Genomic DNA, 113,109 nt, shown 5'->3' with positions numbered 1-113,109 from the left:
GAGCGGTGCGAGGCGGCGGCCGGAGACCGGGACCTGATGTCGTCCCGATCCCCGGTCACCGTCGCGCACGGCCTGCTCTCGCGGTGGGCGGGCGAACTCGGCTACGTCGCCGCCGCGATCACGTACCGCCGCCGCGGCGATCGGACGCACCGGGTGCTCGCCAACGGCGGCTACGCGCCGCCGGTCGCGGAGTACCTCGCGGGTGAGTTCGTCGACGACACCCGGACCTTCGACCACATCCGGGTGGCGTCGGGCCGGCCCGTGTGCTGGGAGGACGTCCCCGACTTCGAGCGCACCCCCGCCGTGGAAGACGTGTTGCGGCCCTCCGGATTCCGGGAGGGGTCGTCGGTGGCGCTCAATCTGGAGCGGGGGCAGGTCACCAGCGTCCTGCACGTGAGTTTCACCCGCCCGCAGGTGGATTCGACGGTGCGGTCCGGAATCGAGGCGCTCGCGCACCAGTGCCGCCGCATCGTCGCGGATCAGAGTGATCGTGAGTCGTTCCGGCTCAGCGGCCGAGAGCACCAGATCCTCGCGCTCGTCGCACTGGGCGCGAGCAATGCCGAGATCGCGGCGGAACTGACGATCAGCAGGCGCACCGTGGCGACGCACCTGGAGAACATCTTCACCAAGACCGGGACACGGTCCCGCGTGCGGGTCGCGGTGCGCGCCACCGAACTGGGCATTCTCTGAGCCGGTCGGCTCAGGTCAACAGTGCCGCGACCAGCGCGATCGCGGGGATGGAGGCGAGGGTCGTGACGAAAGCTGCGTCGCGGGCGAGGACCATGCCCCGCTGGTACCGGCTGGCGTAGACGAACACGTTCTGGGCGGTCGGCAGCGTCGAGATGACGACGATCGCGAACAGTTCGTGGCCGTCGAGTCCGAGGACGAACCGAGCCATCAGGTAGCCGAGGACCGGCTGCAGGAAGATCTTGAGCACCGACGCGAGCGCGACGTCGCGGCGCGGGCTCGCACCCTTCTCCAGGACCCGCACCCCGTACAGCGACAGTCCGAACGCCAGCAACGCACCGGGAACGGAGGCACCGCCGATGAGCTGGAACGGCTGCATCAGCGCCTCGGGCGGCGTCCACCCCGACACCGCGACGGCCAGGCCGGCGGCACCGGCAAGCACGATCGGGTTCTTGAACGGCGCGGTGATCGTCTCGAGCCGGGAGGAGCCCTGACGCATCGTGCTGATGTCGAGCACGGTCAGTGCGATCGGCGAGAAGATCATGATCTGGAACAGCAGCAGCGGCGCGACGAACGACGCGTCACCGAGCACGAACACCGCGATCGGGATGCCGAGGTTCGCGGAGTTCACGTACGACGACGCGAGCGCGCCGACCGTCAACTCCGGCAGCGGTCGGCGCAGCCACAGACGCGCGATCACCAGATAGACGCCGGCGACGACGAAGGCGGTGGTCGCCGCGACCGCGAGCGTGGGGGAGAAGACCACCGACAGATCCGAGTTCGCGAGGGTGTCGAACAGCAGCGCCGGCGTCGCGACGAAGAACACCAGTCGGCTCAGGACGAACTGCCCGTGGTCCCCGAGAGTGCCGCTGCGACCGAGGAAGTACCCGATCGCGATGACGACGAAGATAACCGTGAAACCCGCGACCACACCCGACACGTCGCGGGGCACCTCCAAAAACCGAACCGAAACTCGGCGGAAAGTCTAGACCTACTCGAGGCGGAAGATGCCGGCGGCGGAGTCGAAGTGGACCCGCGGCGAGTCGAACGCCCGCCGGATCGCGCCGGACGCGACGAGCGTGGCGGGGGTGCCGTCGACGACGGAGCCGTCGCCCGCGGCCAGCCAGACGTGCTGCGACGTCCGCAGCACCAGCTCCACGTCGTGCGTCGAGAGCAGCACGGTGATGCCGGCGTCGTCGGCGATCTCCGCGAGCAGCGCCAACAGCTCCACGCGGGCCGCGACGTCGAGGAAGGCGCTCGGCTCGTCGAGCACCAGCAGCGACGGCTGCTGCACCAGGGCCCGCGCGATCAGGACCCGCTGGCGCTGGCCGTCGGACATCTGGTGCAGCCGGACGTCGGCGAGGTGCGCGGCGCCCATCCGCTCGAGGCTGTCGTCGATCAGTTGCTGCTCGGCCGCGCTGAGCCGCGACGCGAAGCCCTGGTGCGGCAGCCTGCCGAGCGCAGCCACCTCGCCGCCGGTGAGCAGGCCGGCATCCACGCGGTCGGTGAGGACCACCGCGATCCGCCGGGCCCGCTGCGCCGGCGGCAGCGCGGTGACGTCGGCGCCGTCGAGGCGCACCGCCCCGCCGAGGACCCGCTGCAGCCCCGCGACCGACCGCAGCAGCGTCGACTTGCCGGCGCCGTTGGGACCCAGCAACGCCGTCACCTGCCCGGCGTGCGCGGTCAGATTCAGATCCGTGAGCACGGTGCGGGGAGGACGGCCGGGGTAGCCGACGGTCACGCCGTCGAGCACGAGCGTCACGCTGCCACACCCGCTTTCGCGCGACGCGAGCGCAGCAGCACCAGGATGACGACCGGGGCGCCGACGAGCGCGGTGACGACGTTGAGTGGCAGCACGCCGTCGCGTCCGGGCAGCTGCGCCACCACCGAGCACAGCAGCGACACAGCAGCACCCATCAGCACCGCCCCGGGCAGCAGCACCCGGTGATCCGACGTGCCCAGCGCGAGTCGGGCCAGGTGCGGGACCGCGATGCCGAGGAAGGCGATGGGTCCGCAGAACGCCGTGACCGCACCCGCGAGCAGGGCGGACGCGGTGATCGCGACGGCCCGGGTGCGCAGCAGGTGCACGCCCATCGAGCTGGCGTAGTCCTCGCCGAGCAGCATCGCGTTGAGTGGCCGCACCAGCGTCGTCGCCAGCGCCAGGCCGACGAGCACCACGGGCACCAGAACCCGCAGGTCCGACCACGACGCGCCCGCGTACGAGCCGAGGCTCCACAGGATGAACTGCTGCATCTGGGCGGGCTGCGAGAACGCGACCAGCAGGGAGACCACGGCGCTGGTGACCGAGCCGACCATGACTCCGACGATCAGCAGCGTCACCACCGACTGGACCCACCGCGAGATCGCGAGCACCACCAGCAGCACCGCGAGCGCGCCCAGCGCTGCGGCCGACGCGATCCCGAGCCGGCCGGTACCGGCCACGGCCGCGAACACGCCCGCCCCGGCGCCCGAGCCGAGCACGACGAGCGCGACACCGAGGCTCGCGCCCGACGACACCCCGAGGATGTACGGGTCGGCGAGCGGGTTCGCGAACAGCGTCTGCATCAGCAGGCCCGCGACGGCGAGCGCGGCACCCGCGCACGCCGCCGTCACGACACGGGGCAGGCGGATGTCCTCGATGAGCGTGGTCCAGCGGGCAGAACCTGCGTCGCCGGTGAACAGGTAACGGACGGTCGCGTCGAACGGGATCGTCACCGAACCCACCGACACCGCCAGCACGGTCGCCGCGACGAGGAGCGCGACCAGCGCGGTGACGGCGGCTGCGGTGCGATTCACTGCAGGTGGCGGTAGAAGGTGAACTCGTGGCCGGGCAGCAGTTCCGGGTGCGCGATCGCGATGAGGTCGGCCAGCACCAGGTCGGGCCGCAGGACACCCTGTTCGTAGATGTCGAGGGCGCCGGTGTCGGTCACGCGCGCCGACGACGTCCACACCTGGCCGTCCCGGAACGCGGCGAACTCGGCCAGTCGCGGTTCGGCGGCGATCGCCTCGGCCTTGGTCGTGTTCGAGGAGGTGCTGATCGCGAGGGGGATGTCGCCGGCCATCGCGAACACTGTCTCGAGGTCGGTCTGCAGGCTGCCGGTGCCCGGCTCGGCCATCCATGGATGCGTGATGCGGGCTGTGGCGTACAGGTCGTTGGAGTAGCTGGCCAGCGGCACCGACCAGGAGCCCTGGTAGGGCAGGCCCGGGACGATCGGCACGGGCGCGGCGTTCGCGGCCATGGTCGTGTACTTGTCGTAGTCGGCGACGATGCCGTCGAACGTCTCGGTGGCCTGCTTCTCGGTGCCGGTCAGCGCGGCGAAGAACTTGATCCACTCGGCCCGGCCCAGCGGGTTCGTCTCGAGCCAGTCGTAGTCGGCGAGGACGGGGACCTTGGCGCGCTCGATCACCGCGTACGCGGGATCCGTGAAGCCGCCGGTGACGAACACCTGCGGGGCGTGGGCGACGACTGCCTCGGCGTCGACCTGGCCGGCGGTCGCGAACTGCACGACGCCGTCGTTCGCGATGTGGTTGCGCGCGGCGTCACTGTAGACGTAGTCGGCGTTCGCGAAGCCGGTGACGGCGTCGAGCTTGCCGAGCGCCTCGAGGCTCGGCAGGTGCGTCGTGGATTCGGCGAACAGGTCCGTCACCGGGGTGGTGACCTGCTGGGCGCCCGCCAGGTCGCCCTTCATGTCGGGCGCCGGGGCGCCGCACTTGTTGAGCACGTACGTCTCGTCCGCCTGCCCGGGCTGCCGGACGGTGAGCACCTGATACGAGTTGTGGTACTCGATGTCGAAGTTCTGTGCGTACTCGACGGTCTGCTTGTCCGGGAAGTAGTCGACGCTGGGGTCGAAGTCGGTGATGCAGTCGGCAGCACCGGACGTCGAGGTCGTGGAGTCGGACGAGCAGGCCGCGAGACCACCCACGGTGAGGGCGGCCGCGGCGAGGAAGGCAGCGGTACGAATCGAAAACGACACCTGGAGAATCTAACGCTATGCCGAACGCGCGAGGCCGCGCAGTCTCTGCGACTGCGCGGCCTCGCGCGTGATCTGTCGGGGTGCTACCGGCTGGTGAACGGAAGCAGTGCCATCTCGCGGGCGTTCTTCACCGCGATGGCGACCTGACGCTGCTGCTGCGGGGTCAGGCCGGTGACGCGGCGGCTGCGGATCTTGCCGCGATCGGAGATGAACGTGCGGAGCAGGTTGACGTCCTTGTAGTCGACGGTCTCGATGCCCGCGGCGATCAGCGGGTTCTTCTTGGGGCGGCGGCCCTGCTCGCTGCGCGCCTTCTTCGACGGTGCCCTCTTGACTGCCATTGCTCTTCCTTACCAGCTCGACTTGTGTACGCCTGGCAGTTCCCCGCGGTGGGCCATCTCGCGTACCCGCACGCGGGAAAGACCGAACTTTCGCAGGTGACCGCGCGGACGTCCATCCGCAGCGTCTCGGTTGCGCAATCGTACCGGACTCGCATCCCGCGGCAGCCCTGCCAGCCGGGACTGTGCGACGGCGCGTTCCTCGGGCGAACTCGAGGGTCGGCGGATCGTCTCCTTCAGTTCGGCCCGCAGCGCTGCATAGCGGGCGACGATCACCTTGCGCTGCTCGTTTCGGGCGATCTTCGACTTCTTGGCCATGCCCTCAGCGCTCCTCTCGGAACTCGACGTGCCGACGCACCACCGGGTCGTAGCGGCGCAGCACCAGCCGGTCCGGGTCGTTGCGTCGGTTCTTCCGAGTGTAGTACCGGTAGCCGGTCCCCGTCGTGGAGACGAGCTTCACCAACGGGCGGATCTCGTTGCGTGCCATGGGTTTCAGACCTTCTCTCCGGCGGCCCGCATCCGGGCGACGACGGCTTCGATGCCGTCGCGGTCGATCGTTCGCATGCCCTTCGGGGTCAGGCGCAGGGTGATCCGGCGGCCCTCGCCGGGCAGGAAGTACGTCTTGGTCTGGATGTTCGGGTTCCAGCGCCGGTTCGTGCGGCGGTGGGAGTGCGAGACGGACCGACCGAATCCTGGTCGTCTTCCGGTCACCTGGCAGTGAGCGGACATGGGTGCTCCTTTCCGGCCGGGACGGCCAGTTAATGAAAATGGTTGTCGTTAGTCGCTCGATGAGTGTAGTCTCGCAAATCGTTAATGACAATCGTTTTCGAAAGGGGCTCGATTGTGGCTGCGAAGCCGGACGGCCGCACCCCGCTGATCGTGGTGAGCGGATGGAGCGGGCCGGTCCACGAGACCGCGCAGTCGTTCCTGGGCGACGGTGACACCCGCACGGTCGTGGTCCGTCACCATCTCGACGAACTCGGCCAAGGCGTGCTTCGCCGGACCGTCACGACGGGGTCGGTGGCCGCGCCGCAGGTGACCACGGAGATCCTCGAACTGGCGCACGGGTGCGTGTCGTGCACGCTGCGTTACGACCTCCTGCCGCTGCTGCGGAAGTTGCATGCGCGCAGCTCGGTCGGCCGCATCGTCCTCGAGCTCGACCCGGTGCTCGAGCCGGAAGCGGTCTGTTGGGCCGTGGAGAACGTCCCGGTGGTGGGCGTCGTCGGGCAGCTCGACGGGCCCGCGAGCCGCGACGTCCGCGTCGAAGCAGTGGTGGCGTGCCTCGACACTCACGCGTGGTGGGAGGCGGTGACCGGCGACGAGGACCTAGACGACGACCGGACCGTCGCCCAGGTGGCGGTCGGTCAGGCGGCGTTCGCCGATGCGCTCGTCGTCGACGAGCGGGGCGCCGACACCTGGCTGACGTACAAGACCTCGGCGGTGCTCGCGCGACTCGCGCCCGGTGCGCCGACCACCGCCGTGCCCGACGGTCCCGCGCTGCTGACGCGCATCGGTGCCGACGCCCGCCGCGGCCGGGTCGACGGCGCCCACTCGCCGCTGCTCCGGGGGCGTCCGCCCCTCGACGCCGACGCCGGCGTCGCGCTCGTCGAATTCACCGCGCGGCGACCGTTCCACCCGGGACGGTTGCACGAGGCGATCGACGTCCTGCTCGACGGCGTCGTCACCGCGCGCGGCCGGCTCTGGCTCGCCACCCGCTCCGACGTCGCGCTGTGGCTCGAATCGGCGGGCGGGGGACTGCGGGTCGCCGCGGCCGACCGCTGGCTCGCCGACATGGACGACGACGAACGGTGCGACGTCGACCCCGAACGGCGGGCGCTCGCCGCCCTCGGCTGGGACGAGCGGTTCGGCGACCGGGGCACCTCGATCGTCGTCCTCGTCCACGACGCCGACCCCACTGCCGTCACCTCGGCGCTCGACTGGGCGCTGCTCACCGAACGTGAACTCGCCGAAGAGGAGTCGTGGCCCACGTGGGACGACCCGTTCGGCGAGTTCCACGCCGACCCGTGCGCCCCGACCGCTCTGGGCGCACTCGAGAAGAACGGAGAAGCGACATCGTGAAACAAGGCATCCACCCCGACTACCGGCCGGTGGTGTTCCAGGACGCGAACACCGGCACCGCCTTCCTCACACGGTCCACGGCCCGCAGCGAGCGCAGCGTGGAATGGGAGGACGGCCACCGCTACCCGCTCGTGGTCGTCGACGTCACCAGCACATCCCACCCGTTCTGGACGGGCGCGGACCGCATCGTCGACACCATGGGCCGCGTCGAGAAGTTCGAGCGCAGGTACGGCCGCCGCGTGCGTCGCGCATCCGAGGAGGGCTGAGCGATGGCGGTACCCAAGCGGCGCATGTCCCGCGCCAACACCCGCAGCAGGCGGTCGCAGTGGAAGGCGGCCGTTCCCGACCTGGTGACCGTCAGCGTCGACGGGCAGACGTTCCGCGTCCCCCGGCGGCTGGTTCGCGCCGTCCAACTCGGAGTGGTGGACCCGGGGCGTCTGTGATCGCAACCGGCGGGGCCGTGCGACCCTGTCCGCGTGTTGCTGAAGATCCTCGAGCTGGTGGGCATCGTGGCGTTCGCCGCATCGGGAGCCCTGGTGGGAGTGAGCAAGCGCTTCGACATCTTCGGGGTGGTGGTCGTCGGCGTGTTCACCGGCATCGGCGGAGGCATCGTCCGTGACCTGCTGCTCGGGATCCATCCGCCGACGTCGCTGACCAGCTGGCCGCTGTTCGGGACGGCGGCGGCGACATCGGCGATCGTGTTCTTCGTGCACTCCGCGCTGGGGAAGCTGCGGCGCGAGATCCTCGTGCTCGACGCCCTCGGCATGGGCTTGTTCGCGAGCACGGGCGCGACGATCGCGGTCGAGGCCGGCGCGGGCCCGCTCGCGTCGGCCCTGATCGGGGCCACCGCCGCGATCGGCGGCGGCATTCTGCGCGACGTGCTGGTCAACGAGGTCCCGCTGCTGCTGCACCGCGACCTGTACGCGATTCCGGCGCTGCTGGGGGCCACGCTGGTCGTGGCGGGGACATCGGTGGGCATGTCCTACAACGCGGTCCTGGTGCTCGGAACGGTCGTTGCGACGACGTTCCGACTGGTCGCGATGTGGCGGCGCTGGAGCCTGCCGGGCCCCCGGATACCCCTCGACTGAGCCGACACGCGGGTGTGTTCCGCGGGACCTCTCAGCGGGATCTCAGTCGCTCAGGCCAAAATGTCGGCATGCGCATTTTGGTGGTCGACGACGACCGGGCGGTCCGCGAGTCGCTTCGGCGGTCCCTCAGCTTCAACGGCTACAACGTCGATCTCGCCGTCGACGGAGTAGATGCGCTCGAGAAGGTGGCCGCATCACGCCCGGACGCGCTGGTGCTCGACGTCATGATGCCGCGCCTCGACGGGCTCGAGGTGTGCCGTCGGCTCCGCAGCACGGGCGACGACCTCCCCATTCTCGTTCTCACGGCGCGTGATTCGGTGTCCGAGCGGGTGGCCGGACTCGACGCCGGCGCCGACGACTACCTGCCCAAGCCGTTCGCACTCGAAGAACTGTTGGCGCGACTGCGCGCACTACTGCGCCGCGCGACACCCGCAGCCGGGGACGACTCGGAGTCGATGAAGTTCGAGGATCTGACGCTCGACCCGGTCACCCGCGAGGTGACCCGGGGCGGCCGCTCGATCAGTCTCACCCGCACCGAGTTCGCGCTGCTCGAGATGCTGATGGCGAACCCGCGCCGGGTGCTCTCGCGCAGCCGGATCCTCGAGGAGGTGTGGGGCTACGACTTCCCGACGTCTGGCAACGCGCTCGAGGTGTACGTGGGCTACCTGCGCCGCAAGACCGAGGCCGACGGCGAGCCCCGGCTGATCCACACGGTCCGCGGAGTCGGCTACGTCCTGCGGGAGACTCCTCCGTGATGGTCACCCCCTTCGGCCGGGCGGGTGCCGGGCCCCACGGCCAGCAGACGCCGAACGGCCCGATGCCACCACCCCGGCACGAGATGCGGCCGCCGATGCCGCTCACCCGGTCGGTGTCGCTGCGGTGGCGTGTGACGCTGCTCGCGGCGTCGGTCGTCGCCATCGCGGTGGCCGTCATGGCCGTCGCCGCCTACGCGGTGGTGTCGCGCGCCCTGTACGCCGACGTCGACAAGCAGTTGCAGTCGCGCGCGTCGGCGATCGTCGACAACGACCTCATCACGTTCGACCCGCGGTACGTCGCGGGCGCGACGCTGTACACGAGCGACATCAGCGTGGCGCTGATCTTCCCGGACCTGAACAAGTACATCCCGCCGGGATCGGTCGTGCCGATCGGTCCGCCCGAACTGGCGGTGGCGCGCGGCCAGGGTGACTTCTCGCTGCGGACCGTGGAGGGCAACCGAGTGTTGGCCGAGCGCACGCGCGACGGCAGCACCCTGGTGATCGCGCAGCGGCTACAGCCCACCAAGGACGTCCTCGACCGCCTCGCGTGGGTGCTGTTCGTCGTCGGCGGCTGCGGCGTCGTGCTGGCGGCGGCCGCCGGAACGACCGTCGGCCGGACCGGTCTGAGACCGATCGGAAGACTCACAGCGGCGACCGAACGCGTCGCCCGCACCGACGACCTCACGCCGATCCCGGTCACCGGCAACGACGAACTGGCCCGGCTGACAGTGAGTTTCAACACGATGCTGCGCGCGTTGGCCGAGTCGCGGGCGCGGCAGGGGCGGCTCGTCGCCGACGCCGGCCACGAGCTCCGCACCCCGCTGACGTCGCTGCGCACCAACATGGAGCTGCTGATCGCGTCGAGTCGCCCGGGGGCACCGCACATCCCGGACCAGGACATGGCCGAACTCCGCGCGGACGTCATGGCGCAGATCGAGGAGCTGTCCACCCTCGTCGGCGATCTCGTGGACCTCGCCCGCGAGGACGCGCCGGAGACGATCTTCGAACTCGTCGACCTGCGTGAGGTCGTGGAGCGGTCGCTGGAGAAGGCCCGACGGCGGCGCAACGAGATCGACTTCGAGGCCGTCACCACGCCGTGGTTCGTCTACGGGGACCAGGCCGGGCTGTCCCGTGCGGTGCTCAACGTCCTCGACAACGCGGCGAAGTGGAGCCCGTCCGGCGAGCGCGTCGACGTCACCATGCGGCAGATCGGGGACCGGTTGCTCGAGCTCACCGTCGACGACGCCGGCCCCGGCATCCCGATCGAGGAGCGGGAGCTGGTCTTCGAGCGGTTCTACCGTGCCACCGCATCGCGGTCGATGCCCGGATCGGGACTGGGCCTGGCGATCGTCCGGCAGGTGGTCGTCAAGCACGGCGGCACGATCGCAGTCGAGACGTCCGATCGCGGCGGCGCCCGCATCCGCATCGTGCTGCCGGGCGAACCGGACGCCGACATCCGCTGATCCGGCCCGTCCGGCCGTCCGGTGTGTGAGCGAGGTGGTATTCGCAGCAATGACACGGGAAATTGAAAGCGGCGTCTCAGCGGCCTCTCAGCCGTACCCGGCAATCTGAAGTCAACGACCGGACCAGAGCCGCCCACCAAGGCGGTCACGAACGAAGGCGGTGCGATGACCGACGACCGTAACCCCAACGGTGGCCCCGATCAGGGGGCTCCGCAGCACGGCAATCCCCAGCAGGGCAATCCCCAGCAGGGCACTCCCGCGCAGGGCACTCCGTATCAGGCGCCCGGACACCAGTCCGTGCCGCAGGATCCGTGGCGTTACCAGCCGCAGACCCCCGGCTACCCGGGTGCTGCGGGCCAGCACGACCAGGGCTACACCCAGCCCGGCTACCAGGCGGGATACCAGCCGACCGAGCAGTTCCCCGGCGTCGGAACGACGGGGACCCTGCCGACGACGGGTGCGCCGGTCACCACCCCGCCGCGACGGGTGGGACGGACCACGCTCGTCGCCGGCGCCATCGCCCTGGCCCTGGTCAGCGGTGGTATCGGCGGTGCCGTCGGCTCGCTGGCGACGTCGTCGAACAGCGGGAGCAACGCCCCGGTGTCGAACGCGCTCGACGCCCCCAAAGCGAGCACCAGCCCGGCCTCGAACGCGCCGGAGGGCTCCGTGCAGTCGGTCGCGGCCAAGGTCGTGCCGAGCGTCGTGCAGATCCAGGTCGCCGGCAGCCGGGGCGAGGGCGAGGGATCCGGCGTGATTCTCTCGTCTGACGGCCTGATCATGACCAACAACCACGTGGTCTCCGGCGGCGGGCCCGACGGCAAGCTGATGGTCGCGTTCGCGGACGGCTCCACGGCGCCCGCAACCCTGGTGGGGACGGACCCGACGTCCGACATCGCGGTCATCAAGGTCCAGGGCAAGACGGACCTGACCCCGATCGAGCTGGGCAACTCCGATGGTGTGCAGGTGGGCGAGCAGGTCGTCGCGATCGGCTCGCCGCTCGGCCTCGCCGGCACCGTCACGTCGGGCATCGTCTCGGCGCTCGACCGGCCGGTGTCGACCAGCGGTGAGTCCGGAAACCAGAACACCGTCATCGACGCGATCCAGACCGATGCCGCGATCAACCCCGGCAACTCGGGTGGCGCGCTGGTGAACATGAACGGCCAGCTCATCGGCATCAACACCGCGATCGCGACCGCCGGCGGTCAGGGCGGATCGATCGGTCTCGGCTTCGCGATCCCGGTCGACCAGGCCCGACGGGTCGCCGACGAACTCGTCAAGACCGGCAAGGCCACGCAGGCGATCATCGGCGTGCAGGTGTCGGCCAAGGAATCCACGGGCGGCGCGCCGATCGTCGACGTCACGCCCGGAGGCCCGGCCGACAAGGCCGGTATCCCCAAGGGCGTTGTCGTCACCAAGGTCGACGACCGGGTCGTCACGACCGGTGACTCGTTGATCGCGGCCATCCGGTCCCACGCCCCGGGCGACACCGTGAAGGTGACGTACAAGGACTCCGCGGGCAACAGCAAGACCGTCGACGTCCAGCTCGGAACCCAGACCCAGGGCGGTCGTTGATGGAATCTGGTCACCGACGGCCCCCGGCACGGATTCTCAGGCCGCTCCCGACGGTGTCGGGCGGGCTGCCGGGGGCTGCCACTACGGTAGGGACCATGGAACTCGAAGCACCGCTCGCCGGACGTGCGCTCGTCGTGATCGTCGATGACCGAACCGCACACGGTAACGTCGACTCGACCGGACCGCTCGTGACCGAACTGCTCACCGAGGCAGGATTCCTGGTGGACGCGACGGTCGCGGTCACCGCCGACGAGGTGGAGATCCGCAACGCGCTCAACACCGCGGTGATCGGTGGCGTCGATCTGGTGATCTCCGTCGGCGGCACCGGGGTCTCGCCGCGCGACGTGACGCCGGACGCCACCGCCGAGGTGCTCGATCGGGAGCTGCCGGGAATCAGCGAGGCACTGCGGTCCTCGGGCCTCGCGGCCGGCGCGGTCGACGCCGTCATCTCGCGGGGGCTCGTCGGGATCTCGGGCAGCACCCTCGTGGTCAACCTCGCGTCGTCGCGGGCCGCGGTGCGCGACGGCATGGCGACGCTGACGCCGTTGGCGAGCCACGTCATCGGCCAGCTGTCGAGCATCGACGAGTAGGACGGCACGAACAGACATGTCGGAGGAACAGACGGACACCGGCTCGTCGGCAGAGAGCCGGTCGTCCGCGGCTTCAAGGCGGGCCCGCATCGATCGAGCCCGACTGGACGCCATCTTCGGAACCGTTCTGCCGGAGCAGACCTCCGACGAACGCTCCAGGGACGGTGCGTCCTCCTCGGACGGCGGCCAGGACGACTGGCTACGGCGGCAGGTGCCGCCGCACCACGGCTGACCGGCGCTCCGCCCCCGACAGCGAGACGACAACGGCGAAGGAGCCCATCCGAATCCGATCGGATGGGCTCCTTCCTCGTTCTGGATCGAGCGGCTAATCGAGAATCCGGGTGTGCTTTCCGTCCTGCGAGTCCCCGGCCGCCTCGCCGATGCGGCCCTCCGCCAGGATGTCGCGGATCTGGATGAGCAGATCGGCCTCACTCGCCTTCGTGTCTTCTTCCTCGGTCGCGAAGCGGGCCTTGACGGCGTTCGCCGGCACGATGAGCACGAAGTAGACGACCGCGGCGATGATGACGAAATTGATGACCGCGGTGATTACGGCGCCGAGGTTGACGTACGTCGCCTCGTTTCCGGCGATGATGTGGAAACCCAACCCGTACTCCTTGGAGCCGCCGACGGCCGCCACGAGCGGATTGACGATGTTGCTGGTGAACGCGGTCACGATCGCGGTGAACGCGGCGCCGACGACGACCGCGACCGCGAGATCCAGGACGCTCCCGCGGAGCAGGAAGTCCTTGAAGCCCTTGAGCATGTGATGTCCCTCTGTGTGTATATCCCGACCGAGGCGAGGTTAGTGCAGCGTCACGGTGATCGCGTCGGTGAGCGATGCCGCCGCGACCACACTCGCCTGGGGAGCGGGGAGGGCGAGCATCACGACCTGGTCCCGTCGTGCTCCCGACGGTTGGTCCGGTGCCACCAGGACCACCGTCGCGGCGGACGCCAGGACGGTCGCCGCGGCCGGTCGGGACGTGCCGGCGTCGTGCGCCGCATCGACGGTGAGGACGTCCACCCGGTCGCCCTCGCGGATGAACTTCGCGAGCCCGGCGTCGGACAGGCGGACGGGCACCACGCGGGCGTCGGCGGATCCGGCGGCAGCCTCCGCGAGGCGCGGCCCGAGCAGGCGGACATCGGTGAGGATCTCCCCGCCGCGGACGGGGGAGGACACGGTGCGCCCGACCGCCGCACCGGGGTCGGCCACCGCGGCGTCGGGGAGGTCGGCGCGTGAACGGGCGACGGTGCGGACGTCGTCGGCGGTCACGACGTGACCGGGCGTCAGATCGCGCGCAGCGACGACCACCGGCTCACCGACGTCGTCGCGCTGGTCGCGGACGAACAGCACGAAGGCCGCGGCGACGAGTGTCGCCGCGGCGATCCGCCGTGCCGTGTCGGTGCGGGCCCAGCCGGGGCGTGCCAGCCGACCGAGTCGGTCGCCGATCGTCGGCGCGAGTGATCCGCTGCGGTCGGTTTCGCGGCGACGGAACAGATTGAGAGGCATGACGGGAACGCTAGGCCCGGGAGTGGAGGCCGGAACCCGTCGGAACCGTGGTTCGCAGCCCGCCTGTGGATGAACGGCGGGCTGTGGAGAACCTGCGGCGGACTAGCTGGCGGCCGCGGGGGCAGAGGCGCTCGACGACGAGCTGGAGGTCGACGAGCTCGACGTGCTGGACGAGGAGTCGCTCTTCTTCGCCGGTTCGCTCGCGGTGCTCGAACCGCCGCGGCTGTCCGTGCGGTAGAAGCCGCTGCCCTTGAAGACGATGCCGACCGAGTTGAACAGCTTGCGGAGCTTGCCGGAGCACTCCGGGCAGACGGTCAGGGTGTCGTCGGTGAACGACTGCACGATGTCGAACCGGTTGTCGCATTCGGTGCAGGCGTACGAATAGGTGGGCACTGGGGTTCCTCCGCATTGTGTAGTCAAACCGCAGGTGTTGGCACTCTACAGTCGACAGTGCCAACAGCGCGAACCAGCCGACTATTCCGACGGCAGCGAGCGGACCTGCCGATTACTCCGGATCTACTCCGGATCGCCCGCCCCCAGACGCACCAGCCCGCGGCCGGGCGTGAGGGCATGGGTCATCGCCACGTCGTGTGGATCACCCGGCAACTGCGGCACCAGTTCGCTGTCGCGGACGACAGCCACGAGCATCGCGTCGGGTCGCGCCATCCCCAGCGTGCGGTCGTAGAAGCCGGCGCCCCGGCCCAGCCGGACCCCGTGTCGGTCGACGGCCAGCGCCGGCACGAGCACCACGGTTGCGGCCGCGACCTCGGTCGACGGCAGTACCGGACCGCTCGGCTCGCGCAGCCCGTAGCCGGCCGCGACGAGGTCGTCCCGTCCGGTGAACTCGGCCCACTCGAGCGGGCCGGGCTCACCGGTGATCGGCAGCAGGACCCGGCGGCCCGCGTCGCGCAGCGCGTCGAGCATCTCCAGCGAGCCGGGCTCGCTACCGACGGGGACGTACGCGCACACCGTGGTGGCAACTTCCGGGTCCGCCGTGACCGCTGTGACCGATGTGACGAACTCGACCAGCGACTCGGCTTCTGCCCGCCTGGTCTCGGGTGGGACCGCCCGGCGTTCCCCTAGCACACGGGTCCGCCATTCCGCTTTGGTCGGCACATTCATGATCGCAACCATAGGATCGCTCCGACCGGCCGCGGGGGCCGGTGGATAGGGTGGTGAGTTATGACAGAAGCCGTCACCAATGACAACAGGTGCTTTCGGACGGCGGTCGTTCCCGCTGCAGGTATGGGAACCCGGTTCCTACCTGCGACGAAGACCGTGCCGAAGGAGTTACTCCCGGTGGTCGACACCCCCGGTATCGAATTGGTGGCGGGAGAGGCGGCCGACTCGGGGGCAAGCCGTCTGGTCATCGTGACCTCACCGGGCAAGGACGGCGTCGTCGCCCACTTCGTCGAAGACCTCGTCCTCGAGAGCAAGCTCGAAGCCAGTGGCAAGTACCACCTTCTGGAGAAGGTGCGAAAGGCCCCCGGGCTGCTCGAGGTGGAGTCCGTCGTGCAGGAACAGCCGCTGGGCCTCGGCCACGCGGTCGGCTGCGCCGAGGCGGTGCTCGACAACGACGAGGACGTGATCGCCGTACTCCTGCCCGACGACCTCGTCATGCCGCGCGGCGTGCTCGAGACGATGGCCCGCGTGCGGGCCAAGCGTGGTGGCACCGTCCTGTGCGCGATCGACGTGCCGAAGGACCAGGTCAGCGCCTACGGCGTGTTCGAGGTCGAGACCGTGCCGGACACGACCAACCCGGACGTTCTCAAGGTCACCGGCATGGTCGAGAAGCCGGCCATGGAGGACGCGCCGTCGACCTTCGCGGCAGCGGGCCGCTACCTGCTCGACCGGGCGATCTTCGACGCGCTGCGCCGGATCACCCCGGGTGCCGGTGGTGAGCTTCAGCTCACCGACGCGATCGCCCTGCTGATCGAGGAGGGTCACCCGGTTCACGTCGTCGTCCATCGCGGAACTCGACACGATCTGGGAAATCCCGGCGGCTACCTGCGCGCTGCGGTTGACTTTGCGTTGAACAGCGAGGAGTACGGCCCGTCTCTGCGTGAGTGGCTGACCGACCGTCTCCAGGAGCCGTCCGGCGAGTAGTCGCCGGTAGGTACAGGGTCGGGTCGACAGGGTCGGGAGGACGAGGAACCACATGCGCTCGGTTGAGGAGCAGCAGTCGAGAGTCACTGCTGCCGCGGTCGCGCCGCGGCCCGTCCGGGTCGCGATCTCCGAGGCACAGGGATTGCTGTGCGCCGAAGAAGTGGTGACCGAACGGCCCCTGCCGGGCTTCGACCAGGCCGCGATCGACGGATACGCCGTGCGCAGCGTCGACGTCCTCGCCGCGGGTACCGATATCCGCGGTGAGGACGGCGAGCCCACCGAGCTGACCCTGCCGGTCGTCGGCGAGGTCACGGCGGGCTCGCGGCAGCCGATTCGGCTGCAGCCGCGTCAGGCAGTGCGGGTCGACACCGGTGCGCCGTTGCCGACGTTGGCGGACGCGGTACTGCCGATGGACCGCACGGACGGCGGGCACGCCCGCGTCAAGGTCTACAAGCCGGTCCGGTCCGGCGACTACGTCCGCCGCGCCGGCGACGACGTCCAGCCGGGTGATGTCGCCGTGCGGGCCGGCACGATCATCGGTGCCGCGCAGGTGGGACTGCTCGCCGCGGTCGGCCGGGACAAGGTGCTCGTGCACCCCCGTCCGCGACTGTCGGTCATCTCCGTCGGCGGCGAACTCGTCGACGTCGACCGGACCCCCGGCCCGGGGCAGGTCTACGACGTCAACTCCTACGCGCTCGCGGCCGCGGCACGTGACGCAGGCGCCGACGTCAATCGGGTCGGCATCGCGACGATGGATCCGCGGCGCCTGCGCGAGGTGGTCGAGGGCCAGCTGATCCGCTCGGAGATCGTCGTGATCGCGGGAGCCGTCGGCGGTGGCGCCTCCGACGAGGTCCGCGATGCGCTGGCCGACCTCGGGAACCTCGAGGTGGAGCGCGTGGCGATGCATCCGGGTTCGGTACAGGGCTTCGGGCAGCTCGGACGGGACGAGGTACCGACGTTCCTGCTGCCGTCCAACCCGGTGAGCGCCCTCGTGGTGTTCGAGGTCATGGTCCGGCCGCTCATCCGTATCGCGCTGGGGCGCCGCCAGCCGATGCGCAGGATCGTCACCGCGCGGACGGTCACGCCGATAACGTCCATCGCGAACCGCAAGGGTTTCCTGCGCGGTCAGCTGATGCGCGACGAGTCGACAGGGGAGTACCTCGTCCAGGCGCTCGGCGGTGCGCCGGGCGCGTCGTCGCATCTGCTCGCGACGCTGGCCGAGGCCAACTGTCTGGTTCTCGTCGAGCCGGACGTCACCGAGATCCGTGCCGGCGAACAGGTGGAAGTCGCGTTCCTTGCGCAGCGGGGCTGAGCGCTCGATGTCGGTACACCCGGGGTGGCCCGCCCGGATCGGTCCGCTGCGCGTCGCGGCGGGGCGAGTGACGCTGCGGCCCATCCGACTGCGGGACGCCGCCGTGTGGAGCCGGCTGCGTATCGAGAACCAGGCACACCTCGAGCCGTGGGAGCCGACCGGGCAGGCGTCGTGGGCGGACCGGCACCACATCACGGCGTGGCCGGGACTGTGCTCGAGCCTGCGTTCGGAGGCCCGGAAGGGGCGGATGCTGCCGATGGCCATCGAACTGGACGGCAACTTCTGCGGCCAGATCACGGTCGGCAACATCGTGCGCGGGGCGCTGTCCTCGGCGTGGATCGGCTACTGGGTCGCCAAGGAGGTCGGCGGGCAGGGCGTCGCGACCGCGGCGCTCGGGCTCGGGTTGGACCACTGCTTCGGGCCGATGCGGCTGCACCGGGTGGAGGCCACCGTGCGGCCGGAGAACGTGGCGAGCCAGGCGGTGCTCCGACATGCGGGGTTCCGCGAGGAGGGACTGCTGCGCCGGTATCTCGACGTCGACGGCCAGTGGCGGGATCATCTGCTGGTGGCGATGACGGTCGAGGAGGTGCCGGGTTCGGTGTCCGATCGGTTGGTGCGCGAGGGGCGTGCCGACTGGGCGTAGTTCGGCCCGGTCGAGGTGTCGACGCGCGAAACGGCCCCGCCGGTGCCCGACTACCGGCGAGGCCGCTGCACAGGTCTCAGACGATGACCGGCGGTCCGTAGCTGACGACGACGTCGTCGGCGACATCCGTGGACGCGGTGAACAGCGCGTACGAGCGCACCGACACCGAACCCATCGCGTGGTTGACCTGGAGGTGGACGTCACGGAGGGTGATCGCGCACTGGGTGGACTTGCACTCCTTCTTCTGCACGGGAACCGTCGCGATGGTGCCCGGCGCGACCTGGGTCGAGAGGTTCCCCGCGAGCGGCGACTCGACGCCCAACTCGAGTGCCTGACCGTTGAAGAAATCGACGACCGGCGGGATGTTGGGGTCAGTGCTGATGTGCACGGTCTCCGCCTGTTCGGGGATGTAGAGCCCGCTCGGCGTGACGCCCGCGGTACCGGTGATCACGGCGCCGTTGGAGACGTCGGCCTGGTAGCCGATCTGGTATCCGACCTCGAGCACGCCACCGGTGATCGGGGCGCCGCCGTTGCCGCTGATCGTCGCCAGTGAGCGCCCGCTTGCGAAGAGGTCGCGGGTGAACTGGTTTCCGGACAGCGGCGGAACGCTGTTGATGGATTGGCCGGTCTGGTCGATGTGGAGGTCCCAGCCGTCGAAGCTGACGGTGTGGGCCGACGTGTCCTGCTGGGACATGACATCGGCGCCGGCCGAACCGACGGAAACCGTCAGCACGAGGGCCGCGGCTCCGGCGAGGACGGCCGTACCGGAGCGTGCGAGCTTGCGGCGAAGGAAAGACTGGTGATTCACGAGCATGGGAATTCCTCGTCTTCGTTTGTTCGCGACCGGTACAAACCGGCCTCGGGCTGTGTTGTGACGGCTCCCGCACGGGGACGTCCCGGTTGCAGTATTGGTGCTCCATCACTGGCGCGTAAGATTTTGGCGACTAGTTTTCATAAATTTGATAAACGAATGCTAACAATTCGGATTCGGTCGCGAATTTTGTCATTTTTGGTTTCGGGCGAATCGCCGGAATCGCCCCGGGCGCGTCGGTCGGGGTGCGATCCGCCCGCCGGTCGGTCGGGGCGGGCCGATGGACGCCGCCCGTGAATCTCGAGGCTGCAATTTCGTTCTCGAGGGGCGATAATCGAGTGACGGGTGTGACACCTGCGAAAGCTGAGTCGGCGCGTCTGCGAGGATGAGGCGGCCGATGGCACTACCCTGAACGGGTCAAGGGCGTCATCAGTGCTGGTAGACGAATGGGAGGAGGTCGCCGGTATGCCGAGTTCCTCGATCATCTGGATCGCGCTGGTTGCCGTCTGGCTGTTCGTCCTTGTTCCGATGCTTGTGAGCAAGCGGCCTCGAATCCGGCAGACGACGGATGCGGCGCTCGCCACTCGAGTGCTGTTCCGAGGAGGCGCGGATCGGCCGGCGCGTGGTCCCGCGGCGGGACATCGCAGTGATCCGAACTGGCATCACGGGCCGACTTCGCAGAGCAGCGACACACACGGCGACGACGACATGTACGGCACAGACTCGGAGGACCGAATGGATGTTCACGCCGACTCCGAAATGATGGATGACGAGATCGACCGCGAGCGCGGTTCCGCGCGGGAATTCGTTCCGAATCGGCGCGGTCGTGGTGGATTCGACCCTGAGGCCGATGCGCTGGCCCGGGCGGCCCGGTATCAGGTCCGGCAGCGCACCGTGCTCGGGCTCGTGTTCGCCGCGATTCTCACGGCGGCGCTCGCGGTCGCCGTCAGCGCCGTCCTGTGGTGGGCGTTCGCGCTCGCGGCATGCGGACTGGTGGGCTACATGGCGTACCTGCGCCGCCAGGTCAACCTCGAGCAGGAGATCCGTCGTCGGCGGACGGCGCGACTCGGCCGTTCCCGGCTGGGCGTCGAGTCCGACACCGACGAGGAGCTGCGGCTCGTGCCGTCGCGGCTCCGTCGACCCGGAGCCGTGGTGCTCGAGGTCGACGACGGGGACCCGGCGTTCGACCACCTTGAGCACTACGACCTCGAGGCCGAGGAGTACGGCGACGGGCGCGGCTACGACGGCTACCGCGACGATGGGATGCGGCGGGCGTCGGGAATGTGACGTCTCGAGCTGCTGAGGCACGTTGAGCGCTGGGCGCCCGATCACCACGGTGATCGGGCGCCTCCTTTTTGTGCGGAGGCGGTTGTCTGACCAGGCGATTCGTTGTCCGGGGTCATGTCCTGTTACAGTTTTCGAGCGGTCAGCGAAAGCGGGACCGTGGTTCGGGGCTGTGGCGCAGTTGGTAGCGCGCTTCGTTCGCATCGAAGAGGTCAGGGGTTCGATTCCCCTCAGCTCCACCAGCAGAAACCCTGCTCGCCGAGATCGGTGAGCAGGGTTTCTTGCTGTGTGCAGGCGTCCGGGCGGCATCGTCGTCTGTGGAACGACGCCGCCGATCAGCTGAAGAGGATCACCGGGATGCGTCCGGTGGGATCTCCGGGAGCCCTTCCGCGGCCCGCAGCTTTTCCGCGAGCGTCGTCAACAGGGCCTGTGATTCCTCGGACAGGTCGAATGCGCGGGTAGCGAGCCTGCGGAGCCCGTAGCCCTGTAGTTGGGCCAGCAACTCGAGGTCGTGGTCGACCTTCGCGGCGTAGATGTCGTTGAAGAAGTACGCCGGCTTCACCTTGAAGAACTTCGCGAAGGCCGCGACGGTCTCGTCCGACGGATTGGACCGCTGCCCCGAACGCAGCTGCGAGATGTACGGCTTCGATATCCGGTGGCCGTCGGCGATGAGGGCGTTCGCCACCTCAGCGTTCGTGTGCGGCTTCCGGCCGGGGGGATGGACGGTATCGAAGAGCTTGTTGAGCCGTGCGGCGAAGTCAGACATCGCGAAAATAGTAGCACCGGGAATAACCGGCGGGTAGCTCGTTAAGGGTGATTGGTCGACCGTTCGGAAGACGGTTTCCTCGCCCCGTTCGAGACGGTGGAACGGGGCCTTGGCGTGTGAATAACCTCGTGATAGCTCGATGCCGTGATTGTGGGTAACGATGTCGGTCCGGTGTCGCCGGAACCTGGAAAATGCGAGTGCCCGCGGGGAAACTGGGACTCATGGACCGCAGAATGAGCGACAACGAATTGCGCAGGGCGATTCGCGTGCTGCGCGAGCGGGCGGACGACGCGCGCAGCCACGGTCGTCCCGAGGACGCGGATGGGATCGAGAAGACCATCCGCGACTACCAGGACGAGATGACGCAGCGCCTGTAGAACTCGTCCCACACTTCCGGCGCCGTAGTTACTCGGCGCCGGAAGTTGTCGACCGCGGAAAGTGGCCTGCGCCACGTACACTGCCGACACGGACCGAACGGATCGGCGAAGGTGGGGGACTGCACGCGATGGCGATCAAGACGCTCGACGGTAAGAAGTGCCTGATCACCGGGGCGGCCAGTGGGATCGGCAGGGCCACCGCGATCGCCGCTGCGGCCCGCGGCGCCCACCTGTTCCTGACCGATGTCAACGAGGTCGGATTGGCGGAGACGACCGCCCTCGTCGGCGGGGCCGGCGGCACCGTCAGTTTCTCCCGGGCCCTCGACATCTCCGATTTCGAGGCGGTCACCGCCTTCGCGGACGAGATCCACGACCAGTTCGGCAGCCTCGACATCGTGATGAACGTCGCCGGAATCTCCGCCTGGGGCACCGTCGAGAATCTCGAGCACCGGCACTGGAAGTCGATGGTCGACGTCAACCTGATGGGACCGATCCACGTCATCGAGCGCTTCGTTCCGCCGATGATCGCCGCCGGACGGGGCGGGCACCTCGTGAACGTGTCCTCGGCGGCCGGCCTGTTGGCGCTGCCCTGGCACGCCGCGTACAGCGCCAGCAAGTTCGGGTTGCGCGGGATGTCCGAGGTGCTGCGGTTCGACCTCAAGCGCCACGGCATCGGGGTGAGCCTCGTCGTCCCCGGCGGAGTCCGCACGCCACTCGTGGGCACCGTGCAGATCGCCGGGGTGGACCGTTCCGATCCGCGGGTCGAGAAGCTCACCCGTCGGTTCGAGAAGCGTGCGGTCACGCCCGAGAAGGTGGCCGCCTGCATCCTCACCGGCATCGAGAAGAACCGCTTCCTGGTGTACACGTCCTCCGACGTCCGGTTCGGCTACTGGTGGGCCCGCAAGTTCGCCCCGCCGTACGAGTTCGTCATGCAGAAGGCCAACGACCAGTTCAGTAAGCTCCTGTAGCCGCCGCGGCGGGAGCCGTCGCCCTGGGCCGCAGTCGCCCGCTGTGCATCTCGTATGCCGCGTCGACGAGGTCGAGCTGGCTCAGGTCGTGGGTCACCATGACCGTCGCGACGGAGCGTTCGCGGCTCAGGTCGGCCAGCAGCGCGACGATCTCCCGGCTGCGTTCCTCGTCGAGCGCCGACGTCGGCTCGTCGACGAGCAGCACCGCGGGATCGTTCACGAGCGATCGGGCGATCGCGACCCGCTGACGCTGTCCGCCGGAGAGCTGGTTCGGGCGTCGGTCCAGCTGGCCCTCCAGCCCGAGGCTGCTCAGCAGGTCCCGGGCGCGCTGGCGGCTCTCCCGGACCGACCCGCCGTTCAGGTGGGTGATCATCTGCAGTTGCTCGGTAGCGGTGAGGGACGGCAGCAGGTTCGACTGCTGGAACACGAAGCCGAGCTTCTCGCGCCGCACGTCGGTGCGGGCCGCGCGGTCGAGGCCGGTGACGTCGGTCCCGTCGATCGTCACGGTGCCGGAGTCGGGCGAGGTCAGCAGTCCCGCGACGGCGAGGAGGCTCGACTTGCCCGAACCGGACGGGCCGGTGACGGCGACCAGTTCGCCGCGGTCCACGTGGAGGCTGACGTCGTCGAGGGCGCGCATTCGGGTGTCGCCGTCGGGGTAGGTGAGAACGATGTCGCGGAGGTCGATGCTCATGGGGTGTCCTTTCGGAAGTGGTCTGCCGGTTCAGCGGGCGGTTGCGAGCGCAGCCTGCGGGTCGATCGAGACGATGCGGGCCAGGGCGGCGGTGGCGCCCACCATGCCCATGACGATCAGCGCGACGAACGGGACGACCGTGCTGGACAGCGTCAGCATGAAAGGCACGAACTGCGACGCGATCGCGCCCAGTCCCACCGCGGCGAGGGTGCCGAGGCCGGCGCCGATCACGAGAACGATCAGCGACTGGCCGAGGGCGTCCTTGAGCAGGTACTTCGTCGACGCGCCGACGGCCTTGAGGACCGCGAGGTCCTGGCTGCGCTGGATGGTCCAGACGGTGAAGAACGCGCCGACCACCAGGGCGCTGACGGTCATCAGCATCACCTGCATGAGCAGCAGCGACCCGCGCTCGGACGTGTAGGAGCCGATCGCGTTGAGGGCGCCCTTCTCGTCGGTGATCGACGTGTTGGTGGCCGCGGCGGCGCCGTCGACGTCGAATCCGCCCGACGTGCGCAGCGCGATCACGGTGCCGTCGCTGCCGCCGGCGGACGGCAGCTGCGTCCACATCTCGTGGTCGATCCACACCACCGGCTGGTGGCTGTACAAGGAGTCGTTCACGAGCGAGGTGATGGTGAACGTCTGTGTGCCGATGGTGATTCGGCTGCCGACGTCCCATCCGTTGTCCTTCGCGAGGTCGCCGTCGACTGCGGCCGACCCGGCGTCGAGAGGGACGGGGGCGGCGAAGGAGTGGCCGTCCACACCGAACGCCGACGCGGCCACTTCCCGGCCGTCCGTGCTGATCCGGACCGGTGCGATCCCGATGATGGCGGCCTCGTCGACACCGGCGGTCGCGGCCAGGGCGTCACGCTGCTGTTCGGTGACGGTCGACTCACCGAACGACAGCGACTGACCCTCGGCGGGCTCGCCGAACGCAAAGTTGTCCGCGCCGAGGTGCTGCACGGCGGCGATCGACTGGTTACCCAGTCCCGCGGTCAGCCCCGACAGCATGACGACCATCAGGGAGATCAGGAACAAGGCCGAGCTCATGAGAGCGAATCGGCCCTTGGCGAAGCGGAGATCTCGAATACTGAGGAACATGTCATCCACCTTCGCGTGGAGTGAGGGGTCGGGGCATCGCACATCGGTTGACATCCTCGGTCCATCGAAAGTTGGAGATGGCCGTCCGAGGCGGCGTACGCTGCGTCGACGGTGTTAGCGTGAGTGAAATGCAGACCTCTGACGCTTACCACCCGGGCGGTGTCGCCCCGGTGCTGCGCGCCATGCGGATCGGCGCGCACCTCCTGTTCGTGATCCTGCTCGCGGTCGGCGTCGGACGTGTCATCGCCTCGCTGGGTCTCCATGGCTGGTGGATCGTGGCGCTCGCGGTCGCCGAACTCGGGTGGTACGTGTGCGGCGTCTTCTTCGTCGAGCGCGGTCGGGGCGGCGGCAAGGCGGACAAGGCGTCGGGGCGGGTGTGGCTCGCGATCCTCGTTCTCGGCTGGCTGGTGCTGGTGGCCTCGAACCCCGACTTCGTGTGGCTCTCGTTCGCGCTGTTCTTCCTGTGTTTCCATCTGCTGTCGATCCCGCAGGCGCTCGGCGCGACGGCGGCGCTGACGGCGGTGTCGATCGGGGCGAGCCTGTGGCACGGTGTGTCCAACACGATGGCGTCCATCCTGGGGCCGCTGATCGGAGCGGCGGTCGCCGCCGGCATGGCGATGGTGTACGAGCAGTTGGTTCGCGAGGCGAGGGAGCGGCAGGTGTTGGTCGACGAGCTCACCGAGGCTCATCGTGAACTACTCGGGGCGCAGGACGAACTGGTTGCGCTGCAACGGGAATCCGGTGCGCTCTCCGAGCGTTCGCGGCTGGCCCGCGACATCCACGACACCCTCGCGCAGGGGTTCTCGTCGATTCTGCTGCTGGCTCGCGCGGGTCTGCGCGGCACCGAGACCGGGTCGATCTTCACGCAGATCGCCGACACGGCGCAGCAGAATCTCGTCGAGGCCCGTCGGGTGGTGGCCGCGCTCGCGCCCGCCGACCTCGAGTCGGCGCCGCTCGAATCGGCGCTGCGCCGACTGCTCGACCAACTGTCCGACCAGACCGGCATCACCAGCGAACTGGTCACGGATGGCGCGCAGGCAGCACTCTCGATGGACTACGACGTTGCCCTGCTGCGGGTCGCGCAGAGCGCGCTCGCGAACGTGCGTCTGCACTCGCAGGCCCAGCGGGTCCGGGTGACCCTGAGCTATGCCGGCGACGAGGTCCGCCTCGACATCGTCGACGACGGTGTCGGGTTCGATCAGCGCGAGGCCGGCGGGTTCGGCCTGCGCGCGATGCGGGATCGGCTCGCCGAACTCGGCGGCACGCTGGTCGTCGAGTCCGCCCCCGGTGACGGAACAGCCGTTGCGGCAACACTTCCCGTCGGGAGGCCGATGTGAGCGCGGTGCGGGTCCTGCTCGTCGACGACCATCCGGTGGTGCGCGCCGGGCTGCGCGCGTTGCTGGCGTCGCACGACGGGGTCGAGGTGGTGGCCGAGGCGTCGTCGGGCGAGGAGGCGGTGGCGTTCGCGGCGACCGCGAAACCCGATGTGGTGCTGATGGATCTGCGGCTCGGTGCCGGCATCGACGGAGCCGGTGCGACCGCGCAGATCACCGCGATGCCCGAGCCGCCACGGGTCGTGGTGCTCACGACGTACGACACCGATGCCGACATCCTGCGGGCGGTGGAGGCGGGCGCGTCAGGCTACCTGCTCAAGGACACCGCCCCGCAGGTGCTGATCGATTCGGTGTTCGCCGCGGCGCGCGGTGAGACCGTGCTCGATCCGGACGTGGCGCAGCGGCTGTACCGGCGGATGCAGCAGCCTCGCGCCGACCTGAGTGCGCGCGAGGTCGAGGTGCTCGGGCTCGTGGCGCAAGGGCTGTCCAACCGGGCAATCGCGAAGCAGCTGTTCGTCAGCGAGGCCACCGTCAAGTCACATCTGGTGCACGCGTTCACGAAACTCGGCGTCGACAGCCGCACGGCGGCCGTCGCGGCGGCTCGCGAACGGGGCCTGATCACCTGATCGGTCCGGTACCGTCGGCGGCATGCCGAAGCGTTTCGAGTTCTCGGCCGAGTTCGATCATCCCGTCGAACGGGTGCACGCGCTGCTCACCGACGAGGACTATTGGCGCTCGCGCGTGCCGGCGGGATCGCGGGCGGCGGTGCACGTCGGCGAGCAGGCGGACGGCGACGGACTTCCGGTCGTGACGGTCACGATGACCGAAACGGTCGACCCGGACAGCTTTCCGGCATTGGTGCGCAAGGTGATTCGCGGCGAGATGCGGATGGAGCGGACCGACGCGTGGCGGCCCGTCGACGACGGCCGGGCGGCCGGGCGGGTCACCGGACGCTCCACCGGCATCCCCGTCGCGATCGACGGGGAGTACGCGCTGCGGCCCAACGGAGCCGGGTCGGTGCTCGACGTGCGTGGCACGATCACCGTCCGCGTCCCGCTGGTCGGCGGGCAGATCGAACTGCTGGCGCGGCAGATGGTGTCCCAGATGGTGGAGCGGGACCGCGTCGAGGCGCAGCGCCGCCTCGACGGCGACGGGGCGTGACGTCGACGTCAGTCCAGCTCGACGTCGATGACGCGGGCGCCCGGGCCCTCGCTGCCGAGCTCGTCGTGCGGGTTGGCCAGCGTGCAGCTTGCGAGCGAGAGGCACCCGCAGCCGATGCAGTTGGTGAGGTCGTCGCGCAGCCGGACCAATTGCTCGATGCGCTGGTCGAGGTCGGCGTGCCAGCGACTCGACAGGCGCGCCCAGTCGTTGCGGGTGGGTGTGCGGCCGTCGGGCAGGGTCGAGAGGGCGTCGCGGATCTCGGCGAGCGGGATGCCGACGCGCTGCGACAGCCGGATGAACGCGACCCGGCGGAGGACGTCCCGCTTGTAGCGGCGCTGGTTGCCACTGGTGCGACGGCTCGAGATCAGGCCCTCGCGTTCGTAGAAGTGCAGCGCCGACACCGCCACCCCGCTGCGCTCGGACAGTTGTCCGGGGGTGAGCTCCTTGGTGTTCCAGTCCGGCTTGTCCACCGTGTCCGCCTTTCCCGAGCCGACAACCTCGACAATAGTCGAGGATTGTGAGGTGCCGTCCGCCGTGCGCGGGACTACCGTTTACGCATGAGCGTGCGGGAGACCTCCGGGCTCGGCGTCGACACCGAGGTGGGGACGTTGCGGTCGGTGCTGCTCCATCGCCCCGGCGACGAGCTCCGGCGTCTCACACCCCGCAACAACGATCAACTCCTGTTCGACGGGCTGCCGTGGGTGGACCGTGCGCAGGACGAGCACGACGCGTTCGCCGACGTGCTGCGCCGCCACGGTGTCGAGGTGCTGCTGTTGGCGGACGTGCTCACCGAAACCCTGACGACCAGCGGCGCGGCGCGCATGCAGGGCATCGCGGCTGCGGTCGACCCGCGCAAGCTCGGGCACGCGCTCGCCCAGGATCTGGCCGCGCATCTGCGCGGTGTCCCGGCCGACGAGCTGGCCACGATTCTCACCTCGGGGATGACGTTCGACGAGTTGCCGATCGGCACGGGTGCCGCGACGCCCTCGCTGGTGCGGTTGATGCACCACGGCGGCGACTTCGTCATCGACCCGCTGCCGAATCTGCTCTTCACGCGGGATTCGTCGTTCTGGGTCGGCGGCCGCGTCGCGATCACGTCGCTCGCGTTGCCGGCGCGGGTGCGCGAGGCGTCGCTGACCGACCTGATCTACGCGCACCATCCGCGATTCCGCGGGGTGCGGCGGGCGTACGAGTCGCACACGGCGCCGGTCGAGGGTGGCGACGTGCTCCTCCTCGCGCCCGGCGTGATCGCGGTGGGGGTGGGGGAGCGGACCACGCCGGCGGGGGCGGAAGCGTTGGCGCGCAGCGTCTTCGAGGACGGTCTCGCGCACACGGTGCTCGCGGTGCCGATCGAGCAGCGACGCGCGTCGATGCATCTCGACACGGTGCTGACCATGGTGGACTCGGATGCCGTGGTGATGTATCCGGCGGTGCGGGACACCCTGTCGGCGTACACGATTCGACGTGAGGACGGGCTCGTATGTATCGGTGGGCCGGAGCCGTTCCTCGAGGCGGCCGCGGCGGCGATGGGCATCGGCAAGCTCCGGGTGATCGACACCGGACTCGACCACGTCACCGCCGAACGCGAGCAGTGGGACGACGGCAACAACACCCTCGCGCTGGCGCCGGGTGTCGTGGTGGCCTACGAGCGCAACGTCGAGACGAACGCCCGGATGGAGGCGTCGGGCATCGAGGTGCTGCGTATCTCCGGGTCGGAGCTGGGGTCCGGCCGGGGCGGACCGCGGTGCATGTCGTGTCCACTTGCCCGCGATCCGCTGGCCTGACCGGCGAACTACAGGATCTCGCGCACCTTCTCGTAGGGGCGTGCCAGGACGGTGCCACGGTCGGTCACCACGATCGGGCGTTCGATCAGGATCGGGTTGGCGACCATCGCGTCGAGCAGTTCATCCTCCGACGCCGTCGCGAGCCCGAGCTCCTTGAAGAGGGCCTCCTTCTTGCGGATCGCCTCGCTGGGGCGCAGACCCGCGTCGTCGAGGAGCTTGCGCAGTCCGTCGTGCGACGGCGGCGTCTCGAGGTACTTGACGACCGTGGGCTCGATGCCGGCGTCCTCGATGAGCTTCAGGGTGTTCCGCGATGTGCTGCAGCGCGGGTTGTGATAGATCGTTGCGGTTTTCGCGGAGTCGTTCATGCCTGCCATGTCAGTCATTGTGCACGGGGACAATGACGGATAGCGGGTACGTCATGTCGGATCCAATGTGAGGAGCACACCATGACCGATCGACGCGTCGTCATCGCCGGCGGGCACGGCAAGATCGCCCGGCAACTGATCAAGCAGCTCACCGCCTCGGGGGACCGGGCGGTGGCACTCATCCGCAACCCTGACCACGAAGGTCCGGTGCGCGCGCTTGGCGCGCTTCCGCAGATCGTGGATCTGGAACACGCCACCGTCGACGAGGTTGCGGAGCTGCTCCACGGGGCCGATGCCGTGGTGTTCGCGGCCGGAGCCGGCCCGGGGAGCGGTGTCGCCCGCAAGGACACCGTCGACCGCGGCGCGGCGGTGCTCATGGCCGACGCGGCCGAGCGGGCCGGGATTCGGCGGTTCGTGCAGGTCAGCTCGTTCGGCGCGGGCGAGCCCGTTCCGCCGGGCACCGACGAGGTGTTCGCCGCGTACCTGGTCGCCAAGTCGGCGGCCGAGGAGGATCTGCGCGGGCGCGACGGCCTGGACTGGACGATCGTGCGGCCCGGCGGGCTCACCGACGACGACCCGACCGGGGAGGTGGCACTGACCGAGCCGCCGCTCGCGCGCGGCACGGTGTCGCGCGCCGATGTCGCGGCGGTGATCGCGGCCCTGCTCCGATCCGGTCACGACGGCGGTAAGCCTCGGGCGGTCGGCCGCACATTGATGCTGACGGAAGGCTCGATTCCGATCCAGGACGCCGTCGCCGCGTTACCGTGAGTTCACGGGCCGGATCAGCGGACGACGAAACGGGGACGCCGGTGGAGATCGAGATCGACCACGATGCTGCGACGCCGCCGTTCGAGCAGTTGCGGGTGCGCATCCTCGAACTCGTTCGCAACGAGGAGCTGGTCGCGGGCACCAAGATCCCGACCGTGCGCAAGCTGGCCGCCGATCTGGGGATCGCGCCCAACACGGTGGCGCGCACGTATCGCGAACTCGAACAGCTCGGGGTGATCGAGACTCGCGGCCGGCTCGGTTCGTTCGTCGCGGCCTCCGGCGACCCGACGCGGACGAAGGCGCAGCAGGCCGCGACGGAGTACGTGGCGACGGTTCGTCGGCTGGGGATGTCCGACGAGGATGCGGCGGCCTTCGTCGCGACCGCGCTCAAGGGAGCCTGAGCGTTTGGTTGACGCTTCAACTTAAACGTGCCACAGTGGGATCATCCGATGGCGCGCCTCCGCGCGTCCGATCCCATCCTGAGGACTCCCATGAACTCCACGGCATTCCGTGACGCCACCCTGCTCATCGCCCGCGTCGGTATCGGCGTCATCTTCATCGCCCACGGTTGGCAGAAGTTCTTCGACTGGGGAATCGACGGCACCCAGGCTGCGTTCGCCGGCATGGACATCCCGCTCGCCGACGTCTCGGCCATCGCCGCAGCCACCATCGAACTGGTCGGCGGTATCGCCCTGCTCATCGGGTTCGCCACCCGCGTCGCCGGTGTCCTGCTGTTCCTGGACATGCTGGGCGCGTTCTTCCTCGTCCATGTCGGCAACGGCATCTTCGTCGGTGACGGCGGCTACGAGCTGGTCCTCGCCCTCGGTGTCGCCTCGCTGCTGATCGCGGGCGTCGGCGCCGGACGGGTCAGCGTCGACGCCTTCGTCGGCAAGAACTCCCGCATCCTGTCCGCGGCGTAACCGAGCCCCGACCAGGCCGTATGCGAGGACCCGGACGCCGCCACGAGCGTTCGGGTGCTTGCTTTTGCCCGGGAAGATGAGCAGCGTGTGAAGAATGGCAGGCACGCGCGAGCTGTCCGGGACCGATCGTGTGGTGTTCGGTGTCGCCGCGGGTGCAGTCGCTGCCATCGTCGTGTGGGGACTGGCCGCGCCCGACAACCTCCAGTCGGTCACCGCGGACATGCTCGACTGGCTGGTCACGAACATGGGCTGGCTGTTCATCATCGCCGCCTCCAGCTTCGTGGTCTTCGCGCTGTGGCTCGCGGCGAGCCGCTACGGCCGGGTCCCGCTCGGCAAGGACGGTGAGAAACCCGAATTCAGCACCGTCAGTTGGATCGCGATGATGTTCAGTGCCGGCATGGGCATCGGGCTGATGTTCTTCGGCGTCGCCGAACCCCTCGCGCACTTCGTGACGCCGCCACCCGGCACCAGCGGCGGTATCGGAACGGCCATGGCCACCACCATGTTCCACTGGAGCCTGCACCCGTGGTCGATCTATGCGGTGATGGGGCTGGCGATCGCCTACGGCACCTACCGGCGAGGGCGACCGCAGCTGATCAGCGCGGCCTTCTTCCCGCTCCTCGGGCGGCGCAGTGAGGGCCCGATCGGCCGAGTCATCGACATCCTCGCGATCTTCGCGACGATGTTCGGCACCGTCGCGTCCCTCGGACTCGGTGCGCTGCAGATCGGCTCCGGACTCGAGGTTGTCGGCTGGATCGGTGAGGTGGGCACCCTCCTGCTCGTCGCGGTCGTCGCGATCCTCACCCTCGCGTTCGTCGCGTCCGCGGTGTCCGGAGTGGCCAAGGGCATCCAGTGGCTCTCGAACATCAACATGGTGCTCGCGCTCATCCTCGCCGTGTTCGTCTTCGTGCTCGGGCCCACCGTGTTCATCCTCGACCTCGTGCCGACCACGATCGGCAACTACGCGGCCGACCTGGCGACGATGTCGGCGCGGACGGCGGCGTCGAGCAACCCGGCCACTGGAGAATGGTTGTCGAAGTGGACGATCTTCTACTGGGCCTGGTGGATCTCGTGGGCCCCGTTCGTCGGGATGTTCCTCGCCCGGATCAGCCGGGGCCGCACCATCCGGCAGTTCGTGGTCGGGGTCATCCTGATCCCGAGCCTGGTGAGCCTGCTCTGGTTCTCGGTGTTCGGCGGCGCCGGCATCAACGAGCAACAGCAGGGCATCGACCTCGCCGGCCGCGACACCACCGAGAGTCAGTTGTTCGGCATGCTCGAGCACCTGCCGCTGTTCGGGGTCTCCACCGTCATCGTGATGTTGCTCGTCGCGATCTTCTTCGTCTCCGGCGCCGACTCCGCCTCCATGGTGATGGGGACCCTGTCGCAGCGCGGGGCACGCGCGCCCGCCCGGTGGGCGGTCGTCTTCTGGGGCCTGCTCACCGGCGGCGTCGCGGCCCTGATCCTGTGGACCGGCGGTGCCGACGCGCTCACCGGACTGCAGACCATGACGATCATCGCGGCCGCGCCGTTCGTGATCGTGATGATCGGCCTGTGCATCTCGCTGTACCGGGATCTGTCGCGTGACCCGATGATTCTCGCCGAGCGCAAGGAACGACGACTGTCGGTGCGGGCCCGGAGCCGCTGGACGTGACGCGGCGGCCGATCAGCCCCGGTCGGTGACCATCGACAGGATCCGGGGCAGCGGCGTCCAGTCGGTGGAGACGACCGACGCCGACCGGCCCGCGAGTTCGAGGACCCGGGCCCGGGCGTCCGCCTCGCCGGGAGCGACCGGGTCGAGCGCCGGAGCCACCTTGTGGGCGTCGGCCATGACGACGAGATAGCCGTTGTCCCGGTACCACTCGGTGTCGATGCCGCCGCCCGTGAAGTCCGTCGCGTCCCCGTCGAACACCACGAACCACGGCCGCAGGCCGGCGTCGTAGCGCTCGCGCGGATCGCCCGCCTGCGCGTTGTGCACCGCGGGGAACGCGGCGGCGAGTCCGAGACCGCCCACGCGGGCCAGGTCCGACAGGTGCGCCGCGTAGGCACGGTCGGTCCACCACGTGTCGAGTGGGTTGCTCTCCTGCACGGTCCCCGGGATCAGCTCGAACAGGAACTTCCCGCGCAGCGCCTCCCGCGCGGGCCAACCCGCGGCGCGGACGGTGTCGTCGAGCGTCGCGGCGGACGGCCCGCCGTGGGCCAGGAGATCGGCCGGCCCGAACACCGCGTCCCCGAGGTGGCTGCGCACCAGCGCGTCGAACTCGGCCGGCCCGCGACCGAACGGCGCGGTGAAGCCGTCCTTCATCTCGACCTTCACCATGACCGGCGGATGGTTCGGGTTCGCGTCGTGCCACGTTCGCAGGTCGTCGAGACAGCCGCCCAGGAACTGATCGCGCGGACCCGTACGGAGCTGTGCAACCGACGTCGCTCCCGCGCAGTTGTTGTCGTTCGCGATCGGGTTCGAGTGCGACACACGCCAGTCCGGGCCCGCCGCGTTGGTCCACACGTCCAGCTCGATCAGGCCGGCCCCGGCGTCGAGAGCGTCGGTGAGGTACGGGTAGCGATGCTTCTCGTACGTGTTGTGGACACCCACCGACGTCACGTCGGAGTAGCGCGGCGCCACCGGGCCGGAATCCGCTCGCGCCGTTGCCGGTACGAGCACGATGAACACGGCGAGTGCGGTCGTCACGATCCCCGCGAGAGACGTCCTGGACATCCGGTGCACACTACCCACGTGTCGGCGCTCGCGGACACCTTTCGTCGACGACGGGTCAGCGCCAACTCGGCAGCCACAGCTCCCGCTGCCACGTCTCCGGGGTGATCGGCATTGCCGTGAGGATCGGCCACAGCCACACGAAGTTCGCGACCACGAGCCCCACGTACAGGCACACCGCGAGCAGCCCGGTTCCGCGCCGCTCGGCCGAATCCTTCACCGTGCCGATAATCTCGCCGAGGATCAGCGCGATCGCCATCACGAAGAACGGGGCCAGCGCGACCGCGTAGAAGTAGTACATCTGCCGGTCCAGCGTCACGAACCACGGCAGCAGGGCAGCGCCGTACCCGGTGAGCACGGTCGCGTACCGCCAGTCGCGGCTCACGAAGGTCCGCCACAGGGCCCACCCGAGCACCGGAAACGCCAGCCACCACATCGCGGGCGTGCCGATCAGCATGACCGCCTTGACGCAGCTCGGCCCGCCGCAGCCGGACACGTGCTCGCCCTCGGCGTAGTAGTACAGCATCGGCCGCAGGCCCATCGGCCACGTCCACGGCTTCGACTCCCACGGGTGGTGGTTGCCCGCCGAATTCGTGAGCCCCGCATGGAACTCGAGCACCTTCGCGCTGTAGTACCACAGGGACCGCAGCGCGTCCGGCACGAACGCGAACGGGCCACCGGTACCGACCTCGTTGCCCACCGCGTGCCGGTCCACACCGGTCTCGCTCGCGAACCACGCACCGTACGTGGCCAGGTAGACGCCGAGCGGCACCAGCACCAGCGCGTACAGCGACGGGCCGATGTCGCGGATCGCGGTCCCGACCCACGGCCGGCGTACCCCGTACGCGCGGCGGGCCGCGATGTCGAAGCCGACGCACATGAGTCCGAAGAAGGCGATGAAGTACATGCCGGACCACTTGGTGCCGCACGCCAGCCCGAGCATGATGCCCGCGCCGAAACGCCACCACCGGAAGCCGAGCCGCGGCCCGAAGTCGGTGACGTCGATGCGGCCCTCCGCCCGCACCCGGGCCATCCGCTCGCGCACCTGGTCGCGGTCGACGACGAGGCAGCCCAGTGCCGCGGTGGTGAACAGGGCCAGGAAGATGTCGAGCATTCCCAGCCGCGACGAGACGAACGTGACACCGTCGACGATGAGGAGGATGCCGGCGATCGCGCCGATCAGTGTCGACCGGGTCATCCGCCGCACGATGCGGACGACGAGCAGCACGAGGATCGTGCCCGCCATCGCGGACGCGAACCGCCAGCCCCACGCGTTGTAGCCGAACAGTGCCTCGCCGATCGCGATCAACTGTTTGCCGACCGGGGGATGCACCACCAGCCCGTAGGCAGGGTTGTCCTCGATGCCGCCACCGGTGAGCACTTGCCAGCCCTGCGGCGCGTAGTGCTTCTCGTCGAAGACCGGTGTCCCGGCGTCGGTGGGGTAGTTCAGCATCGTGAACCGGGTGATCGCCGCGAGCGCCGTCACGATCGCCGTCACGATCCAGCCGCGTCGCCGATCGGTCGGGCCGAAGTCGGGGGCAGGCGCGAGTGGCGCCGGGCTCACGAGTCGGGCACTGCCGGACGACGGCACGGGGCGCTCGTCCGTCAGTTGGGTCACGAGTCGATCGTAGGCTGTCACCCATGACTGGTCGCCTTGTCCTCGCCGCAACTCCGATGGGCGACATCGGTGATGCCTCCGATCGACTGCGCAGCGCGCTCGGATCCGCCGACGTCGTCGCCGCGGAGGACACCCGTCGCACCAAAGCCCTCGCGGCCGCGTTGGGCGTCACGATCACCGGCCGGGTGGTGAGTTTCTACGACCAGGTCGAGGTCAACCGGTTGCCGGCGCTGCTCACCGATCTAGAGGAGGGGCGGACGGTCCTGCTGGTCACCGACGCCGGGATGCCGTCGGTGAGCGACCCCGGCTACCGGTTGGTCGCGGCGTGCGTCGAGAAGGACCTCCCGGTGACGTGCCTGCCGGGACCGTCCGCGGTCACGACGGCGCTGGCGCTGTCGGGGCTACCGGTCGAGCGCTTCTGCTTCGACGGGTTCCCGCCGCGCAAACAGGGGCAGCGGCGTGCGTGGCTGGAGATGCTGCGAACCGAGCAGCGTGCCTGTGTGTTCTTCGAGGCGCCGCATCGGCTCGCGGCCTGCCTCGACGATGCCGTGGACGTCCTGGGCGGGGAGCGGCGGGCCGCCGTCTGCCGCGAGCTGACCAAGACCTACGAAGAGGTCCGCAGGGGCACGCTGGCAGAGCTGGCCGAGTGGGCGGTCGACGGCGCCCGAGGCGAAATCACGGTCGTCCTCGAAGGTGCGCAGCCGGTATCCGCCGATCCCGAGGATCTGGTCGGAGAGGTGGAGCGCCTCGTCGCGGAGGGCGTCCGGCTCAAGGACGCGTGCGCTCAGGTCGCCGCGGAGAAGTCGCTGGGCGTGTCGAAGCGTGAGTTGTACGAGACGGTGCTCGCGGCGCGTCGGGACTGATACCCCGCGCATTCGATGTGTGGGGCGGTTTGCCGACCCCCGCCGACCCCCGACGAACGACTCACCCGTGGGCGGGAACTTCGATCGAGATCGAAGCCCCGCCCGACGGGGTCGCGGCCGCATCGGCGGGGGCCGCACCCAACAGCACCATCAGCCCCACAGTCGCCGCGATCACGAGAGTGGCCGCCACTGCCGGCGGTGTTTTCGCCGTCAACTTCGTCGCTCGTTCGATCATCGCGCGCTCCTCCTCCGTGGCGTGCGCCGGCCGGGACTACCCCTCGTCGATCTTCAGCCCCAACCGGCAACCGCGCCGCCGGCGCTGGGGCCGTTGTGCGTCGATGTCGACTTTGCCCCGCTTGACGGAACACAGAAACCGACAAGTCCGCACGAGGCGCTATCATCGCAGTTCGCAGGCGGTGAGGAATTAATCCGCAGCGGAATTTGAGCGGTCGTCCATGTCCTTCCCGGGTCCTCCTCGGGGTGCGGAAGCGGACGCGAATCGGACCAACCGTCGGGGCTGGAGGAGGGAACGCGGGCGATGACGTCCGACACGGATCAGACGCCGGACGCCGAGCAGTCGGGCTCCCAGGCGCGTCTGTTCTTCGCCGACCAATTGCGGCTGTTGTTCGCGACCGCGGGTGGACCGCCACTGAAGAAGGTGGTGTCCGAAGCCGCGGCCCTCACGCGCTCGATGGGCGGAGAGAAGCCGGCGTCGGTCCAACGCATCAGCGACTGGCGCTCGGGCAAGAGGATGCCCGCCACGTTCGAGTCGGTGCGTCCGGTGCTGGCCGTGCTGATCCGGATGGCGCGCTCACTGAACGTCGCGCAACCGCCCACCGACGGTCTGTTCTCGATGCGGCAGTGGGAGACGTGGTGGCGCAGTGCCAACGCGGTCCCCGCGACCCGGACCGGTGGCGGGAGCGCCGAGTCGGCCGTCCCGGCCCTCCCTGCGGGCGTGCGGCCGTACCGGGGGCTCGCCCCCTACCGGGAGAAGGACGAGCGACTGTTCTTCGGTCGACGGGACAGCATGAGCTCCCTCGTCGCCGCCGTGCTGTCGGCGCAGGGACAGGGCCTGGTGATCGTCACCGGCGCGTCCGGTGTGGGCAAGTCCTCGCTCGTGCAGGCAGGTCTCATCCCCGAGCTGCGCGGACACGACCGCGGCGAGGGCAGGACCGCGTTCGCGCCGATCGTGTTCGCGCCCGGACCGCACCCGCTGGACGCTCTGGTCGCGGCCGTGCCGGAGCTGGAGAAGTGCGTCGCGGCGCCGGAGCACGAGCAGGTCGACCTGGCGCTGCGAGAGGCCGCGCACCGGGTGGGGGCCGCCCAGGTCCTGCTGGTCGTCGACCAGATCGAGGAGCTGTTCACCCAGTGCACCGATCCGGATCAGCGCACGCGGTTCCTCACGGTGCTCGATTTCGCGGCAACCGCCCGGTTCGGCCACGAGCCGTCCGAGACGCCGTCCGTCGTCGCGACCATGCGCTCGGATTTCTACGCGCAGGCCCTGGCCTATCCGGTGCTCGCTCGTGCGCTGGAGCAGCGCAGCAAGGCCGTCGCGCCGCTGCTGCGCGAGGACGTCGTCGAGGTGATCACCCAGCCGGCCCGGATGATCGGCCTCAAGCTCGAGACCGGACTGGTCGACCTGATCCTCAACGACCTCGGTGTGCTCACGGCCGCGTCACCCAACCCGCAGGACGGGAGCGACGCCGTGCCGCCCGAGGGCAGCGGCACCGTGCTGCCGCTCGTCTCGCACCTGCTCGACACGATGTGGGAGCGGCGCCGGGGCGGTCAGCTGACCATCGCGAACTACCGCGCCACCGGCGGTGTGCTCGGATCCATCGCCGCCGCCGCCGAGCAGGCCTGGGAACAACTCGACGAACGCGGCCGCGTCCTCGCGCGGGCGATGATGGTGCACCTGGTGTACGTCACGAGTACGGGCACCGACGTCAAGATCCGCCGCACACTCGCACAGATCGTCGCCTTCGAAGGCGACGACATCGGCGCCGGTCGGCGCGTGGTCGACCACTTCGTCAACGCTCGCGTACTCGTCGTCGACGGCGACGACGTCGAACTGATCCACGACGCGGTGATCGCAACGTGGCCGCGGCTCGCGACCTGGATCCAGGAGGACCGCTCCTACTCGGCGCTGCGGCAGCAGGTCGAGACCGACGCTGTCCACTGGGACGACGCGAAGCGCAACCACAGCCTGCTCTACCACCGAGGCCGCCTGGACCTGCTGTCCGAGCATGCCGCGAAACGTGCCGACAGCGCCGCCGCTACCGCAGAGGGCGGGATCCCCGCCGTGGCGGCCTCGCTCACGCCGGCGGCCGCCGACTTCCTCGACGCGTCTGTCCGCCAGGTTCGACGTCAGTCCTGGATGGAGCGGAGCGTGATGGCGGCCCTCGCGTTCTGCGCCGTCATCGCGGTGGTCATGGGCGTCATGGCGCTGGCCGCGAAGTCCCGCGCCGAGAACGAGCGCAGCGCGGCGCAGTTCCAGCAGGTCGTGGCACTGGCCGACGCGCTGCGCGACAGCGACCCCACTACGTCGGCGCAGCTCTCGCTCGCGGCGTGGCAGATGCGCCCGGGGAGCGACGACGCCTTCTCTCGCTTGGTCGCGACCGAGAACACACCGATCTCGCGCGAGCTGCCCGGACACACCGGACCCATCTACGGGGTGGCGATCTCGGCCGACGGCCGGACGCTCGCGACGGCGAGCGACGACCGGACAGTGCGCTTGTGGGATTTCACCGATCCGTCCGACCCGGTCCAGCTGGGCGCGGACCTGACCGGCTCGGATCAGTACATGGCGTCGGTGTCGTTCAGCCACGACGGTCGACTCCTCGCCGCGGGCAGCGGCGACGGCGCGATGTGGATCTGGGACGTGACCGACCGCGCCGCGCCGCGTCCGCTGGTGGAGGGCATGCGGTCGGCGCCCGGCGCCGTGCACAACGTGCGGTTCAGCCCCGACGGCCGGCTTCTCGCGGTCCCGCACGACAACGGCACCGTCACCCTCGTCGACACGTCCGACCCCGACTCCGGACGGTTCCCCACCTGGACACTGCAGGGCCACGCGGGTGGGGTGCGGACGGTGTCGTTCCGCGGGGACTCGGTGCTCGCGACGTCGAGCGACGACCGCACCGTCCGGGTGTGGGACATCGCCGATCCGGCGCACCCCGTACAGATCGGGCGTGAGCTGTCGGGCTTCGACGACGTGGTGCACTCGGTCGCGTTCAGCCCGGACGGCCGCAGCCTGGCCGCGAGCAGCGACGACGGGTTGATCCGGATGTTCGACACCACCGATCTTGCGAACATCCGCCCGATCGACACCCCGGTGCAGGCGCACACGGGCGGCATCTGGACCATCGCGTTCGCCGCGGACGGCGCGACGCTCGCGAGCGCGTCGTGGGACGGGACCGCGAAATTGTGGTCGGTGGACCCGGCGACGCGCGTCCTGCACGAGATGAAGCCGGCGCTCAGCGGTAACGGCGGCGGGGTGCCCGCGCTCGCGCTCTCCCCGGACGGGGGTGCCATCGTCACCGGCGGCCAGGACTCGGTCCTTCGGGTCTGGACATTGGCGCCCGGAACGGTTCCGGTGTCGGATTCGCAGCTGACGTTGCCGTCGATGAACCGGGCCGGTTCGCTGCTGGCGACCGCCGGATACGACACGGCGGTGCGACTGTGGGCGGTCGACGGGCAGGGGCGCCTCGAGCGGGTCGGGTCGATCGAAGTGCCGCGACCGCGGGGCGGGGCGAACGTCGCAGCGCTCTCACCGGACGGCGCCCTTCTCGCGACCACGCAGACCTCTGGTGGGCACGTGCAGTTGTGGGATGTGCGGGATCCGGCAAAGCCGACACCGTTGGGGCCGGCCATCGTCACCGCGACCCGGTTCACGTGGGAGATGGCGTTCAGCCCGGACGGGCGGACCCTGGCGATCGGCGACGACGACTTCAGCGTCGCGCTGTGGAACATCGAGGATCCCCTGGTGCCCGTCATCCGGGGCCGGAGCCTGACCGGGCCGCACAATCTGGTGCGCAGCGCCCAGTTCAGCCCGAGCGGTGACGTGCTGGTGGTGGCGAGCGCCGACGGCGACGTCCACGCGTGGGACGTCACCGACCCGTCGAGGCCCTCGCCGAGGGAGCTGAAGGGCGGCGGTCACGAGGGGGGCGTCAACGCCATTTCGTTCAGTCCGGACGGTTCGACGCTGGTCACCGCGAGTGACGACCACACGTTGCTGTTGTGGGATCGCAACGCGGCCGGCGGATTCGACCAGCGTCCGGAGCCGCTGCGGGGCCACACCGGCACGGTGTACAGCGTCGCGTTCACGGCCGACGGATCCCACGTCGTGAGCGGTAGTGACGACGGCTCGGTCCTGTTGTGGAGCGTGGCCGACGACGGCGAGGCCGTCGGAGGTCCCTTGACGACGATCGGCAAGGGACGTTGGCAGGTGACGACCATGCCGCGGACCGACACGATCGTCGCCGGTGGCGGTGACGGCGTGCTGCGAATGTGGCGGCTCGACACGGACACGATCACCCGACGGATCTGCGCAGCTACCTCGGAACTGACGCAGGACCGGCCGGCGCACTTCGAGATGCCGGAGTCGGGGCAGGATGCGTGCGGGACGCGGTGAGCGTCACGATGCTGCGGGCCTTGTCGAGGCATTCCTGCCATTCGGCGGCGGGATCGGAGTCGATCGTGATGCCGCCGCCGACGCCGAGTTCGACGCGGCCGGTCGGGTCGAACTCGACGGTGCGGATCGCGACGTTGAGCTCGAGCCCGGCGACCGGGCTGTGCATCCCGACGGTGCCGCAGTAGACGCCCCGCGGCTCCGGCTCCCACTGCGCGAGCAGTTGTCGGGCCGAGTGTTTGGGGCATCCGGTGACCGACGCGGGCGGGAAGGTGGCGTCGATCAGTTCGGCGGCGTCGACGGTGTCGGGGACCGTCGCTTCGACCGTGGAGACCAGGTGCCAGACGCCGGGTGCCGGTTTGACCCGCAGTAGATCGGTGACCCGCACGGACCCCGGCTCGGCGACCTGGCCGAGATCGTTGCGGACGAGGTCGACGATCATCACGTTCTCGGCGACGTCCTTGACCGAGCCGCGGAGCAGTTCGGGATTCTCGCCGAGCGGCAGCGTGCCCTTGATGGGGCTCGACGTGACGGTGCCGCCGCGGCGCGACAGGAACACCTCGGGGGAGAGCGACGCCACGGCGCCCCACGAACCCTGCACGAAGGCGGCCCGGCTGGGGCGGGTCCTCTCGACGGCGTCGGCGAAGAAGTCGCCGGGCAGTCCCGAGCTGGTGCCGTGGAACCGCGCGCACACACACGCCTGGTAGACGTCGCCGCGGGCGATGGCGTCCAGGCAGTCCTCGACGCCGCGGCGATGCGCGTGCCGGTCCGGTTCGGTCCAGTCGATGTGCCACGGCTCGGACCGCGGGTCCGGGTGGAGCACCGCGTCTGCGACGTCGTCGGGGCACGGCTCGCCCCGCAGGCTCTCGAACCACCAGCAGCCCGACGAGTCGAGTCGAAGGACGTGATCGGTCCAGCCGCCGGCCGCCGCGGGCAGCGCCCCGGTCCGGTCGGGGTAGGCGCGGTACCCGATCCATCCGCCGCCGACCATCAGCCCGTCCGGTACCGGTGTTTCACGTGAGACGGATTCCGGAGGCCCGAGCAGTGTGAATGCCGCTGCTGGATCGCACGGCGCCGCCTGCAGGCTGGGTGCGATCACCGCGGCGGTTCCGAACCAGCTTCCGGTCAGGCCGGCCGGCGGGGGAAGCTGCCGCGCCCGAGCCCGCCGAGCCAGTGCGCGGAACACGTCGGCGGCGGTGCCACCGTCTCCGAGCCGCTCGATCCGCATCGGTCCAGCTTTCCATGAGGTGCGGGCGGCACCGCCATCGGTCCGCGGTGATCTCGATCGGGCCGACACCCGGTGTGTGGCCGGTGCCTCATCGTGGGATCGCCTGTGCGGCCGGTGACAGCGAGGCGTCGTCGGCCGCGGATTGCCCGGCGTGCCAGCCGTCGGCGTCGACGGTGCGGCTCCGGGACGCCCTGGTGGTCGGGAACAGTCGCTCGAACTCGGCGTCCACCGCCGCGGATCGCGCGGCCAGCACTGGCAGCAGGTCGTCGATCCGGACGTCGGCGTCCACCGCGGCCTCGGCGGTGGCGCGGCTGTCGGTCTCCTTGAGGCGCTGCCCGATGCGCACCGCGAATCCGAACAGGAATGCCTTGCGGAACGACGCCTTTCGGGAGGTGCTCGCGTCGCGGTTTCCGGCCGCCTGCATCGCGCGGGTGGCCTGGACCAGCAGCGACGTGAACAGCAGGTCGACCTGTTCGAGGTCGAGCGGGCTGCCCACGACCGTCGCGATCGCGAACCGGTCGAACCACACCGTCCGAACGCGATTGGCCTCGCCGATCGCGGTGAGGAGATGGACCTTCTCCCGCACGTACGGGTTGTCGAGGTGGAGGCGGCGACTGTGGACCGCGCTGGACGCCGGACCGCTGCCGCTCAGCAGGGCGGTGTTGATCGCGTACCGCGTCATGAGGTCCTGCGCCTTCGCGGTGAAGGTCTCGGCCTCCTCGACGAACTCGGTTGCCTCGGCTTTGGCGAGCAGCCCGCGAATCCTGCCGAGCAGTTTGGGATCGACGGCTTCGGGGACCTCGGTGCCGGGACCGTCGTGCTGCGCGCGCGCGTGCGGCCACGCGGACGGCGGCTCGCACAGCTGGTTGAGCCGCGGGAACTCGAGCCACAGCACCGTCAGGTCGATCCAGTCGCGCACCCCGATCTGCCAGCCGACGGCGTCGAGGGCCGCGGCGAAGTCGTCGGGGTCGCAGCGGGGCGGCAGCTCGTCGGCGAACCGGGCCGCGTCGGGTTCGCCGTCCGCGATCCGGGTGAGCTGCGCCCGCCACTCGCGCGGCGCCCGGCCCGCGGTGCCGGAGGTGCGGGCCTGGAAGAGCACCGCTGCGGCGGCGGTCGGTGCCGCAGCGGCGCCGAGGGCGCGCCGGGTCACGTGCATCACGTCGGCCGGCTGCCAGCCGCGCTCGTAGGCGTCGGCGAGGGCGGCCATGAGGCCGGCCGCCGACCGCTGCCGCGGCGGCACGCAGTCACCGGCGAGGCGTTCCCGTGTTCGAAAGTATGTTCTATTGCTCCCCATGCGTGCGAGTGTGCACGAGGGGACCGACAACTTTCGGCGAGCGACTACTCGTCGGTCGATTCCTCGACGTACCGCGGGAACACACCGACCGGCTTGGGCAGCGGCGTACCGGCGAGGATGCGGTTCCCGAGGTCCGCGAAGGTGCGAGCGTCGGGGGTCTGGCCCAGCAGGTCGAGGATCTTCTCGGCCGAACCCGGCATCACCGGCTGGACGAGGATGCCGACGATGCGGACCACCTCGAGGGTCACGTACAGGACCGTGGCCATGCGGGCCGGATCGGTCTTGCGCAGCACCCACGGCTCCTGCTGCGAGAAGTACCGATTGGTCTCGCCCAGCACGTGCCAGATCGCCTCGAGCGCGAGGTGCAGCGCCTGCACGTCGAACTCGGCGCGAACCTTCTCGAGCAGGGCGTCGGCCTGCGCGAGCAGCGTGCGGTCGTCGTCGGTGAGCTCACCCGGCGTCGGGACCTGCGCGTCGCAGTTCTTCGCGACCATCGACAGCGACCGCTGCGCCAGGTTGCCCAGCTCGTTCGCCAGGTCCGTGTTCATGCGGGTGACGATGGCCTCGTGGCTGTAGCTGCCGTCCTGGCCGTACGAGATCTCGCGCAGCAGGAAGAAGCGGACGGCGTCGAGGCCGTACTGCTCCACCATCGCGAGCGGGTCGACGACGTTGCCGACCGACTTCGACATCTTCTCGCCCTTGTTGAACAGGAATCCGTGCACGAAGACGCGCTTCGGCAGTTCGACACCGGCCGACATCAGGAACGCCGGCCAGTACACGGTGTGGAACCGCGTGATGTCCTTGCCGATGATGTGCAGGTTCGCGGGCCAGTACCGCTCGAACTCGTCCGAATCGGTGTTCGGGAAGCCCGCGCCGGTGAGGTAGTTGGTGAGCGCGTCCACCCACACGTACATGACGTGTGCGGGGTCGCCGGGCACCGGAACGCCCCAGTCGAAGGTGGTGCGCGAGATCGACAGGTCCTTGAGTCCGCTCTTGACGAAGCTCAGGATCTCGTTGCGGCGGGTGGCCGGCGCGATGAAGTCCGGGTTCTCCTCGTAGTGCGCGAGCAGGCGGTCCTGGTACTTCGACAGCCGGAACGTGTAGTTCGACTCCTCGGTCCACTCGACCGGCGTGCCGGTCTCGGTGGCGATGCGGGTGCCGTCGTCGAGGACGGTCGTCTCCTCCTCGGCGTGGAAGGCCTCGTCGCGGACCGAGTACCACCCCGAGTAGGTGTCGAGGTAGATGTCGCCGGCCGCCTCCATCCGTTCCCAGATCGCCTTGCTGGCCTCGAGGTGATCGGTGTCCGTCGTGCGGATGAACCGGTCGTAGGAGATGCCCAGGACCTTGTCCATGGCCTGGAACACGTCCGAGTTGCGCGCCGCGAGGTCGCGGACGTCGATGCCTTCCTTGGCTGCCGTCTGCTGCATCTTCAGGCCGTGCTCGTCGGTGCCGGTCATGAAGAACACGTCGAATCCGTCGAGACGCTTGAAGCGTGCGATCGCGTCCGACGAGATGTACTCGTAGGCGTGCCCGATGTGCGGGACGCCGTTGGGGTACGCGATCGCGGTCGTCAGATAGAACGGCGGCCGGGCGGGCTGGGCGGGCGAGGAAGGCACAGTCATGGTGCGCCTACTCTATCGACGTGAGCAAAGATCGTCCCGCCCCGGACCTGCCCGAGCCGCTTTTTCCGCTCGTCGACGCCCACACCCACCTCGACGCGTGTGGTGCCACGGACGCTGCGAGCGTGCGGGAGATCGTCGATCGCGCGGCGTCGGTCGGCGTCGAGCGGGTCGTCACGGTGGCCGACGATCTGGCGGCCGCGCAGTTCGCGGTCGACGCCGCGAACTGGGACGACCGGGTCTTCGCGGCGGTCGCGATCCATCCCACGCGGGCGAATGCCCTCGACGACCCGACAAAGGCGGAGATCGAGCGGCTCGCGGCGGACCCTCGCGTCGTCGCGGTGGGCGAGACCGGCCTGGACCTGTACTGGCCGGGCAAGCTCGACGGCTGCGCCACGCCCGAGGAACAGGAGGACGGCTTCCGCTGGCACATCGACCTGGCGAAGCGTCTGGGCAAGCCGTTGATGATCCACAACCGCGAGGCCGACAACGACCTGCTGCGCGTCCTCGACTCCGAGGGCGCCCCCGACACGGTGATCTTTCACTGCTTCTCGTCCGACGCGACGATGGCGCGGGCCTGCGTCGACGCCGGCTACGTGCTGAGTTTCTCGGGCACCGTCAGCTTCAAGAACGCCAAGGCGCTGCGCGAGGCCGCGCTGCTGGTCCCGGCGGATCAGTTGCTCGTCGAGACCGATGCGCCGTTCCTGACTCCGCACCCGTTCCGGGGCGCGCCGAACCAGTCGTACTGCCTGCCGTACACGCTGCGGGCGCTCGCCGAGGTGCGCGGCGAGGACCCCGCCGAGCTGGCGAAGGCCTCGACCGCGACCGCCGAACGCGTCTACCGGCTGCCCAGCCGCGACTGAGCCTCAGCGCCCATTCCTCGGCGTGATGCACGGAATCCCGCGCCCGTAGGCGAGAAATGGGTGCTCAGGCCGACGGGGGATTCTTCCGCGGCCGGATCCGGGCGTTCGGCAGCGGCGGAGCGGGCAGCCGCTGCACGGCACCGGCGTAACCCTCGACGGCTCCGAACCGGTCCGACTCGGCCTGCCATGCGTCGCGGAACTGCTCGATCTCCTCGTGGCTGCGGCCGACGAAGTTCCACCACATCACGATCTCCTCGCCGAACGGCTCGCCGCCGAGCAGCACGACGCGCGCCGGGTCATCGGTGAGGTTCGTGAGGGTCAGGGTCGACGCGCCGATCCCGACATAGCCGAGGTCGGCGCGGGCCAGGTCGATGTCCTCGATCCGGACCGCGCCGGTGTCGACGAGGGCGCCGTGCTCGAAGGCCGGGTCGACGTCCAGGCGCACCTGCGCCCGCGGCTCGAGCGTCAGTTCCGCGCCGAGCAGGGGAGTGAAGGTGTGGACGGGGGACCGGGATCCCGCGAGCGAGCCGAGAAACACCCGAGCAGACCCGCCCTCGAAGGCCACGACCGGCGGCACGTAGTGCTCGAAGTTCCGGGGAGCGTCGCGGGCCGCGTCGGGCAGGGCCACCCACAGCTGCACGCCGTGCAGGATCGTCGTGTCCGGCGTGGACACCTCGGAGTGGCAGATGCCGTGGCCGCCGGTCATGAGGTTGACTTCGCCGGGTCGGACCATCCCGTGGACACCGTGGCTGTCGCGGTGCTCGATCTCGCCGGTGAACAGCCAGCTGACGGTCTGCAGCCCGGTGTGCGGGTGCGGCGCGACGTCCATGCCGCCGGTGAGCGCGACGTCGTCGGGCCCGTAGTGGTCGGCGAAGCACCAGGCCCCGATCAGCGACCGTTGCCGTTGCGGCAGGGTCCGGCGCACGGGCATCGCGCGGGGCCCCCCGAGCGGCACCTCACGGGAGGTGATGATCTCGGTCAGCGGCCGCCCGGCGACGGGTTCGTCGGGCCCGTGCTCGCACTCGATCTCGGCCGGATCGGTTTCGACGTTGCTCATTTCCCCACCCTTTCACGCGCCCGCGGTGTGAGCGTCCGGACATTCGACGACCAAGCGCCCGTGACCGATTCGTGACTGACCAGCGGCGTTGTCGAGACGTTTGTTGCAGCATATGTGCTGATCGACACGTTGCGGTTGCCAGATCGCAGACCCACCGTTACCGTGCTGTGATCAACTTGTCGTCGGCCCCAGGACGTGTCGTGTCTCCTCTCGCCCGGATCAACACCGTCAGGTCGCCACTGCTCTACGCCGTGATCGCCGCCCTGTTCGTGACGCTTCTCGCCGGTGGCGGACTGGTCGTCGCTCGGCACAAGACGATCACCGTCGACGTCGACGGTGAGGCCGTCTCGCTCAGCACGTTGCGCTCGGACGTCGGGTCGATCCTGGACAGTGCCGGCTATCCGATCGGCGAGCACGACGTCGTCGCGCCCAGTGCCGACGCGAAGCTCTCGAACGGTGACACCGTCGTCCTGCGTCGCGGCCGCGAGATCGTGCTGACGGTCGACGGCGAGCGCCGGACGGTGTGGACGACGGCGCTGACGGTCGACGACGCGATGCGCCAGCTGAGCCTGGCCGGCGACGCATACGTGTCCGCGTCGCGAGGCCAGCGCATCCCGCTCGACGGCATGGAGTTCGATGTCCTCAACGCCAAGTCCGTGAAGGTCTCGGACGGCGGCGCCCCGCCGGTGGAGGCGCGGGTCGCGGCACCGACGGTCGGCGAGTTCCTGGCCGTCACGAAGGCGTCGCTCGAGCAGGCCGACACCGTGACGCCCGCGCCGGAGACGCCGCTCACCGACGGTCTGGAGATCGTCGTGACGCGCAACCGCACCGAGACTCGCACCGAGACCCACCCGATCCCGGCCCCGGAGCATCGCGTCGACGACCCGGAACTCGAGCAGGGCAAGACCACCGTCGAGAACCCGGGTGCGCCGGGTGAGCGGACGGTGACGGCGACGGTCGCGACGGTGAACGGCGCCGAGACGCATCGCCAGGAGCTGTCGTCGTCGGTGGTTCGTGAGCCGTCCGCGACGGTCGTGCGGGTTGGCACCAAGCCCAAGCCGTCGGCGCCGTCGGTGGCGAACGGCTCGGTGTGGGATTCGATCGCGCACTGCGAGGCCACGGGCAACTGGGCGATCAACAGCGGCAACGGCTACTACGGCGGCCTCCAGTTCAACCAGGGCACGTGGGAGGCGTACGGCGGCACCCAGTACGCTCCGCGTGCCGACCTGGCCACCCGCGAGCAGCAGATCGCTGTCGCCGAGAAGGTCCAGGCGGCGCAGGGCTGGGGAGCGTGGCCCGGCTGCACCAGCAAGTTGGGTCTCGGATAAGGAATCGCGATGTCGCCCCTGTCGAAGATCAATACGAGTCGGTCGCCGCTGATGTACGGCGTGGTGGCCGCAACGCTTGCGACCCTGTCGGTCGGCGGCGCGACGGCGATCGCGCAGCACAAGACCGTCACCGTCGACGTCGACGGCGACCTGATCCAGGTCGGCACGATGTCGTCGAACGTGAGCGGAGCGCTTGCGGCGGCGGGTTATTCGGTCGGCGAGCACGACGCGGTCGCGCCCGCGGTGAACTCGGACCTGCACGACGGCGACACCGTTGTGTTGCGTCGCGGCCGTGAGGTCGCACTCACCGTCGACGGCCAGCAGCGCAGCGTGTGGACCACGGCGCTCACGGTCGACGAGGCGCTGGGCCAGTTCCGGCTCGCAGGGGACGTGCACGTCTCGGCGTCCCGTTCGCAGCGGCTGCCGCTCGAGGGCGCGGACCTCGACGTCCTGAACCCGCGCACCGTCCGCCTGATCGACGGTGCGAAGGCGGCGTCCGAGGTGCGGCTGGCTGCTCCGACCGTCGGCGAGTTCCTGGCGGCGCACGGGACCCCGCTCGAGCAGGCCGACACCGTCGTTCCCGCCGCGGACGCCCCGCTCACCGAGAACATGGAGATCACGGTGACCCGGGGCCGGACGGAGACCCGCGTGGTCACCGAGTCGGTGGCTCCGCCGGAGCAGCGCATCGAGGATCCGACGATGAACATGAGCCGTACGGTCGTCGAGAACGCGGGCCGCTCGGGGGTCGCGGACGTCACGTACGAGGTCACGATGGTCAACGGCGTCGAGACCGGGCGCAAGCCGGTCGGCTCCACTGTCCGGGTCGCGCCGGAGCCGCGTGTCGTGCGGGTGGGCGCCAAGCCGGGCACCGAGGTGCCGCCGGTGCAGAACGGTGCGACGTGGGACGCGCTGGCGCACTGCGAGGCGACGGGCAACTGGGCGATCAACACCGGCAACGGCTTCTACGGCGGCGTGCAGTTCGACCAGAACACCTGGGAGCGCCAGGGCGGACTCAAGTACGCGCCCCGCGCCGACCTCGCCACCCGCGAGGAGCAGATCGCGATCGCGAGCCGCACACAGCAGACGCAGGGCTGGGGCGCGTGGCCGTCGTGCACCAGCAAGCTGGGCCTGCGCTGACCGCTTGCCACGTGCGTTAGGTTCTTCAGGTGTCAGACGCCGTGCCGCCCCCCATCCACCCGCGAGGACAGGCCGCCCTCCTGGGCCCTGCCGAGGTCCGCGCCCTCGCCGAAGAGTTCGGTGTGCGCCCCACCAAGCAGCTCGGGCAGAACTTCGTGCACGACGCCAACACGGTGCGCCGCATCGTGGCCTCGGCCGGTGTCGGCCCACAGGACACGGTGCTCGAGGTCGGTCCGGGCCTGGGTTCGCTGACGCTGGCGCTGCTCGACGTCGTCGACAAGGTCGTGGCCGTAGAGATCGATCCCAAGCTGGCCGCACGCCTGCCCGCGACGGTCGCGGACCGGGCGCCGGAGCTGGCGGACCGGTTGACGGTGGTCGGTGCCGACGCCATGCGGGTGATGCCCGACGACGTCCCGGGTGAGCCGACGGCGCTGGTGGCGAATCTGCCGTACAACGTGGCCGTCCCGGTGCTGTTGCACCTGTTCGCCGAGTTCCCGAGTTTGCGTACTGCACTGGTGATGGTGCAGTCCGAGGTCGCGGACCGGCTGGCGGCGACGCCGGGCAACAAGGTGTACGGCGTTCCCAGTGTGAAGGCCAACTTCTTCGGTGCGGTCAAGCGCGCGGGCCACGTCGGTCGGGCGGTGTTCTGGCCGGTGCCGCAGGTGGAGTCCGGCCTGGTGCGCATCGACCGGTACACCGAGGCGCCGTGGCCGATGGACGACGCGCACCGACGTCGTGTCTTCGCGGTGATCGACGCGGCATTCGCGCAGCGCCGTAAGACTCTTCGCGCCGCGCTGGCAGGCTGGGCCGGCTCGCCCGTCGAGGCCGAGCGGCGACTCGTCGCGGCGGGGATCGAACCGTCGACCCGCGGTGAGAGGCTCGACGCGGCCGCTTTCGTGCGACTCGCGTCGGTCCCGGAAACCGACTGACGCCGAATCGTCTTTCGTCACAGGATGGTTCGGCCGGCCTCTGTGATCCGGATCGCGCCGATTCGTCCGGATCGGATTTCTGGACCACAATAGACCGGGCGGTCGCTGTCGGGGGAGATCGCCGCGAAAGGGTCCCTTCGAGCTGTGATTTCGAGGAAAACGGTTGTGAACAAGCGAATGTGGGCATACCTGCGTCGGTCGATCGGGGTGGCGTCGGTGGTGGCAGCGACCGCACTGGTCGCTGGGTGTGGTGGATCGGTGGAGGGCACGGCGGCGGCTGCCGACTCCGGGTCGACGAGTTCGTCGAGCACGACGAGCAGCGCGGCGCCCAGCACGGTGTCCGGTCAGCAGGGGAGCGACCGCGGTGGTTCGGTCGACATCGACGTCGCGATCGGTGACTGCGTGCGCCTGGGTGGTACGTCGGACGCGGCGACGATCGCCGAAGCGAAGTGCGGCAGCGACAAGTCCAACTACAAGGTGGTGGCCAAGGCCACGAAGAACGCGCAGTGTCCGTCCGACGTCGACCAGGTCTACTACGAGACCCGGTGGGGCAGCGAGCGCGGCGCCCTGTGCCTCGACGTCGACTGGGTGATGGGCGGCTGCATGAGCATGCCCGACGGTGAGGACGAGCCGCAGCGCGTGGACTGCACCAATCCCACCGCCCCGAACATCGAGCGGGCCGTCGAGATCATCGAGGGCGTGACCGACGTCGAGCAGTGTTCGGAGGGCGGCTTCGTGCACGACGAGCGCCGCTTCACCGTCTGTACCGAGACGGTCAGCGGCTAGCGTTCGGTTCGTGACGACGGCCCGGAGGGAATTCCCTCCGGGCCGTTCGCATTTCGTGATCCGGCTCGTCCGGCGGGTATCTCCTCCTTTCGTATCGAAGGGCTCCTACTTTCGTATCCGGTCGTCCCGGTTCGGCGTCGGTGCCGGCGTGCGCTGCCCTAGTTTCGGCGGGGTACAGCCTCGTTCTTGCATGTCGAAAGGTGTTCTCATGTCGCGAATTTCGATCCGTCGTGCTGCTGCGGCGGCCGTGGTCGTCGGTACTGCAGCGCTGGTCGTCCCGGCGCTCGCATACGCCGCACCCACCGGTTCCCTCGGTTCGCTGGGCGGCTCGCTCGGTGGTTCGGTCAGTGGCTCCGCCGGTGGCTCGCTCGGTGGTTCGCTCGACGGCTCGGTCGGTGGCTCGACGGGTGGCTCGTCCGAGGCGCCGGCCGCGGGTTTCACGTGTGACCCGCTGTCGACCGAAAAGGCGCCGGCGGGATGGGGCATCCCGTTCGACGACGAGCGCGGACAGGAGGCGTCCTACTCGGCATCGAAGGTGTTCGACCGGAACGGTTCCCTCGAGCTCGCGGTCGACGGGCCGTCGGATCGCGCCGCGTGGTACCACTCGGCGGGCAGTGTGAAGCTCTCGGACGTCATCGCGAAGGAGATCGGGTTCGCCGAGAAGGCGGCCACGTCGACCGCGTCGTTCCAGATCCGGCTGCTGGGGACCACGGGCGGCAAGTTCGAGAACGGATTCACCACTCTCGTGTGGGTCGCCGAGCCGGGCACCACGTCGACCTCGGACGGCGGCATGCACGACGAGATCCAGAACGGCAAGTGGTGGAGCACCCAGAACATCGATGGTGCGAAGGACCGCGTTCCGACGACGCTGGCCGCGATCTCCGCCGCCAATCCGAACGCCACCGTCGAGCACTACGGCGTGAGCGTCGGTACCGGTTCGGCCGCGACGTCGACGCTCGTGGATGCGGTGACGTTCAACGGCTGCACCACCGACTTCGCTGTGATCGATCCCGCCCCGGCGACCGGATCGGGCACGGGATCGCTCGGAAGCCTGTCCGGCAGCATGTCCTCCTGAATCAGGACACTGCCTGCGCCGACCGCGCCCGAGAGGGGCTCGGTCGGCGCTGTTCTCACTGACCGGGAACGGTCGATCGGGACAAACCGGGGCCGGTTACCCTCTCCGAAATCTGTGGCGAGCGTCACAGTTGCACGAGTGGTGGGAGGGTGCGTGGGCGGAAGATCGGTATTCGGAAAGGGTCTGGTGGCGGCGGTGGTCGCGGGTGCCCTGGTGCTCGCGGGTTGCGCGAACTCGGCCGACGGGAGCGAGTCGGGCGACACACGGACCCCGCCGGCCGTCGGCCTCGTGGGGGACCAGGAGGGCACGCCTGGCCCGGTGCCCCAGCTGACGTTCAGCGTGCAGGCCCTCGCCGCGGTCCTGGATCCGGCGAGGACCGCGGCGCGCGGCGGCAGCGGCGGCGACGAGTTCGCGGCGGTCTACGACGTCCTCCTGCGCTACGACGAGAAGACGGGCGAGTTCGTGCCGCGGCTCGCGCAGTCCCTGTCGTCGGACGGCGGCGGGATGGTGTGGACGCTGAAACTGCGTCCGGGCGTGACCTTCAGCGACGGCACTCCGCTCGACGCGAACGCGGTGGTGTCGAGCATCATTCGCTACAACACCGCTCGCGGCAACGGTGCCGCGGTGTGGGTCGACGCGGTCGAGTCGACGACGGCCGTCGATCCGCAGACCGTCGAGTTCCGGCTGCGCAAGCAGTGGCCGACGTTCCCGTCGATGCTGGCGCTGGGCCACGGCATGATCGTCGCGCCCAGCGCGGGTGAGGGGGAGGCGTTCAAGCCGATCGGCGCCGGTCCGTTCGTGCTGGAGCGCTACGCGCCCAACGAGGAGCGGGTGCTCACGGCGCGCGCCGACTACTGGAACGGCAAGCCGAACGCGGACCGGATCCGGTTCGTCGCCCTCAGCGGCTCCCGGGAGAACCTCGAGTCGTTGAAGACCAACGGAATCGACATCGGCTTCATGCGCGGTAACCCCCAGGCGATCTACGACGCGCTCGACGCCGACTATCCCGGCTCGTTCAGCATCCTCAACAGCGGTGGCGCCGAGTTGGTGAACAACCGCGAGGGCCGCCCGGGCGCGGATGTCCGGGTGCGCAAGGCGATCGCACTGGCGATCGATCCGGAGTTGGTGGGCCGGCGCGGCGACAACGGCCTCGGCCTGCCCGGGAAGGCGATGTTCGACGAGCGGTCCCGCTGGGCCACCGATGTCGAGGGCCTGCCCTACGATCCGGACGCCGCGCGGAAGTTGCTCGACGAGGCCAGGGCCGACGGCTACGACGGCAAACTGAACTACATCGTGCTGCAGGAGCCCACCGAGGCGGCGATCGGCCTGGCCGTGCAGTCGCTGCTGCAGGCGGTCGGGTTCACCGTGAACATCGTCAACGCGAACAACGCGGGCGACATCGTCAAGCAGGTGTATGTCCAGCACGACTACGACATGGCGCACGCCGGTATCGGCCTGTACGAGGCGATCCCGTTCCTGGGCCTGCAGACGACGTTGACGGGGAACTCCATCTCCAACTTCTCCGGGTACGCGAATCCGCAGATGGACGCGCTGCTCGGCAAGCTGCAGGCCGCCGACGGCGACGAGCAGATCCGTGGCGTGATCTCCGAGATCCAGACGCTGTGGAACGAGACCGTGCCGAGCGTGCCGATCAGTTCCGTGATGATCTACGTGGCCTGGCAGCAGAATGTTCGCGGCGTGGTGCCCACCGCGACGGGAATCATGCTGCTCGACAACGCGGGTCGCGTCTGACCCGACGAACGGCACGGGCCCGACGACGCGGTCGCCGGGCCCTCGTCGTGTTCTATGCGGATGGGCGGAACCGCCGCAGCCGCAGGCTGTTGCTGACGACGAACACGCTCGAGAACGCCATCGCGGCCCCCGCGAGCATCGGGTTCAGCAGGCCCGCCGCCGCGAGCGGGATCGCCGCCGCGTTGTACGCGAACGCCCAGAACAGGTTGCCCTTGATCGTGCGGAGGGTCTTGCGCGACAACTCGATCGCGTCGGCGGCGGAGCGGAGATCACCCCGGACGAGCGTGATGTCGGCGGCCTCGATCGCGACGTCGGTGCCGGTGCCCATCGCCAGGCCCAGGTCGGCCTGGGCGAGGGCGGCCGCGTCGTTGACGCCGTCGCCGACCATTGCGACCACCTTGCCTCGGGACTGCAGGTCCTTGACGGCGTTCACCTTGTCGCCGGGCAGCACCTCCGCGATCACTGTGTCGATGCCGACCTGGTCGGCCACGGTCCGGGCGACGGTCTCGTTGTCTCCGGTCAGCAGGACCGGGGTCAGTCCGAGGGCCTTGAAGCGGCGCACCGCGTCCGCGCTGGTGTCCTTGATCGCGTCGGCGACGACGAACACGGCCCGGGCCTGCCCGTCCCAGCCGGCGGCGATCGCGGTCCGCCCCAGCTTCTCCGCGTCCCTCTTGGCGCGGGCGAGATCGTCGGGCAGGTGCTGCGACCAGTCGGCCAGCAGGCTTGCGCGGCCGGCGACCACTGCGTGGCCGTCGACGATGCCCTGCACGCCCTTGCCCTCGACGTTCACGAAATCCTCGACGCCGGGCAGCGTTCCGACGCTCCCCGCGGCACCGGCGGCGACGGCCTGGGCGATCGGGTGTTCGGACGCGTTCTCCAGCGCCCCCACCAGTCGCAGCGCCTCGTCGCGGTCGACGCCGTCGGCGGTGATCACGTCGACCAGCGTCATCTTGCCGGTGGTGACGGTGCCGGTCTTGTCGAGCACGACGGTGTCGACGCCGCGTGTGGTCTCGAGGACCTCGGGGCCCTTGATGAGCACGCCCAGCTGGGCGCCGCGGCCGGTGCCGACGAGCAGTGCGGTCGGGGTGGCCAGGCCCAGCGCACACGGGCACGCGATGATGAGCACCGCGACCGCGGCGGTGAATGCCACCTGCAGTGGGTTGCCGGTTCCGATCCAGTAGCCCAGCGCGGCAACCGAAATCGCGATCGCGATGGGCACGAACACGCCGGCGATGCGGTCGGCGAGACGCTGGACCTCGGCCTTGCCGTTCTGCGCGTCCTCGACGAGCGCGGCCATCTGGGCGAGCTGGGTGTCGCTGCCGACCCGGCGGGCCCGCACCACGAGCCGTCCGCCGGCGTTGACGGTGGCGCCCACGACGTCGTCGCCGACGCTCACCTCGACGGGCACCGATTCGCCGGTCAGCATGCTCATGTCGACGGCGGAGCTGCCCTCGACGACGACGCCGTCGGTGGCGACCTTCTCGCCGGGGCGGACCACGAAGAGGTCGTCGACGCGCAGTTGGTCTGCGGGGATGCGGGATTCGACACCGTCGCGCAGGACGGAGACTTCCTTGGCCCCGAGCTCGAGCAGGGCGCGCAGGGCGGCGCCGGCGGTCCGCTTGGACTTGGCCTCGAAGTACCGTCCGGCGAGCACGAACGTGATGACGCCGGCGGCGACCTCGAGGTAGATGTTCGCGGCGCCGTCCATCCGGCCGATCGTCAGCTCGAAGGCGTGCGTCATGCCGGGGGTGCCGGCGGTGCCGAAGAACAGCGCGTACAGCGACCACGCGAACGCGGCGGACGTGCCGAGCGAGATCAGGGTGTCCATCGTCGCGGTGCCGTGCCGCAGGTTGGTCCACGCGGCGCGGTGGAACGGCAGACCGGCCCACACGATGACGGGCGCGGCGAGGGTGAGCGAGAGCCACTGCCAGTTGGTGAACTGCAGCGCCGGGATCATCGCCATCGCGATGACCGGAATCGACAGGACCGCCGACACGATCAGCCGGGTACGCAGCGACGCGAGTTCGCGGTCGTGCGGGTCCTCGGCGCCGCCGGACTCGTCGGTGGTCGGGGGAGTCGGGAGGGTGGCCGTGTACCCGGCCTTCTCGACCGCGCCGACCAGGTCGTCGGCGGTGACCGAGTCGTCGAAGGTGACCTTCGCCTTCTCGGTGGCGTAGTTGACGGTCGCGGTGACGCCGTCGAGCTTGTTGAGTCGCTTCTCGACCCGGGCGGCGCACGAGGCGCACGTCATGCCGCCGATCGAGAGTTCGATGGTGTCACCGCGGCCGGTTGCGAGATCGGCGGTGGTCATCAGTGTCCTCCTTCGTGACCGTCGTGTGCGGGTGCGGATTCGGTGGCCGGTGGGGTGGTCGTCGGGCCCACCGGAACGGTGAACTCGGCGGTGTGGACGGTGCCCTCGTGCTGGAAGTCGAGGAACAGGCGGTACGTCCCGGCACTCGGGGCCTGGGTGTGGAACGTGACGTCCGGGCCGGGTGCGGTGACGCCGTTGCCGGGCGCGCCCTCGGGGTGGACGTGCAGGTAGGCGAGGTCGCCGGTGCGCAGCGCGACCAGGTGCCCGTAGGCCCCCAGATACGGGTCCAGGTCGGTGACGGGGACGCCGTTGCGCGTGACCCGGAGCGTGAGCGGGCCGCCGGCGGTGGTGAGGTCACCGTCGAGGGTGACGGTGTAGCCGTCGACGGTCGCGGTGCGCGACGCGGCGGGAAGCGTAGCCGGCTGGAGGTCGCCGGCGACGTCGACGTTGCGACCGAGCGTGAGCTGGCCGTGCGCGCCGGACGCCTGGAAGTCGGCGAAGACGCGGTACGTGCCGCCGGTCGGCCAGGTCCAGTCGATCGACCAGGTGCCGTCGGGGCCGAGTGTCGGGTGGACGTGCCGGAACTGGCTGGTGTCGGTGCGGACGACGATCAGATGCAGTTGCTTCCCGTGCAGTTCGTCGAACGCGCGGACCGGTTCAGCATCGGCGCTCAGGATGCGGAAGCTCAGGGTGCCGGGCTCCTCGGCGCGGGCCGGGGAGGTGATCTCGCTCAGGGTGTAGCCGTTCTGCGATACCTGTAGCCCGGCGGGGAGACCCGCCTCCGGAGTGGCGGTCGGCGCGGCCGCCGCATGGCTGTCGGTGTGTGTGCTCGTCATGTCGATCGGGCTCCCCGTGACGGTGCCCACGCCGAGGGCTGCGGCGAATACGACAGCGAGGCCCCCGGCGTAGGCGATGAGCGTGGTGGACGTGCGCATCGGATTCCTCAGATCGGCTGGGCCGTGTAGCCCGCTTCCTCGACTGCCGCGGTGACCGCGGACTCGGGGAGCGGGGCTGCGGACGTGACGGTCAGGCGGCCGGACTGCAGGTCGACGGCGACGTCGGAGACGCCCGCGATCGCGCCGACCTCTTCCTTGACCGAGGCGACACAGTGTCCGCAGGTCATCCCGGTGACGGCGTATTCGGCGGTGCTCATGTCGATCTCCCTCTGCTGTACCACTACCCCGTGTGGGTATGGCGAACAATTAGGAAGGTACCCCCAGGGGGTATTGGGCGCAAGGGGTCGATTTCGAGACGTGCGACACGTCTGGGCCGGACCGGTGCGTATCGGCGCTGGTTGTGGTTGACTGATCTCGGTCGTAGTTTTTGTGTTTGTGTTAGTCCACGCTCGCAAATCCTGAAGTTGCGGGCGGACGAGGTCTCTCCTGAGAGCGACGTAGCCGCCGAGTAACACCGGCCCGGGAACCCCTGACCTGGAGTTTCCCGAGTTTGCACTGTGTAAGAGGAGAGAAAAGAAACATGGCAGAAGGCACCGTGAAGTGGTTCAACGCTGAAAAGGGCTTCGGCTTCATCGCGCCCGACGACGGCTCCGCCGACGTCTTCGTCCACTACTCGGCCATTCAGACCAACGGCTTCCGCACCCTGGAAGAGAACCAGCGCGTGCGTTTCGAGATCGGCCAGGGCAACAAGGGCCCGCAGGCCACCGACGTCACCGCTGTCTGAGCTGACTCGGATCTGCCCGGCTGAGCCGGGCGCATGACGAGACACGGGCCCCACTCCTTCCCGGAGTGGGGCCCGTGTCGTGTCTCCGGCCCGATTCGTCGCACCGGCACCGGGTTCGGCGCTAGGGTTCGGCAACCGAGCCGACGAGACGGAGGGGGCCGACGTGACGCCCGAGGAGTTGAGTGACCGCGCCGAGATCGGCGACGTGCTGCACCGCTATTTCCGGGGCGTCGACCGCCGGGACTGGGCGCTCGTGCGGGGGTGCTTCTTCGACGACGCGCACAACGACTACGCGCCCTTCTACCAGGGCGCGATCGACGACTTCATGGAGTTCCTGGCCGACCCGGCCGGCTTCGGGCTCTTCGATCGCACCTTCCACTTCGCGGGGAATCAGCTGATCGAACTCGCCGGTGACAGTGCCGAGACCGAGATCTACGCGATGGCGCAGCACACCAGCGCCGCGGACGCCGGCAATCCCACCCGGAACTTCCTCATCGTCTGGCTGCGTTACCTCGACCGGTTCGAACGCCGCGACGGGCGGTGGGCGATCGCGGACCGGCGGATCGAGGTCGAGTGGATCCGCAACGACGTCGGCGGTACCTGGATGGACGTTCCCGGTCAGGCGTCGCCGTAGCGGCGGGCCGCCACCGCGTGGCGCTCCGCGGCCAGTCTGCACTCGTCGCGCAGTTCGGGTGGGTCGAGCACGGTGAAGTCGACGTCGAATGCGCTGAGCCACCGCGCGATCGACCGCGGTGAATCGCCCCCGAGCGCGACCACACACCGATCGTCGGGTGCGTCTTCGAGCGTGCCCCACGCGGCGTCGACCATCGGCGCGATCTCGTCGATCGGGGCGTGGAGCAGCACCCGCGCCCGCACCCGGGTCACCGCGCGGTCGACCCCACGTGCCACGAACTCGGCCGCGCCGCCGGGCGGCAGTTCGCGCGGCGTGAACCGCGGACCGGCGGGGATCTTGGGGTCCATGCGGTCGACGCGGAAGGATCGCCAGTCGTCGCGCATCGTGTCCCACGCGACGAGGTACCAGCGCGACCCGGATCGGACCAGCCGATAGGGCTCCACCTCCCGTCTGCTCTCGCTGCCGTCGTGCGTGCGGTAGTCGAAGCGGAGGCGTTCGTGGTTGTGACACACCGACGCGATCGCGGACAGCACCGCGGCATCGACGGCGCTCGGTGCCGGTTCGCGCTGCACGACGTCCACCTGCAGGGCCTCGAGTCGGTGTCGCAGCCGCGACGGCATCACCTGCCGCAGCTTGGTGAGGGCGCGCACCGACGACTCGCCGATCCCGACGACGGCTCCGGTGGCACCGGACTGCAGTCCCAGCGCGACGGCGAGGACCTCGTCGTCGTCGAGCAGCAGCGGGGGCATCTCCGCGCCGGCGCCGAGTCGGTAACCGCCCCCGACGCCGACGGTCGCGTCGACGGGGTAGCCCAGGCCACGCAGCTTGTCGACGTCGCGCCGCACCGTGCGCGGGGTGACGTCCAGGCGGTCGGCCAGTTCCGTGCCGGACCAGTCCCGTCGGGTCTGGAGTAGGGACAGCAGCCGCAGCAGTCGTGCCGATGTTTCCCGCATGGGTCCGAGCATTCCACCGATCGAGGACGGTAGGTGTCCGCAATCGCTCGTAGCTTTCGTGGCGACAGGGACGGAACCGCCGAACGAAAGGCACGGACGATGCGCGCGATGATTCACACGGAGGGGTTGACCAAGCGGTTCAAACAGGGCAAGAACACGGTCGACGCGGTCGTGGACGTCGATCTCGAGGTCGCGGAGGGCGAGCTGGTGGCGCTGCTCGGCCCCAACGGCGCGGGCAAGTCGACGACCCTGCGGATGCTCACCACCCTGCTGGCGCCCACGTCGGGTCAGGCGAGCGTCGCGGGATTCGACGTCACCACCGATCGTGACGAGGTGCGGCGCCGGATCGGCTACGTGGGGCAGGGCAGCGGGGCCGGGCACAATCAGCGGGTCCGGGACGAGTTGGTGACGCAGGGCCTCTGCTACGACATGGCCAAGGCGGCCTCCGCAGCGAGGGTGGATGAACTGCTCGACGCCCTCGATCTCGCCGACCTGGCGACACGCAAGGTGAGCACCCTCTCGGGTGGCCAGCGCCGACGTCTCGACATCGCGCTCGGGCTGGTCCACCGGCCGCCGCTGCTGTTCCTCGACGAACCGACCACCGGCATGGACCCGCAGAGCCGAGCCAACCTGTGGGAGCACATCCTGCGGCTGCGCGCGCAGATGGGCACGACGATCGTGCTCACCACGCACTACCTCGAAGAGGCCGACGCGATGGCCGAGCGGGTGATCGTCATCGACCGCGGCACGGTGATCGCCGACGACACCGCGTCCGCGCTCAAGTCGGAACTGGCCGGGGACCTGCTGACGATCGGGTTCGACGATCCCGTCGCCGCGGCCCGGGCCGCCGACCTCGCGGCATCGCTCGTGACGGTTCGCGACGTCACGATGACCGGTGCCGTGATCCGGGTCCGCACGAGCGAGGGCGACGCCGCGCTGCCGGGGCTTCTCCGCGCGGCCGAGGGGTCCGGTCTCCGCGTCGCGACCGCCGATATCGCCCGGCCGACGCTCGACGACGTCTTCCTCGGCCTGACCGGCCGCAGCCTGCGCGAGACCGCCGCGGCGTGAGCCCGACCGGCTCGACTCGATCCGATATCCAGACCAGACCAAGGAGACTTCACATGACCGGCATAGTGCGCGACAGCGGGATCGTCATGGCCCGCGAACTGCGACCCACCCTTCGCGACCCGGTGAGCGTCGTGTTCAGCCTCGCCCAGCCGCTGATCCTGCTCGCCCTGTTCGGCCCGCTGCTGAAGAGCGTCCCGGGGATGGGGGAGGGCGTGTGGAACTGGTTTATCCCCGGCGTGCTGGTGATGATCGCGATCTTCGGCACGTCGATGACGGGCTCGAACCTCCTGATGGAGATGCAGCAGGGCTCGCACGAGCGGATGCTCGTGACACCTCTGCACCGCTCGTCGCTGCTGATCGGGCGGGCCGCGAAGGAGATGGTTCCCCTTGCCGCGCAGGCGGTTCTGATCATCCTGGTGGCCCTGCCGCTCGGCCTGGACGTCGATCCGCTCGGCGCGGTCGTCGGCATCGCGCTGCTCGGCGTGTTCGGGGTGGGCCTCGGCGCGCTGTCGTACGCGCTCGCGTTGGCCGTCCGTGAGCAGGACTGGATGTTCTGGGTGGTGCAGCAGACCTTGATGTTCCCGATGCTGATCCTGTCGGGCACGATGCTCCCGCTCGACGACGCCCCGCGGTGGATGCGGGCACTCGTCGCGGCCAACCCGCTGGGCTACGTGGTCGAGGCCGAACGGGCCCTGTTCGCGGGCGAACTCGCATCCGGAGCGGTCCTGTCGGGTGTGATCGCTGCGGTCACCGTCGCCGTGGTGGGACTGGGTGTCGGGGTCCGGTCCGTGCGGTAGTGGCTCGACCGGGCCAAGTGCCGCCTGAGGTGCGTTTTCGTCGCCTCGGGCGGAGCGCCTATTGTTGGAACTTGTGCTTTCCGTCGTTCCGCGCCCCGTCACGGTCCGGGCTCCCTCCAAGGTCAACCTGCATCTCGCGGTCGGTGACCTCCGAGAGGACGGCTACCACGAGCTGAGGACCGTGTTCCAGGCGCTCTCGCTCACCGACGACGTGTCCGTCGTCCACGCCGAGAGCCTCGCGGTGCGGGTCCGGGGTGAGGGTGCCGCCTCGGTGCCCACGGACGCCACCAACCTGGTCTGGAAGGCCGCCGAGATGCTCGCGGCCGAGGCGGGCATCGCCCCCGACGTCGAGATCTCGATCGTCAAGGGCATCCCGGTCGCGGGCGGCATGGCCGGCGGCAGCGCCGACGCCGCGGCCGCGCTGGTGGCCCTCAACGACTTGTGGCGACTGGGCCTGGACCGCGACGCCCTCGACGAGTTCGCGGCGCGGCTCGGCAGCGACGTCCCGTTCAGTCTCCACGGCGGTACCGCATTCGGCACCGGGCGCGGCGAGAAGCTGCTGCCCGTCCTGTCCCGCAACACGTTCCACTGGGTGCTCGCACTCGCGAAGGGCGGGCTGTCGACGCCGACGGTGTTCCGTGAGCTGGATCGGCTCCGTGCCGAGGGCAACCCGCCGCGGGTCGGTGACGCGTCCGATCTCATGCACGCCCTCGCGTCCGGCGACGCCGACGCGTTGGCGCCACTGCTCGGCAACGACCTGCAGGCGGCGGCGCTGTCGCTGGCACCGGAACTGCGGCGCACGCTCCGGGCCGGGGTGACCGCCGGCGCGCTCGCCGGCATCGTGTCCGGCTCGGGGCCGACGTGTGCGTTCCTGTGCGCGGACGCCGACTCCGCCGTCGCGGTGGGCGCGGAACTCTCGGGTGCGGGAGTGTGCCGCACCGTACGTGTCGCGAGCGGGCCGGTGCCCGGCGCACGCGTGATCGACCCCGAGCCGGAAGGCAGCCACTGATGGCGAATTTGATCAATCTCGAACAGGTTTCGAAGTCCTTCGGCATCAAGCCGCTGCTCGATTCCGTCTCGCTCGGTGTGCAGGAGGGCGAACGCATCGGCGTCGTCGGCCTCAACGGCGGCGGCAAGACGACGATGCTCGAGGTGCTCGCCGGGATCGAGGAGCCGGACTCGGGCCGCGTCAGCCGCGTCGGCGGGCTCCGGATGGCGGTGGTGACGCAGCGTGGCGTGCTGCCCGAGGGGTCGACCGTCGGGGACGTGGTCCTGGGTCCGCTGGGTGTCGCCGACCACGAGTGGGCGGGTGACGCCCGGATCCGCGGCATCCTCGCGGGCATCGGCATCGACAACCTCGGTCTCGACGCGAAGGTCGACGGCCTCTCCGGTGGCGAGCGGCGCCGTGTCGCGCTGGCCGCCGCACTGGTCCAGGACCTCGACCTGCTGGTACTCGACGAGCCCACCAACCACCTCGACGTCGAGGGCGTGCAGTGGCTGGCCGAGCACCTCGTCTCGCGGCGCTCGGCGCTGGTCGTCGTCACCCACGACCGCTGGTTCCTCGACACCGTCGCCACCCGCACGTGGGAGGTGGTGGGCGGCAAGGTCGAGAGCTACGAGGGCGGCTACAACGACTGGATCTTCGCTCGCGCCGAACGTGCCCGGCAGGCCGACGCCGCGGAGGAGCGGCGGCAGAACCTGGCCCGCAAGGAACTTGCGTGGCTGCGGCGCGGACCGCAGGCCCGCACGTCCAAGCCGAAGTACCGCGTCGAGGCGGCCGAGGCGCTCATCGCCGACGTCCCCGCGCCGCGCGACAGCATCGCGCTCGCGTCGTTCGCCAAGCGTCGCCTGGGCCGCGTCGTCATCGAACTCGAGGACACCAAGCTCACGACACCCGACGGACGCGAGCTGGTCCACGACCTGACGTGGCGGCTCGCCCCCGGTGAGCGCGTCGGCCTGGTCGGCGTCAACGGCTCCGGCAAGACGACGCTGCTGCGCACCCTCGCCGGCGAGCTCGAGCCGGCGGAGGGCAAGCGGATCCAGGGCCAGACCGTCAAGATCGGGTGGCTCCGCCAGGAGCTCGACGACCTGCCCACCGACATGCGGGTGCTCGACGCCGTCAAGGACGTCGCGGAGCGGATCACGCTGGGCGACAAGGAGATCTCGGCCGGACAGCTGGCCGAGCGGCTGGGCTTCGCGCCGGCCCGTCAGCGGACCCCGGTCGGGGACCTGTCCGGTGGTGAGCGACGCCGCCTGCAGCTCACCCGCGTGCTCATGGGCGAGCCCAACGTGCTGCTGCTCGACGAGCCCACCAACGACCTGGACATCGACACCCTCCAGCAGCTCGAGGATCTGCTCGACGGCTGGGCCGGCACGATGGTCGTCATCTCGCACGACCGCTACCTGATCGAGCGGATCTGCGACACCACGTGGGCGCTCTTCGGCGACGGCAAGCTGACGAACCTGCCGGGCGGCATCGAGGAGTACCTGCGCCGGCGTGCGGTGCTGGCGCAGAAGCCGGAGAACGTGGCGCAGTCGGTCGCGTCCACCGCCGGGGCCGCCGCGCCCAAGGTGGCCCGCGACGGCGCCGCCGACCGCGCGGCCCGCAAGGAACTGGCCCGCCTCGAACGGACGGTGTCGAAGCTGTCCGAGCGCGAGGAGAAGCTGCACGCGCAGCTCGCGGAGGCCGCCACGGACCCGTCGAAGCTGATGAGCCTGGACGCCGAACTCAAGCAGGTCGTGGCCGAGAAGGAGGCCGCGGAGGAGCAGTGGATGGAGCTCGCGTCCGAACTCGAGTGACGTGGCCGGCGAATCGTCCCGTTCGTCTTCGTGTGCAACGATAATGCCGCTACCGGCCCCAGATGCCCACGATGGCGGATAGCCTGCACTAGTACCGTACGCGCGGGGTGGAGGGCGGGCATCGTGGATCTGGAGGCGATAGCCGAGATCAGTCGGCTCAAGTACCGGTACGTGCGCGCCCTCGACACCAAGTCCTGGGCGGATTTCGCGGACACCATGCTGCCCGACGTGACGGCCACCTACGCCGAGCATCTGCGGTTCGACTCGCGGGACGCCTTCGTGTCGTTCCTGCAGGACACGCTCGGTCCGCACGTGATCACCGAACACCACTGCGGCCACCCCGAGATCGACGTGCACGGCGACACCGCGACGGGTATCTGGTACCTGTCCGACACGGTCGTGGTGCCCGGCGACCAGATGCTGATGCACGGCGCCGCGTTCTATCAGGACCGTTACGCGAAGGACGCGACCGGACGGTGGAGGATCGCGCACACCGCGTACGAGCGCACCTACGAGTCGGTGTACTCGCTGGCCGACATGCCGAGCTTCCGCCTCACGTCGAACCGGTGGGCGTTGATCGGGTCGCCGCAGTCGGGGGTGCCCGGGGTGGCTCCGTGACGGATTTCCCTCCGGCCGGCGCCCTGCCGTATCTGACGGTCCGCGGGGCGCGGGAGGCGCTGGAGTGGTATCGGAAGGCGTTCGGGGCCGAACTGGTCGGGGAGCCGATCGTGATGGACGACGGCCGTATCGGCCATGCCGAGCTGCGTCTGCAGACCGGGATGGTCTACCTGGCCGAGGAATTCCCGGAGATGGGCCTGACGGCACCCGAGTCGGGTGCGACATCGGTGAGCTTGATGCTGCCGGTCGATGACACCGACGCGGTGCTCGCGCGGGCACACGATGCCGGGGGCACCGTCGAGCGGTGGATCTCGGAGAACGACGGCCGACGCAACGCGACGCTGATCGACCCGTTCGGACACCGCTGGATGCTGTCGGGACCGGCGAAGGGTGCCGCCGGCCGATAGGGTCGGTCGGTGACCGTTCCGCCCCGCGCGTCGTTCCGCGACACCCGCAGCTGGATTCGTGCCTTCCCCGGTTCCCAGGCGTCGCCGCCGAGCAGCGGACTGCCGATGCCCGCAGACCCGGGCCTGCCGGCCGACCCCGTCGAACTGTTCCTGTCGTGGCTCGGCGAGGCGGCTGCGGCCGGGGTGGTGGAACCGCACGTCGCGACGCTGTCGACGGTGGATGCGTCGGGTTTCCCCGACGCCCGCACGCTGCTGCTCAAGGACGTCACGGCGCGCGGCTGGTGGTTCTCGAGTGACCTGCGTTCACCCAAGGCGCGTCAGCTGGACGCCCGTCCGGCGGCGGCGCTGACCTTCTACTGGCGGGAGCAGGGCCGTCAGGTGCGGGTGCGCGGCGGGGTCGAAGCCGGCGACCTCGAGGTGAGCGCGCGTGACTTCCGGGAGCGGTCGGAGACGGCGCGGGCGGTGGCGGCGGCGAGTCGGCAGAGCGAGATCCTCATGGACGTAGCCGAATACGACGCCGCGGTCCGGGCCGCGGCGGCCGATCTGGAGGCCGACCGAATGCTCGTTTCGGAAACCTGGCAGGCTTGGTGTCTGGTTCCGGCGACAGTCGAGTTCTGGCACGCAGATCCGGGCCGACGGCACCTGCGTGTCCGCTACCGGCGCACCCCGGGTGGGGCTGCCGGATGGCATACCGACGCGTTGTGGCCGTGAATCGTTCGACAGGAGAGGTAGGCACGATGACGTCGTTCATCCAGACCCGCGTGCACGGCAGTGTCGCGGAGATCGTGCTCGATCGGCCCAGGGCGCTCAACGCCTTGGACAACAGCATGATTCGCGATATGCATGCCGCGCTGGAGCAGTGGCGCGACGATGACGCGATCACGGCGGTACTGGTGACAAGCTCATCGGACCGGGCATTTTGTGCGGGCGGCGACATCAAGTCGGTGCGCCAGTCCTCACTCGACCGCGACCACAATGCGGTCCACAAGTTCTTCTCCACCGAGTACAAGCTCAACGCGCTCATCGCGAACTATCCCAAGCCGTACATCGCGCTGATCGACGGCCACGCGATGGGTGGCGGGCTCGGCATCTCGGTGCACGGATCGGTGCGCGTGGTGACCGAGAAGGCCGGCCTCGCGATGCCCGAGACCGCGATCGGCTTCTTCCCCGACGTCGGTGCCAGCTACTTCCTGCCCCGGCTGACCGGAGCGACGGGAATGTACCTGGGCCTGACCGGTGCCCGCGCATCCGGCGCGGACGCCGTCGCCGTCGGATTGGCCACGCACTTCGTGCCCAGCGACAAGATCGACGCGCTCGCTGGTGACATTCGCGCCATCAGCGGCGGTGACGCCGGAGAGGTCGATCGTGTCCTGGCGCGCCACGCCACGGACGCGCCGGCGTCGGAGCTGGCGGATCGGCAGGGCGAGATCGACCGCGTCTTCGGCTCGGGCAGCCTCGCCGACATGGTGGCCCGGCTGACCGGCGACGACGTGTGGACCAAGACCACCCGCGAGGAGCTGGCCTCACTGGCCCCCAGCAGCCTGTGGATCACGGCGGAGCTGGTGCGTCGGGGCGCGGATCTGACCCTCGAGCAGTGCCTGGACCTCGAACTGGCGCTGGGCGCCGAGGTGACCCGCAACGCCGACTTCATCGAAGGCGTGCGGGCAGTCCTGGTCGACAAGGACCGCAACCCCTCCTGGAATCCGCCGTCGGTCGACGACATCGACCCGGAGGCGATCGAGGCGCTGTTCACCGAGATCACCGCCGCACCCGCGGAGTAGTCGCCCTCAGACGGTCACGGGCAGGTCGAACTGCAGGCGTGCACCGCCGAGCGGACTGTCGGTCAGTTCGGCGGTGCCCCCGTGCAGCGACGCCTGCTGGGCGATCAGGGCGAGACCGAGCCCGGAGCCGTCCGGGTGCGCGGACGATCCCCGCGCGAAACGCTCGAACAACCTCGCGCGTTCGTGTTCGGGCACACCGATCCCGTTGTCGTCGACCGCGATCGTGACACCACGGTCGCCGTTGTCGGTGACGGTGATCCGGACCCGGTCGGCGCGCCCGTGCCGGACGGCGTTGGTGACCGCGTTCTCGAGGACCGAGCGAAGCCCCGACGGGAGCCCTCGCATCCGTAGGGCCGGCGGGGTGGAGAGTTCGACGGCGACGTCGGGCAGGCGCCGGGCCGACTCCTGCACGCATCGATCCACCAGTTCCACCAGGTCGAGATCCTCGTGATCGTCGGCGTCGGACAGTTCGCCGACGGCCAGGCTCTCCAGGTCCGACAGGGTGGTCTCGATCTGCCGTTCGGTGGCCAGCACGTCGCGGATGATCTCGGCGCGCTGCTCGTCGGACAGCTGCATGGTGGCGAGCACCTCGAGGTCGGTGCGCATCGAGGTGAGCGGGGTGCGCAGCTCGTGTGCCGAGACGGCAGCGAAGTCCCGTGCCGAACCGAGCGCTTGCTGTGTTCGGCTCTGCGCCTTACCGATTCGGGTAAGCATGTGTCCGATGGCGTCGGCGAGTTCCTCCGCCTCGCGGACCCCGCGAATGTCGGGGAGGGCGGTGGGTAGTTCGTCGCCGACCGTGTGGGTGGCCGCGGCGAGCCGCTGCATGGGTCGTACCGCCCGCCCGGCAAGCAGCCAGCCGAGCCCGGCCGCGACCGCGATGGCGACGATCGCGGCGCCGGCCACCTGCCACTGTTGATCGTGGATGGCGCGGCTGAGCGCGTCCTCGGGAACCGAGACGGCGACCACCTGGCCCACGGCTCCGCTGATCGGGACGTCCTTTGCCCGCACGGCGGTGCCGTCGATCGTGGTTGCGCGGACAGCGTCGGTGACTTCCGCGGCGGGGGTCGAGACGACCGCCGGGTCGCGCTCGACGAGGGGCGAAGTGGGCGCGGTGCCGAATCCCGAGACCGCCGACTCGGACGGCACAGTCAGCGACACCGAGTCCAGGGTGCGATCGAGTTGTTCGGAACTGTTGACCCGCAGGAACACCGCGAAGGCGAATCCGATCGCGGCGATGACGATGGTGGCGGCGAGCGCCGACACCAGGGCGACGCGGGCACGCAGAGACAGTGAGCGTCGGCGCGGGCTCACGGCTGATCCCGTAACACGAACCCGACGCCTCGCACGGTGTGCAGCACGCGCGGCATCCCGTTCGCCTCCAATTTCTTTCGCAGGTACGTGACGAAGACGTCGACGACGTTGGTGTCCGCGTCGAAGTCGTAGCCCCACACCAGCCTCAGCAACTGAACCCGGCTGAGGACGATCCCCGTGTTCTCGGCGAGGACGGCGAGCAGGTCGAACTCGCGCTTGGTCAGCTCCACTCGCTCACCCCTCGCGCGAACACGTCGGCCGGGCAGGTCCACCTCGAGTTCGCCGACGGTGACGACACCGGCCGGGACGTCCTTGCGCGGTGCGCGGCGCAGTAGTGCGCGTAGTCGGGCGACCAGCTCACCGAGCTCGAACGGCTTGGTGAGGTAGTCGTCGGCGCCGGCCTCGAGTCCTGCGATCCGGTCGCCGACCGTGCTGCGCGCACTGAGGACGCAGATGGGGACCTCGTTGCCCATCGCGCGAAGCGCGGTGACGACACTGACCCCGTCCAGGCCCGGCATGTTGACGTCGAGGACGATCGCGTCCGGGTTCGACGAACTGACGGCCCGCAGCGCGGAGGCTCCGTCGGGTGCGGTCTCGAGGTCGAAACCGGACAGGCGGAGCCCCCGCGTGAGGGATGACAGGACCTTGGGGTCGTCGTCGACGAGCAGGATGCGGGCGCTATCGGTCACTGGATCCATAGTGCCCGGTCTTTTCGGCTACTCAGCAGGCGCGCGCTGTGATCATCACCGCGTCGGCGCTGACGGTCGTCGCCGTGACGGCGGGTGCGGCGCCGGCCTCGGTGGGTGCCGCGCCCGCCTCGGTGGACGCGGCGTCGGTGAGCACGGACGCGGCGATACTCTCCGTGGGCGCCCCGGCCTCGGTGACCACCGGGCGGTTTTCGGAACTGTCCTCGATCAGCTTCTGGATCTCCTCGTCCGACAGGTTCTCGGTCGAGCACGCCGCGGTCGTTTCCGCGGCTGGGGTCGAGACGACCACCGGCTCGCCGCCGGGAAGAGAGTTCTGGGCCCAGGCGACGCCGGGCACGGCAAGAGCGCCCGCGGCGGCGATGCTCGCAGCGGCGACGCCCACCTTGCGGCGCGTGATGTTGCGGATGAGGGACTTGGTCATGGTCGGACTCCTCGCTCGGTGTCGGAGCCCCGGTGGCCCCGACACCAGCCAAGTTATGGGCACAAAACTCGGCTCCCGTTAGCGAAGTCTTAGGGGTTGATTAGAGAATCACCGGCGCACGATCCCGAGCGCTGCGGCCAGCTCCCGCAGCGCGGGAAGAGGGTCGTCCGCCATCGGAAGTACCTGCACCGCAACGTGGTCGGCCCCCGCGTCGAGGTGCGCCGTGAGCCGCGCGGCGACGGTCGCGGGATCGCCGTGCGCGACGAGGGCGTCGATCAGGCGGTCGCTGCCGCCGTTGTCGAGTTCGGCGGTGGGGAACCCGAGGCGCTCGAGGTTTCTCCGGTAGTTCCGCAGGTGCAGGTACGGGTTCTCGACGGCCTCGCGGCCGATCGTGCGGGCCGCGTCCGAGTCGGTGCTCAGCACCACCTTCTGCTCGGGCGCGAGAAGGGCGTCCGGGCCTAGGACGTCCCGGGCCTGCCGGGTGTGCTCGGGTGGCGTCAGGTACGGGTGGGCGCCGGCGGATCGATCCGCGGCCAGCTTCAGCACCTTGGGGCCGAGCGCGGCGAGCACCCGTCGGTGCTTGGGGACGCCCGCGTCGTCGAGGACGTCGAGGTAGCGGACGAGGGCGTCGTACGGCTTCTCGACGCCCATGCCGGGCACCTCGGGATGGCCGACGCCGATGCCGAGGACGAAGCGTCCGGGATGCCGGGACTCGATCCGGTGGTAGGACTTCGCGATCTCGTCTGCCGGCGCGGAGAAGATGTTGACGATCCCCGTTGCAACCGTGATCTTCTCGGTGCCGGCGATCAGGTCCTCGATCACCTGGAGGTCGGCCGGCGGAGATCCGCCCGCCCAGATGGCGCCGTAGCCGAGTCGTTCGATCTCCGCGCCTACCTCGGGTGGTAGTCCGAGGGCGAGCCGCCAGACGCCGAACTTTCCGTACGCGGGAGTGCCCGCCGTGTCATGTGTGAGCTGTGCCATACTCGGTCCAACCGGACCGGTCGGTGGATCATTCCACGGCGGTGTCGGACGGTGTGTCCGAGGCGGCCCGTGCCGCGGTCAGGCGCTGGATGCGCATCCACACCGCGAAGCCCCACAACACGAATGCCGCGTACACCAGGTACAGGATCGCGGACGGGTAGTAGCCGCCGCTGAACAGGAGCGGGACGCCGACCACGTCGACGCCGATCCAGATCAGCCAGAACTCGGTCCACCCGCGGGCCATGCCGTAGGTGGCGAGGATCGAACCGGTGAAGATCCAGGCGTCGGGCCACGGCCCCCACGAGCCGAGCATGTCGAAGACCTTCGCGAACGCGACCGTTCCGACGACCATCGTGGCGATCATCGCGATCCGTTGGCCGGTCGACGCCCAGTGCGGAAGCACCGCTTCGCCGGAGTCGTGCCGGGACCGCAGCCACGTGGTCCAGCCGTACGCGCTGACCGTGATGAACAGCAGTTGCCGTCCGGCCTGGCCGTACAGGTTCAGGTCCTGCGGAGTGTGGAACAGCGCGCCCATGAACACCGTGAACAGCAGGGCGTTGCCGATGATCCCCACCGGCCACGCCCACACGACGCGTTTCATCCCGCCGATCGCGGACGCGATGCCGAATGCGTTCCCGACGATCTCGCGCCACAGGATGGTGGCGCCGCCGAGGTGGATCTCGGCGTCGAACAGTGTCTGCAGCAGGCTCACTGATCGCCCGCGGCGACAAGCGCCTCGAGCGTGAGCTCCGGCATCTCCTTCTGGATGTACTGCAGGCGCCACTTGTCGCTGAACAGCGCCAGCAGCACACCGTCGGTGCGGGTGAAGACCTCGACGCCGCGCTGGCGGCCCAGTTCGACCGCGGACTCGGCGTCGGTGCGCCGGGCGAGCGCGTATCCGAGCGGCTCCATCCGGGCCTCGACGTTGAACTCGGCCTTCATGCGGGCCGCGACCACCTCGAACTGCATGGGACCGACCGCCGCCATGACGGGCGAGGCGTCGCCGCGGATGTCGTTGCGCAGGATCTGCACGACGCCCTCGGACTCGAGCTGGTCGACGGCGCGGCGGAACTGCTTGTACTTGCTGGCGCTCTCGGCGCGCAGCACCGAGAAGTGCTCGGGCGCGAACGACGGGATCGGCGGGAACTCCACCTTCTTGTCGCTGAACAGCGTGTGGCCCGGCGCGAGTGCGTTGGCGTTGACCAGGCCGACGATGTCGCCCGGGTACGCGTTCTCGACCGTGTTGCGGTCGCGGCCGAACACCGTCAACGCGTACTTCGTCGCGAACGGCTTGCCGGTCTGGGCGTGCGTGACGACCATGCCGCGTTCGAACACACCGGAGACGACACGCATGAACGCCAGACGGTCCCGGTGGGCGGCGTCCATGCCGGCCTGCACCTTGAACACGACGGCGCTGAACGGGTCGGTCACCTCGCGGGCGCCGTCGGCGACGTCCTTGCGGGCGCCGGGCGCGGGGGCGAGCGCGATGAGGGTGTCGAGGATCTGCCGGACGCCGAAGTTGAGCATCGCGGACGCGAAGATCACCGGCGAGGTCTGGCCGGCCAGGAACAGCTCCTGGTCGTGGTCCTGGCCGCTCGCCGAGAGCAGTTCGCTCTCCTCGGCCGCGGTCACCCACTCGTCGCCTTCGCGGGCCGCGGCGGCGTCGGCGTCCATGACCTCCTCGGGGGCGATCTTGGCGCCGCCCGCGGTACGGGTGAAGCGGATGTATTCCTGCGCGACACCGTCCTCCCCCCGGCGGAGCAGACCACGGAAGTCGCCGGCGATACCGACCGGCCAGAACAGCGGCGTGGGGGTGAGGCCGATGCGTTCGTCGATCTCGTCGAGCAGCTCCAGCGGGGTGCGGCCCGGGCGGTCCCACTTGTTGATCACGGTGATGACCGGGATGCCGCGGTGGCGGCACACCTGGAACAGCTTGAGGGTCTGTGGCTCGAGGCCCTTCGCGGCGTCGATGAGCATCACCGCGGCATCGACGGCGGTGAGCACGCGGTAGGTGTCCTCCGAGAAGTCGGAGTGGCCGGGGGTGTCGACCAGATTGACGACGTTGATCTGGTCGCCCGGGGTCTCGTCGGCGTGGTAGTTGAACTGCAGGGCCGTCGACGACACCGAGATGCCGCGGGCCTTCTCCATCTCCATCCAGTCCGACACCGTCGACTTGCGTCCGGCCTTGCCGTGCACGGCACCGGCCTCGGAGATCACCTTCGCGTGCAGTGCGAGGGCCTCGGTGAGTGTCGACTTACCGGCGTCCGGGTGCGAGATGACGGCGAACGTGCGACGTCGGGAGGCCTCCGCCGCGAGGGACTTCGGTGCGGTACCGGCGGTCGGCGCCTTCTCGGCGGTGGTGAGTTCGGCCGAGTCGGGGGCGCTGGTCAACGTGAACCTCTCGGGGAGTCGGGGCCGGGGGAGAAATCGGTGATAACCGGTACAAGGGTACGCGGGCGGTGTCCTGCAGTAACAGGTCGGCACCGCTTCCGGATATACGTCAGGGGGATCGGCTGGGCAGTCGTAGTGTCCGGACTGAACCGGAGGAGCTTTCATGAGCAACTTCACCGATGAGATGTACGCCGCCGCCGCGACCAGTACGCGGGCCCTGATCACGGGTGAACCGGGCGCTCCGCTGCGCCAGCAATGGAGTGAGGTGCACGCGGCCGCGCGCAGGATGGCCGGCGCACTCGCCGACGCCGGCATCGGGCCGGGGGACGCGATCGGCGTCCTCGCCGGGATGCCTGTCGATATCGCGCCAGTCGTTCAGGCGACGTGGATGCGGGCCGCGTCGGTGACGATGCTGCACCAGCCGACTCCGCGCACCGACCTGCAGGTGTGGGCGCAGGACACCGAGACGATCATCCGGATGATCTCGGCGGCAGCCGTGATCGTGGGCCCGCCCTTCGAGGCCGCGGTCCCGCTGCTCAGCGAACGCGGCATCAAGGTGGTGACGACCGACGCACTCCGCGGCGGCCCCGACATCGACCCGCTCGAAACCGCGGAAACCGACATCGCGTTGCAGCAGTTGACGTCCGGGTCCACCGGGTCGCCCAAGGCGGTGCAACTCACGCACGCCAACTTCCACGCGAACACCTGCGCGATGGCCGACCGCGTCAAGTTCAGCCGCGACCGGGACGTGATGATCAGCTGGCTTCCGCTCTTCCACGACATGGGGATGATCGCGTTCCTCTCCGTGCCGATGCAGATCGGTTCCACCACGGTCCACATCACCCCGCTCGACTTCCTCAAGACACCGCTGCTGTGGGCGGAACTGATCGGCAAGTACCGCGGAACCATCACCGCTGCACCGAACTTCGCGTACTCGCTACTGGCGCGCCGGCTTGCGCAGGCGCCCGACGGCGAATACGACCTGTCGTCGATGCGCTGCATGCTCAACGGTGCCGAACCGGTCGACCCGGACACGATCGCCGCGCTGCAGGGGGCCGGGGCCCGCTTCGGGCTGGACCCGATCGCGCTCACCCCGACGTACGGGCTGGCCGAGGTGACGCTCGCGGCGTCGATACCCGAACCCGGGCAGGGGCCGGTGCTCGACCACATCGACCCGGACCTGTTCGAGGGCGGCGGGTTGGCGGTCCGGTCCAACCGGAGCAACGCGCGGCCCATGGCGACGCTCGGGCCGCTCGTCCCGGGGCTCGAGGGACGGGTCGTCGCCCGGGACGGACTGGAGCTGCCGCGACGCGCGGTCGGTGTGATCGAATTGCGTGGAAAGTCTGCCACCCCAGGCTATCTCACCATCGACGGTCCGCTGCCGGCGCAGGACGAGGACGGCTGGATCAACACCGGCGACATCGGCTACTTCACCGAGGACGGTCTGGTCGTCGTGTGCGGGCGCGTCAAGGACACCATCATCATGGGCGGCCGCAACATTTATCCCACGGACATCGAACGCGCCGCCGGATCCGTCGCGGGGGTGCGCCCCGGCAACGCCGTCGCGATCCGCCTCGACGCCGGCGACAAACGCGAGAGCTTCGCGGTTGCCGTGGAGACCAACGCAATCGACGATCCGGACGAGGTCAGGCGAATCGAGCACGAGGTGGCACACGCCGTCGTCGCCGAGGTGGGCGTGCGGCCCCGCACCGTCGCCGTCCTCGGGCCGGGGGCGATTCCCAAGACGTCGTCGGGCAAGCTGCGGCGGTCGAGTTCGATCGGGCTGCTCTGAACGTCGACCGTCGCTACTGGTCGACCGTGAAGATCACCGCGCGGCCGTTCTGTGCTGCGGTGCGGTAGAAGTCCTTCAGATCGGGCAAGAATGCCGCGGTGTAGGCGATGTCGTCGGCATCGCCGGTGCCTTCGTAGTCGACGAACGTGAGCGTGGCGAAGCGATCGCGCAGCCACTGCCCGTCGAGTGGTTCCAGGGCTGCCGCGACCTCGCGGACCTGCTCCGCGGTGACGTGGCAGACGAGGTAGTCGTCGCCGTCGTGAAGCGGCTCTCCGCCGAGGATGACGTGCGACAAGGGGAAGTCACCGTTGTCGAAGGCCAGATCGCCGTCCGTGAAGCAGCGGTGCATCGCGTCCCAGGACTTGTCGAGCTCGCAGAGATGGTCTTCTTCCCACCGCTCCTCGATCTCGCCGACGAGTTGGTTTCGTTCGTCGTCGTCCCGGCAGGCCAGGAGACGTTCGGCCTCGTCGGCGTCCAGGGCGAAGAGTACTGCGCGAGCCGTCATCCGATTCCTCCTGTTGATCGACGTGGCGTGATCCAATCACGACGCGCCGACACGTCCACTGTCGGCGGACGAATCACACACCTTGTGGCGCTGTCACACACCATCTCTGCGTCGAGAAGGTGTGTGGTGCCCGTAGAAGGTCTGTGATGGCGGCGCCGCCAGTTCCAGCGGGTTGCTCTGGCCGAGGGTTTTGCCCCATATCGGGCGCTGTGCCATCCTGTCCGGACCGATCGGCAGGGGGCCGGACGGTGGGGGAGTCGACGCAGGGGGATTCTGTTCGATGTTGGTGGACCAGGCAGTTCTACGTGCGTTGGCGCGCGAGACCACGGGGACCTCGGACACGATCGCGGCCACGGATCTGAGTGAACCGATCACGTCGGGGACCGCCGGGATGCCGGGATCGACTTCGGAGTGGGCCGCACGGACGGTGAGCGAGTTCGTCGCTGCATCGGGTCGTGCGCTCGCCGACGGCTACGCCGGTCTCGCGTCGACGGCGTCCGGCAACGCCGACACCTACGAGGTCTCCGACGCGGAGTTCGCGGCATCGGTCGGGAAGGTGCTGCCCGAGTCATGATCCCGTCACGAACTCGCCTGTCGTCGTGGACCTTCGACGCACTGTCCGCCGGAGCGCAGTCCCTGCGCGAGCGCGGTACCGGCGTCGAGGACGCCGCGGTCTCGATCGAGGCGCGGTGCAACGACCTCCCGGAGATCCGGGCGTGGGATGGTGTCGCGCAGGTCGCCGCGGCCGACGCGTTCGGTCGTGCCAAGCGGAAGGCAGCCGACGTCCACGATCTGGCGTCGGCCCTCGGGGCTGCCATGGAGCAGGGGTTCTACGGGCTGGCGGCGGCCAAGAACGCGCTCCTCGGCCGGGTCGCCGAACTGGAGGCCGGGCCCTTCGAGGTGTCCGATCGCTGGGTGGTGACCCTGAAGCCCATCGAGATGTCGGCGGAGTTGGCCGCCGAGCTGATCGCGCAGCGCAACGCCCACCAGACAGATCTCAACCCGTTGATGTTCGCGATGGGCCGGGCCGACGACGAACTGTCGGATGCGCTGCGAGCGGCAGCATCGAAGTACGGCCTCGCGGAGTCGGATCCGCGTTCGAGCCCATTCCCGGGGCTCGCGGCGCTCACTGCCCCGCCGCCCTCCGACGTACCGATGACCGCGGGGCTTCCACTGCTCGACTATCAGCAGCAGGAACGGGACATGGATGCCGCGATCACCGTGGCGCGCACCGAATCCTCTGTCGGCGCCCACGGTGAGAAGACGACTACGGCGTTCATGCAGGACGGCAGTCGGAAGGTGTTCACCGAGTCCAGCACCTTCGCCGGCTCGTGGCAGGAACGTCCCATGCTGATCCAGGAGGACTTCGACCCGGACGGCACCCGCGTGGCGACCACCAGGACATACGAGACCGACGCGGGAAGCAAGGTCACATCGATCACCTACGAGGATCGCACCCGTGTCGAGAGCACCGAGTACCCGAACGGTGAGGTCCGCACCCGGATCTATCCGGAAGGGAAGGAGCCGCGCGAGATCCCTGTGGACAGCGAGTTCTTCACCCATCCGGCCCTGACCACTGCCGGTGGTGTCCTGTCCGCTGTCGAAACACAGTCGGGCAGTGTCATGAAGAATGCGATCCCGCATGTCGTGTCCGACGCCGTCGAGAACCTGCACTACGGGGCGAAGTACGGGGGACCGGCCCTCGCCGTCGGGACGGCGTTGTGGGACGTCTACGCCGCGGATTCTCCGGAAGCGAAGTGCCAGGCGGCGATCGCGGGCGCGGTGGGGACCGCCGGTGGTTGGGCAGGCGGGGCAGCGGGAGCGGTATCCGGGATTCCTCTTGTCGCCGGGGGCGGCGCGGTGATCGGTTCGTGGGTGTTCGGCTGGTTGGGCTCGGAACTCGGAAAGGCCGTGTGTTACTGATGGACATCGGATACCGGCAGGTTCCCACTGCCTGGAAGCAATCCCGGGACAAACGGTGGCTCGGTGGACTTGCTGTGGTCTTCTTCGGAATCTTCGCGATCCTGTGGGGCTACCAAGCAGTCGTCGCGATCGTCGAGGGCAGATACGTCTACGGGCTGTTCTACTTCCCGGCTGCGGTCGCCGTAACAGCGGTGATCATGAACACCCCTGACATGATTCGATCTCGGATGAGGTCGGTGCCCTCAGCAAACGCAGTTCACTGCAACAAAGATGGCGTCGCCTTCAGCCGGAGTCGATGGGCGCGGTGGACGCTCATGACCTACCTCGTAGCGGCGTGTTGGGGGTGCCTCGCGTTCTCGATCGGAATGTTCACGCATGCATACGAATTTCCGATGACAGCAGGGCAGGGACGCTTCTTTCCGTATGTGATCGGAGCAATGGGTGCTTACCTGATCGTGTACTTGTGCTGCGTGTTCACCGGCCAGATTCGAAGTTCGCGGGTCATCTGCACACCCTTCGAAGTGATTGTCCGGAGCACAACGGAGACGCAGTCGGTCGAGTGGGATCGGATCGACAAGCTGGAGCCTTTCAGTATGAGCGGTGGTCCGCGTCATTCCATGATCAGCATGGTCACGGTTGACGGTTCGAAGCCCCAGTCGGATCGGCACTACCGCGGTCCCTTCGCGAGTGCGCTGAAGTCGCCGCCCACGATCACTGTCAAGGCCGATCAGTTCGCCGTCGGTGCGGTGCCGCTGTACTGGTTCCTCCGCTACTACCTCGAGCATCCGGAGGATCGTCCGGAGTTGGCCGACGGGCGTGCCGTCGACCGACTCCTCAGTGGTGCACTTGTGCTCTGATTTAGGAAGCGCTCAGTGCAGCCGGTTCTGCGCCGCCTCGAGTCCGAGCTGCAGCACCAGTTCGACGGCGTCGGCGGCCTGCTCGCAGACGAGGTCCAGTTCCTTGCGTTCGACGCTCGAGAACGGCTTGAGCACGTAGTCGGCGGGGTCCTGGCGTCCCGGCGGGCGGCCGATGCCGACGCGGGCGCGCAGGTAGTCCTTGGTGCCGAGCGACTGGGAGATCGAGCGCAGGCCGTTGTGTCCGCCCTCGCCGCCGCCCTGCTTGAGGCGGATTGTGCCGTAGTCCAGGTCGAGTTCGTCGTGGATGACGACGATGTTCTCCGGCTTCACGGAGAAGAAGCGGGCCAGCCCGGAGACCGCCCCGCCCGAAAGGTTCATGTAGGAGCGCGGTTTCGCGAGGATCACCTGCCGACCCACGAGCCGGGTCTGCACGATCTCGGCGCCGCTGCGCTTGTGGGCGCTGAACTTTCCGCCCACGCGCCCGGCGAGGACGTCGGCCACCATGAAGCCGACGTTGTGGCGGGTCTTCTCGTACTGCGGTCCCGGGTTACCCAGGCCGACGACCACTGCGGTGCCGGTCTCGTCACTCACTGCTCGGGCGTCCTTTCGATACGACGGTGCTCATACGACAGCGGCGCGCCGAACCCGAACCGGGATCGGCGCGCCGCTGGGCGTCTCAGCGCGGAGCTGATCAGGCCTCGGCCTCGGCCTCTGCCTCGCCGGCGGCGGGCTCGGCAGCCTGAGCGGCAACGACGTTCACGAGCAGCAGCTCGGCGTCGTCGGCCAGGGTCGCGCCCTTCGGCAGCGCGACAGCGCCGGCCAGGATCAGGGTGCCGACCTCGGCGCCCTCGACCGAAACCTCGACGGACTCGGGGATGTGCAGAGCCTCGACCTCGAGCTTGATCGTGGTGACCTCTTCGGTGACCAGCGCGCCCGGAGCGGCGGTGCCGGAGACGACGATCGGAACCTCGACCGCGACCTTCTCGCCCTTCTGGACGATCAGCAGGTCGGCGTGCTCGATGTGGCGACGGATCGGGTGGACGACGATCGACTTGGTCAGCGCCAGCTGCTCCTTGCCGTCGATGTCCAGGTTGATGACGACGTTGGTGCCGTGCGCACGCAGGATGGCGGCGAACTCGCGAGCCGGGAGGTTCAGGTGCTGCGGGTCGGTGCCGTGGCCGTACACGACGGCGGGAACCTGGCCGTCGCGACGCGCGCGGCGGGCAGCGCCCTTGCCGAACTCGGAACGGACGGAGGCTACAAGGCGATTTTCGTCAGACATGTGAAACGGCTCCTACAACTCACGTGAGATTTCGTTGGCGGTCGTTCGTCGCGGCGAGAGGCGGACGGACACGGACCGGCTGAAGAGCAGAGATGCTCGAGCAGAGCCGTAGCCGCGTCGATCACGGTGATTCAGCGTGTGGAAGTGCTTCGCGAATCGCCCTCGCCGAGACAACTTGAAACACTCTACCGGACGTTCGGGGCCGGATGTGAATCGGCCCGGTCGGCGCGAAGTGCGTCGACCGGGCCGATTCCGTTCGGGTGTGAGGTGTCAGCCCTTGGCCGCGCTGATGCCGGCGCGGCGGCCGAAGAAGCTGCCGTCACCCAGCGACGCACCGGACGCGTAGCCGCCGGCGCAGACGCCGGAGGTGCAGCGGCCGGCCGCGAACAGGCCGGGGATCGGCTCGCCGGAGACATGCAGCACCTCGGAGTCGACGTTGGTGCGCAGGCCGCCGAGCGTGAAGCCGCCCGTCATGCCGCGCAGGTCGATCGCCGCGAGGGGGGAGCCGATCGGCTTGACCCACTCCGGCTTCTTGCCGAACAGCGGGTCCTCGCCGTTCGCGGCGTGCCGGTTGTAGACGTCGACGGTGGCTTGCAGCGCGCCGGCGGGCAGGCCCATCTCGGCCTCGAGCTCCTCGACGGTCTCGGCGACCCACTTGGGCTGGTGGCGCAGCTGCTCGGTCGCGGTCGGGCGGGTCAGGCCCTCCTCGTAGGCGGCCTCGTCGATGATCAGGTATGCCTGGTTCTCGTTCTCGTACAGCGTGGCCTGGCCCACCCGGCCCGGGTAGGTGTCCTCGTTGATGTAGCGCTGGCCGCGGCCGTTGACCAGGATGCCGCGGATGAACAGCTGCGGATCGCAGAAGAACGCGACCTCGGCGGCGTCCATGTGCGCGAGGTCGGCGCCGAGTGCCTGCGCCATCCGGATTGCGCGGCCGTCGTGCTCCTCGATCGAGGCGGCCGGGCGACCCACCATCTTCGGCGCGAACGACTCGAGCATGGTGTCGTTGTAGGCGAAACTGCCGGTCGCCAGGACGACGCCCTGGCGGGCTCGGACCGCGACGTCCTTGCCGTACTGCTTGGCCTGGATGCCCACCACGCGACCGTCCGCGTCGACGATCAGGGCCTGCACGCGCATGTCGTACTCGGCGCGCACACCCAGTTCGGCAGCCTTGTCGGTGAGGGGCTTCATCAGCATGAAGCCGCCGCCCTTTTCGCCGCCGGACTGCTTGTCCGACATCTGCGGGACGTGACCGCGCGGGGCCGGGGGAATGGTGGCGTTGAACGGCGCCGAGTTCTCGCCGCCGGTGTACTGCAGGCCGTCGTCGAACGGCGGTTCCCAGCCCGGCTCGCCCCAGAAGCTCATCTTGAACGGGACGCCGCACTCGTCGACCAGCCAGTGGTAGTGGTCGACGCTGCCTTCGCAGTAGGCGTCGATCTTCGCCTCGTCGGTGCCCGGGCCGAGAGCGGCCTTCATGAACGCCTTCATGTTGTCGACGGTGTCCTCGAACCCGCACGCCTTCTGGAGCGGGGTGCCACCGCCCATGTAGATGAAGCCGCCGGCCATCGCCGCGGCGCCGCCCCAGCCGCCGGTGCGTTCGAGCACCAGGACGTCGGCGCCCGCCTGGGCCGCGCCGACAGCGGCGGCGGCGCCGGCGACACCGAATCCGGCGACGACGACGTCGGCCTCGTAGGCCCAGTCGGTGACTTGATCTGCAGGAATGGGGCGAATGGGCGTGGCCTCAGCCATACGGTCGTCCTCTCACGATTACGTGAACAATTGTGTGACACAGATCATTTACCTGGACGGAATGCCCATTGGCACACAGTTCCCGCACAGCGGGAACGAACTTTCCGGTCTGTGGATCGGGCGGAACACGAATTGACAGCACCGGTGTGGCGGGCAGGGGCGGTGACAACTGGGCACTGGCGGGGCGCCGCGAGTTATGTGAGCATTGCGAAATAGTTGTCCGAATCGTTACTGGAGAGTCGGATGTGACGAGAGGTTCACGCGAGGCGCGCGACCGCCGCCAGGAATCGGTCGATGTCGCTGTCGGACACGAAGTAGTGCGCGGACGCGCGCACGACGGCGTCGAGTCCGCGGGCGCTCATGTCGAGCAGCGTCGACGACCGGCCGCTCACGGTCACCGTTACGGCGTTGCGCGCCAGCTGTTCTCGAACACTCGCCGGATCGACCCCGTCGACGGTGAAGGTCACGATGCCACAGCGGTCGGTGCCCAGGTCGCGGACGGTCACGCCGCCGAGATCGCCGAGGCCACCGCGCATTCGCTCGGCGCGATCGGCGACAGCGGTTGCGGCGTACTCGATTCCGATGCCGAGAAGGTAGTCGGCCGCCGCGCCGAGGCCGAGTCGAGCTGCGACGTCGCACTCCCACAACTCGAATCGCTGTGCATCCGGCGCCGGCCGATACGCGTCGGGTCCGGTCCACTCGGCGCCGTGCAGATCCAGCGCCGTGGGGTCCAGTGACCCCGCGAGTTCGCCGCGCACGTAGAGGAACCCGGTTCCCCGTGGTCCGCGGAGCCACTTGCGGCCGGTCGCGGACAGCGCGTCCACTCCGAGGGCGGCGACGTCGATGGGGACCTGTCCCACCGACTGGCACGCGTCCAGCAGCACCAGTGCACCGTGGCGGTGTGCCAGCTCGACCACTTCCCGGACCGGATTGATCAGCCCGCCGTTGGTCGGGACGTGGACCAACGACACCAATCGGACGCGGTCGTCGAGCATCCGTTCGAGCGCTTCGACGTCGATGCGGCCGTTGGGGTCGCTCGGCACCGCCTCGACCGTCGCGCCCGTCGCGCGGGCCCGGTGCAGCGCGGTGATGGCGTTGCTGGCGTACTCCACCTGGGAGATCAATATCCGGTCGCCCGGCGCGAACCGGATCGCCGCCACGAATTCGCTCCAGGCCCGGGTGGCGCTGTCCATGAGGGCGATGTCCTGCGGCTCCGCGCCGATCAGCTCGGCCAGCGACACCCGCACCGCGGCGAGGTCGTCGGCCCGTTCGGCGGCCGCGACGTAGCCGCCGACCTCGGCCTCGCGGCGCAGGTGTCCGATCACAGTGGCCAGTACCGGCTGCGGCGGCAGCGACGATCCCGCGCTGTCGAGAAACACCCGTTCCAGACATCCCGGGGTGTCGCGTCTGAGCCGTTCGAGGTCGAGCATCGGCCAATCCTCCCGATCGGTAGCGACGACGGGGAGCGGGCTCTACCCTCGAGGAGGACGCTCGACCGCTCCCGAGGGGAGGATGGCATGGTTGTCGCAGTCGAGTCCACCCGTCTCAGCTCACGCCCGGCAGCGGAGTCCTACGTCGGCGGCGTGTGCTTCAAGCTGGGGCCGCCGAGGCTGATCGGTGCCGAACTCGAATGGCTCACCGAACACCGAAGTCCCTCGTCGACCCGCCCCGACCTCGCCTCCATCGCCGCAGCTCTCGGGCCTCATGCCCCGCGGTCCCTCGTCTCCGATTCGCCCGCGTTCCCGCTGCCGTCCGGCAGCCTCGTCACCATCGAACCCGGCGGTCAGATCGAACTCTCCAGCGCTCCCCGCGACAGCGCCGTCGCGCTCTGCGACGCGCTCGCCTCCGACGAACGAACCCTGCGCGCGCTTCTCGCGACGCGCTCCATCACCACGCACGCACACGCGGCCGATTCCCGGCGGACCGCGCAGCGGCTGCTCCAGCTGCCGCGCTACCGGGCGATGGAGGAGCGGTTCGAGGACATCGGGCCGTTCGGCAAGCTCATGATGTGCAACACGGCGGCCGTGCAGGTGAGCGTCGACGCGGGCGCCGACACCGCGGACGTCGCCCGGCGATGGAACCTGCTGCACGCCGTCGGGCCCGCCCTGGTCGCCGCGTTCGCGTGCTCGCCGCGGCTGCGCGGCATCCCCCCGGGGGACTGGGCGTCGCAGCGGATGCGGACGTGGCTCGAGCTCGATCGCTCCCGCACGAGCGGGCCGTCGGAGTCCGGGGAGTTCTCGGTGGACCCGATCGGCGACTACGCGCGATGGGTGCTCGACGTCCCGCTGCTGTGCGTGCGGCGCGACGGACCGTGCTGGACGGCTCCTCCCGGCGCGACGTTCGGGGACTGGATCGACGGCGCGCTCGACGACGAACTCGGTCGGCGGCCGACGCGCGCCGACCTCGACTACCACCTGACGACGGTGTTCCCCGCGGTACGGGCGGTCGGCCACCTCGAGGTGCGGTACTTCGACGCCCAGCCGGGCGACCGGTGGCGGGTGCCGGTGGCGGCGCTCGAGGCGCTGCTGACCGCGCCGGAGGCCGTCGATGTCGCGCTGCCGACCCGCGGCCGGTGGCGGGATGCGGCGCGTGACGGGCTCGCGGACGGTGACCTGCGCGGCGGGGCGGTCGCGTTGCTCGAGCTGGCGGCCGACTACGCACCGGACCGCGTGCTCGCGTCGGAGCTGGCGGCGGCGGCCCACCGGTGTCGGCGCGGCGAGCGCCCCGGGCGGGAGTCGATGTGAACGGCCTGCGCGAGCAGCTCGAGTCGGCGTTGTCGCGGGCCCGGCGGCGCACCGTCACCCTCACCGACAGCGTCGACGATCCCGACCTCGTGGCGCAGCACTCGCCGCTGATGAGCCCGTTGGTGTGGGACCTCGCCCACATCGGGAACCAGGAGGAGCTGTGGCTGGTTCGCGACGTCGGCGGTCGCGAGGCGGTGCGCAGCGACATCGACGAGTTGTACGACGCGTTCAAGCACGCCCGCTCCACGCGTCCGACGCTCCCGCTGCTCGGGCCCGGGGAGGCCCGGCGCTACGTGGGAGAGGTCCGGGACAAGGTCTGGGACGTGTTGGACGCGAGCAGGTTTCGTGGAAGTCGACTCGAGGAGAACGGGTTCGCGTTCGCGATGATCGCCCAGCACGAGCAGCAGCACGACGAGACGATGCTCGCGACGCACCAGCTGCGTGCCGGACCGGCGGTGCTGACCGCGCCGCCGATCGCAGTCGCCGTCGCTCCCGTGATCGAACCCGAAGTCGTCATTCCTGCGGGCGAGTTCGTGATGGGCACGTCCGACGATCCGTGGGCACTCGACAACGAGCGGCCCGCGCACCGGGTGTTCGTCGACGAGTTCGCGATCGACACCGTCCCGGTGAGCAACGCCGACTACGCGACGTTCATCGAGGACGGCGGTTACCAGCGCAGGGAACTGTGGAGCGCGCGCGGGTGGCAGCACCGTCTCGAAGCCGGGCTCGAGGCGCCGCAGTTCTGGGTCGGCGACGGTGGTGGGCACTGGTGGCGGCAGCGGTTCGGGGTGCTCGAGCCGGTGCCGCCGGAGGAGCCGGTGCTGCACGTCTGCTGGTTCGAGGCGCAGGCGTATGCGCGGTGGGCCGGCAAGCGGCTGCCCACCGAGGCCGAGTGGGAGAAGGCGGCGCGCTGGCATCCGGCCAGCGGACGCTCGCGCCGGTTCCCGTGGGGTGACGAGGATCCCGACCACCGACGCGCGAACCTCGGGCAGCGGCACCTCGGCCCCGCCCCGGTCGGGTCCTATCCGAAGGGCGCGTCCGCGGCGGGCGTGCACCAGCTGATCGGCGACGTGTGGGAGTGGACGTCGTCGCCGTTCACCGGGTACCCGGGCTTCGAGGTGTTCCCGTACCGGGAGTACTCGGAGGTGTTCTTCGGCGGCGACTACCGCGTGCTGCGCGGCGGGTCGTTCGGGACCGATCCGGTGGCGTGCCGGGGCACGTTCCGGAACTGGGATCACCCGATCAGGCGCCAGATCTTCGCCGGTTTCCGCTGCGCGAGGTACGTCTGATGTGTCGACACCTGGGCTACGTCGGTCCGACGCGCTCGGTGCGCGAGGTGATCACGGCGGGGGAGTTCTCCTTGCTGCGCCAGTCGTGGGACCCGCGCGACATGCGCGGCGGCGGCACCGTCAACGCCGACGGGTTCGGTGCCGCGTGGTGGGGTCCGACGCTGTCCCGGTACCGCAGCGCGATGCCGATCTGGTCGGATCCCGCACTGCCCGAGATGCTCTCGCGGGTCCGCTCGCACGCGGTGCTCGCGGCGATCCGTTCGGCGACGGTCGGGATGCCGGTCGAACGCAGCGCGTGTGCACCGTTCGTCTCGGGACACTGGGCGTTCAGTCACAACGGGCGGATCGTCGGCTGGCCCGAATCGATGGCGGGACCGGTGCAGGGACTGCCGCCCGTCGACCTGCTGGGACTGGAGGCGCCCACCGATTCGGCCCTGCTGTGGCTGCTGGTCCGGGACGCGTTGCGGGAGAACAGTCCGGAGGTCGCGCTGATCCAGGTCACGCAGCTCGTGGTCGATGCCGCACCCGGATCGAGGCTGAACATGCTGCTCGGGGACGGTCGGCAGCTGTGGGCCACGACGTGGGACCACTCGTTGTCGGCACTCGTCGACGACGACCGCGCCGTCCTGAGCTCCGAACCGTACGACCGGAACCACAACTGGAAGGAGATCCCCGACGGGCACCTCGTCACCGCGCGACCGGGCCACCTGATCAACACTCCGCTCTGAGCGTCATCCGAGAACGAACATTTCAGATGGGAGAGGAATGAGCGCACCGACCCTCGAGGTCCACATCGCACCCGAGCAGTTGACCGCGGCGCTGCGGTCGGACGCCGCGCGGGGGCTGACCTCGTCGCCCAAGTGGTTGCCGCCCAAATGGTTCTACGACGCGCGCGGCAGCGAACTGTTCGAGCGGATCACCCGGCTGCCCGAGTACTACCCGACACGCACCGAGCGGGCGCTGCTCGAGGCCCACGCGCGCGAGATCGCCGACGTCGCGGTGCCGGAGATCCTCGTCGAACTCGGGTCGGGATCGTCGGAGAAGACGCGGCTGCTGCTCGACGAGCTGGGCGTGCGGGGGTCGCTGGAACGGTACGTCCCGCAGGACGTGTCGGAGAGCGCGCTGCGCGACGCCACCCGACGGATCGCGAAGGAGTTCCCGGAGATCGGCGTGCACGGGGTGGTCGGCGACTTCACCGAGTCGCTGCACCACCTGCCCGGCGGCGGTCGGCGGATGATCGCGTTCCTCGGCGGCACGCTCGGCAACCTGGTGCCCGACGAGCGCCGCGAGTTCCTCGCCGGGATCGCCGACGTCCTCGAACCGGGGGAGCACCTGCTGCTCGGCGTCGCCCTGGTGACCGATCCCGCGGTACTCGTGCCGGCCTACGACGACGCGGCCGGAGTGACCGCGCAGTTCGACCTCAACGTGCTCTCGGTGTTGAACAAACAGTTGGGAGCCGACTTCGACCTGGACCGGTTCCGGCACGTCGCCGTGTGGGATCCGGGCAACGAGTGGATCGAGATGCGGCTCGAGGCGACGTCCGAGATGACCGTGCACGTACCGGATCTCGGCCTCGTCGTGCCGTTCGACGCGGGGGAGCAGATGCGGACCGAGATCTCCGCCAAGTTCCGGGAGGACGGCATCCGCGGAGAACTCGCTGCCGCCGGATTCGACGACGTCCAGACCTGGACGGACGCCGACGACCGGTTCGCGCTGGTCTGTGCCCGCCGCGGCTGACTAGGCGTCCGCGTACGGATCGGGCAGCGTCAACTGCAGGTAGGTCATGTCCAGCCATCGACCGAACTTCCGCCCCACCTCGGGCATCTGGGCGACCACCCGGAAACCGAAGCGCTCGTGGAGGGCGATCGACGTGGCGTTGGACGCCTCGACGCTGGCGACGATCACGTGGACGCCACCGGCGCGGGCCCGCGCGATCAGCTCGGTCATCAGGGTCGTCGCGATGCCGCGGCGGTGGAAGTCGACGTGCACGTACACCGAGTTCTCGACGGTGTGGCGGTAGCCACTCTTGGGCCGCCACACCCCGTACGACGCGTACCCGGCGACCCGGCCGTCGATGTCCGCGACCAGGATCGGGAAGCCGTGACGGCGGCGGTCGTCGAACCACGACCGCCGCTCGTCGAGGTCGGCGGGTGTCTCGTCCCAGATCGCCGTGGAGTTGGCGATCGCCTCGTTGTGGATCTCGAGGATGTCGGGCAGATCTTCGGGGGTGGCGTCGCGGACGAGCATGTCGAGCGGTGTGTCCCTATGCGCCCGCGCTGCGGCGCGCCTTCTCCAGCGCTGCGAGAGTGCGGAGGATGGTCGCCTTCTGGCTGTTGAGGTCGTTGAGCCGGGCACGCGCGGCCAGGCCCTGTGCGGCCTCGGCGAGCTGGATCTGGCTGTCGACCTTGGTGAGCTGGTCCAGCAGACCCGTCACGCGCTCCTCGAGCGCTGCGACGTCGAGCTGCTTCGCCGGGGCGACGGCCGCGGTCGGCGTGGGTGCCGGAGCGGACGGCGCGGTGCGGGGACGGGCGGGTGCCTTCCGCGCCGGCGCGGACTCGGCGTCGAAGGCGCTGACGATACGAGCGGCCTTGGGCCGCATCGACTTGCGGACGAGGGCGGGGTCCGGCGGCTCGGCCAGACGGATCCCGTTCAGGGCCGCGCGGGCGTCACGGGCAGCCACTCGCCACTCGCGCTCTTCGTCGTCGTCCGACTGAAGGGTGCCGCCGATCGGGCGCAGGCCGTACATGCCCATGAACTTGCGGGCCTCGTCGATGACGCTCTCGTGCTCGCGGCACGTTCCGCATCGCGGTTCGTTGCGGAACTCCTCGATCGAGTTGTCGCTTCCGCACCACACACAGGATCCGGGAGTCCATCGGCGAACCGTTTGGCTGTTCGAGATTTCAGGTCCTGCGGCTGGGCTTTCCAGGGTCTGCGCGTCGATCACGACGAGCCACAATAAGGCACCGCTGCGCGCCCGGCTACACCGAGGTCCACTTTTGCCGCCGCGCGTGACCAAACTCATGTTCGGTACCGGCGAGTAGTGGCAAAGTCTTGTGCCACACACGTTCTCCGCTCCTGGTCGCGATCACGCGTTGACGCCGAACGCGCTCGTGAACCAGTCGACGAGGGGGCTCATCGCCCGCCAGGCGAGCCGCACGTGATCGGCCGCCTCACTCGTGCCGAGCCAGTCGGGACACCCCAGATTCGACGCGGCCGTCAACGATCGGTGCCGGAGCAGTTCGATGCGTGGATGGTCGGCTGCGACACCCCGCGGGCGGGTCGCGAGACGGTCGCCGCCGATGTCGTAGCCGCCCGATTCGAGCTTACGCACGACACGCTGCAGAGCGCGTCCGCGGCGCTCGTCGTCGACGGCCTCGCGGTAGCGCGCGAGTTGCTCGGGGGTGTGAGAGTAGTAGCCGCCGGCCACGAACAGCCCGGACGCGTCGACCTGGATGTAGAAACCGACACCCGGGCACGCCTCGACGAACCCGCCCTGATGGGTCTTGTACGGCGACTTGTCCTTCGCGAACCGGACGTCGCGGTAGGGGCGGAAGACCTTGCCGGAACCGAACTCCGGTTCGAGTTCGGCCAGCAACTCGACCATCGGCACGCGCACGTCGGTGTCGTAGATCGATTTGTGGGAGGTCCAGAAGGCCTTGCTGTTGTCGGCCTCGAGGTCCTCGTAGAAGTCCAGTGCGGTGTTGGGGAAACCGGAGAACACACCGGAAACACTACGCCCGGGCCCGGCACGCCAGGGGCGAACCGGGCACGGGCGGTGGAAGGAAACTAGGCGATGCCGTTGAAGAGGGACGTCACCGAGCCGTTCTCGAAGACCTCCTGGATGGTCCGCGCCAGCAGCGGTGCGATGGACAGCACCGTCAGCGTGGGGAACCGCTTCTCCTCGGGGATCGGCAGCGTGTTGGTGGCGATGACCTCCTTGGCGCCGCAATTCGCGAGGCGCTCGGCGGCCGGATCGGAGAACACGCCGTGCGTGGTCGCGATGATCACGTCGCCGGCACCGGCGTTCTTGAGGACCTCCACGGCGCCGGCGATGGTGCCGCCGGTGTCGATCATGTCGTCGATCAGCACGCAGGTGCGTCCGCTCACGTCACCGACGACGCGGTTGGACTTGACCTGGTTCGGGACCAGCGGGTCGCGCGTCTTGTGGACGAACGCGAGCGGAGCGCCGTCGAGGGCGTCCGCCCACTTCTCGGCGACCTTCACGCGGCCGGCGTCGGGGGAGACGACGCAGATGTTGTCGGTGCCGTAGTTCTCGCGGACGTACTGCGCCAACTGGCCCTGCGCGTGCATGTGGTCGACCGGACCGTCGAAGAAGCCCTGGATCTGATCGGTGTGCAGGTCGACCGTGATGATCCGGTCGGCCCCCGCGGTCTTGAGCAGGTCGGCGATGAGGCGAGCCGAGATGGGCTCGCGGCCGCGGTGCTTCTTGTCCTGACGGGCGTACGGGTAGAACGGCAGCACCGCGGTGATGCGCTTGGCGGATCCGCGCTTGAGCGCGTCGATCATGATCAACTGCTCCATGATCCACTGGTTCAGCGGTGCCGGGTGGCTCTGCAGCACGAACGCGTCCGAGCCTCGCACCGACTCCTCGAACCGGACGAAGATCTCGCCGTTGGCGAAGTCACGCGCAGTCTGCGGCGTGACCTTGATGTCCAGTTCCTTGGCCACCTGCTCCGCCAGTTCGGGGTGTGCGCGGCCCGAGAAGAGCATCAAGTTCTTCTGCACGTCGCTGGATATCGCGCTCACTGATCTTCGCCATCCTTTGGTTCTTGCCGATCGGTTTCTTGCAGTGCTCGTGCCGCCGCCTCCGCGGCGGGAGTGCCGGGCCTGTTGCGCTGGACCCAACCCTCGATATTGCGTTGCTTGCCGCCCGAGACGGCGAGCGCCCCCGGCGGAACATTGTTGCGCAGAACGGTGCCCGCGCCCGTGTAGGCGCCGTCCCCGACACGGACCGGGGCGACGAACATGGTGTCGGATCCGGTGCGTACATGCGAACCGACGACGGTGCGACTCTTGTTCACGCCGTCGTAGTTGACGAAAACGCTGGATGCTCCGATGTTGCTGTGCTCGCCGACGGTCGCGTCGCCCACGTACGTGAGGTGCGGCACCTTCGAGTGTGCACCGATGTCGGCGTTCTTGGTCTCGACGAAGGCGCCGAGCTTGCCGGACATGCCCAGGACGGTGCCGGGGCGGAGGTACGTGAAGGGTCCGACGGTCGCGTCGGGGCCGATCACCGCGTCGTCGCCGTGGGTCCGGACCACCGACGCGCCCTCGCCGACGGTGACGTCGGTGAGCGTGGTGTCGGGGCCGATCACGGCGTCCTCGCCGATGCTCGTGCTGCCGCGGAGTTGCACGCCCGGGCGCAGGGTCACGTCGCGGCCCATCGTCACGGCGACGTCGACCCACGTGCTCGACGGATCCTCCACGGTGACGCCCGCGCGCATGTGTCCCTCGAGGATCCGCCGGTTCAGTTCGCTTGCGAGAGTGGCGAGCTGGACGCGGTCGTTCGCGCCGGCCACCAGGTGGTTGTCCGCGATGTGCTGGCCCCGAACGATTCTCCCGGCCCGCTGGGCGATGGCGATGACGTCGGTCAGGTACAGCTCGCCCTGTGCGTTGTCCGCGCTCAGGGACGCCAGCGCGGCGCGGAGCGTGGCCGCGTCGAAGGCGTAGACCCCGGAGTTGACCTCGGTGATCGCGAGCTGCGCCTCGGTGGCGTCGGCCTGCTCGACGATCGCGGCGACCTCGCCGTCCGTGGTCCGCAGGATTCGTCCGTAGCCGGTGGGATCCGGTGCCGTCGAGGTCAGGACGGTCACGGCGGCGGCGGGCTCGGCGGTGTGGGTGCCGACGAGCGCGCGGAGCGTGTCGGCGTCGAGCAGCGGGACGTCGGCCGCGGTCACCAGCACGGTGCCGTCGAAGTCGTCGGGCAGGGCGGTCAGCCCGCAGCTGACGGCATGTCCGGTGCCGTTCTGCTCGTCCTGGACGGCGGTGGCGACGGAACGCCCGAGATCCTTGGCGACCTCGTCGACGGCGGCGGCGACCGCTTCGCGGTCGTGTCCGATCACCGTCACGAGTTCGGTGGGATCGACGGCGGCCGCGGCGTGGAGCGAGTGGGCGAGCATCGATCGACCGGCCAGGGTGTGCAGCACCTTAGGGGTCTTCGACCGCATTCGAGTCCCGGCACCGGCAGCGAGGACGATGACGGCGGTCTGCGGTTGCATGAAGCTCCCTCGAAGTCGATCTACGCTTAGCCACCACGGCGGCCGGACTCGTCGCACACGTTCCGGAAAAGAATATCGCGAGCGGTCCGCACAACGGCAACGTGCCCGAGCGTAGCGGTGAGCGAGCGGGCTCGTCGGCGTAGCCCCGCGCGTCGAATCGGCCAGCCGCAGAAGTGGGTTAGCGGGAAGATAGCGAGATCGGACCGACTGGTCGGCATACGGTGGCCGGAATCACAGTGGGGTCGGGTCGAGGTCGATGGGCTCCGCCGCCAGGACTCGAACCTGAACTATCTGAACCAAAATCAGAGGTGCTGCCATTACACTACGGCGGATTGCCGCGCCGGCGAGCTGGCGCTCGCAGCGCGGGAACGATCCTCGCATGCCGACGCGCCGCGCGTCGAACTGCTCGAGAAATTCGCCCGCGGCGTGTCGGAAAGGACGGTTACCTCGAGTGTCGCGACCAGCACGGGAGTCCTCGAACCCCGAACGTACGCCTCGGACCCGGATGACGGGGACGCAGCGACGCGAGCAGTTGATCGAGATCGGTCGGACACTCTTCGCGGAACGCGGCTACGAGGCCGCCTCGATAGAGGAGATCGCGGCGCGTGCCCAGGTCTCCAAGCCCGTCGTCTACGAACACTTCGGCGGCAAGGAAGGTCTCTACGCGGTCGTCGTGGACCGGGAGATGTCGAAGCTGCTCGAGATGATCACGTCGTCGCTCACGCAGAACCGCTCCCGGATCCGGGTCGAACGCGTAGCCCTCGCACTGCTGACGTACGTCGAGGAGCGAACCGACGGGTTTCGGATCCTCGTCCGTGACTCACCGGTCGCGGCCGACGAAGGCACGTATTCGAGTCTGCTCAACGAGGCGGTCCGCCAGGTCGGGCACATCCTCGCCGGAGATTTCGCGCGCCGCGGATTCGACCCGGAGCTGGCCCCGCTGTACGCGCAGGCGCTCGTCGGCATGGTCGCAACGACCGCGACGTGGTGGCTCGACGAGCGGACGCCGTCGAAGGAAGTCGTCGCAGCACACCTGGTGAACCTGTGCTGGAACGGGCTGACCAATCTCGAGGCGGATCCACAGCTGGGGGAGTAGCGCGGTCGACGTGGGATTGCGTCCCGAGGTTCGTGGATTTCACTGCGCGACAATGGAAATGGTTGACATGAAACCGTTGTCCGCAACTCGCAGCGAGGCAACCGGGATTTGGGTATCTCACGCGGTATTGTGCCTACCGCGCCGACTCGGAATCGGGCGATCGTTCGATAATGGCGCTTCGCGGGTGGCAAGTTTGCGGGGCGCTGGTCGACGAGAATGTGGCAGAGAGGACGGGGTGGGTGGTCAGGCAGGAGCGGGCTGAAGTCACCCGTGACTCGGTGCTGCGTGGCGGTGCCGATGTGTTCGCGCGCCTCGGGTATGCACAGTCGAGCCTCAGTGAGATCGTCTCCGAGTCCAAAGTCACCAAGGGTGCTCTCTACTTCCACTTCGCTTCCAAGGAAGAGCTCGCCCGTGCCGTCGTCGATGCGGGCTGCGACCGGTTGGCAGCCGCGGTCGGACCGTGGTTGGAGCGTCGAACCCCTGCGCTCGAGGCGCTGATCGGAATGTCCGGTGTCGTCGCCGACATCTCCTCTTCGGACGTAGTCGTACGGTCGATGCTTCGCCTGGTCACCGAAATCGGCGACTACCGGGGGTCGGGGAACCCGTTGTTCGAGGACTGGCTGCTGGTGTTCGACAGGCTGGCGAAGCGTGCCTCGGCCGAGGGAGACCTGCGCGACGAGATCGATCCCGACGATGTCGGTCGACTGCTGTTGGAACTCGTCGGTGGTGTCCATGTCGTCGCTGCAGGAACGGGCGAACTGGACCGAATGGCGGTGCGGTTGGGGCACGTGTGGCATGTGATGCTCCCCGTTCTCGTACCGGAACCGAAGGTCGAGTATTTCCGCGAATTCGCAGCTCGCCGCCTGCGCTGAGTTCCTGCGCTCGAGCATGTCGTCAGTCGCGCATTTCGGTGGTGGCGGGTTGCTGCTGGGGTAGCCTGAAGCGTCCAGGATTGCCGTCGGGGCACGTCGATTCCGCGAGTTCGAGGCCGGGAATCGGCTGGGGCAGTCGCCGGTGAGAACCAGGCGTGGTGGCGGCTGGTGGCGGCAAGGGGGAAGTGCTGTTGCTCCAGGGAAGAACCAAGACACCGAGTGCTTTGGAACGAGCGGAGATGGTCGGTTCCGTCATCGCGTCGCGGTGGGCCGCCGACGTGGACGGCGAGGGCAGGTTTCCCAGTGAGGCGATGGACGGCCTCTGCCATGAGCGCCTTCTGTCCTGCGCTCTTCCGGTTGCCTTCGGCGGCGATGGACTCGAGATGCGTGAGATCTGCATGATCGCGAGGGTTCTGGGCCGATACTGCGCGTCGACTGCGATGATCTTCGTGGTTCATCAGACAATGGTCCTCTCGATCCTGCGGCACCATCGCGGCGAAGAGATGGAGGCTCTGCTTCGAGAGATCGCGGACGACCAACTACTCGTCACCGGCTGCGGCCACGATCTCATGGACGAAGTGACGGTGGGTCCGGACAACGTGGTCTCGGCCTGCGGTCGGGCGGTGACCGTCCTGTTCGCAGGGCAGGCGGACCTCGTGGTGGTGCGAGCACGTCGCCCGGACCACGGTGACGAAACGCTGGCGGTGTTCCGGGCCGACGAGATCGAACTCCGCCGACAGGCGCTCGGCGACGGACTGGGTCTGCGAGGACTCGGATGGCACACGTATTCGGTGTCGGCGTCAATGTCCGAGGGCAACGTCCTGGGGGCAAGTTTCCGTGAAGTTGCCGCGGAAACGGTGGTTCCCGTGCTCCGTCTGCTCTCGTGCGCGGCATGGGTGGGCATCGCGGACTCGGCGATCGACACGGCGGACCGGTTCATCGCGACGGGGGAAGGCGGCACGTCGGCCGAGGCGCATCCGGCATCTCTGCGCCGTCTGGCGCGGGTGCAGCAACGCCGCGACGAGGTCTACAGCAGTGTGGACCGCAGCGCTGTGGAGTTCGGTGCACACATCGGTGCGATCGGTGGAGGCGGGCAGTCGATCGCCGATTCGGCATACGCGGTGTCGTCGATCGTGTCGGCGGCGCTCGACATCTGCGGTACTGCCGGATATCAGGACGGCGGAGAGTTCGGGCTCGGTCGGCAGCTCAGGGACTTGCTCGGCGCGCGAGAGATGATCAGGAGTGCGGTCGGGGTGAGTACGGTCGCGAGGAGGGAAGAACAAGTCGGTTGACCGAGCATAGAATCGACTAGGCTGGCGCGGTCCGCTGACAGCTGCTCTCCGATTGTCATGCTGTTCGCAGGCGGTTCGTCGCCACTGCTCATTCGTCGTCACTGCTCAGGAGTGCGTTCTTGACTTCCCAGCCGTCCGCTGCCGACACCCCGCTCACCGGATTGGCGAAGACAGCGCTGAGTCACAGCGCGTTCGCCGGCATCGCAGAGTCAGTCGGACGCACCGGCGTCGACGTCGTGGCGCCGCAGCCCGCGCGTGCCTTCGTCGCGGCGGCGCTGTCCGAGCACACCCAGCTGCTCGTGGTGACCGCGACCGGCCGGGAGGCCGATGACCTGACCACCGAGCTGCGCGAGATGCTCGGCGACGGTGTCGCACAGTTCCCCTCGTGGGAGACCCTCCCGCACGAGAGGCTCTCACCGAGCGCCGACACCGTCGGCCGCCGGCTCGAGGTGCTGCGCCGCCTGGCGAGACCCGACGACGGCTTCTACGATTCGCCGCTCCGGGTCATCGTGACGACCGTCCGCTCGCTCGTGCAGCCGATGGCGCCGGGGTTGGGCGAGATCGAGCCTGTCGTGCTGCGAGTCGGTGGCGAGCACGACTTCGCGAACCTGATCGAGCGCCTCGTGGAGATGGCCTACTCGCGTGTCGACATGGTCGGTAAGCGCGGCGAGTTCGCCGTACGGGGCGGGATCCTCGACCTGTTCCCGCCGACGGCGGATCATCCGGTCCGCGTCGAGTTCTGGGGGGACGAGGTCACCGAGCTCCGGGCGTTCTCGGTGGCCGACCAGCGTTCACTGACCGACGTCGAGGTGGGAACCGTGGTTGCCCCTCCGTGCCGCGAACTGCTGCTCACGGAGGACGTCCGGGACCGGGCGGCGCAGCTCGCCGCCGACAATCCGGCCGACGCCGCGCTGGTCGAGATGTTGGACAAGATGTCGGCGGGCATTCCCGTCGAGGGCATGGAGGCGCTGCTGCCGGTCCTGCGCCCGGGGCAGCTCCAGCTGCTGACCGAGGTCCTTCCCGAGGGGACGCATGTTCTGCTGTGCGATCCCGAGAAGATCCGCACCCGCGCAACAGACCTCGTCCGCACCGGGCAGGAATTCCTGGAGGCCTCGTGGACGGCCGCCTCGATCGGCGGCGCGGCCCCGCTGGACACGTCGGTCCTGAAGGGGGACGGCATCGACCTCGGTGCGTCGGCCTACCGGTCGCTGCGCCAGGTGCACGACTCGGCGGACGCCGAGGGTAGGCCGTGGTGGACCATAAGTCCGCTGTCGTCGGGCAGTGGTGCGGAACTGGAGTTGCCGGTGACCCCGGCGCCGCAGATTCGTGGCTCCGACGACCTGCTGGCGGAACTCTTCGTGACGCTGCGCGCACACGTGACCACCGGTGGACGGGCGGCTGTGGTCGTGGCGGGTGCGGGCACGGCGCATCGTGTGCTCGAGCGGTTGCGGGACGCCGAGGTGCCGGCAGCTGAACTCGCTGCGGGCACGGAGCCTCCGCGTGGTCAGGTCGGAGTACTGCGCGGTTCCCTGCACGAGGGGTTCGTCCTCGCGGGCGCCGATCATGAACCAGGTCTCGTGGTGGTCACCGAGACCGACCTGACCGGCAACCGGGTGGCCGCCGTGGGTGACGGGAAGCGCTTGCCCGCCAAGCGGCGCAACCAGGTCGACCCACTCGCGTTGACCGCCGGCGACATGGTGGTGCACGACCAGCACGGCATCGGTCGGTTCGTCGAGATGGTCGAACGCACGGTCGGCGGGGCCCGGCGCGAGTACCTCGTCATCGAGTACGCGGCCAGCAAGCGTGGGCACCCGGGCGACCGCTTGTTCGTGCCGATGGAGTCGCTCGACCAGCTCTCTCGCTACGTCGGCGGCGAGATGCCCGCCCTGTCCAAGCTGGGCGGGTCCGACTGGCAGAACACGAAGCGCAAGGCGCGCAAGGCTGTTCGTGAGATCGCGGGCGAGCTGGTGCAGCTGTACGCGGCGCGACAGGCCGCTCCCGGTCACGCGTTCGGTCCCGACACTCCGTGGCAGAAGGAGATGGAGGACGCGTTCGTGTTCACCGAGACCCACGACCAGTTGACCGTCATCGACGAGGTGAAGGCCGACATGGAGAAGCCGGTCCCGATGGACCGCGTCGTGATCGGTGACGTCGGCTACGGCAAGACCGAGGTGGCGGTCCGCGCCGCCTTCAAGGCCGTCCAGGACGGCAAGCAGGTCGCGGTGCTGGTCCCGACGACGCTGCTTGCGCAGCAGCACCTGCAGACCTTCGCCGAGCGGATGGCGTCGTTCCCGGTGAAGGTGCGCGGGCTGTCCCGCTTCACCGATGCCGCCGAATCCAAGGAGATCATCGCGCAGCTGGCGGAGGGCGAGATCGACGTCGTCGTCGGCACCCACCGCCTGCTGCAGACCGGCGTCCGCTGGAAGGACCTCGGCCTCGTGGTCGTCGACGAGGAGCAGCGCTTCGGCGTCGAGCACAAGGAACACATCAAGGCGCTGCGTACACACGTCGACGTGCTGACGATGTCGGCTACCCCGATCCCGCGCACGCTCGAGATGAGCATGGCCGGTATCCGGGAGATGTCGACCATCCTGACCCCGCCGGAGGAGCGGCACCCGATCCTCACGTACGTGGGCGCGTACGAGGACAAGCAGGTGGCCGCCGCGATCCGCCGCGAGCTCCTGCGCGACGGCCAGGTGTTCTACGTGCACAACCGCGTCAGCTCGATCGACAAGGCCGCCAAGAGGATTCGCGACCTCGTTCCCGAGGCGCGCGTCGTCGTCGCACACGGGCAGATGAACGAGGAGACGCTCGAGAAGACCGTGCAGGGCTTCTGGCAGCGCGAGTTCGACGTCCTGGTGTGCACCACGATCATCGAGACCGGTCTCGACATCTCGAACGCCAACACGCTCATCGTGGAGCGGGCCGACTCGCTCGGCCTGTCGCAGCTGCACCAGCTGCGCGGCCGCGTCGGACGCAGCCGCGAGCGTGGCTACGCGTACTTCCTGTACCCGTCCGAGAAGCCGCTCACCGAGACCGCGTACGACCGGCTCGCAACCATCTCGCAGAACTCCGACCTCGGCGCCGGCATGGCCGTCGCGATGAAGGACCTCGAGATCCGCGGCGCCGGCAACGTCCTCGGTGCCGAGCAGTCCGGTCACGTCGCGGGCGTCGGCTTCGACCTGTACGTGCGACTGGTCGGCGAGGCCGTCGAGGCGTACCGCGCGATCGCCGACGGCCGACCCGTCACGACCGAACCGGAGACGAAGGAGGTGCGGATCGACCTGCCGGTCGACGCGCACATCCCGCCCGACTACGTCACGAGCGACCGTCTCCGACTGGAGGGCTACCGCAAGCTGGCGGCGGCCGCCGACACCGATGCCATCACGGCGGTGGTCGAGGAACTCGTCGACCGGTACGGCCCGCTGCCCGAGGAAGTCGGCCGCCTGGTGTCGGTCGCGAAGCTGCGCCTGCTGTGCCGCGAGTACGGGATCGAGGAGGTTGCCGTCACCGGCACGCAGCTCAAGGTGTCGCCGATGAAGCTCCCGGACTCGAAGCAGTTGCGGCTCAAGCGGATCTACCCGAGCGCGCAGTACCGAGCGACGACCGGGATGGTGCAGTTGCCGGTGCCGCGCACCGGTTCCGGGGGAGTGGGCGCCGACCGGATGCGTGACGTCGAGTTGTTGCAGTACGTCGCCGACCTGATACTGGCACTCGACGGCAGGGCTGCCGGGGCGGTCGCCATGGCTGCGTCCGAAGGCGGTGTGCGGCAGTGACCGTGCTTCTTCTGGACCCGCTGTGGCCCGGCGTGGTTCCGATCGAAGCTGTGACGGCGCTCGGTGGCACCGTCGAATTCACCGACGAGGTCCCGGGTTCGGTGCGCGCGTACTTCGAGTGCGGAAGCCGACCGAGCGAGGTTCTGGTGAGCACCGACGCGGGGCATCCCGACGTGGTGAAGCGGAAACTGCTCGGTGAGAAGGTGATCGAAGCAGCTCCCCGGCCGGGGCAACGACTGGTGAGTGCGGTGGACGTGATGGACCGGTTGTGGGGCTTCGCGGGCTGGGAGGTGACCCAGACGCACGAGTCCTTGCGCCGTTACCTGCTGGAGGAGACGTACGAGGTACTCGATGCGATCGCCGAGGGCGATGCGGACGGCCTGCGGGAAGAGTTGGGAGACCTGTTGCTGCAGGTGCTGTTCCACTCGCGAATCGCACAGGAGTCCGATTCCGGCGCGTTCACCGTCGACGACGTCGCCGACACCTTGGTGGCGAAACTGGCCTCGCGCAGCCCCCATCTGAGCAACGGGCACTCCGGACCGATCGACGTCGCGCAGCAGGAGACGGCGTGGCAGGCCGCCAAGGCGGCGGAGAAGGCCCGGGTGTCGTCGCTCGACGGCATTGCTCTCGCACAGCCGGCTCTCGCGTTGGCGGAGAAGGTGATCGACCGGGCGACCAGGGCGGGGCTGCCTACGGAGTTGGTTCCGCACGAACTGCGGACGGTGCGCGTCGTCGCGGGTGCCGAGGAGTCGCTGCGCGTCGCAACCCTGCGGTTTGTCGCCGCGGTGCGGGCGACGGAGTCCGCCGCACATGCTGCAGGAGTGCCGTACGGAAGTCTGACTGCAGACGACTGGTTCGCGCATTGGCGCGGTTGATCATTCCGACATGATTCGGCGTGGCGCGGCTGTGGCCCGCAGTGCAGGAGCGACGGGCCGACCGCGCAGGAACGGTGTCGCGCTGCCCGTCTCGAGCGCGCGCTTGTAGATCGGCAACGCGGCACGAACCGCGTCGACGGTGAGTGCGATGTCCGCATCGGTGTGCGCCGCTGAAACGACGAACGACTGGCCCAGCACACCACGCGCGAGAAGCTCCTGGAGGAGCAGCGTGCGGAACTCCTGGGACGGACGCCGATCCGCGTCTCGCGCGACGAACACCAGGCAGGAGGGCCTTCCGAGCACCTCGATGTGGTCCTCCAGGCCCGCATCCGACGCGGCGGCGTTCACCGCCCTCGACAGCGCTCGTCCTGCAGACTCCATGCGCCCGATCGGATCCTCGGTCGCGTAGGCGCGCACCACCGCGCGGAACGCCGCGAGTCCGGCTGATTCGGGACCGTGCGTGGTGGACAGGAGAAACACCCGCTTCTCATCCGTGCGTAACCCACCCAGTTCCATGAACTCCCGTCGACCGGCGAGCGCCGCGATCGGGAAGCCGTTGCCCATCGCCTTGCCCCAGCACGAGAGATCGGGCTGGACGCCGTACAGGCCCTGGGCGCCGTACCGAGACCAGCGGAACCCGGTGATCATCTCGTCGAAGACGAGCAGCGCCCCGTGCCGGTCGCACAGGTTCCGAACCCCGTCCAGGAAGCCGGGAGCGGGCTCGGTCGTCGCCGTACCGGCCTCCAGGATCACGCAGGCCACAGGTGTCGCCGCGAGAGATTCCTCGAGGGAGTCCAGGTCATTGAAGCGAAAGCTACCGGTGTTCGGGGCCGAATCCCGGGAAGTGCCCGCATTCATCGGCGTGGTGCCGATGAACCAATCGTCGACAGAGAAGAAGGGCTGATCGCACACCAGAACGCGCTGGCGACCGGTGACCGCGCGGGCGAGACGAACGGCCGCAGTGGTGGCGTCCGAGCCGTTCTTGGCGAACTTCACCATGTCGGCGCCCGGTACGAGAGCGAGGAAGTCCTCCGCAGCCGCGACCTCGAGCGCGGTCGGCCGGCTGAAGTTGGTGCCCTTGGCGATCTGCGCGGCGACAGCTTCGACCACCGGACCGTAGCCGTGGCCGAGTGTCACCGAGCGCAGCCCCATGCCGTACTCGACATAGCAATTGCCGTCGACATCCCATACTCGCGCACCCTCGCCACGGTCCAGCACCGGAGCCATGAACTCCGGGTACTGGTCGGAGCCGCGTGCGTAGGTGTGCGCGCCACCCGGGACGAGCTCGTGCAGTCGGGCCTGTAGGGCGTTGGAGCGGTCGAACGTGCGGAGAAAAGGGTCGTGCGTGTCTGTATACGTCATGAGCGAATCCCATCGCTCGGGAAGCGTGTGCGGGGTTCGATTGTGTCATCCAGGAGCAGATCCTCCCGGAGAACACGAGTTTTCGAGTATCGAACTCGCGATTCGGCCGGGACGGCAAGGCGGCACGACGAATCGGGTATTGTTCGAGTGATCATCGACCTGCCTTGGAAGACTGCACAATTCGGGCGGAAATCCCCCGTGACCTAGCGCTCCCGCGCCTGTGGATGCACAAAGGTGTTGATATGGCGAATCGAGTTCCTCGTTCTGCAGACGTCGGTCGCCCTGAGATCAGGGTGCTGCTCGAGAATGGCGAATACTGGCTCAACAACAAGGGCGACCTGGCAATCCTCGACGTGATGGTCCGGCGATTCGCCGAGCGGTGTCCGGGCGCTCGGATCGGGGTACTCACCTCGGCGCCGGCACTTCTGAGGGCATACGAACCAGGGGCCGACCCTGTCTGCTACCAGCGAGGAGGCGACTGGTCTCGTCGGCGCTGGAGTGGGCATTCGGGAGTCACGAGTCGGCTCGGGCCAGAGATCGCAGGTGCGCCGATGAACGGCTGGGATGCCGCCGTGGCACTGCCCGGGAAGATTGCGGCGCGAGTGCGGCGCATCGCCGGACGCGTCGGGGACACCGACTCTTCGGGGAGTGAGACAACCTCGACCACAACAGGTTCGGTTCCTCTGGCGCTTCGCCGGGACGGCGGGCACGTACCGAATGCCGCGGCGACGGCATCGGTGGTGGTGGCGATCGGAGGCGGATACCTGACCGACGTCGACCGGTTCCAGACCGAGCGCACCCTGAACCTACTCGAGTACGCCATCGGTAGGGGAGTTCCGACGGCGATGACGGGTCAGGGAATCGGGCCACTGACCGAACCGGACCTGCTCGAGCGGGCCGGTCGCGTGCTACCGCGAGTGGACCTGATCGCGCTGCGCGAGGGCGTTCAGGGCCCGGAACTGTTGCGAAGCCTCGGCGTTCCGCCGGATCGCATCGTGGTGACCGGTGACGACGCGGTCGAACTGGGCTACTCCACCCGTCGACGGCAGTTGGGGACGGACATCGGCGTGTGTATCAGAGTCGCCGAGTACTCACCTGTCGGCGCAGCGATGCAGGAAGCAGTGGGCCGTGTGGTGCGGGGTGCCGCGGCCGAGTTCGGCGCCGGGTTGGTCCCGCTGATCGTCTCGGAGCACGATGCGGAGGACCGGCGGTCCACGATGCCGCTGCTGGAAGGGTATGCGGGTGCCGTGGCCCCGCTAGGTCGGTATGCGAGCGCTCGTGCACTCTCCCGGCAGGTCGGCCGGTGCCGAATCATCGTGACTGGCGCCTACCATGTGGCGGTCTTCGCGCTTTCGCAAGGGATTTCGGTGGTAGGCCTGTCGACGACGCGGTACTACGACGACAAGTTCGCCGGCCTCGCGTCGATGTTCGGAACCGGAGTCCAGTTGGTGCGGCTCGATCGGACGGGGGCTGAGGATCGAGTCCGCGAGGCAATTCACGAGTTGTGGGCGGGCGCTCCGGCGTCGCGGCCCGAACTGCTCGGGCGTGCCGAAGACCAGATTCGGGCCGGCAGGGCGGTATTCGACCGCATCGTCGGACTCATGGACGCGGACGCTACCGCGCGACGCGGTCCGGACACTGATCCTTCCTTGCCGCCCACATTTCCGCGGTGATCGCCCACAGGTCGTGGTCCTTGCGTCGCCCGCCCACATCGAGGTAACTGGTCATCGTGCCCTCACGGCGCATCCCACCCTCTTCCGCAAGGCGGGCCGCTGGGATGTTCCCGACGGACACGGGGGCGGTGACTCGGCACAAGCCGAGCGTGCCGAACGCATACTCCGCCAGGAGATCTGCGGCCGCGAGTGAGACGCCCTTTCCTGCGAGCGTCGAGTCGATCCATATGCCGATCTCGCCGAACCGGGCCCACCGGTCGATGCGCTCCATGTTCAACTGGCCGGCAAGCACACCGTCCACCTCCACGACGAGCGGCAACGCCCGCCCGGATCGTGCGTCGCGGCGAGCGTTCAGGATCTCGTCCAGCCAGGCGCTCTCGGTGTGGCGTTCGGCCCACGGTCTGGGCGATGAAGCCCAGAACGGTTCGATGAATCTCTGGTCGCGCAGCCGGATCGACTGCCACTGAGGCCAATCCGACAAACGGGGGGATCGCAGGACCACGGTGTGACCTGCCGACTCCACCGGCCCGAGTCGCACGTCGAAGCTACGCCCATGAGGGAACCGCAATCGATGCCGCAGCGGCCGGGTATACAGCCTGGCTGCCGTGGTCAGCATCACGAACGCTTGCAGACGCTTCACGCTCTCACCTCAGCTCAACGGGCTCGACCAGGGCGGGCGGCACGACGACAGGATCGGTGGTGGACGGCGTGAGCAAAGCCTACTCGGAGGAGGTACAGGGTCGGGCGGAACCGCAGAATTGGAGCTCGAGGTGCACACGGTCTGCACAACGTCGTCGCGCACGTTCGGTGACCGGATCGGATTCGCCTCTGCGGGAGGCGAATCCTGGTACCGTCCAGCCACGGGGGTCCAGGTCATAGGCAATTCCGACTAGGGGGGACATGATCCGCTCGAATCGAGAAGTCCCGGAAATCTCTCGAATCTGTGCCGCGTCCGGACGGTCCCGGCCGTGAACGACCACCGCGTCGCCCTGGTCCACGAGCGGTTCACAGAGATCGCAGGTTCGGAACATGTGACAGAGCAGTTGGCGTTGCAGTGGCCGGATGCGCGAGTGCGTGCCCCGATCGCGAGCGCGTCCGGGATTCCGCCGGCGTTGCTCGGACGGGTCGATACGACCTGGCTCGACAAACTGTACAAGCATGCGGGTGAGCGGTCGTACGCACCGCTGCTACCGTTGATGCCCAGCACATTTCGCGGTATGCATCTGGACGATTCGGATGTCGTGATCGTCAGCCACCACGCCTTCGCGACCCAAGCGGTATTCGCTACCTCCGCGCCGACGGTCGCCTACGTCCACAGTCCGGCCCGGTGGGCGTGGGACCCGACTCTCCGCGCCGGCGAGGCCGGCGGGCGGCTCGGCGCGGCGGCGCTGGCGCTGCTGGCGTCATCCGCCCGGCGCGCCGAGCTGTCGGCTGCGCCGCGGCTCCGACGGGTCGTCGCGAACTCCACGACTGTTGCCGACCGTATCCGTAGGTGGTGGGACTGCGAGGCCGTTGTGGTGCACCCACCCGTCGACACCGATGGGTTCACGCCCGACCCGAATCGAAGGCGGGAGAACTTCTTCCTCCTGGCAGGTCGTCTGGTGCCGTACAAGCGGCCCGACCTCGCTGTCCAGGCGGCCAACGCGGCCGGGGTGCGCTTGGTCGTCGTGGGTGAGGGCCGCAGCCTCGACTACTGTCGCACCATCGCAGGACCGACGGTGACCTTCCTCGGGCGGGTGCCCCATGAGCAACTGGTGGACCTGTATCGGAGTTCGTGCGCACTGGTGATGCCCGGACTCGAGGACTTCGGCATCGTGCCCGTCGAGGGAATGGCGTGCGGAACGCCGGTGATCGCTCTCGCAGCGGGCGGAGCGCTCGACAGCGTTGTGCCGGGGATGACCGGTCGACTCGTTTCCGGCGACACGGACGGGGAACTCGTCGACGGCTTTGCCTCCGCAATGAGCACGTTCGACGGTGCGGACTTCGATTCCACGGTGGTCCGCAAACATGCTGAAACATTCTCCCGCACAGCCTTTCGGGAGAAGATGGAGAAGGTGGTCGACGAGGTTCTGGGGGTCTGAGGGCGTAGCTGGAAGCTCGACACCCGATCACCCCGGTGGCCGACGACCGCCCATCGATTTGGTCTCGATCTTTCCATCGGCGGAGACGGACAACCGCCAGTACGTCCCGTCCTCGGACTTGAGGATCGGTCCACTACCCGATCGTTCGAACAGCATCGAGCCATTGGGCAGCACTGCGGAAACCACATCGCCGTTGCGGTTCTGGGCCTGGAACACGTCCTTGTCGTCAACGGCTCGAGTCACTACGGGACCGACGAAAACGGTTCCGGATGCGACCCCTCGACCGGTGACGTTCCAGCCTTTCGGGAAGGTTGCGATATCGACATCGTCGGATCTACTCGAGACGAGGTTGACCGCGGTGCCTTCCGGACAGCCTTCCGGGTCGATCCGCAGCTCCACAGGGAAGCGGTCGGTGTCCGGATCGAAGCGTACGTTCGCGAGATAAGGTTGGCGACAATTGATCAAATCCAGGCACGTGCTGCGCGCAGCGACCTTGCAGTTGACCATTCCGAATTGGGAGGGACCGCCGCGACCACGCTCGCCGATCGAAAGGGACGTCTCCGCGCCCTCGAACCACACGTTGGTCAGCCACCAGTCATTGGCGGCACCGTCGATGTGAATATGCTTGTCCGTCGTGTGCGGATCGTTGTCCGAGACGAATTCGACGTTGGTCATTGACAACCCGGCATTGTTGTCGTTGCCGGTGCCGAGGACTCCGAGATAGTTGTTCGTGAGTTTCGACGAGGTCAGGTAGTTCTGGATGCACGAGGTGACGATGCCGATGCCGAAGTTGTTGATGTCGCAGTTGACGAATGCGGTTCCACCCGTGTTCCGCTCGAGGACAACACCGCGCTGCGCCTCGTACTTCGGAAAGTTCTCGTTCACGTGGTTGCCGCGCAGAACGACCGAGTCGAACGAACATCGGAACGATCCTGACAGCGACACGGCCACACCCTTCGGACCTGTCAGAAAGAACCCGACCCGTGCGAACTGGACCCGATGCCGGTCGCGAAGCGAGACCAGGGTGTCGTCACCCTCGTAGAGGACGACGCTGACGTCGCCGCCGTCGCCGGTGACCACCGAGAAGTCGGGCAGGTCTGGCCATGCGGTCACTCGATAGAATCCGGCCGGCAGATAGAGCACCGCGGGGCCGTCGACAACCGCGGCCGCCCGACTGATCGCCTGCGTGTCGTCGGCCACGCCGTCGCCGACGGCACCGAAGTCTCGAATGTTGTGCACTGCAGATACGTTGGACGCCAGCGGTGCCACCGTCTCGGCGCGCAGGTTCCCCTTCGGGGACGAACACGCAGCCAACGGCAGGGCCGCCGCCATGCCGAGCGACGTGGCCAGCAGTCGTCGTCGGCTCACCGACTCGTCGGCCATGAGATCGCCTCCTGCTCTGATATCGGGACTAGGGGGATGCGGCGAGATCGGGGTCCGCCTCTGGTTCTGGGTCTGCCTCTGGTTCTGGGTCCGGATCAGGCACCGGATCCGGATTCGGCTGACTCGACTTCGTCGGTCGCTGGAACCTGCTCCGGGGTTCCTGCGCCACCGCCACCGCGCCCATCAGCGCAGATCCCGAGGAGGCGAGCGCTTCCGATGCAGCCTGGACACGAGGCGACGGCGTCGTCCCCAGTTCGACTACAGCGACCGAGGTGTCGCAGCGGGTGGACAGACTCAGCGCCGCGGCGTCCACGAGCACCGGCGCGACGGCGACGAGGACGTAGTCGAAGCCGTCCCCGATGCCGTGCAGGACCTCAGCGAATCGCGCGGACGTCAACAGGTCGGCAGTGCGCACATCGACCGAGCCGACTGGCACGACCGAGACACCGGATGCTGACCGTGGCAGTTCGGAGAGATCCGGATGCTCGCCCCGCAGCGATTCCGCGACGCCCGGGTACGACTGCATGTCCAGCATCGCCGATACACCGTCTTCCGACGTGTCGGCGTCGATCAATGCGACACGTGCACCGGTGTCTGCCAATGCATTTGCGAGACAGACGGCCACGTACGGTGACGACGTCTCGGTGAAGCTCGTGAGCATTACGATGAGGCGATCGTGGTCACCACGGGCGGCAGCGATCTGGGCCCGAAGTCGTCCGATGTCCTTGGTCGCGTTGGGATCACGGCTGGACAAGGTCGCCACGACAGGGACGGAGATTGCGCGAGCGAGCTGTTCCGATGTTCGGATCGTGCGATCCAGCCTGTCCCGGAGGAATGCGATCAGGAGGCCGAGTCCGAGTCCGATGATCAGACCGAGTGCGAGGAGGCGCTTCGTGTTCGGGCCTGAAGGCGCGGTCGGCGTACGGGCCTGGTCGATCACCGTGGCCCGCGCGGCGGGCGCGGCTCCGTTCACCGTGGTTTCCATTTCACCGACCAACTGGGCGAATTCGTCGGCCACCGTGTTGGCGAGCACGCGCGCGCCCTCCGGGGTCGAATCCGTGACCGAGATGTCGAGCAGAGTGGTCGCCGGCGGGAACGACGTGGCGATCCTGCTCTGCAACTCGGCGGGGGAGATGTCGAGTCCGAGTCGCTGGATCACACGCTCCGCGACGGTGGGGCCGGTCGCCACGTACGGGTACGACGTGATGCGCAGCTGAGAGGCGAGGCCGCCCTGATACGAGTCGTTGACCGATGTTCCGGTCGCCATCGACACGAATAGTCGGCTGGTAGCTGCGTAGGTGGTGGGAACAGACGCTGCGTAGGCCGCAGCGAGAGCCAGACAGGCGACGGCTGTGGCCACGACGATGATCCATCGCCGACGGACAACGCCCAGGTAGTCACTCAGTGCCACGCTTCCTCCCCTTCCTTTCGTACCTCGGCGACTGCGCCGAGTCTCTTTGGTGCCGGTTGTTTTTCCGCCATAGGATCCGTGCGTCTGCGGTATTCCCGCACCGTCATGTCGATGATCCAGATCAGCACTACGAGCTGGAGGGACTTGCCGAGCACCTCCATGCTGCCGAGAATCCCTCGTTCGAAGAGGATCGGGGAGGCTGTGATCGCCAGGCCCAATGTGACTACGGCGAGGTGTCGCGACTGCAATGCGCGGACGCCGAGTAGCAGCAGGCCGAAAGTGAACAGCACTCCTACGGCGACTCCCGGATATCCAGCGATGACGAAGCCCTCGTTGATATTTCCATCGGCCAGGGACACGGAAACCCTGGTCATGTTCACGGACGATCCGCGGACCTCTGTAGCCCATGCGGTCCCGGACTGGAGCTTCTCGGTGCCGAGGAGCTGCGCAGGCACCAGGCTCTGGAGACTGTGCTGTGCAACCTCGAGCGGCGTCAGCCAGGTACGCGTCGACATGTAGTACGCGTCGGTGGCGGCCTCGAGTAGATCGAACCGGCGCAGGACACTCAAATAGGGTTGCACCGAAGGTGGATAGCTCGAATCGGTGATCAGTGCCTGAGCGCTTGCGTAATCTGGCTGCTTGATCGACTGCAGCCAACCGAATGCGCTGATTCCGACGATCGCGATCACCACTATGCTCACCACCCGCAGCCGGGTCCAGCCGTACTTCGCGAACCGGACAGCCAGGGCTAGTGCGGCGCCGAGGATCGGCGTCTTCGATTCCACCGCGACGGTCCACATCAGTTCGACGGTCAACAGGGCACCGAGGATGGCGATCGTCACCCATCGGTCAGCGGGGCGCAGGAAGATGATCAGCCCAATCGCACCCACGGTGGCGAGCTGGGCAACGAAACCCATTATGGCGTTGGAACTCTGGATTTCGCCGGCTGATCCGGCGGATCCGGTGAGGTATGAGGCCGCCCGGGCCACCAGGCCGAGCGCGTAGATGGTTGCGAGGGTCGGGATGAAGTCCGCGGTCGTGGCGGGAGCTGGGGTTCGATTGCGGTGCTTGCGATCCCATACCGCGTATGCGAGGGCAGCGAGCGCGTAGACCCACAATCCGAACGCGACCGGCTGCAGGACCATTGCGATTCCATGGTCGTAGCCCATCCCCGCCAGCCGGGGATCGGCTATGTTGTCCGCGTACTGCGGTCTCGGATCGACCGACAGCAGCACCAGTGGGCGCGCGACGTATGACAACGTCCAGTACGCGGCCTGCGCGATCAGGAAGACGCGTGCGACGCCGCGGATGAAGGCGGCCGCGACAACGATCGTGCCCAGCGCCGCGATCACCAGGAACAGTTCGACACTGATCACAGTGCACCGCCCCGGGTCGAGGACGCATTGTCCACCGAACTCGTCGCGCGCACAGGCTCGTAACCGTCCGGTTCGGCATCCACACGTCGGCCTTCGAGAACTGCCACGATCTCACGGGCGCGGTCGACGTACCTGTGGCGTCCGGTCGTGATCCGTCGGTAGCCGGCGTCGGCGATGGTGCGGGCCCGGTCCGGTTGGCGCTCGCACCACCGCAGGATCTCGTGCAACTCCGCCTCCGACGAGAACAGCAGGCACTCCCGTCCCTCCGTGAGCAGGGCGGCGTGCTCGTCAGTGCGCTCGCCGACGAACAACCCTCCGGCGGCAGGCACCTCGAAGCTGCGACATGTATGGGTGTCACGGTTGTCGGAGTTGAGGAGCACGAGGTTGGCCGCCACCGATGCAATTGCGGCGGAGAAGTGTTCACCATACGCAGGCCCACCGATGGTGGCATGGGTGCGTCGTAGCGCAGGGACCCGCCGCCAACCGGGGCCGCGGACCAGCAACTGCTCGCCGTAGCGTCCGGCGAGCGCGACGGTGATGTCGCGGCGGTCGGGACGATAGTTGCCGACGAAGCCGACCAGATAGCGCTTGGTGCTTCGCCGAGCTGAGAGGTGGTGCCACACAGGGTCGTACGCGCTCATCACGAACTTCGTTGCCTTCGCTCCGCGCGCGAGCAATTCGGCTTCGTTGTGTTGCTTCGTTGTGACCACGAGATCCCACGCGTGTTCGAACTCGAGGTACTGGCGCGAAATGTTGTACGGATTCGACGCGTCGTCGGGGCTGTAGTGGACGTGGAGATCCGCCGGCGTTTCGAGCAGACGCCGCTGGTCGAGATGCACCGTCTTGAATCCGAACACCAGATCGGGACGGAACTCGTCCGCTGCCCGTTCGATCCGACGGTGGACCGCAGCGACACTCCACGGGGCACGTTGTCCACGGATCTTCGAGTAGAGCCAATTGGGTGAGAAGCGTTGCGGCAGAGACACAGAGGTCGAGTCCACGACGACCACGTCGTGGCCGGCCTGGCGGAATCCGTCGGCGAGCGAGCGGGCGTTGCTGCCGATCCAGTCGTCGCCGATGTAAAGGATCTTCATCTCTTCTCCGCCCCGGGAACCTGAATTCTGTCCACATCGATACCGGTGTCCGGGGACGCGGTCTGCTGGTCGTGTCGGGCCAGATACCGCATCCGCAGGACGTACCACAGTGCGACGCTGAGTTCGCATGCGACGGTTCCGTACACCAGTGTCCATACCGATTGGGTTCGGAAGGCCGCATAGAGGGAGACTGCGCCGACACACGTTCCGATGGTCGCACCCACGAGTACGCCGGAGGTGTCCTTGCGGACCGGCAAGACGGCGGTGGTCACGAAGGAGCTCAGTGCCGTCGCAGGGAGTACCAGTACCTCCACGCGCAGTAGCGGGATCGCTTCGGCGAAGTCACTCCCGAAGACGAGTGTGACCAGTGGCGGCGCGGCGATCCACAGCGCGATCGTGGCGAGCGCTGCGATTCCGACGCATGCGAGCAGTGAGAGGGTCGCGCGCCGCCAGAACTGATTGTCGTTGCTGCTGCGCGCCATTCGTGGCAGCAGGGCGAAACCTATAGGGTCGAGTAGGGACTGAACCGCGCGCACCACTCGATCCCCCGCGGAGTACAGGCCCAGCGACGCTGCATCGAGCACGGACGAGTAGATGGCCGCGGCCCCCTGGCCGTAGCTGACCACCATCAGGCGTGAGGTGAGCACGGGGGCCGCAATCTTCATCGTGGTGCCGATTTGGTGCGGGCGTGCGGGACGGCCGAACTTGCGTACCGAGTCTCGCCAGGTCAATGCGACCGTAAGCGAAGAAGACACGAGCATGCACAGCAGCGCTGCCGAGGCGGACGGGAAGTGGGGTAGCGCGACGACGAGCAGTACCAGGTAGGCCAGTCGGCCGACGCCCTGGTACATCGTGGATGCCACGAACCGGCCCTGACCGATCAGTATCCAGTCTTCGGACACGGACCAGAAGCCGCCCGCGAACAGGCCCAGCAGGATCATGTGCACGTGGGCATCGACGCCGAAGACCAGGCTCACCAGTAGCGCGGTACCGAGCGCGGCCAGAACGCCGATGCGGATTGCGAAGTAGTTTCCGCGGATCTGGCTGATGTCCGCGTTCGGCACCCTTGCCGCCAGGAACTGAGTGATCCCGAGATCGACGAGCAGAGACCCGAGGAAGTAGGCCGACATGCCGATCGACAGCAACCCGAGTCCCTCCGGGCCGAGAACGCGCGCGATCAGCGGGAGCGTCACTACCGTGACGAAGTACTGGCCGTACTTGCCGACGGTGACGAAGCCGATGTCGCGCGCCAGTGTCGCGAAGCGGTGGGTACTCGCAGGCATATCGTGCTCACCGCCTCGTGCAGGGTCCGGAGACGTCGCCGAGAAAGTCCGCGACTGCCCTTGCCGAGTTGGTGATCTCGAAGCGTCTCGCGCGTAGCTGCGCCGCGGTGGACAGCCGGCGACGCAGTTCCCGGTCCCCGATGAGGGTGTCCAGTGCTTCGGTGAGCCCGCGGCGGTTGCCGGCTTCGACCAACAGGCCGCTCACGCCCGACTCGACGATCTCGGTGGCGCCTCCCGGACGTGACGCGATCACCGCACATCCCGCCCGCATCCCCTCCACGACGACTTGGCCGAACGGTTCCGCAATGACCGAGCAGTGCACGAGGATGTCGGCTCGGCGCATGTACATCTCGGGATCGTCCACGTGCCCGGTGAAGGTCACCGGGAGACGGAGTTCGGTGCTGAGACGCTCCAGCTCAGCGCGGAAGCGCTCCTCGCCGAAGAATGTTCCCCCCACGATGTAGATGGCCGCAGGCCGCACGGTCGCGTCCGCCACGGCACGCAGGAACACATCCTGGCCCTTCCACGGCGTCAAACGTCCGACGACGGCAATCACTGTGTTCGCCGGATCCCGTTGTTCGCAGCGGCCTTCGTTGCGAGTCTCCTCGATGCCGGGATACGCCACGAGGGCGCGTCTGCGGGGAAGCAACGAGGTCATCGTGGATCTACTGTTGGCGATGTAGCCGCGACTCACCGCCCACCCGAGCACGCGGACGACGATGGCGAGCACCGGGCCGAAGTACTCAGCGGAGATCCTGTCGTGCACCTGCCAGACGAGAGGAAGTCCCGACCGCCGGGCCGCTACCGCGCCGATGATCAACGCTTTCGTACTGGCGGCGACGACGACCGTAGCGCCGGATTCGATCGCGACGGAGCCCAGATCCCAGCCGACTCGGACGAGCCCAGCCGCGCCGGTCAGAAGACGGTAGGGATTGAGATCGCTTACCTTCATCGCACGGCCGTCGAACGTCTCGCACAGGATCCGGATGTCGAATCCATCCGAACGCATCCGCTGTGCCATCGGGCCGTCCTCGCAGAACGCCACGGTGAGGTCGACGCCGAACGCCCGCAACGCTCTTGCCAGGCGCGCGGTGGCGATCTCGGCGCCTGACGGTGCCGCGGTGTGGGTCACGAACAGGGCCTTGGTCACGACGTCAGCTCCCCGTACAGGTCCACATGTCGCTGCGCAGCCGTCGCCCACGAGAACTTCTCCGCATGCGCGCGGCACTGCCGGTGTTCCGGGGCGCGGCCTGCGAGTGCGCCGACGATCCGGTCCGCCAGCGCTTCGGTGTTGCCTGCCCGAACGATCAGCGACCGATCGAGGTCGCTGACAGCATCCGGTAACCCGCCGCAGTCGGTGACGATGGGGGCGCGGCCGGCCGCCAGCGACTCGAGGGCGATCAGTCCGAATCCTTCCAGCGCCACCGAGGGGACGACCGTGATCGTCGCCTGCTGGTACAGGGAGGCCAGCCGTACATCGTCGATGCGACCCGCGAACGTGACCGAATCACCGACTCCGGATCGGGCCGCCTGCATTCGCAGAGCGGCCTCCTCGCTGCCCGTCCCGACAATGACCAATCGCGCGTCGTGGTGTGCGGCGACCACGTCCGGCCACGCGTCGAGCAGCACGTGTACACCCATTCGCCGCTCGAGTCGGCGCACGCACAGGACGGTACCGGCAGACCCGGAAGCGTCGGAAGTGTGGAACCGATTCAGGTCGACGCCGGGCGGAATAATCCTGATTCGGTCCTCGGGGACACGGTAAGTCTGCGTGAGTACATCCTTGAAATGCCCTGAGAGCACCACATATCGGTCCGCTCCGGCATACCGGACACGCTCGATCCAGTACTTGGCACGTGCGGCGAACTCGACGGAACCGGCCATTCGACTCTCGTCCGCCCACGGCCCGTGGAAGTGCACCACCAGTGGATGCCGGCCGCGACGCCCGAGGGGCGAGCGTCCGTACAGGCTGAAGTGGCGGTCGATGATCGCGCCGCGCGGCAGGTCGGTGCGGTCCTGGAACGCGGAGAATGCACGGTGGAGCGTCGATCCACCGGTCGGCCCCCAGCTCCGACCGCCTGCTTCGGAACTGCCGAATGCTATTGCAGACAAGTCGATCCCGGGATGGCTACGTAGGGACAGATACAAGTCGGTGAAGTAACGGTTGAGTCCACCAGGCAGAGCATCGAACCACTCGGATCCGGTCATGTGGACACGCAGGAGTCCGGTGCGATGGCGTTCGTTCAGGGTGCGTGCCGTCGAAGTCATGGAGTTCCCGTCGGGTGTCGGGTACATGGTGGGCGATGGTGCAGAGGCCTGGAGTGGAACAACGTCTAGGAAAGTCGAAATGGAATATGTTGTCACGTAGAGAATTTCAAGATATCCGATTCCCGTGGCGGTGCGAGGGGAATGTGAGTCTTCAATTTCGGTCGGGGAGCGAAGGGGGCGACCCGGTCCATTTCGCAGACGTCGCCTCCCGTCCGGTGGTACAGTCCCGCACAAGTTCGGCCGGGGGAACTCCACGCGTGGCCGCTCGGAATGTGGCCCCTCAACGGTGATGGATTCCCAATCTCATTGGGGGCTTTGATGACTGCATCGATCTCCGTCTGTGTGCCGGCATACAATGCGGCACGCACGCTCGAGGCGACCTTGCGCTCGATTCTCGACCAGGACGTCGACTTCGACGTCCTCGTGCTCGACAACGCGACTGAGGACGGCACTGCGGATATCGCCCGCTCGTTCGCCGACCCGCGGGTCCGCGTCGAGCGGAACGAGAAAGTGCTCGGCATCGGCGACAACTGGAACAAGCTCGTGGGGTTGTCGACCGGGGACCTCGTGAAGATTGTCTGTGCAGACGACCTCCTCCGTCCCGGATCGATCGAATCGCAGGCCAGTGTCTTGGCTGATACCGCGATCACGCTGACATCTGCCCGGTTCGATGTCATCGACGAGGCTGGGGAGATCACAGAGAGCGGCCT

The 113,109-nt window shown here is 68.9% G+C and carries 113 protein-coding genes and 2 tRNA genes (2 of these 115 only partly in view); 60 read left to right on the top strand and 55 right to left on the bottom strand.

Translation table 11 applies throughout. The annotated features are described in order from the left end of the window. On the top strand, positions 1–690 hold the 3' portion of the coding sequence (locus ABI214_RS07500; protein ID WP_348608125.1) for a response regulator transcription factor. Its footprint begins 6 nt before the window's first position; 690 of the gene's 696 nt are visible here — the last part of the coding sequence; its start codon lies off the left edge, out of view; its stop codon occupies positions 688–690. A gap of 10 nt (positions 691–700) precedes the next feature. Here the strand turns inward: ABI214_RS07500 and ABI214_RS07495 are convergent, their stop codons facing one another. The 8 genes from ABI214_RS07495 to rpmB all read right to left on the bottom strand — a co-directional run bounded on the left by ABI214_RS07495 (position 701) and on the right by rpmB (position 5,725). Beyond that, positions 701–1,627, bottom strand: coding sequence for an AEC family transporter (locus ABI214_RS07495; RefSeq protein ID WP_348608123.1), 927 nt, complete (start codon positions 1,625–1,627; stop codon positions 701–703). Positions 1,628–1,678: 51 nt separating this feature from the next. Continuing rightward, positions 1,679–2,449: an ABC transporter ATP-binding protein gene (locus ABI214_RS07490; RefSeq protein ID WP_348608120.1), complete on the bottom strand. Its 771-nt coding sequence runs from the start codon at positions 2,447–2,449 to the stop codon at positions 1,679–1,681. After that, the gene (locus ABI214_RS07485; RefSeq protein ID WP_348608118.1) at positions 2,446–3,483 is read right to left on the bottom strand and encodes an iron ABC transporter permease; all 1,038 of its coding nucleotides are present in this window, start codon (positions 3,481–3,483) and stop codon (positions 2,446–2,448) included. The genes ABI214_RS07490 and ABI214_RS07485 overlap by 4 nt, the downstream gene beginning before the upstream one ends. Beyond that, positions 3,480–4,661 carry an ABC transporter substrate-binding protein gene (locus tag ABI214_RS07480; RefSeq protein ID WP_348608115.1) on the bottom strand — a complete coding sequence of 394 codons (1,182 nt, stop codon included), beginning with the start codon at positions 4,659–4,661 and terminating at the stop codon, positions 3,480–3,482. The genes ABI214_RS07485 and ABI214_RS07480 overlap by 4 nt, the downstream gene beginning before the upstream one ends. A gap of 83 nt (positions 4,662–4,744) precedes the next feature. Then, a complete protein-coding gene (gene rpsR, locus ABI214_RS07475) occupies positions 4,745–4,999 on the bottom strand; it encodes a 30S ribosomal protein S18 (protein ID WP_348608112.1) in 255 nt (84 codons plus the stop codon). A gap of 9 nt (positions 5,000–5,008) precedes the next feature. Then, the gene (rpsN, locus tag ABI214_RS07470; protein WP_348608109.1) at positions 5,009–5,314 is read right to left on the bottom strand and encodes a 30S ribosomal protein S14; all 306 of its coding nucleotides are present in this window, start codon (positions 5,312–5,314) and stop codon (positions 5,009–5,011) included. A 4-nt stretch (positions 5,315–5,318) separates the two neighbouring features. Beyond that, positions 5,319–5,483, bottom strand: coding sequence for a 50S ribosomal protein L33 (rpmG, locus tag ABI214_RS07465; protein ID WP_348608105.1), 165 nt, complete (start codon positions 5,481–5,483; stop codon positions 5,319–5,321). Between the two features lie 5 nt (positions 5,484–5,488). Further along, positions 5,489–5,725, bottom strand: a complete 237-nt coding sequence (gene rpmB, locus ABI214_RS07460) for a 50S ribosomal protein L28 (RefSeq protein ID WP_348608102.1) — start codon at positions 5,723–5,725, stop codon at positions 5,489–5,491. A 114-nt stretch (positions 5,726–5,839) separates the two neighbouring features. Here rpmB and mrf point away from each other — a divergent pair, with 114 nt between their 5' ends. The 9 genes from mrf to ABI214_RS07415 all read left to right on the top strand — a co-directional run bounded on the left by mrf (position 5,840) and on the right by ABI214_RS07415 (position 12,775). Then, positions 5,840–7,075 (top strand): ribosome hibernation factor-recruiting GTPase MRF, encoded by a 1,236-nt coding sequence (gene mrf, locus ABI214_RS07455; protein ID WP_431357155.1) that lies wholly within the window; start codon positions 5,840–5,842, stop codon positions 7,073–7,075. After that, the gene (locus tag ABI214_RS07450; RefSeq protein ID WP_348608095.1) at positions 7,072–7,341 is read left to right on the top strand and encodes a type B 50S ribosomal protein L31; all 270 of its coding nucleotides are present in this window, start codon (positions 7,072–7,074) and stop codon (positions 7,339–7,341) included. Before mrf ends, ABI214_RS07450 begins: the two co-directional genes overlap by 4 nt. A gap of 3 nt (positions 7,342–7,344) precedes the next feature. Continuing rightward, the gene (gene rpmF / locus ABI214_RS07445) at positions 7,345–7,518 is read left to right on the top strand and encodes a 50S ribosomal protein L32 (RefSeq protein WP_348608092.1); all 174 of its coding nucleotides are present in this window, start codon (positions 7,345–7,347) and stop codon (positions 7,516–7,518) included. Positions 7,519–7,551: 33 nt separating this feature from the next. After that, positions 7,552–8,163: a trimeric intracellular cation channel family protein gene (locus tag ABI214_RS07440; RefSeq protein WP_348608089.1), complete on the top strand. Its 612-nt coding sequence runs from the start codon at positions 7,552–7,554 to the stop codon at positions 8,161–8,163. 68 nt (positions 8,164–8,231) lie between these two features. Then, positions 8,232–8,918: a response regulator transcription factor gene (locus ABI214_RS07435; protein WP_348608085.1), complete on the top strand. Its 687-nt coding sequence runs from the start codon at positions 8,232–8,234 to the stop codon at positions 8,916–8,918. Beyond that, the gene (locus ABI214_RS07430; RefSeq protein WP_408586131.1) at positions 8,918–10,381 is read left to right on the top strand and encodes a HAMP domain-containing sensor histidine kinase; all 1,464 of its coding nucleotides are present in this window, start codon (positions 8,918–8,920) and stop codon (positions 10,379–10,381) included. Before ABI214_RS07435 ends, ABI214_RS07430 begins: the two co-directional genes overlap by 1 nt. A 165-nt stretch (positions 10,382–10,546) precedes the next feature. Beyond that, a complete protein-coding gene (locus tag ABI214_RS07425; RefSeq protein ID WP_348608082.1) occupies positions 10,547–11,953 on the top strand; it encodes a S1C family serine protease in 1,407 nt (468 codons plus the stop codon). Positions 11,954–12,048: 95 nt separating this feature from the next. Beyond that, positions 12,049–12,543, top strand: coding sequence for a MogA/MoaB family molybdenum cofactor biosynthesis protein (locus tag ABI214_RS07420; protein ID WP_348608079.1), 495 nt, complete (start codon positions 12,049–12,051; stop codon positions 12,541–12,543). A 16-nt stretch (positions 12,544–12,559) separates the two neighbouring features. After that, on the top strand, positions 12,560–12,775 hold the full coding sequence (locus tag ABI214_RS07415) for a hypothetical protein (RefSeq protein WP_348608076.1): 216 nt from the start codon (positions 12,560–12,562) through the stop codon (positions 12,773–12,775). Between the two features lie 93 nt (positions 12,776–12,868). Here the strand turns inward: ABI214_RS07415 and mscL are convergent, their stop codons facing one another. The 4 genes from mscL to ABI214_RS07395 all read right to left on the bottom strand — a co-directional run bounded on the left by mscL (position 12,869) and on the right by ABI214_RS07395 (position 15,172). Then, positions 12,869–13,306: a large conductance mechanosensitive channel protein MscL gene (gene mscL / locus ABI214_RS07410; RefSeq protein WP_348608073.1), complete on the bottom strand. Its 438-nt coding sequence runs from the start codon at positions 13,304–13,306 to the stop codon at positions 12,869–12,871. 39 nt (positions 13,307–13,345) lie between these two features. Next, positions 13,346–14,050 (bottom strand): SAF domain-containing protein, encoded by a 705-nt coding sequence (locus tag ABI214_RS07405; RefSeq protein WP_348608070.1) that lies wholly within the window; start codon positions 14,048–14,050, stop codon positions 13,346–13,348. Between the two features lie 102 nt (positions 14,051–14,152). Beyond that, positions 14,153–14,443 (bottom strand): FmdB family zinc ribbon protein, encoded by a 291-nt coding sequence (locus ABI214_RS07400; protein ID WP_348608067.1) that lies wholly within the window; start codon positions 14,441–14,443, stop codon positions 14,153–14,155. A 123-nt stretch (positions 14,444–14,566) separates the two neighbouring features. Further along, the gene (locus tag ABI214_RS07395; protein ID WP_348608064.1) at positions 14,567–15,172 is read right to left on the bottom strand and encodes a 5-formyltetrahydrofolate cyclo-ligase; all 606 of its coding nucleotides are present in this window, start codon (positions 15,170–15,172) and stop codon (positions 14,567–14,569) included. Positions 15,173–15,232: 60 nt separating this feature from the next. On the opposite strand from ABI214_RS07395, the gene ABI214_RS07390 reads away from it, so the two are divergent. Genes ABI214_RS07390 through ABI214_RS07380 form a run of 3 tightly spaced genes read left to right on the top strand, consistent with a single transcriptional unit; the run spans position 15,233 to position 18,111 of the window. Continuing rightward, entirely contained in the window at positions 15,233–16,156 is a 924-nt protein-coding gene (locus ABI214_RS07390; RefSeq protein WP_348608061.1) for a UTP--glucose-1-phosphate uridylyltransferase, read from the top strand. A gap of 52 nt (positions 16,157–16,208) precedes the next feature. Then, entirely contained in the window at positions 16,209–17,468 is a 1,260-nt protein-coding gene (glp, locus tag ABI214_RS07385) for a molybdotransferase-like divisome protein Glp (protein WP_348608058.1), read from the top strand. A gap of 7 nt (positions 17,469–17,475) precedes the next feature. Next, a complete protein-coding gene (locus ABI214_RS07380) occupies positions 17,476–18,111 on the top strand; it encodes a GNAT family N-acetyltransferase (RefSeq protein WP_348608055.1) in 636 nt (211 codons plus the stop codon). A 76-nt stretch (positions 18,112–18,187) separates the two neighbouring features. On the opposite strand, the gene ABI214_RS07375 is transcribed toward ABI214_RS07380, so the two are convergent. After that, complete coding sequence (locus tag ABI214_RS07375; protein ID WP_348608052.1) at positions 18,188–18,919, bottom strand: MspA family porin; 732 nt, start codon at positions 18,917–18,919, stop codon at positions 18,188–18,190. Positions 18,920–19,387: 468 nt separating this feature from the next. Here ABI214_RS07375 and sepX point away from each other — a divergent pair, with 468 nt between their 5' ends. Continuing rightward, positions 19,388–20,209 carry a divisome protein SepX/GlpR gene (gene sepX, locus ABI214_RS07370; protein WP_348608049.1) on the top strand — a complete coding sequence of 274 codons (822 nt, stop codon included), beginning with the start codon at positions 19,388–19,390 and terminating at the stop codon, positions 20,207–20,209. Between the two features lie 163 nt (positions 20,210–20,372). Beyond that, positions 20,373–20,448 (top strand) — tRNA-Ala (locus tag ABI214_RS07365). A 107-nt stretch (positions 20,449–20,555) separates the two neighbouring features. Here ABI214_RS07365 and ABI214_RS07360 read toward each other — a convergent pair. Beyond that, complete coding sequence (locus tag ABI214_RS07360; protein WP_348608046.1) at positions 20,556–20,972, bottom strand: helix-turn-helix domain-containing protein; 417 nt, start codon at positions 20,970–20,972, stop codon at positions 20,556–20,558. A 233-nt stretch (positions 20,973–21,205) separates the two neighbouring features. On the opposite strand from ABI214_RS07360, the gene ABI214_RS07355 reads away from it, so the two are divergent. After that, positions 21,206–21,349: a hypothetical protein gene (locus ABI214_RS07355; RefSeq protein WP_164877481.1), complete on the top strand. Its 144-nt coding sequence runs from the start codon at positions 21,206–21,208 to the stop codon at positions 21,347–21,349. 128 nt (positions 21,350–21,477) lie between these two features. Next, positions 21,478–22,317, top strand: coding sequence for an SDR family oxidoreductase (locus ABI214_RS07350; RefSeq protein ID WP_348608043.1), 840 nt, complete (start codon positions 21,478–21,480; stop codon positions 22,315–22,317). On the opposite strand, the gene ABI214_RS07345 is transcribed toward ABI214_RS07350, so the two are convergent. After that, positions 22,301–23,008 carry an ABC transporter ATP-binding protein gene (locus tag ABI214_RS07345; RefSeq protein WP_348608040.1) on the bottom strand — a complete coding sequence of 236 codons (708 nt, stop codon included), beginning with the start codon at positions 23,006–23,008 and terminating at the stop codon, positions 22,301–22,303. The genes ABI214_RS07350 and ABI214_RS07345 overlap by 17 nt on opposite strands. 30 nt (positions 23,009–23,038) lie before the next feature. Further along, the gene (locus ABI214_RS07340; RefSeq protein ID WP_348608037.1) at positions 23,039–24,106 is read right to left on the bottom strand and encodes an ABC transporter permease; all 1,068 of its coding nucleotides are present in this window, start codon (positions 24,104–24,106) and stop codon (positions 23,039–23,041) included. 128 nt (positions 24,107–24,234) lie between these two features. Between ABI214_RS07340 and ABI214_RS07335 the strand changes: the two genes are divergently transcribed. The 3 genes from ABI214_RS07335 to ABI214_RS07325 are packed head-to-tail and all read left to right on the top strand — an operon-like array spanning position 24,235 to position 26,601. Beyond that, on the top strand, positions 24,235–25,443 hold the full coding sequence (locus ABI214_RS07335; RefSeq protein ID WP_348608034.1) for a sensor histidine kinase: 1,209 nt from the start codon (positions 24,235–24,237) through the stop codon (positions 25,441–25,443). Beyond that, positions 25,440–26,066: a response regulator transcription factor gene (locus ABI214_RS07330; protein WP_348608031.1), complete on the top strand. Its 627-nt coding sequence runs from the start codon at positions 25,440–25,442 to the stop codon at positions 26,064–26,066. The genes ABI214_RS07335 and ABI214_RS07330 overlap by 4 nt, the downstream gene beginning before the upstream one ends. A 22-nt stretch (positions 26,067–26,088) precedes the next feature. Next, on the top strand, positions 26,089–26,601 hold the full coding sequence (locus ABI214_RS07325; protein WP_348608028.1) for a DUF2505 domain-containing protein: 513 nt from the start codon (positions 26,089–26,091) through the stop codon (positions 26,599–26,601). 8 nt (positions 26,602–26,609) lie between these two features. On the opposite strand, the gene soxR is transcribed toward ABI214_RS07325, so the two are convergent. Next, the gene (gene soxR / locus ABI214_RS07320) at positions 26,610–27,071 is read right to left on the bottom strand and encodes a redox-sensitive transcriptional activator SoxR (protein WP_348608025.1); all 462 of its coding nucleotides are present in this window, start codon (positions 27,069–27,071) and stop codon (positions 26,610–26,612) included. Between the two features lie 87 nt (positions 27,072–27,158). Here soxR and ABI214_RS07315 point away from each other — a divergent pair, with 87 nt between their 5' ends. Beyond that, positions 27,159–28,385, top strand: coding sequence for an arginine deiminase (locus ABI214_RS07315; RefSeq protein WP_348608023.1), 1,227 nt, complete (start codon positions 27,159–27,161; stop codon positions 28,383–28,385). An 8-nt stretch (positions 28,386–28,393) separates the two neighbouring features. On the opposite strand, the gene arsC is transcribed toward ABI214_RS07315, so the two are convergent. Beyond that, a complete protein-coding gene (arsC, locus tag ABI214_RS07310; protein WP_348611384.1) occupies positions 28,394–28,750 on the bottom strand; it encodes an arsenate reductase (glutaredoxin) in 357 nt (118 codons plus the stop codon). A gap of 81 nt (positions 28,751–28,831) precedes the next feature. On the opposite strand from arsC, the gene ABI214_RS07305 reads away from it, so the two are divergent. From ABI214_RS07305 to ABI214_RS07290, 4 genes are all read left to right on the top strand, one after another. After that, complete coding sequence (locus ABI214_RS07305) at positions 28,832–29,518, top strand: NAD(P)-binding oxidoreductase (protein WP_348608020.1); 687 nt, start codon at positions 28,832–28,834, stop codon at positions 29,516–29,518. A gap of 41 nt (positions 29,519–29,559) precedes the next feature. Beyond that, the gene (locus ABI214_RS07300) at positions 29,560–29,919 is read left to right on the top strand and encodes a GntR family transcriptional regulator (RefSeq protein WP_280762678.1); all 360 of its coding nucleotides are present in this window, start codon (positions 29,560–29,562) and stop codon (positions 29,917–29,919) included. Between the two features lie 90 nt (positions 29,920–30,009). After that, positions 30,010–30,438 carry a DoxX family protein gene (locus ABI214_RS07295; protein WP_348608015.1) on the top strand — a complete coding sequence of 143 codons (429 nt, stop codon included), beginning with the start codon at positions 30,010–30,012 and terminating at the stop codon, positions 30,436–30,438. A gap of 94 nt (positions 30,439–30,532) precedes the next feature. After that, positions 30,533–32,089 (top strand): BCCT family transporter, encoded by a 1,557-nt coding sequence (locus tag ABI214_RS07290; protein ID WP_348608012.1) that lies wholly within the window; start codon positions 30,533–30,535, stop codon positions 32,087–32,089. Between the two features lie 12 nt (positions 32,090–32,101). Here ABI214_RS07290 and ABI214_RS07285 read toward each other — a convergent pair whose 3' ends face one another. Next, positions 32,102–33,151 (bottom strand): phosphatidylinositol-specific phospholipase C domain-containing protein, encoded by a 1,050-nt coding sequence (locus ABI214_RS07285; protein WP_348608007.1) that lies wholly within the window; start codon positions 33,149–33,151, stop codon positions 32,102–32,104. 55 nt (positions 33,152–33,206) lie between these two features. Continuing rightward, complete coding sequence (locus tag ABI214_RS07280) at positions 33,207–34,766, bottom strand: dolichyl-phosphate-mannose--protein mannosyltransferase (protein WP_348608004.1); 1,560 nt, start codon at positions 34,764–34,766, stop codon at positions 33,207–33,209. 23 nt (positions 34,767–34,789) lie between these two features. On the opposite strand from ABI214_RS07280, the gene rsmI reads away from it, so the two are divergent. Continuing rightward, positions 34,790–35,629 (top strand): 16S rRNA (cytidine(1402)-2'-O)-methyltransferase, encoded by an 840-nt coding sequence (gene rsmI / locus ABI214_RS07275; protein WP_348608001.1) that lies wholly within the window; start codon positions 34,790–34,792, stop codon positions 35,627–35,629. A 61-nt stretch (positions 35,630–35,690) separates the two neighbouring features. On the opposite strand, the gene ABI214_RS07270 is transcribed toward rsmI, so the two are convergent. Continuing rightward, the gene (locus ABI214_RS07270) at positions 35,691–35,864 is read right to left on the bottom strand and encodes a hypothetical protein (protein WP_348607998.1); all 174 of its coding nucleotides are present in this window, start codon (positions 35,862–35,864) and stop codon (positions 35,691–35,693) included. A gap of 303 nt (positions 35,865–36,167) precedes the next feature. On the opposite strand from ABI214_RS07270, the gene ABI214_RS07265 reads away from it, so the two are divergent. After that, on the top strand, positions 36,168–40,256 hold the full coding sequence (locus tag ABI214_RS07265; RefSeq protein WP_348607995.1) for an NACHT and WD repeat domain-containing protein: 4,089 nt from the start codon (positions 36,168–36,170) through the stop codon (positions 40,254–40,256). Here the strand turns inward: ABI214_RS07265 and ABI214_RS07260 are convergent. The 3 genes from ABI214_RS07260 to metG form a co-directional block, all read right to left on the bottom strand. Further along, positions 40,177–41,481 (bottom strand): aminodeoxychorismate synthase component I, encoded by a 1,305-nt coding sequence (locus ABI214_RS07260; protein ID WP_348607992.1) that lies wholly within the window; start codon positions 41,479–41,481, stop codon positions 40,177–40,179. The two genes, ABI214_RS07265 and ABI214_RS07260, sit on opposite strands and share 80 nt — an antisense overlap. Positions 41,482–41,569: 88 nt before the next feature. Continuing rightward, entirely contained in the window at positions 41,570–42,775 is a 1,206-nt protein-coding gene (locus tag ABI214_RS07255) for a DUF2786 domain-containing protein (protein WP_348607989.1), read from the bottom strand. A 44-nt stretch (positions 42,776–42,819) separates the two neighbouring features. Further along, the gene (gene metG / locus ABI214_RS07250) at positions 42,820–44,397 is read right to left on the bottom strand and encodes a methionine--tRNA ligase (RefSeq protein ID WP_348607986.1); all 1,578 of its coding nucleotides are present in this window, start codon (positions 44,395–44,397) and stop codon (positions 42,820–42,822) included. Between the two features lie 20 nt (positions 44,398–44,417). Here metG and ABI214_RS07245 point away from each other — a divergent pair, with 20 nt between their 5' ends. Continuing rightward, positions 44,418–45,257, top strand: coding sequence for a TatD family hydrolase (locus tag ABI214_RS07245; RefSeq protein WP_348607983.1), 840 nt, complete (start codon positions 44,418–44,420; stop codon positions 45,255–45,257). A 64-nt stretch (positions 45,258–45,321) separates the two neighbouring features. Here the strand turns inward: ABI214_RS07245 and ABI214_RS07240 are convergent, their stop codons facing one another. After that, positions 45,322–46,314, bottom strand: a complete 993-nt coding sequence (locus ABI214_RS07240; protein ID WP_348607980.1) for a pirin family protein — start codon at positions 46,312–46,314, stop codon at positions 45,322–45,324. Between the two features lie 200 nt (positions 46,315–46,514). Here ABI214_RS07240 and ABI214_RS07235 point away from each other — a divergent pair, with 200 nt between their 5' ends. The 6 genes from ABI214_RS07235 to ABI214_RS07210 all read left to right on the top strand — a co-directional run bounded on the left by ABI214_RS07235 (position 46,515) and on the right by ABI214_RS07210 (position 53,321). Further along, a complete protein-coding gene (locus ABI214_RS07235; RefSeq protein ID WP_348607977.1) occupies positions 46,515–47,642 on the top strand; it encodes a transglycosylase family protein in 1,128 nt (375 codons plus the stop codon). Between the two features lie 9 nt (positions 47,643–47,651). Continuing rightward, on the top strand, positions 47,652–48,779 hold the full coding sequence (locus ABI214_RS07230) for a transglycosylase family protein (RefSeq protein ID WP_348607974.1): 1,128 nt from the start codon (positions 47,652–47,654) through the stop codon (positions 48,777–48,779). 29 nt (positions 48,780–48,808) lie between these two features. After that, positions 48,809–49,708, top strand: a complete 900-nt coding sequence (gene rsmA / locus ABI214_RS07225; protein WP_348607971.1) for a 16S rRNA (adenine(1518)-N(6)/adenine(1519)-N(6))-dimethyltransferase RsmA — start codon at positions 48,809–48,811, stop codon at positions 49,706–49,708. A 177-nt stretch (positions 49,709–49,885) separates the two neighbouring features. Then, complete coding sequence (gene lppU / locus ABI214_RS07220; protein ID WP_348611380.1) at positions 49,886–50,494, top strand: LppU family putative lipoprotein; 609 nt, start codon at positions 49,886–49,888, stop codon at positions 50,492–50,494. Positions 50,495–50,702: 208 nt separating this feature from the next. Further along, a complete protein-coding gene (locus ABI214_RS07215; RefSeq protein ID WP_348607969.1) occupies positions 50,703–51,569 on the top strand; it encodes a hypothetical protein in 867 nt (288 codons plus the stop codon). 153 nt (positions 51,570–51,722) lie between these two features. Further along, complete coding sequence (locus tag ABI214_RS07210) at positions 51,723–53,321, top strand: ABC transporter substrate-binding protein (RefSeq protein WP_348607967.1); 1,599 nt, start codon at positions 51,723–51,725, stop codon at positions 53,319–53,321. A gap of 52 nt (positions 53,322–53,373) precedes the next feature. On the opposite strand, the gene ABI214_RS07205 is transcribed toward ABI214_RS07210, so the two are convergent. Genes ABI214_RS07205 through ABI214_RS07195 form a run of 3 tightly spaced genes read right to left on the bottom strand, consistent with a single transcriptional unit; the run spans position 53,374 to position 56,785 of the window. Beyond that, complete coding sequence (locus ABI214_RS07205) at positions 53,374–55,632, bottom strand: heavy metal translocating P-type ATPase (protein ID WP_348607964.1); 2,259 nt, start codon at positions 55,630–55,632, stop codon at positions 53,374–53,376. Further along, a complete protein-coding gene (locus tag ABI214_RS07200) occupies positions 55,632–56,567 on the bottom strand; it encodes a hypothetical protein (protein WP_348607961.1) in 936 nt (311 codons plus the stop codon). The genes ABI214_RS07205 and ABI214_RS07200 overlap by 1 nt, the downstream gene beginning before the upstream one ends. Before the next feature lie 8 nt (positions 56,568–56,575). Beyond that, positions 56,576–56,785 (bottom strand): heavy-metal-associated domain-containing protein, encoded by a 210-nt coding sequence (locus tag ABI214_RS07195; RefSeq protein WP_348607958.1) that lies wholly within the window; start codon positions 56,783–56,785, stop codon positions 56,576–56,578. Between the two features lie 323 nt (positions 56,786–57,108). Between ABI214_RS07195 and cspE the strand changes: the two genes are divergently transcribed. Both cspE and ABI214_RS07185 read left to right on the top strand, forming a co-directional pair. Then, complete coding sequence (gene cspE / locus ABI214_RS07190; protein WP_005514750.1) at positions 57,109–57,312, top strand: transcription antiterminator/RNA stability regulator CspE; 204 nt, start codon at positions 57,109–57,111, stop codon at positions 57,310–57,312. A gap of 163 nt (positions 57,313–57,475) precedes the next feature. Next, the gene (locus ABI214_RS07185; RefSeq protein WP_348607954.1) at positions 57,476–57,946 is read left to right on the top strand and encodes a nuclear transport factor 2 family protein; all 471 of its coding nucleotides are present in this window, start codon (positions 57,476–57,478) and stop codon (positions 57,944–57,946) included. Here the strand turns inward: ABI214_RS07185 and ABI214_RS07180 are convergent. Further along, positions 57,931–58,899 carry a helix-turn-helix transcriptional regulator gene (locus ABI214_RS07180; RefSeq protein WP_348607951.1) on the bottom strand — a complete coding sequence of 323 codons (969 nt, stop codon included), beginning with the start codon at positions 58,897–58,899 and terminating at the stop codon, positions 57,931–57,933. The two genes, ABI214_RS07185 and ABI214_RS07180, sit on opposite strands and share 16 nt — an antisense overlap. A 108-nt stretch (positions 58,900–59,007) precedes the next feature. Here ABI214_RS07180 and ABI214_RS07175 point away from each other — a divergent pair, with 108 nt between their 5' ends. The 8 genes from ABI214_RS07175 (at position 59,008) to ABI214_RS07140 (ending at position 66,369) form a co-directional block, all read left to right on the top strand. Beyond that, positions 59,008–59,967 carry an ATP-binding cassette domain-containing protein gene (locus ABI214_RS07175; RefSeq protein ID WP_348607948.1) on the top strand — a complete coding sequence of 320 codons (960 nt, stop codon included), beginning with the start codon at positions 59,008–59,010 and terminating at the stop codon, positions 59,965–59,967. A gap of 53 nt (positions 59,968–60,020) precedes the next feature. Beyond that, positions 60,021–60,764: an ABC transporter permease gene (locus tag ABI214_RS07170; protein WP_348607945.1), complete on the top strand. Its 744-nt coding sequence runs from the start codon at positions 60,021–60,023 to the stop codon at positions 60,762–60,764. 73 nt (positions 60,765–60,837) lie between these two features. Beyond that, positions 60,838–61,773: a 4-(cytidine 5'-diphospho)-2-C-methyl-D-erythritol kinase gene (locus ABI214_RS07165; RefSeq protein ID WP_348607942.1), complete on the top strand. Its 936-nt coding sequence runs from the start codon at positions 60,838–60,840 to the stop codon at positions 61,771–61,773. After that, complete coding sequence (locus tag ABI214_RS07160; RefSeq protein WP_348607939.1) at positions 61,773–63,563, top strand: ABC-F family ATP-binding cassette domain-containing protein; 1,791 nt, start codon at positions 61,773–61,775, stop codon at positions 63,561–63,563. Before ABI214_RS07165 ends, ABI214_RS07160 begins: the two co-directional genes overlap by 1 nt. A gap of 123 nt (positions 63,564–63,686) precedes the next feature. Continuing rightward, complete coding sequence (locus tag ABI214_RS07155) at positions 63,687–64,181, top strand: nuclear transport factor 2 family protein (RefSeq protein ID WP_348607936.1); 495 nt, start codon at positions 63,687–63,689, stop codon at positions 64,179–64,181. Continuing rightward, positions 64,178–64,588, top strand: a complete 411-nt coding sequence (locus tag ABI214_RS07150) for a VOC family protein (RefSeq protein ID WP_348607932.1) — start codon at positions 64,178–64,180, stop codon at positions 64,586–64,588. Before ABI214_RS07155 ends, ABI214_RS07150 begins: the two co-directional genes overlap by 4 nt. A gap of 9 nt (positions 64,589–64,597) precedes the next feature. Further along, entirely contained in the window at positions 64,598–65,299 is a 702-nt protein-coding gene (locus ABI214_RS07145) for a pyridoxine/pyridoxamine 5'-phosphate oxidase (RefSeq protein WP_348607929.1), read from the top strand. Positions 65,300–65,325: 26 nt separating this feature from the next. Next, positions 65,326–66,369 (top strand): enoyl-CoA hydratase/isomerase family protein, encoded by a 1,044-nt coding sequence (locus ABI214_RS07140; RefSeq protein WP_348607924.1) that lies wholly within the window; start codon positions 65,326–65,328, stop codon positions 66,367–66,369. A 6-nt stretch (positions 66,370–66,375) separates the two neighbouring features. Here the strand turns inward: ABI214_RS07140 and ABI214_RS07135 are convergent, their stop codons facing one another. From ABI214_RS07135 to ABI214_RS07110, 6 genes are all read right to left on the bottom strand, one after another. Next, entirely contained in the window at positions 66,376–67,680 is a 1,305-nt protein-coding gene (locus ABI214_RS07135) for a sensor histidine kinase (protein ID WP_348607920.1), read from the bottom strand. Beyond that, complete coding sequence (locus ABI214_RS07130) at positions 67,677–68,378, bottom strand: response regulator transcription factor (RefSeq protein ID WP_348607916.1); 702 nt, start codon at positions 68,376–68,378, stop codon at positions 67,677–67,679. Before ABI214_RS07130 ends, ABI214_RS07135 begins: the two co-directional genes overlap by 4 nt. A gap of 22 nt (positions 68,379–68,400) precedes the next feature. Further along, positions 68,401–68,808 carry a hypothetical protein gene (locus tag ABI214_RS07125; RefSeq protein ID WP_348607913.1) on the bottom strand — a complete coding sequence of 136 codons (408 nt, stop codon included), beginning with the start codon at positions 68,806–68,808 and terminating at the stop codon, positions 68,401–68,403. Positions 68,809–68,916: 108 nt separating this feature from the next. Then, the gene (locus ABI214_RS07120) at positions 68,917–69,789 is read right to left on the bottom strand and encodes an LLM class F420-dependent oxidoreductase (protein ID WP_348607910.1); all 873 of its coding nucleotides are present in this window, start codon (positions 69,787–69,789) and stop codon (positions 68,917–68,919) included. A gap of 28 nt (positions 69,790–69,817) precedes the next feature. Further along, complete coding sequence (pnuC, locus tag ABI214_RS07115; protein ID WP_348607907.1) at positions 69,818–70,501, bottom strand: nicotinamide riboside transporter PnuC; 684 nt, start codon at positions 70,499–70,501, stop codon at positions 69,818–69,820. Then, positions 70,498–72,180 (bottom strand): peptide chain release factor 3, encoded by a 1,683-nt coding sequence (locus ABI214_RS07110; protein ID WP_348607902.1) that lies wholly within the window; start codon positions 72,178–72,180, stop codon positions 70,498–70,500. The genes pnuC and ABI214_RS07110 overlap by 4 nt, the downstream gene beginning before the upstream one ends. Before the next feature lie 163 nt (positions 72,181–72,343). Between ABI214_RS07110 and ABI214_RS07105 the strand changes: the two genes are divergently transcribed. Continuing rightward, positions 72,344–73,972 carry a fatty acyl-AMP ligase gene (locus ABI214_RS07105; RefSeq protein ID WP_348607897.1) on the top strand — a complete coding sequence of 543 codons (1,629 nt, stop codon included), beginning with the start codon at positions 72,344–72,346 and terminating at the stop codon, positions 73,970–73,972. A 13-nt stretch (positions 73,973–73,985) separates the two neighbouring features. Here ABI214_RS07105 and ABI214_RS07100 read toward each other — a convergent pair whose 3' ends face one another. Next, entirely contained in the window at positions 73,986–74,477 is a 492-nt protein-coding gene (locus ABI214_RS07100) for a YfbM family protein (protein ID WP_348607892.1), read from the bottom strand. 280 nt (positions 74,478–74,757) lie between these two features. On the opposite strand from ABI214_RS07100, the gene ABI214_RS07095 reads away from it, so the two are divergent. From ABI214_RS07095 to ABI214_RS07085, 3 genes are read left to right on the top strand one after another with little or no spacing between them, the layout of a single operon-like run. Further along, positions 74,758–75,051 carry a hypothetical protein gene (locus tag ABI214_RS07095; protein ID WP_348607889.1) on the top strand — a complete coding sequence of 98 codons (294 nt, stop codon included), beginning with the start codon at positions 74,758–74,760 and terminating at the stop codon, positions 75,049–75,051. Next, the gene (locus tag ABI214_RS07090) at positions 75,048–76,400 is read left to right on the top strand and encodes a WXG100 family type VII secretion target (protein ID WP_348607886.1); all 1,353 of its coding nucleotides are present in this window, start codon (positions 75,048–75,050) and stop codon (positions 76,398–76,400) included. The genes ABI214_RS07095 and ABI214_RS07090 overlap by 4 nt, the downstream gene beginning before the upstream one ends. Continuing rightward, positions 76,400–77,257, top strand: a complete 858-nt coding sequence (locus tag ABI214_RS07085; protein WP_348607882.1) for a hypothetical protein — start codon at positions 76,400–76,402, stop codon at positions 77,255–77,257. The genes ABI214_RS07090 and ABI214_RS07085 overlap by 1 nt, the downstream gene beginning before the upstream one ends. 12 nt (positions 77,258–77,269) lie before the next feature. Here ABI214_RS07085 and pth read toward each other — a convergent pair whose 3' ends face one another. From pth to ABI214_RS07065, 4 genes are all read right to left on the bottom strand, one after another. Continuing rightward, the gene (gene pth, locus ABI214_RS07080) at positions 77,270–77,848 is read right to left on the bottom strand and encodes an aminoacyl-tRNA hydrolase (protein ID WP_348607877.1); all 579 of its coding nucleotides are present in this window, start codon (positions 77,846–77,848) and stop codon (positions 77,270–77,272) included. 100 nt (positions 77,849–77,948) lie between these two features. Continuing rightward, on the bottom strand, positions 77,949–78,539 hold the full coding sequence (locus ABI214_RS07075) for a 50S ribosomal protein L25/general stress protein Ctc (RefSeq protein ID WP_348607872.1): 591 nt from the start codon (positions 78,537–78,539) through the stop codon (positions 77,949–77,951). A gap of 270 nt (positions 78,540–78,809) precedes the next feature. Further along, entirely contained in the window at positions 78,810–80,285 is a 1,476-nt protein-coding gene (locus tag ABI214_RS07070; RefSeq protein WP_348607867.1) for an FAD-dependent oxidoreductase, read from the bottom strand. Between the two features lie 257 nt (positions 80,286–80,542). After that, entirely contained in the window at positions 80,543–81,715 is a 1,173-nt protein-coding gene (locus ABI214_RS07065) for an aminotransferase class V-fold PLP-dependent enzyme (protein WP_348607862.1), read from the bottom strand. 87 nt (positions 81,716–81,802) lie between these two features. On the opposite strand from ABI214_RS07065, the gene egtA reads away from it, so the two are divergent. Genes egtA through egtD form a run of 4 tightly spaced genes read left to right on the top strand, consistent with a single transcriptional unit; the run spans position 81,803 to position 86,055 of the window. Continuing rightward, the gene (gene egtA / locus ABI214_RS07060; protein ID WP_348607858.1) at positions 81,803–83,029 is read left to right on the top strand and encodes an ergothioneine biosynthesis glutamate--cysteine ligase EgtA; all 1,227 of its coding nucleotides are present in this window, start codon (positions 81,803–81,805) and stop codon (positions 83,027–83,029) included. Then, positions 83,026–84,318: an ergothioneine biosynthesis protein EgtB gene (gene egtB / locus ABI214_RS07055; RefSeq protein WP_348607853.1), complete on the top strand. Its 1,293-nt coding sequence runs from the start codon at positions 83,026–83,028 to the stop codon at positions 84,316–84,318. The genes egtA and egtB overlap by 4 nt, the downstream gene beginning before the upstream one ends. Continuing rightward, positions 84,318–85,046 (top strand): ergothioneine biosynthesis protein EgtC, encoded by a 729-nt coding sequence (gene egtC, locus ABI214_RS07050; RefSeq protein ID WP_348607848.1) that lies wholly within the window; start codon positions 84,318–84,320, stop codon positions 85,044–85,046. Before egtB ends, egtC begins: the two co-directional genes overlap by 1 nt. A 37-nt stretch (positions 85,047–85,083) precedes the next feature. After that, entirely contained in the window at positions 85,084–86,055 is a 972-nt protein-coding gene (egtD, locus tag ABI214_RS07045) for an L-histidine N(alpha)-methyltransferase (RefSeq protein WP_348607843.1), read from the top strand. Here the strand turns inward: egtD and ABI214_RS07040 are convergent, their stop codons facing one another. The 6 genes from ABI214_RS07040 to ABI214_RS07015 all read right to left on the bottom strand — a co-directional run bounded on the left by ABI214_RS07040 (position 86,056) and on the right by ABI214_RS07015 (position 90,889). Then, complete coding sequence (locus ABI214_RS07040) at positions 86,056–86,565, bottom strand: GNAT family N-acetyltransferase (RefSeq protein ID WP_348607838.1); 510 nt, start codon at positions 86,563–86,565, stop codon at positions 86,056–86,058. Positions 86,566–86,581: 16 nt separating this feature from the next. Beyond that, positions 86,582–87,262, bottom strand: a complete 681-nt coding sequence (locus ABI214_RS07035; protein WP_348607835.1) for a hypothetical protein — start codon at positions 87,260–87,262, stop codon at positions 86,582–86,584. A 141-nt stretch (positions 87,263–87,403) separates the two neighbouring features. Beyond that, the gene (locus ABI214_RS07030) at positions 87,404–88,039 is read right to left on the bottom strand and encodes a DUF2461 domain-containing protein (RefSeq protein ID WP_348607830.1); all 636 of its coding nucleotides are present in this window, start codon (positions 88,037–88,039) and stop codon (positions 87,404–87,406) included. Positions 88,040–88,104: 65 nt separating this feature from the next. After that, complete coding sequence (locus ABI214_RS07025; RefSeq protein WP_280762725.1) at positions 88,105–89,085, bottom strand: ribose-phosphate diphosphokinase; 981 nt, start codon at positions 89,083–89,085, stop codon at positions 88,105–88,107. Further along, entirely contained in the window at positions 89,082–90,557 is a 1,476-nt protein-coding gene (glmU, locus tag ABI214_RS07020; RefSeq protein ID WP_348607824.1) for a bifunctional UDP-N-acetylglucosamine diphosphorylase/glucosamine-1-phosphate N-acetyltransferase GlmU, read from the bottom strand. Before glmU ends, ABI214_RS07025 begins: the two co-directional genes overlap by 4 nt. 261 nt (positions 90,558–90,818) lie before the next feature. After that, a tRNA-Gln gene (locus tag ABI214_RS07015) sits at positions 90,819–90,889 on the bottom strand. A gap of 173 nt (positions 90,890–91,062) precedes the next feature. On the opposite strand from ABI214_RS07015, the gene ABI214_RS07010 reads away from it, so the two are divergent. From ABI214_RS07010 to ABI214_RS06990, 5 genes are all read left to right on the top strand, one after another. After that, positions 91,063–91,653 carry a TetR/AcrR family transcriptional regulator gene (locus ABI214_RS07010; protein ID WP_348607819.1) on the top strand — a complete coding sequence of 197 codons (591 nt, stop codon included), beginning with the start codon at positions 91,063–91,065 and terminating at the stop codon, positions 91,651–91,653. Between the two features lie 239 nt (positions 91,654–91,892). After that, positions 91,893–92,525: a ScbR family autoregulator-binding transcription factor gene (locus ABI214_RS07005; protein ID WP_348607816.1), complete on the top strand. Its 633-nt coding sequence runs from the start codon at positions 91,893–91,895 to the stop codon at positions 92,523–92,525. A 239-nt stretch (positions 92,526–92,764) separates the two neighbouring features. Beyond that, on the top strand, positions 92,765–93,817 hold the full coding sequence (locus tag ABI214_RS07000; protein ID WP_348607813.1) for an acyl-CoA dehydrogenase family protein: 1,053 nt from the start codon (positions 92,765–92,767) through the stop codon (positions 93,815–93,817). Between the two features lie 119 nt (positions 93,818–93,936). Further along, positions 93,937–97,593, top strand: a complete 3,657-nt coding sequence (gene mfd / locus ABI214_RS06995; protein ID WP_348607810.1) for a transcription-repair coupling factor — start codon at positions 93,937–93,939, stop codon at positions 97,591–97,593. Next, positions 97,590–98,468 (top strand): MazG family protein, encoded by an 879-nt coding sequence (locus ABI214_RS06990; RefSeq protein ID WP_348607807.1) that lies wholly within the window; start codon positions 97,590–97,592, stop codon positions 98,466–98,468. Before mfd ends, ABI214_RS06990 begins: the two co-directional genes overlap by 4 nt. Here the strand turns inward: ABI214_RS06990 and ABI214_RS06985 are convergent, their stop codons facing one another. Beyond that, positions 98,469–99,830: a glutamate-1-semialdehyde 2,1-aminomutase gene (locus tag ABI214_RS06985; RefSeq protein ID WP_348607805.1), complete on the bottom strand. Its 1,362-nt coding sequence runs from the start codon at positions 99,828–99,830 to the stop codon at positions 98,469–98,471. 242 nt (positions 99,831–100,072) lie between these two features. Between ABI214_RS06985 and ABI214_RS06980 the strand changes: the two genes are divergently transcribed. After that, on the top strand, positions 100,073–101,503 hold the full coding sequence (locus ABI214_RS06980; protein WP_348607803.1) for a polysaccharide pyruvyl transferase family protein: 1,431 nt from the start codon (positions 100,073–100,075) through the stop codon (positions 101,501–101,503). Here the strand turns inward: ABI214_RS06980 and ABI214_RS06975 are convergent. Next, on the bottom strand, positions 101,445–102,143 hold the full coding sequence (locus ABI214_RS06975) for a GNAT family N-acetyltransferase (RefSeq protein WP_348607800.1): 699 nt from the start codon (positions 102,141–102,143) through the stop codon (positions 101,445–101,447). The two genes, ABI214_RS06980 and ABI214_RS06975, sit on opposite strands and share 59 nt — an antisense overlap. Positions 102,144–102,471: 328 nt before the next feature. On the opposite strand from ABI214_RS06975, the gene ABI214_RS06970 reads away from it, so the two are divergent. Beyond that, a complete protein-coding gene (locus tag ABI214_RS06970; RefSeq protein ID WP_348607797.1) occupies positions 102,472–103,584 on the top strand; it encodes a glycosyltransferase in 1,113 nt (370 codons plus the stop codon). Between the two features lie 27 nt (positions 103,585–103,611). Here the strand turns inward: ABI214_RS06970 and ABI214_RS06965 are convergent, their stop codons facing one another. The 7 genes from ABI214_RS06965 to ABI214_RS06935 are packed head-to-tail and all read right to left on the bottom strand — an operon-like array spanning position 103,612 to position 112,339. Next, entirely contained in the window at positions 103,612–104,967 is a 1,356-nt protein-coding gene (locus tag ABI214_RS06965; protein WP_348607794.1) for a glycosyl hydrolase family 28-related protein, read from the bottom strand. Positions 104,968–104,995: 28 nt separating this feature from the next. Continuing rightward, positions 104,996–106,378 carry a Wzz/FepE/Etk N-terminal domain-containing protein gene (locus tag ABI214_RS06960; RefSeq protein ID WP_348607791.1) on the bottom strand — a complete coding sequence of 461 codons (1,383 nt, stop codon included), beginning with the start codon at positions 106,376–106,378 and terminating at the stop codon, positions 104,996–104,998. Then, positions 106,369–107,730, bottom strand: coding sequence for a hypothetical protein (locus tag ABI214_RS06955; protein ID WP_348607788.1), 1,362 nt, complete (start codon positions 107,728–107,730; stop codon positions 106,369–106,371). The genes ABI214_RS06960 and ABI214_RS06955 overlap by 10 nt, the downstream gene beginning before the upstream one ends. 20 nt (positions 107,731–107,750) lie before the next feature. Next, positions 107,751–108,848, bottom strand: a complete 1,098-nt coding sequence (locus ABI214_RS06950) for a CgeB family protein (RefSeq protein WP_348607785.1) — start codon at positions 108,846–108,848, stop codon at positions 107,751–107,753. Continuing rightward, positions 108,845–110,131 (bottom strand): lipopolysaccharide biosynthesis protein, encoded by a 1,287-nt coding sequence (locus tag ABI214_RS06945; protein WP_348607782.1) that lies wholly within the window; start codon positions 110,129–110,131, stop codon positions 108,845–108,847. The genes ABI214_RS06950 and ABI214_RS06945 overlap by 4 nt, the downstream gene beginning before the upstream one ends. Before the next feature lie 7 nt (positions 110,132–110,138). Further along, positions 110,139–111,281, bottom strand: coding sequence for a glycosyltransferase family 4 protein (locus ABI214_RS06940; RefSeq protein ID WP_348607779.1), 1,143 nt, complete (start codon positions 111,279–111,281; stop codon positions 110,139–110,141). Then, the gene (locus ABI214_RS06935) at positions 111,278–112,339 is read right to left on the bottom strand and encodes a glycosyltransferase family 4 protein (protein ID WP_348611375.1); all 1,062 of its coding nucleotides are present in this window, start codon (positions 112,337–112,339) and stop codon (positions 111,278–111,280) included. The genes ABI214_RS06940 and ABI214_RS06935 overlap by 4 nt, the downstream gene beginning before the upstream one ends. A gap of 378 nt (positions 112,340–112,717) precedes the next feature. Here ABI214_RS06935 and ABI214_RS06930 point away from each other — a divergent pair, with 378 nt between their 5' ends. After that, on the top strand, positions 112,718–113,109 hold the beginning of the coding sequence (locus ABI214_RS06930) for a glycosyltransferase family 2 protein (RefSeq protein ID WP_348611370.1). Its footprint extends 439 nt past the window's final position; the window shows 392 of its 831 coding nt (coding positions 1–392); it begins with the start codon at positions 112,718–112,720; its stop codon lies off the right edge, out of view.

The organism is Prescottella soli (genome assembly GCF_040024445.1).
Classification (GTDB): domain Bacteria; phylum Actinomycetota; class Actinomycetes; order Mycobacteriales; family Mycobacteriaceae; genus Prescottella; species Prescottella soli.
This window is presented reverse-complemented; position numbering and strand designations above follow the sequence as displayed.

Bases quoted from the DNA above. Each gene is read 5' to 3' on its own strand.
- ABI214_RS07380 (WP_348608055.1), top strand. From the start codon at position 17,476: ATGTCGGTACACCCGGGGTGGCCCGCCCGGATCGGTCCGCTGCGCGTC.
- ABI214_RS07195 (WP_348607958.1), bottom strand. From the start codon at position 56,785: ATGAGCACCGCCGAATACGCCGTCACCGGGATGACCTGCGGACACTGT.
- ABI214_RS07390 (WP_348608061.1), top strand. From the start codon at position 15,233: ATGACAGAAGCCGTCACCAATGACAACAGGTGCTTTCGGACGGCGGTC.
- ABI214_RS07140 (WP_348607924.1), top strand. From the start codon at position 65,326: ATGACGTCGTTCATCCAGACCCGCGTGCACGGCAGTGTCGCGGAGATC.
- ABI214_RS07435 (WP_348608085.1), top strand. From the start codon at position 8,232: ATGCGCATTTTGGTGGTCGACGACGACCGGGCGGTCCGCGAGTCGCTT.
- ABI214_RS07360 (WP_348608046.1), bottom strand. From the start codon at position 20,972: ATGTCTGACTTCGCCGCACGGCTCAACAAGCTCTTCGATACCGTCCAT.
- rsmI (WP_348608001.1), top strand. From the start codon at position 34,790: ATGACTGGTCGCCTTGTCCTCGCCGCAACTCCGATGGGCGACATCGGT.
- ABI214_RS07090 (WP_348607886.1), top strand. From the start codon at position 75,048: ATGATCCCGTCACGAACTCGCCTGTCGTCGTGGACCTTCGACGCACTG.
- ABI214_RS07395 (WP_348608064.1), bottom strand. From the start codon at position 15,172: ATGAATGTGCCGACCAAAGCGGAATGGCGGACCCGTGTGCTAGGGGAA.
- ABI214_RS07100 (WP_348607892.1), bottom strand. From the start codon at position 74,477: ATGACGGCTCGCGCAGTACTCTTCGCCCTGGACGCCGACGAGGCCGAA.
- ABI214_RS07040 (WP_348607838.1), bottom strand. From the start codon at position 86,565: ATGCTCGTCCGCGACGCCACCCCCGAAGATCTGCCCGACATCCTCGAG.
- glp (WP_348608058.1), top strand. From the start codon at position 16,209: ATGCGCTCGGTTGAGGAGCAGCAGTCGAGAGTCACTGCTGCCGCGGTC.
- ABI214_RS07285 (WP_348608007.1), bottom strand. From the start codon at position 33,151: ATGTCCAGGACGTCTCTCGCGGGGATCGTGACGACCGCACTCGCCGTG.
- ABI214_RS06980 (WP_348607803.1), top strand. From the start codon at position 100,073: ATGGCGAATCGAGTTCCTCGTTCTGCAGACGTCGGTCGCCCTGAGATC.
- ABI214_RS07420 (WP_348608079.1), top strand. From the start codon at position 12,049: ATGGAACTCGAAGCACCGCTCGCCGGACGTGCGCTCGTCGTGATCGTC.
- rpmB (WP_348608102.1), bottom strand. From the start codon at position 5,725: ATGTCCGCTCACTGCCAGGTGACCGGAAGACGACCAGGATTCGGTCGG.
- ABI214_RS07095 (WP_348607889.1), top strand. From the start codon at position 74,758: ATGTTGGTGGACCAGGCAGTTCTACGTGCGTTGGCGCGCGAGACCACG.
- rpsN (WP_348608109.1), bottom strand. From the start codon at position 5,314: ATGGCCAAGAAGTCGAAGATCGCCCGAAACGAGCAGCGCAAGGTGATC.
- ABI214_RS07170 (WP_348607945.1), top strand. From the start codon at position 60,021: ATGACCGGCATAGTGCGCGACAGCGGGATCGTCATGGCCCGCGAACTG.
- ABI214_RS07000 (WP_348607813.1), top strand. From the start codon at position 92,765: ATGGTCGGTTCCGTCATCGCGTCGCGGTGGGCCGCCGACGTGGACGGC.
- ABI214_RS07205 (WP_348607964.1), bottom strand. From the start codon at position 55,632: ATGACCACCGCCGATCTCGCAACCGGCCGCGGTGACACCATCGAACTC.
- ABI214_RS07350 (WP_348608043.1), top strand. From the start codon at position 21,478: ATGGCGATCAAGACGCTCGACGGTAAGAAGTGCCTGATCACCGGGGCG.
- ABI214_RS07010 (WP_348607819.1), top strand. From the start codon at position 91,063: ATGACGGGGACGCAGCGACGCGAGCAGTTGATCGAGATCGGTCGGACA.
- ABI214_RS07340 (WP_348608037.1), bottom strand. From the start codon at position 24,106: ATGTTCCTCAGTATTCGAGATCTCCGCTTCGCCAAGGGCCGATTCGCT.
- egtC (WP_348607848.1), top strand. From the start codon at position 84,318: ATGTGTCGACACCTGGGCTACGTCGGTCCGACGCGCTCGGTGCGCGAG.
- arsC (WP_348611384.1), bottom strand. From the start codon at position 28,750: ATGAACGACTCCGCGAAAACCGCAACGATCTATCACAACCCGCGCTGC.
- ABI214_RS06985 (WP_348607805.1), bottom strand. From the start codon at position 99,830: ATGACGTATACAGACACGCACGACCCTTTTCTCCGCACGTTCGACCGC.
- ABI214_RS07425 (WP_348608082.1), top strand. From the start codon at position 10,547: ATGACCGACGACCGTAACCCCAACGGTGGCCCCGATCAGGGGGCTCCG.
- ABI214_RS07295 (WP_348608015.1), top strand. From the start codon at position 30,010: ATGAACTCCACGGCATTCCGTGACGCCACCCTGCTCATCGCCCGCGTC.
- ABI214_RS07070 (WP_348607867.1), bottom strand. From the start codon at position 80,285: ATGGCTGAGGCCACGCCCATTCGCCCCATTCCTGCAGATCAAGTCACC.
- metG (WP_348607986.1), bottom strand. From the start codon at position 44,397: ATGACTGTGCCTTCCTCGCCCGCCCAGCCCGCCCGGCCGCCGTTCTAT.
- ABI214_RS07160 (WP_348607939.1), top strand. From the start codon at position 61,773: ATGGCGAATTTGATCAATCTCGAACAGGTTTCGAAGTCCTTCGGCATC.
- ABI214_RS07085 (WP_348607882.1), top strand. From the start codon at position 76,400: ATGGACATCGGATACCGGCAGGTTCCCACTGCCTGGAAGCAATCCCGG.
- ABI214_RS07075 (WP_348607872.1), bottom strand. From the start codon at position 78,539: ATGTCTGACGAAAATCGCCTTGTAGCCTCCGTCCGTTCCGAGTTCGGC.
- ABI214_RS07130 (WP_348607916.1), bottom strand. From the start codon at position 68,378: ATGGATCCAGTGACCGATAGCGCCCGCATCCTGCTCGTCGACGACGAC.
- ABI214_RS07260 (WP_348607992.1), bottom strand. From the start codon at position 41,481: ATGCGGATCGAGCGGCTCGGAGACGGTGGCACCGCCGCCGACGTGTTC.
- ABI214_RS07355 (WP_164877481.1), top strand. From the start codon at position 21,206: ATGAGCGACAACGAATTGCGCAGGGCGATTCGCGTGCTGCGCGAGCGG.
- ABI214_RS06945 (WP_348607782.1), bottom strand. From the start codon at position 110,131: ATGCCTGCGAGTACCCACCGCTTCGCGACACTGGCGCGCGACATCGGC.
- ABI214_RS07255 (WP_348607989.1), bottom strand. From the start codon at position 42,775: ATGGGGAGCAATAGAACATACTTTCGAACACGGGAACGCCTCGCCGGT.
- rpmG (WP_348608105.1), bottom strand. From the start codon at position 5,483: ATGGCACGCAACGAGATCCGCCCGTTGGTGAAGCTCGTCTCCACGACG.
- ABI214_RS07305 (WP_348608020.1), top strand. From the start codon at position 28,832: ATGACCGATCGACGCGTCGTCATCGCCGGCGGGCACGGCAAGATCGCC.
- ABI214_RS07125 (WP_348607913.1), bottom strand. From the start codon at position 68,808: ATGACCAAGTCCCTCATCCGCAACATCACGCGCCGCAAGGTGGGCGTC.
- ABI214_RS07105 (WP_348607897.1), top strand. From the start codon at position 72,344: ATGAGCAACTTCACCGATGAGATGTACGCCGCCGCCGCGACCAGTACG.
- ABI214_RS07215 (WP_348607969.1), top strand. From the start codon at position 50,703: ATGTCGCGAATTTCGATCCGTCGTGCTGCTGCGGCGGCCGTGGTCGTC.
- ABI214_RS07415 (WP_348608076.1), top strand. From the start codon at position 12,560: ATGTCGGAGGAACAGACGGACACCGGCTCGTCGGCAGAGAGCCGGTCG.
- ABI214_RS07175 (WP_348607948.1), top strand. From the start codon at position 59,008: ATGATTCACACGGAGGGGTTGACCAAGCGGTTCAAACAGGGCAAGAAC.
- ABI214_RS07335 (WP_348608034.1), top strand. From the start codon at position 24,235: ATGCAGACCTCTGACGCTTACCACCCGGGCGGTGTCGCCCCGGTGCTG.
- ABI214_RS07120 (WP_348607910.1), bottom strand. From the start codon at position 69,789: ATGGCACAGCTCACACATGACACGGCGGGCACTCCCGCGTACGGAAAG.
- ABI214_RS07345 (WP_348608040.1), bottom strand. From the start codon at position 23,008: ATGAGCATCGACCTCCGCGACATCGTTCTCACCTACCCCGACGGCGAC.
- ABI214_RS06950 (WP_348607785.1), bottom strand. From the start codon at position 108,848: ATGAAGATCCTTTACATCGGCGACGACTGGATCGGCAGCAACGCCCGC.
- ABI214_RS06965 (WP_348607794.1), bottom strand. From the start codon at position 104,967: ATGGCCGACGAGTCGGTGAGCCGACGACGACTGCTGGCCACGTCGCTC.
- ABI214_RS07180 (WP_348607951.1), bottom strand. From the start codon at position 58,899: ATGCGGGAAACATCGGCACGACTGCTGCGGCTGCTGTCCCTACTCCAG.
- ABI214_RS07325 (WP_348608028.1), top strand. From the start codon at position 26,089: ATGCCGAAGCGTTTCGAGTTCTCGGCCGAGTTCGATCATCCCGTCGAA.
- ABI214_RS06935 (WP_348611375.1), bottom strand. From the start codon at position 112,339: ATGACCGGATCCGAGTGGTTCGATGCTCTGCCTGGTGGACTCAACCGT.
- ABI214_RS07270 (WP_348607998.1), bottom strand. From the start codon at position 35,864: ATGATCGAACGAGCGACGAAGTTGACGGCGAAAACACCGCCGGCAGTG.
- ABI214_RS07315 (WP_348608023.1), top strand. From the start codon at position 27,159: ATGAGCGTGCGGGAGACCTCCGGGCTCGGCGTCGACACCGAGGTGGGG.
- ABI214_RS07230 (WP_348607974.1), top strand. From the start codon at position 47,652: ATGTCGCCCCTGTCGAAGATCAATACGAGTCGGTCGCCGCTGATGTAC.
- ABI214_RS07430 (WP_408586131.1), top strand. From the start codon at position 8,918: ATGGTCACCCCCTTCGGCCGGGCGGGTGCCGGGCCCCACGGCCAGCAG.
- ABI214_RS07405 (WP_348608070.1), bottom strand. From the start codon at position 14,050: ATGCCTCTCAATCTGTTCCGTCGCCGCGAAACCGACCGCAGCGGATCA.
- mscL (WP_348608073.1), bottom strand. From the start codon at position 13,306: ATGCTCAAGGGCTTCAAGGACTTCCTGCTCCGCGGGAGCGTCCTGGAT.
- ABI214_RS07065 (WP_348607862.1), bottom strand. From the start codon at position 81,715: ATGCTCGACCTCGAACGGCTCAGACGCGACACCCCGGGATGTCTGGAA.
- sepX (WP_348608049.1), top strand. From the start codon at position 19,388: ATGCCGAGTTCCTCGATCATCTGGATCGCGCTGGTTGCCGTCTGGCTG.
- rpsR (WP_348608112.1), bottom strand. From the start codon at position 4,999: ATGGCAGTCAAGAGGGCACCGTCGAAGAAGGCGCGCAGCGAGCAGGGC.
- rpmF (WP_348608092.1), top strand. From the start codon at position 7,345: ATGGCGGTACCCAAGCGGCGCATGTCCCGCGCCAACACCCGCAGCAGG.
- ABI214_RS07265 (WP_348607995.1), top strand. From the start codon at position 36,168: ATGACGTCCGACACGGATCAGACGCCGGACGCCGAGCAGTCGGGCTCC.
- egtD (WP_348607843.1), top strand. From the start codon at position 85,084: ATGAGCGCACCGACCCTCGAGGTCCACATCGCACCCGAGCAGTTGACC.
- cspE (WP_005514750.1), top strand. From the start codon at position 57,109: ATGGCAGAAGGCACCGTGAAGTGGTTCAACGCTGAAAAGGGCTTCGGC.
- glmU (WP_348607824.1), bottom strand. From the start codon at position 90,557: ATGCAACCGCAGACCGCCGTCATCGTCCTCGCTGCCGGTGCCGGGACT.
- ABI214_RS07200 (WP_348607961.1), bottom strand. From the start codon at position 56,567: ATGCGCACGTCCACCACGCTCATCGCCTACGCCGGGGGCCTCGCTGTC.
- ABI214_RS07240 (WP_348607980.1), bottom strand. From the start codon at position 46,314: ATGAGCAACGTCGAAACCGATCCGGCCGAGATCGAGTGCGAGCACGGG.
- lppU (WP_348611380.1), top strand. From the start codon at position 49,886: ATGTGGGCATACCTGCGTCGGTCGATCGGGGTGGCGTCGGTGGTGGCA.
- ABI214_RS07290 (WP_348608012.1), top strand. From the start codon at position 30,533: ATGGCAGGCACGCGCGAGCTGTCCGGGACCGATCGTGTGGTGTTCGGT.
- egtA (WP_348607858.1), top strand. From the start codon at position 81,803: ATGGTTGTCGCAGTCGAGTCCACCCGTCTCAGCTCACGCCCGGCAGCG.